Source organism: Paenibacillus foliorum (assembly GCF_013141765.1).
In the GTDB taxonomy this organism is placed as follows: domain Bacteria; phylum Bacillota; class Bacilli; order Paenibacillales; family NBRC-103111; genus Paenibacillus_S; species Paenibacillus_S foliorum.
Genome location: NZ_WHOD01000101.1, coordinates 1 through 115,343, shown reverse-complemented (window position 1 = coordinate 115,343; position 115,343 = coordinate 1). Strand labels below are relative to the sequence as shown.

The 115,343-nt window shown below is 45.7% G+C and carries 102 protein-coding genes, 1 pseudogene and 1 other annotated feature (1 of these 104 running past the window's edge); of the genes and pseudogenes, 76 read left to right on the top strand and 27 right to left on the bottom strand.

Annotated elements, in window-relative coordinates; all coding sequences use genetic code 11:
- The 5 genes from GC093_RS26710 to GC093_RS26690 all read left to right on the top strand — a co-directional run.
- A protein-coding gene (locus GC093_RS26710; protein WP_171654961.1) for a sensor histidine kinase crosses the window boundary here: on the top strand, positions 1-1,798 show its 3' portion. The gene continues 131 nt to the left of window position 1, outside the view; only the last 1,798 of its 1,929 coding nucleotides appear in the window; the start codon falls outside the window, past its left edge; the stop codon is at positions 1,796-1,798.
- The gene (locus GC093_RS26705) at positions 1,779-2,963 is read left to right on the top strand and encodes a response regulator (protein ID WP_171654985.1); all 1,185 of its coding nucleotides are present in this window, start codon (positions 1,779-1,781) and stop codon (positions 2,961-2,963) included. Before GC093_RS26710 ends, GC093_RS26705 begins: the two co-directional genes overlap by 20 nt.
- A gap of 81 nt (positions 2,964-3,044) precedes the next feature.
- Complete coding sequence (locus GC093_RS26700; RefSeq protein ID WP_171654960.1) at positions 3,045-3,224, top strand: S-layer homology domain-containing protein; 180 nt, start codon at positions 3,045-3,047, stop codon at positions 3,222-3,224.
- Between the two features lie 513 nt (positions 3,225-3,737).
- Complete coding sequence (locus tag GC093_RS26695; protein WP_171654959.1) at positions 3,738-4,145, top strand: GIY-YIG nuclease family protein; 408 nt, start codon at positions 3,738-3,740, stop codon at positions 4,143-4,145.
- Positions 4,146-4,194: 49 nt separating this feature from the next.
- A complete protein-coding gene (locus GC093_RS26690; protein ID WP_171654958.1) occupies positions 4,195-5,412 on the top strand; it encodes an MFS transporter in 1,218 nt (405 codons plus the stop codon).
- 16 nt (positions 5,413-5,428) lie between these two features.
- On the opposite strand, the gene GC093_RS26685 is transcribed toward GC093_RS26690, so the two are convergent.
- The gene (locus GC093_RS26685) at positions 5,429-6,358 is read right to left on the bottom strand and encodes an EamA family transporter (protein ID WP_171654957.1); all 930 of its coding nucleotides are present in this window, start codon (positions 6,356-6,358) and stop codon (positions 5,429-5,431) included.
- A gap of 397 nt (positions 6,359-6,755) precedes the next feature.
- Here GC093_RS26685 and GC093_RS26680 point away from each other — a divergent pair, with 397 nt between their 5' ends.
- The 9 genes from GC093_RS26680 (at position 6,756) to GC093_RS26640 (ending at position 13,861) form a co-directional block, all read left to right on the top strand.
- The gene (locus tag GC093_RS26680; protein WP_171654956.1) at positions 6,756-7,619 is read left to right on the top strand and encodes a tyrosine-type recombinase/integrase; all 864 of its coding nucleotides are present in this window, start codon (positions 6,756-6,758) and stop codon (positions 7,617-7,619) included.
- 40 nt (positions 7,620-7,659) lie between these two features.
- Entirely contained in the window at positions 7,660-8,820 is a 1,161-nt protein-coding gene (locus GC093_RS26675) for an ABC transporter ATP-binding protein (RefSeq protein WP_171654955.1), read from the top strand.
- Positions 8,810-9,493, top strand: a complete 684-nt coding sequence (locus GC093_RS26670) for an ABC transporter permease (protein ID WP_171654954.1) — start codon at positions 8,810-8,812, stop codon at positions 9,491-9,493. Before GC093_RS26675 ends, GC093_RS26670 begins: the two co-directional genes overlap by 11 nt.
- A 27-nt stretch (positions 9,494-9,520) precedes the next feature.
- The gene (locus GC093_RS26665; protein WP_171654953.1) at positions 9,521-10,417 is read left to right on the top strand and encodes a glycine betaine ABC transporter substrate-binding protein; all 897 of its coding nucleotides are present in this window, start codon (positions 9,521-9,523) and stop codon (positions 10,415-10,417) included.
- A gap of 18 nt (positions 10,418-10,435) precedes the next feature.
- Positions 10,436-11,101: an ABC transporter permease gene (locus GC093_RS26660; RefSeq protein ID WP_246315390.1), complete on the top strand. Its 666-nt coding sequence runs from the start codon at positions 10,436-10,438 to the stop codon at positions 11,099-11,101.
- Positions 11,102-11,315: 214 nt separating this feature from the next.
- Positions 11,316-11,765 carry a MarR family winged helix-turn-helix transcriptional regulator gene (locus tag GC093_RS26655; RefSeq protein ID WP_171654952.1) on the top strand — a complete coding sequence of 150 codons (450 nt, stop codon included), beginning with the start codon at positions 11,316-11,318 and terminating at the stop codon, positions 11,763-11,765.
- 80 nt (positions 11,766-11,845) lie between these two features.
- Positions 11,846-12,244 (top strand): DoxX family protein, encoded by a 399-nt coding sequence (locus tag GC093_RS26650; protein ID WP_171654951.1) that lies wholly within the window; start codon positions 11,846-11,848, stop codon positions 12,242-12,244.
- 49 nt (positions 12,245-12,293) lie between these two features.
- The gene (locus GC093_RS26645) at positions 12,294-13,244 is read left to right on the top strand and encodes a ring-cleaving dioxygenase (protein WP_171654950.1); all 951 of its coding nucleotides are present in this window, start codon (positions 12,294-12,296) and stop codon (positions 13,242-13,244) included.
- A complete protein-coding gene (locus GC093_RS26640) occupies positions 13,241-13,861 on the top strand; it encodes an alpha/beta hydrolase (RefSeq protein ID WP_171654949.1) in 621 nt (206 codons plus the stop codon). The genes GC093_RS26645 and GC093_RS26640 overlap by 4 nt, the downstream gene beginning before the upstream one ends.
- A gap of 96 nt (positions 13,862-13,957) precedes the next feature.
- Here GC093_RS26640 and GC093_RS26635 read toward each other — a convergent pair whose 3' ends face one another.
- The 3 genes from GC093_RS26635 to GC093_RS26625 are packed head-to-tail and all read right to left on the bottom strand — an operon-like array spanning position 13,958 to position 15,957.
- Positions 13,958-14,857, bottom strand: a complete 900-nt coding sequence (locus GC093_RS26635) for a DNA-3-methyladenine glycosylase family protein (RefSeq protein WP_171654948.1) — start codon at positions 14,855-14,857, stop codon at positions 13,958-13,960.
- Complete coding sequence (locus GC093_RS26630) at positions 14,838-15,386, bottom strand: methylated-DNA--[protein]-cysteine S-methyltransferase (protein ID WP_171654947.1); 549 nt, start codon at positions 15,384-15,386, stop codon at positions 14,838-14,840. The genes GC093_RS26635 and GC093_RS26630 overlap by 20 nt, the downstream gene beginning before the upstream one ends.
- Positions 15,376-15,957 (bottom strand): bifunctional transcriptional activator/DNA repair enzyme AdaA, encoded by a 582-nt coding sequence (locus GC093_RS26625; RefSeq protein ID WP_171654946.1) that lies wholly within the window; start codon positions 15,955-15,957, stop codon positions 15,376-15,378. Before GC093_RS26625 ends, GC093_RS26630 begins: the two co-directional genes overlap by 11 nt.
- Positions 15,958-16,608: 651 nt before the next feature.
- On the opposite strand from GC093_RS26625, the gene GC093_RS26620 reads away from it, so the two are divergent.
- Positions 16,609-18,162 (top strand): extracellular solute-binding protein, encoded by a 1,554-nt coding sequence (locus tag GC093_RS26620; protein ID WP_171654945.1) that lies wholly within the window; start codon positions 16,609-16,611, stop codon positions 18,160-18,162.
- Positions 18,163-18,199: 37 nt separating this feature from the next.
- On the opposite strand, the gene GC093_RS26615 is transcribed toward GC093_RS26620, so the two are convergent.
- A complete protein-coding gene (locus GC093_RS26615) occupies positions 18,200-19,966 on the bottom strand; it encodes a SulP family inorganic anion transporter (RefSeq protein ID WP_171654944.1) in 1,767 nt (588 codons plus the stop codon).
- A gap of 144 nt (positions 19,967-20,110) precedes the next feature.
- Positions 20,111-20,443 carry an ArsR/SmtB family transcription factor gene (locus GC093_RS26610; protein ID WP_171654943.1) on the bottom strand — a complete coding sequence of 111 codons (333 nt, stop codon included), beginning with the start codon at positions 20,441-20,443 and terminating at the stop codon, positions 20,111-20,113.
- Between the two features lie 209 nt (positions 20,444-20,652).
- Here GC093_RS26610 and GC093_RS26605 point away from each other — a divergent pair, with 209 nt between their 5' ends.
- Positions 20,653-21,198 carry a hypothetical protein gene (locus GC093_RS26605; RefSeq protein ID WP_216624824.1) on the top strand — a complete coding sequence of 182 codons (546 nt, stop codon included), beginning with the start codon at positions 20,653-20,655 and terminating at the stop codon, positions 21,196-21,198.
- A gap of 237 nt (positions 21,199-21,435) precedes the next feature.
- Here the strand turns inward: GC093_RS26605 and GC093_RS26600 are convergent, their stop codons facing one another.
- From GC093_RS26600 to GC093_RS26590, 3 genes are all read right to left on the bottom strand, one after another.
- Positions 21,436-21,870, bottom strand: a complete 435-nt coding sequence (locus GC093_RS26600; protein WP_171654942.1) for an NUDIX hydrolase — start codon at positions 21,868-21,870, stop codon at positions 21,436-21,438.
- Between the two features lie 42 nt (positions 21,871-21,912).
- Positions 21,913-22,434, bottom strand: a complete 522-nt coding sequence (locus GC093_RS26595) for a DUF420 domain-containing protein (RefSeq protein WP_171654983.1) — start codon at positions 22,432-22,434, stop codon at positions 21,913-21,915.
- 148 nt (positions 22,435-22,582) lie between these two features.
- Positions 22,583-22,756 (bottom strand): hypothetical protein, encoded by a 174-nt coding sequence (locus tag GC093_RS26590; RefSeq protein ID WP_171654941.1) that lies wholly within the window; start codon positions 22,754-22,756, stop codon positions 22,583-22,585.
- A 250-nt stretch (positions 22,757-23,006) separates the two neighbouring features.
- On the opposite strand from GC093_RS26590, the gene GC093_RS26585 reads away from it, so the two are divergent.
- The 7 genes from GC093_RS26585 to GC093_RS26555 all read left to right on the top strand — a co-directional run bounded on the left by GC093_RS26585 (position 23,007) and on the right by GC093_RS26555 (position 31,062).
- On the top strand, positions 23,007-24,755 hold the full coding sequence (locus GC093_RS26585) for a cache domain-containing sensor histidine kinase (RefSeq protein ID WP_171654940.1): 1,749 nt from the start codon (positions 23,007-23,009) through the stop codon (positions 24,753-24,755).
- 2 nt (positions 24,756-24,757) lie between these two features.
- The gene (locus GC093_RS26580; protein ID WP_171654939.1) at positions 24,758-25,516 is read left to right on the top strand and encodes a response regulator transcription factor; all 759 of its coding nucleotides are present in this window, start codon (positions 24,758-24,760) and stop codon (positions 25,514-25,516) included.
- Between the two features lie 123 nt (positions 25,517-25,639).
- A complete protein-coding gene (locus tag GC093_RS26575; protein WP_171654938.1) occupies positions 25,640-26,965 on the top strand; it encodes an ABC transporter substrate-binding protein in 1,326 nt (441 codons plus the stop codon).
- Between the two features lie 23 nt (positions 26,966-26,988).
- Positions 26,989-27,885, top strand: coding sequence for a carbohydrate ABC transporter permease (locus tag GC093_RS26570; RefSeq protein WP_312886618.1), 897 nt, complete (start codon positions 26,989-26,991; stop codon positions 27,883-27,885).
- Positions 27,875-28,717, top strand: a complete 843-nt coding sequence (locus tag GC093_RS26565) for a carbohydrate ABC transporter permease (protein WP_171654937.1) — start codon at positions 27,875-27,877, stop codon at positions 28,715-28,717. Before GC093_RS26570 ends, GC093_RS26565 begins: the two co-directional genes overlap by 11 nt.
- Before the next feature lie 153 nt (positions 28,718-28,870).
- Positions 28,871-29,893, top strand: a complete 1,023-nt coding sequence (locus GC093_RS26560; protein ID WP_171654936.1) for an NAD-dependent epimerase/dehydratase family protein — start codon at positions 28,871-28,873, stop codon at positions 29,891-29,893.
- A 191-nt stretch (positions 29,894-30,084) separates the two neighbouring features.
- A complete protein-coding gene (locus GC093_RS26555; RefSeq protein WP_171654935.1) occupies positions 30,085-31,062 on the top strand; it encodes an aldo/keto reductase in 978 nt (325 codons plus the stop codon).
- 174 nt (positions 31,063-31,236) lie between these two features.
- On the opposite strand, the gene GC093_RS26550 is transcribed toward GC093_RS26555, so the two are convergent.
- Genes GC093_RS26550 through GC093_RS26540 form a run of 3 tightly spaced genes read right to left on the bottom strand, consistent with a single transcriptional unit; the run spans position 31,237 to position 34,973 of the window.
- Positions 31,237-32,406 carry a Ger(x)C family spore germination protein gene (locus tag GC093_RS26550; protein WP_171654934.1) on the bottom strand — a complete coding sequence of 390 codons (1,170 nt, stop codon included), beginning with the start codon at positions 32,404-32,406 and terminating at the stop codon, positions 31,237-31,239.
- An 8-nt stretch (positions 32,407-32,414) separates the two neighbouring features.
- Complete coding sequence (locus GC093_RS26545) at positions 32,415-33,893, bottom strand: spore germination protein (protein ID WP_171654933.1); 1,479 nt, start codon at positions 33,891-33,893, stop codon at positions 32,415-32,417.
- Complete coding sequence (locus GC093_RS26540) at positions 33,894-34,973, bottom strand: endospore germination permease (protein ID WP_171654932.1); 1,080 nt, start codon at positions 34,971-34,973, stop codon at positions 33,894-33,896.
- 280 nt (positions 34,974-35,253) lie between these two features.
- Between GC093_RS26540 and GC093_RS26535 the strand changes: the two genes are divergently transcribed.
- Together GC093_RS26535 and GC093_RS36495 are read left to right on the top strand one after the other, a co-directional pair.
- Entirely contained in the window at positions 35,254-35,565 is a 312-nt protein-coding gene (locus GC093_RS26535; protein WP_171654931.1) for a helix-turn-helix domain-containing protein, read from the top strand.
- A 385-nt stretch (positions 35,566-35,950) separates the two neighbouring features.
- Positions 35,951-36,079, top strand: a complete 129-nt coding sequence (locus tag GC093_RS36495; protein WP_281365313.1) for a hypothetical protein — start codon at positions 35,951-35,953, stop codon at positions 36,077-36,079.
- Positions 36,080-36,158: 79 nt separating this feature from the next.
- Here GC093_RS36495 and GC093_RS26530 read toward each other — a convergent pair whose 3' ends face one another.
- On the bottom strand, positions 36,159-37,670 hold the full coding sequence (locus GC093_RS26530; RefSeq protein ID WP_171654930.1) for a CAP-associated domain-containing protein: 1,512 nt from the start codon (positions 37,668-37,670) through the stop codon (positions 36,159-36,161).
- 231 nt (positions 37,671-37,901) lie between these two features.
- On the opposite strand from GC093_RS26530, the gene GC093_RS26525 reads away from it, so the two are divergent.
- The 3 genes from GC093_RS26525 to GC093_RS26515 all read left to right on the top strand — a co-directional run bounded on the left by GC093_RS26525 (position 37,902) and on the right by GC093_RS26515 (position 40,719).
- The gene (locus GC093_RS26525; RefSeq protein WP_171654929.1) at positions 37,902-38,381 is read left to right on the top strand and encodes a NanQ anomerase/TabA/YiaL family protein; all 480 of its coding nucleotides are present in this window, start codon (positions 37,902-37,904) and stop codon (positions 38,379-38,381) included.
- Between the two features lie 259 nt (positions 38,382-38,640).
- Complete coding sequence (locus tag GC093_RS26520; protein ID WP_171654928.1) at positions 38,641-39,384, top strand: AAA family ATPase; 744 nt, start codon at positions 38,641-38,643, stop codon at positions 39,382-39,384.
- 324 nt (positions 39,385-39,708) lie between these two features.
- Complete coding sequence (locus GC093_RS26515) at positions 39,709-40,719, top strand: oxidoreductase (RefSeq protein ID WP_171654927.1); 1,011 nt, start codon at positions 39,709-39,711, stop codon at positions 40,717-40,719.
- A gap of 219 nt (positions 40,720-40,938) precedes the next feature.
- On the opposite strand, the gene GC093_RS26510 is transcribed toward GC093_RS26515, so the two are convergent.
- Both GC093_RS26510 and GC093_RS26505 read right to left on the bottom strand, forming a co-directional pair.
- Entirely contained in the window at positions 40,939-41,814 is an 876-nt protein-coding gene (locus GC093_RS26510) for a phytanoyl-CoA dioxygenase family protein (protein WP_171654926.1), read from the bottom strand.
- A gap of 107 nt (positions 41,815-41,921) precedes the next feature.
- Complete coding sequence (locus GC093_RS26505) at positions 41,922-42,809, bottom strand: AraC family transcriptional regulator (protein ID WP_171654925.1); 888 nt, start codon at positions 42,807-42,809, stop codon at positions 41,922-41,924.
- A 134-nt stretch (positions 42,810-42,943) separates the two neighbouring features.
- On the opposite strand from GC093_RS26505, the gene GC093_RS26500 reads away from it, so the two are divergent.
- Both GC093_RS26500 and GC093_RS26495 read left to right on the top strand, forming a co-directional pair.
- Entirely contained in the window at positions 42,944-43,441 is a 498-nt protein-coding gene (locus tag GC093_RS26500) for an LURP-one-related/scramblase family protein (RefSeq protein ID WP_171654924.1), read from the top strand.
- A 133-nt stretch (positions 43,442-43,574) separates the two neighbouring features.
- On the top strand, positions 43,575-44,567 hold the full coding sequence (locus GC093_RS26495) for an alpha/beta fold hydrolase (protein WP_171654923.1): 993 nt from the start codon (positions 43,575-43,577) through the stop codon (positions 44,565-44,567).
- Between the two features lie 161 nt (positions 44,568-44,728).
- Here GC093_RS26495 and GC093_RS26490 read toward each other — a convergent pair whose 3' ends face one another.
- Positions 44,729-46,138, bottom strand: coding sequence for a DUF5050 domain-containing protein (locus GC093_RS26490; RefSeq protein WP_171654922.1), 1,410 nt, complete (start codon positions 46,136-46,138; stop codon positions 44,729-44,731).
- A gap of 205 nt (positions 46,139-46,343) precedes the next feature.
- Here GC093_RS26490 and GC093_RS26485 point away from each other — a divergent pair, with 205 nt between their 5' ends.
- The 12 genes from GC093_RS26485 (at position 46,344) to GC093_RS26430 (ending at position 65,428) form a co-directional block, all read left to right on the top strand.
- Positions 46,344-47,102 (top strand): stalk domain-containing protein, encoded by a 759-nt coding sequence (locus tag GC093_RS26485; RefSeq protein ID WP_171654921.1) that lies wholly within the window; start codon positions 46,344-46,346, stop codon positions 47,100-47,102.
- Between the two features lie 561 nt (positions 47,103-47,663).
- Positions 47,664-47,943, top strand: a binding site (T-box leader).
- 51 nt (positions 47,944-47,994) lie between these two features.
- Positions 47,995-49,257, top strand: coding sequence for a tyrosine--tRNA ligase (tyrS, locus tag GC093_RS26480; RefSeq protein ID WP_171654920.1), 1,263 nt, complete (start codon positions 47,995-47,997; stop codon positions 49,255-49,257).
- Positions 49,258-49,472: 215 nt separating this feature from the next.
- Positions 49,473-50,801, top strand: coding sequence for an MFS transporter (locus GC093_RS26475; RefSeq protein WP_312886619.1), 1,329 nt, complete (start codon positions 49,473-49,475; stop codon positions 50,799-50,801).
- A 119-nt stretch (positions 50,802-50,920) separates the two neighbouring features.
- A complete protein-coding gene (locus tag GC093_RS26470; RefSeq protein ID WP_171654919.1) occupies positions 50,921-53,356 on the top strand; it encodes a DUF8725 domain-containing protein in 2,436 nt (811 codons plus the stop codon).
- A 146-nt stretch (positions 53,357-53,502) separates the two neighbouring features.
- Positions 53,503-54,432 carry an ABC transporter ATP-binding protein gene (locus tag GC093_RS26465; protein WP_171654980.1) on the top strand — a complete coding sequence of 310 codons (930 nt, stop codon included), beginning with the start codon at positions 53,503-53,505 and terminating at the stop codon, positions 54,430-54,432.
- On the top strand, positions 54,429-55,325 hold the full coding sequence (locus tag GC093_RS26460) for an ABC transporter permease (protein WP_312886617.1): 897 nt from the start codon (positions 54,429-54,431) through the stop codon (positions 55,323-55,325). Before GC093_RS26465 ends, GC093_RS26460 begins: the two co-directional genes overlap by 4 nt.
- Before the next feature lie 885 nt (positions 55,326-56,210).
- Positions 56,211-57,932, top strand: coding sequence for a DUF8809 domain-containing protein (locus GC093_RS35575; protein WP_216624838.1), 1,722 nt, complete (start codon positions 56,211-56,213; stop codon positions 57,930-57,932).
- Between the two features lie 29 nt (positions 57,933-57,961).
- Positions 57,962-58,951, top strand: a complete 990-nt coding sequence (locus tag GC093_RS26450; protein ID WP_171654918.1) for an AAA family ATPase — start codon at positions 57,962-57,964, stop codon at positions 58,949-58,951.
- On the top strand, positions 58,948-59,841 hold the full coding sequence (locus GC093_RS26445; protein WP_171654917.1) for a DUF58 domain-containing protein: 894 nt from the start codon (positions 58,948-58,950) through the stop codon (positions 59,839-59,841). The genes GC093_RS26450 and GC093_RS26445 overlap by 4 nt, the downstream gene beginning before the upstream one ends.
- A 33-nt stretch (positions 59,842-59,874) precedes the next feature.
- Positions 59,875-62,124 carry a vWA domain-containing protein gene (locus tag GC093_RS26440; protein ID WP_171654916.1) on the top strand — a complete coding sequence of 750 codons (2,250 nt, stop codon included), beginning with the start codon at positions 59,875-59,877 and terminating at the stop codon, positions 62,122-62,124.
- Complete coding sequence (locus tag GC093_RS26435) at positions 62,108-65,032, top strand: VWA domain-containing protein (RefSeq protein WP_171654915.1); 2,925 nt, start codon at positions 62,108-62,110, stop codon at positions 65,030-65,032. The genes GC093_RS26440 and GC093_RS26435 overlap by 17 nt, the downstream gene beginning before the upstream one ends.
- Positions 65,033-65,134: 102 nt before the next feature.
- Positions 65,135-65,428, top strand: coding sequence for a DUF6509 family protein (locus GC093_RS26430; protein WP_171654914.1), 294 nt, complete (start codon positions 65,135-65,137; stop codon positions 65,426-65,428).
- A 363-nt stretch (positions 65,429-65,791) separates the two neighbouring features.
- Here the strand turns inward: GC093_RS26430 and GC093_RS26425 are convergent, their stop codons facing one another.
- The gene (locus tag GC093_RS26425; protein ID WP_171654913.1) at positions 65,792-66,394 is read right to left on the bottom strand and encodes a DUF1989 domain-containing protein; all 603 of its coding nucleotides are present in this window, start codon (positions 66,392-66,394) and stop codon (positions 65,792-65,794) included.
- Between the two features lie 153 nt (positions 66,395-66,547).
- Between GC093_RS26425 and GC093_RS26420 the strand changes: the two genes are divergently transcribed.
- Together GC093_RS26420 and GC093_RS26415 are read left to right on the top strand one after the other, a co-directional pair.
- Complete coding sequence (locus tag GC093_RS26420) at positions 66,548-67,150, top strand: spore coat protein (RefSeq protein ID WP_171654912.1); 603 nt, start codon at positions 66,548-66,550, stop codon at positions 67,148-67,150.
- Between the two features lie 92 nt (positions 67,151-67,242).
- Positions 67,243-68,556 carry an amino acid permease gene (locus GC093_RS26415; protein WP_312886616.1) on the top strand — a complete coding sequence of 438 codons (1,314 nt, stop codon included), beginning with the start codon at positions 67,243-67,245 and terminating at the stop codon, positions 68,554-68,556.
- Here the strand turns inward: GC093_RS26415 and GC093_RS26410 are convergent.
- On the bottom strand, positions 68,553-69,314 hold the full coding sequence (locus tag GC093_RS26410; RefSeq protein ID WP_171654911.1) for a YqcI/YcgG family protein: 762 nt from the start codon (positions 69,312-69,314) through the stop codon (positions 68,553-68,555). The two genes, GC093_RS26415 and GC093_RS26410, sit on opposite strands and share 4 nt — an antisense overlap.
- 541 nt (positions 69,315-69,855) lie before the next feature.
- The gene (locus GC093_RS26405) at positions 69,856-70,482 is read right to left on the bottom strand and encodes a LysE family transporter (protein ID WP_171654910.1); all 627 of its coding nucleotides are present in this window, start codon (positions 70,480-70,482) and stop codon (positions 69,856-69,858) included.
- 212 nt (positions 70,483-70,694) lie between these two features.
- On the opposite strand from GC093_RS26405, the pseudogene GC093_RS36490 reads away from it, so the two are divergent.
- The 3 genes and pseudogenes from GC093_RS36490 to GC093_RS26390 all read left to right on the top strand — a co-directional run.
- Positions 70,695-70,799: pseudogene (locus GC093_RS36490) on the top strand (DUF2188 domain-containing protein); the annotation flags it as partial.
- 307 nt (positions 70,800-71,106) lie between these two features.
- On the top strand, positions 71,107-71,859 hold the full coding sequence (locus GC093_RS26395) for a metallophosphoesterase family protein (protein WP_171654909.1): 753 nt from the start codon (positions 71,107-71,109) through the stop codon (positions 71,857-71,859).
- Between the two features lie 35 nt (positions 71,860-71,894).
- The gene (locus GC093_RS26390; RefSeq protein WP_246315375.1) at positions 71,895-73,346 is read left to right on the top strand and encodes a serine hydrolase domain-containing protein; all 1,452 of its coding nucleotides are present in this window, start codon (positions 71,895-71,897) and stop codon (positions 73,344-73,346) included.
- Positions 73,347-73,356: 10 nt separating this feature from the next.
- Here GC093_RS26390 and GC093_RS26385 read toward each other — a convergent pair whose 3' ends face one another.
- A complete protein-coding gene (locus tag GC093_RS26385) occupies positions 73,357-74,100 on the bottom strand; it encodes an SDR family oxidoreductase (protein WP_171654908.1) in 744 nt (247 codons plus the stop codon).
- A 151-nt stretch (positions 74,101-74,251) separates the two neighbouring features.
- Between GC093_RS26385 and GC093_RS26380 the strand changes: the two genes are divergently transcribed.
- The 10 genes from GC093_RS26380 (at position 74,252) to GC093_RS26335 (ending at position 93,910) form a co-directional block, all read left to right on the top strand.
- Positions 74,252-74,614, top strand: coding sequence for a winged helix-turn-helix transcriptional regulator (locus GC093_RS26380; RefSeq protein ID WP_171654907.1), 363 nt, complete (start codon positions 74,252-74,254; stop codon positions 74,612-74,614).
- Positions 74,615-74,787: 173 nt separating this feature from the next.
- Positions 74,788-75,111, top strand: coding sequence for a low molecular weight protein tyrosine phosphatase family protein (locus tag GC093_RS26375; RefSeq protein ID WP_171654976.1), 324 nt, complete (start codon positions 74,788-74,790; stop codon positions 75,109-75,111).
- Between the two features lie 15 nt (positions 75,112-75,126).
- A complete protein-coding gene (locus tag GC093_RS26370; protein WP_246315373.1) occupies positions 75,127-75,699 on the top strand; it encodes an HAD-IIIA family hydrolase in 573 nt (190 codons plus the stop codon).
- 41 nt (positions 75,700-75,740) lie between these two features.
- Entirely contained in the window at positions 75,741-76,199 is a 459-nt protein-coding gene (locus tag GC093_RS26365; protein ID WP_376768683.1) for a GNAT family N-acetyltransferase, read from the top strand.
- A 21-nt stretch (positions 76,200-76,220) separates the two neighbouring features.
- On the top strand, positions 76,221-76,586 hold the full coding sequence (locus GC093_RS26360) for a hypothetical protein (protein WP_171654904.1): 366 nt from the start codon (positions 76,221-76,223) through the stop codon (positions 76,584-76,586).
- A gap of 198 nt (positions 76,587-76,784) precedes the next feature.
- A complete protein-coding gene (locus GC093_RS26355; RefSeq protein ID WP_171654903.1) occupies positions 76,785-77,807 on the top strand; it encodes an NADP-dependent oxidoreductase in 1,023 nt (340 codons plus the stop codon).
- A 366-nt stretch (positions 77,808-78,173) separates the two neighbouring features.
- Positions 78,174-80,528, top strand: a complete 2,355-nt coding sequence (gene secA, locus GC093_RS26350; protein WP_171654902.1) for a preprotein translocase subunit SecA — start codon at positions 78,174-78,176, stop codon at positions 80,526-80,528.
- Positions 80,529-80,578: 50 nt separating this feature from the next.
- The gene (locus tag GC093_RS26345) at positions 80,579-89,512 is read left to right on the top strand and encodes a hypothetical protein (protein WP_171654901.1); all 8,934 of its coding nucleotides are present in this window, start codon (positions 80,579-80,581) and stop codon (positions 89,510-89,512) included.
- A gap of 76 nt (positions 89,513-89,588) precedes the next feature.
- Positions 89,589-91,268, top strand: coding sequence for an S-layer homology domain-containing protein (locus GC093_RS26340; RefSeq protein WP_246315396.1), 1,680 nt, complete (start codon positions 89,589-89,591; stop codon positions 91,266-91,268).
- 110 nt (positions 91,269-91,378) lie between these two features.
- A complete protein-coding gene (locus GC093_RS26335; RefSeq protein WP_171654899.1) occupies positions 91,379-93,910 on the top strand; it encodes a winged helix-turn-helix domain-containing protein in 2,532 nt (843 codons plus the stop codon).
- 286 nt (positions 93,911-94,196) lie between these two features.
- Here GC093_RS26335 and GC093_RS26330 read toward each other — a convergent pair whose 3' ends face one another.
- On the bottom strand, positions 94,197-94,370 hold the full coding sequence (locus GC093_RS26330) for a hypothetical protein (protein ID WP_171654898.1): 174 nt from the start codon (positions 94,368-94,370) through the stop codon (positions 94,197-94,199).
- Positions 94,371-94,576: 206 nt separating this feature from the next.
- Between GC093_RS26330 and GC093_RS26325 the strand changes: the two genes are divergently transcribed.
- The 4 genes from GC093_RS26325 (at position 94,577) to GC093_RS26310 (ending at position 96,156) form a co-directional block, all read left to right on the top strand.
- Complete coding sequence (locus tag GC093_RS26325) at positions 94,577-94,819, top strand: helix-turn-helix domain-containing protein (protein WP_171654897.1); 243 nt, start codon at positions 94,577-94,579, stop codon at positions 94,817-94,819.
- 2 nt (positions 94,820-94,821) lie between these two features.
- Complete coding sequence (gene def / locus GC093_RS26320) at positions 94,822-95,334, top strand: peptide deformylase (RefSeq protein WP_171654896.1); 513 nt, start codon at positions 94,822-94,824, stop codon at positions 95,332-95,334.
- 87 nt (positions 95,335-95,421) lie between these two features.
- Positions 95,422-95,958, top strand: a complete 537-nt coding sequence (locus GC093_RS26315; RefSeq protein ID WP_246315371.1) for a hypothetical protein — start codon at positions 95,422-95,424, stop codon at positions 95,956-95,958.
- Positions 95,959-95,991: 33 nt separating this feature from the next.
- Entirely contained in the window at positions 95,992-96,156 is a 165-nt protein-coding gene (locus GC093_RS26310) for a hypothetical protein (RefSeq protein ID WP_171654895.1), read from the top strand.
- 168 nt (positions 96,157-96,324) lie between these two features.
- Here GC093_RS26310 and GC093_RS26305 read toward each other — a convergent pair whose 3' ends face one another.
- The 3 genes from GC093_RS26305 to GC093_RS26295 form a co-directional block, all read right to left on the bottom strand.
- A complete protein-coding gene (locus GC093_RS26305; RefSeq protein WP_246315369.1) occupies positions 96,325-97,719 on the bottom strand; it encodes an ABC transporter substrate-binding protein in 1,395 nt (464 codons plus the stop codon).
- A gap of 90 nt (positions 97,720-97,809) precedes the next feature.
- Positions 97,810-98,631 (bottom strand): carbohydrate ABC transporter permease, encoded by an 822-nt coding sequence (locus GC093_RS26300; protein ID WP_171654894.1) that lies wholly within the window; start codon positions 98,629-98,631, stop codon positions 97,810-97,812.
- On the bottom strand, positions 98,628-99,500 hold the full coding sequence (locus GC093_RS26295) for a carbohydrate ABC transporter permease (protein WP_246315394.1): 873 nt from the start codon (positions 99,498-99,500) through the stop codon (positions 98,628-98,630). The genes GC093_RS26300 and GC093_RS26295 overlap by 4 nt, the downstream gene beginning before the upstream one ends.
- Positions 99,501-99,859: 359 nt before the next feature.
- Here GC093_RS26295 and GC093_RS26290 point away from each other — a divergent pair, with 359 nt between their 5' ends.
- From GC093_RS26290 to GC093_RS26280, 3 genes are all read left to right on the top strand, one after another.
- Positions 99,860-100,375 (top strand): GNAT family N-acetyltransferase, encoded by a 516-nt coding sequence (locus tag GC093_RS26290; RefSeq protein WP_171654892.1) that lies wholly within the window; start codon positions 99,860-99,862, stop codon positions 100,373-100,375.
- 175 nt (positions 100,376-100,550) lie between these two features.
- Entirely contained in the window at positions 100,551-100,964 is a 414-nt protein-coding gene (locus GC093_RS26285; RefSeq protein ID WP_171654891.1) for an NUDIX hydrolase, read from the top strand.
- Positions 100,965-101,044: 80 nt separating this feature from the next.
- The gene (locus tag GC093_RS26280) at positions 101,045-101,623 is read left to right on the top strand and encodes a histidine phosphatase family protein (RefSeq protein WP_171654890.1); all 579 of its coding nucleotides are present in this window, start codon (positions 101,045-101,047) and stop codon (positions 101,621-101,623) included.
- A 6-nt stretch (positions 101,624-101,629) separates the two neighbouring features.
- Here the strand turns inward: GC093_RS26280 and yqeK are convergent, their stop codons facing one another.
- Both yqeK and GC093_RS26270 read right to left on the bottom strand, forming a co-directional pair.
- Positions 101,630-102,292: a bis(5'-nucleosyl)-tetraphosphatase (symmetrical) YqeK gene (yqeK, locus tag GC093_RS26275; protein ID WP_312886615.1), complete on the bottom strand. Its 663-nt coding sequence runs from the start codon at positions 102,290-102,292 to the stop codon at positions 101,630-101,632.
- A 39-nt stretch (positions 102,293-102,331) separates the two neighbouring features.
- Complete coding sequence (locus GC093_RS26270) at positions 102,332-103,117, bottom strand: MBL fold metallo-hydrolase (RefSeq protein WP_246315348.1); 786 nt, start codon at positions 103,115-103,117, stop codon at positions 102,332-102,334.
- Between the two features lie 196 nt (positions 103,118-103,313).
- Here GC093_RS26270 and GC093_RS26265 point away from each other — a divergent pair, with 196 nt between their 5' ends.
- The 11 genes from GC093_RS26265 (at position 103,314) to GC093_RS26215 (ending at position 113,115) form a co-directional block, all read left to right on the top strand.
- Positions 103,314-103,937 carry an NUDIX hydrolase gene (locus GC093_RS26265; RefSeq protein WP_171654888.1) on the top strand — a complete coding sequence of 208 codons (624 nt, stop codon included), beginning with the start codon at positions 103,314-103,316 and terminating at the stop codon, positions 103,935-103,937.
- Positions 103,938-103,999: 62 nt separating this feature from the next.
- On the top strand, positions 104,000-104,212 hold the full coding sequence (locus tag GC093_RS26260; protein ID WP_171654887.1) for a hypothetical protein: 213 nt from the start codon (positions 104,000-104,002) through the stop codon (positions 104,210-104,212).
- A 154-nt stretch (positions 104,213-104,366) separates the two neighbouring features.
- The gene (locus GC093_RS26255) at positions 104,367-104,924 is read left to right on the top strand and encodes a helix-turn-helix domain-containing protein (RefSeq protein ID WP_246315346.1); all 558 of its coding nucleotides are present in this window, start codon (positions 104,367-104,369) and stop codon (positions 104,922-104,924) included.
- A gap of 400 nt (positions 104,925-105,324) precedes the next feature.
- Positions 105,325-106,320 (top strand): Gfo/Idh/MocA family protein, encoded by a 996-nt coding sequence (locus GC093_RS26250; RefSeq protein WP_171654886.1) that lies wholly within the window; start codon positions 105,325-105,327, stop codon positions 106,318-106,320.
- Positions 106,321-106,367: 47 nt separating this feature from the next.
- A complete protein-coding gene (locus tag GC093_RS26245) occupies positions 106,368-107,330 on the top strand; it encodes an ABC transporter permease (protein ID WP_171654885.1) in 963 nt (320 codons plus the stop codon).
- Positions 107,330-108,211: a carbohydrate ABC transporter permease gene (locus tag GC093_RS26240; RefSeq protein WP_171654884.1), complete on the top strand. Its 882-nt coding sequence runs from the start codon at positions 107,330-107,332 to the stop codon at positions 108,209-108,211. The genes GC093_RS26245 and GC093_RS26240 overlap by 1 nt, the downstream gene beginning before the upstream one ends.
- Before the next feature lie 31 nt (positions 108,212-108,242).
- Positions 108,243-109,745: an extracellular solute-binding protein gene (locus tag GC093_RS26235; RefSeq protein ID WP_171654883.1), complete on the top strand. Its 1,503-nt coding sequence runs from the start codon at positions 108,243-108,245 to the stop codon at positions 109,743-109,745.
- A 21-nt stretch (positions 109,746-109,766) separates the two neighbouring features.
- Positions 109,767-110,129 (top strand): cupin domain-containing protein, encoded by a 363-nt coding sequence (locus GC093_RS26230; protein ID WP_171654882.1) that lies wholly within the window; start codon positions 109,767-109,769, stop codon positions 110,127-110,129.
- Between the two features lie 70 nt (positions 110,130-110,199).
- Positions 110,200-110,955, top strand: coding sequence for a sugar phosphate isomerase/epimerase family protein (locus GC093_RS26225; protein ID WP_171654881.1), 756 nt, complete (start codon positions 110,200-110,202; stop codon positions 110,953-110,955).
- 44 nt (positions 110,956-110,999) lie between these two features.
- The gene (locus GC093_RS26220) at positions 111,000-112,229 is read left to right on the top strand and encodes a Tm-1-like ATP-binding domain-containing protein (protein WP_171654880.1); all 1,230 of its coding nucleotides are present in this window, start codon (positions 111,000-111,002) and stop codon (positions 112,227-112,229) included.
- A 58-nt stretch (positions 112,230-112,287) separates the two neighbouring features.
- Complete coding sequence (locus tag GC093_RS26215) at positions 112,288-113,115, top strand: phosphoenolpyruvate hydrolase family protein (protein ID WP_171654879.1); 828 nt, start codon at positions 112,288-112,290, stop codon at positions 113,113-113,115.
- 120 nt (positions 113,116-113,235) lie between these two features.
- Here the strand turns inward: GC093_RS26215 and GC093_RS26210 are convergent, their stop codons facing one another.
- On the bottom strand, positions 113,236-114,282 hold the full coding sequence (locus tag GC093_RS26210; RefSeq protein ID WP_312886614.1) for a YheC/YheD family endospore coat-associated protein: 1,047 nt from the start codon (positions 114,280-114,282) through the stop codon (positions 113,236-113,238).
- Between the two features lie 195 nt (positions 114,283-114,477).
- Here GC093_RS26210 and GC093_RS26205 point away from each other — a divergent pair.
- On the top strand, positions 114,478-115,343 hold an 866-nt coding region (locus tag GC093_RS26205), incomplete at its 3' end, for a collagen-like domain-containing protein (RefSeq protein ID WP_171654878.1).

Genomic DNA, 115,343 nt, shown 5'->3' with positions numbered 1-115,343 from the left:
CGATTTGGCTGAAAAAAACATTTCTCAAACCGTCGGCCTGTTCGATCTCTTGCTGCAAGGCTATGATAGCGTAACCAAAGCGCTGAACAGCAACTACGAAATGCTGCGGTTGATTGAGAGCCGCGATGCGAACAAGGACCCGGACATTAGCTTCATTAACGAAAGAACGATTACTAATATAATTGGCGCCATCTATTATTCACGGGATGATATCGTCGGCATCCACATCATTACCAACGCAGGCAAAAACTACAGCTATGAGCGGCGCTTTGCAGGGGTCTTGGATGCCAACTATTCCAGTTCCCCCTGGTATCAGAAGCTTGTTGATTCTTCGGGCGAGATGGTCTGGCTCGGCATCTTTCCGGGCTCGGTTATCAACCGGTTCAGTGAGGACCCTGTGTTCGTATTCGGGCGCAAGCTGTACGATCTGACCGACCATCGTATGATTGGTGTCATGCTGATCGAGACGAATCCTGGACCGATATTGGATGCACTTTCCAATGTGACGATCAGTCCGAACAGTCGGGTGTATATCGTTGACAGTGCAGATAGAATGATCGCTTCCACGGAGAAGGATCAGATTAAGCTGCCTTCCTTCAGTGGTCTACCACGCCCGCAGGCGGACCATATTGTTATCGACAATCGGACGGATCAGCTGATTGTAGCGGCCAAAGCTAAGCTGTCGGACTGGACTGTGTTCGGTCTTACACCCAAAGAGGACATCAATGCGGAGGTCATAGAGACAAGGGACTATCTCTTTCTCGTAATTATAGTACTTGTGATTGGCTCGACAGTATTGGCTACGATAGTTTCCCGCAGTATGTCCTCGCCGCTCAAGCTGCTCATTCGCGAGATGAGGCAGGTAGAGATGGGGAATTTCAAGGGCTTAGTGAACGTAAGGTCATTCGATGAAATCAATGTTCTTGTAGCTTCTTTCAACCGAATGGTGCATAGAATGGATGAACTGATCGAACGGATAACTATGGCTTCCATCAGCGAAAAGAACGCGGAGCTGCAAGCGCTGCAGTCTCAGGTGAACCCGCATTTTCTTTACAACACGCTCGACATGATTTACTGGATGCTTGATGAGCGGGAAAATGACAGGTTAGGGCGGGTGATCTTGGCTTTGTCGCATATGTTCCGCTACAGCAGTGATTGGGAGGAAGCCTCGAAGACGACACTGCGGCAGGAACTCGAGCAAATGCAGCATTATATGACCATTATTGGGAATCGTCTGGAAGGAAGGGTGCGGACAGAGATTGAAGTGGGCTCTGAGTGGCTGGATGTTCCGCTGCCCAAAATGACCATTCAGCCCATCATTGAGAATGCTATTAAATACGGGCTTGAGCCACTCCACGAGCATTTAGGATTACTGCGCGTGTATACGGAGACCACGGATGTCGAGCTGCGAATTGTCATAGAAGATAACGGCGTTGGCATTCGACAGGAGGTTCTGGACCTAATTCAGGCTTCTCTCCTTAATGATACGGCGCTGACTTCATCAGGGTATCCACATCCTACCGGTCCCCTAGCAGCTGAATCTCCTTCAGGCCGGAACTTACGCTTCGGCGAGATTATAGGCGGGACTTCAGCCCACGGCAATACTGCCGGTATCGCCGCAAGAAAGGTGCGCAGAGGCATTGGACTGACCAATGTACACCGCAGGATTGCATTAATGTTCGGGGAAGCTTACGGACTACAAATCCAAAGTATAGTTGGGGAAGGAACAACGGTAATCATTTCCATGCCGATACCGGGAAAGGAGCCAAGGCTGCATGATTCAAATCCTAATCGTTGATGATGAAACGGTTATCCGCGAGGGCATTCAGCGGACGCTGCTCAATCGTTTTCCCCAGCACCGGATTCACCACGCGGCGAACGCTGAGCAAGCGATTTCGCTGCTGCATGAGCATCGCATCCATATCGTATTGACGGATATTTTAATGCCTGGCATGACGGGACTGGAGCTGATGAACGTCTCCCGCCACCGGCATCCGCATCTCAAATGGGTCGTCATTTCAGCATATTCCGAATTCGCTTATGCTCAGGAAGCTGTTCGTCTAGGGGCTAAGGATTATCTGCTTAAGCCTATCGGCAAAGAAGTGCTCGCTGAGATGATTGAGAAGCTTAGCACGGAAATCATCAAGGAAATCGAACTAACTGAAGAAGCTGAAGTGCTGAAGAAAAACCGCAAATACTTGCAGGAAGCCGTATTTCAGCGTTTTGCAGCTGGACTTGATACAGGACGTATTGACATGCGTTCGATTATTGAACAACATCCTCACTTCCTCCTGATCCTGGTCAAGATGGAGTCCGACAAGCCCGTCCGTCTTGAGAACTTCATCATCGAGAACGTGATGGCCGAGCTGATCGAGCGCTACGGCTGCGGTTTCGTCACCGTCCATGACAGCCAGAGCTTACTCGGTCTGATCACCCTCCAGAACGAGGGGAGTCTGCCCGTGCTGCTGTCGGAGCTGCGCACGCATCTTATTAAGTATTTGAGGGTGCCGTTCCAGATCATGCATACCGAGAGGATCCAGCATTTCGAGGCCGTGCCGGAGGAAGTACAGCGTATGCGTCAAGCTTCGACGATGCAAATCTACGAGCATTATGCTAACGGCGGGGACCGCGCAGTGGAAGTCGCACAACAGTATATCCGCAGCCACTATCAAGAGGATTTGTCGCTGGAGAAGGTGGCGGCTATCGTCTATCTGAATCCGGTTTACTTTAGCCAGCTATTTAAGCAGAAAACCGGTCAAGGCTTCAAGGAATATGTCATTCAGCTGCGGCTGGATCAAGCTAAGCTGCTGTTAGCTAATCCCAAGCTAAAGCTCGTCGACATCGCTGAGCGCATCGGCTACAAGGATATGCGCCACTTTACCCAAGTGTTCCGTAAGAAGTACGGCGTTACCCCTTCGGAATTTCGACAGGGATTCGGTGTCCATTCGTCGGATTCGTGCTAGTACTGAAGTTCGTGTTAGTACTTAAGTACACAGTGAAGTGTAGATGAAGCCTGAGAATGAGCGCTGCTGCGCTTATTTTTTTTGGATCAATTTTCTGATAAAGCGGATATTGCTCCATATGCTGCTGAAAGTATTGCTTTCATGGTCAATGCAGGGATCGTGGAAGGTGCGGGTTCCTATCTGAACCCACATAACAGTGCATCTAGAGCGGAGGCAGCCGTGCTGCTTTACAGAATCATAAGTATGAATCCAAAGAATTAATAGGAATAAGGGCAAGAAGGCAAGAAGTTCTGGGGGGAAATCCACCGAATTTCTTGCCTTTTTTGATCTGTAAGCCAGAATTTACATGTTTTGGGGTGAGCGAAGCTACCCGTTATAACTTTATTAATACTGCGAACCGTTACCTTGATTTCTCTAAATGGGAGAGCAAGCAGAGTCGGAACAGAGTTGGAAAAAGGGGCAGACCAGAGGCGGAACAGAGGCGGAAAAAGGGGCAGAATAGGGGAGGAATGCAAGCTTCTCATTCAAAGGAACACGACTTCAACAACAGCAGCCGTAATTTCATACGTGATTCCTCCTAACGCAGGAACGTATGGGAGTAGACAAGGACCTGAGGCATCCCCTCAGGTTTTTATTCATGTGTTCTTTCGTAATAAGGTGATATATGTAAAATAAAAAAACTTGATTTATTATAGATAATTAAATACAATATCTATATATTAATAAACAAAATACAAAAACATCTACTTAAATAAAATATAAGGAGAGAGCGACATGAACGAGCAAAAACAAAAACGCAAAGAAATTGCAAAGAATTATGTGCAGACTCATCGACCTATGGGGATCTATCAAATAAAAAATAAGGTGAATGGGAAATTATTGATTGGAAGCAGTATGGATTTGAACGGGATGTTTAATCGACATCAATTCTTCTTACAAATGGGTGGGCACTCCAATAAAGAGTTGGAGCGGGAATGGAAAGAGTTTGGCGGAGACAGCTTTTTATTCGAGATTCTCGAACAAATCAAGCCGCGCGAAGAAGTTCTGCAAAGCTTCGATGAATTGAAGAAATATAAAATTGAGTTGGAGGAAATGGAGCAAATGTGGCTGGAGGAGCTACAGCCATACGGAGACCGCGGATATCATAAAAAAACCTTGGATATAGGACAGTCCGCAGGATAGGGGGCGTAGCCTTAGCCTTAGTCTAATAATATGAAAGGAAGTTATTGTTTTGTTGAACAATCGATATGTTAGAACGATCATTTTGTCCCGAGTGCTCTTACAGCTGGGGATTTGGATAAGAAACTTTGCAATCCTTTTGTACGTAACCGATTTGACCAACAACGACCCGCAATATGTGTCGCTCATTTCTGTCGCTGAATTTGCGCCGATCTTTATTTTTGGTATTATCGGGGGGACATTCGCTGATCGATGGAAGCCGAAACGTACGATGGTTTGGTGTGATCTGCTATCGGCCCTATCAGTATTTGTAGTATTGATTTCCCTTATGTATGGATCTTGGTATTCCTTACTACTGGGCACGTTGATTTCTGCTGTTCTTTCACAGTTCTCTCAGCCTTCGGCTATGAAGCTGTTCAAGCAGCATGTGCCCGATGAGAAGCTGCAAGGAGTCATGGCCATGTTTCAATCCCTAATCGCTGTATTTATGGTCATCGGACCGATCCTGGGTACTATTGTCTATCAACAGTATGGGATCGAGATCTCGCTAGCTATAACAGGTGTGATGTTCTTTGGATCTGCAATTGTACTAATGCTGCTTCCTCAAGACTCTGAAGCGTCAAACATCGCACAGACTCACAATTTTAAACAAGATCTGACAGATGGGATTCGGTACCTGTGGTCCAACCGTGTACTCCGAACATTGGGTGCTACCTTTGCCGTTGTAGGATTTGGAGTTGGTTTAATCCAACCATTATCGTTGTTTATTGCTATTGAAAATTTAGGACAGGATAAGCAGTTTTTGCAATGGCTTCTGATGGCTAATGGCGCCGCTATGTTCATCGGTGGAGGCATTGTTATGGGAATTGCCAAGAAGGTGAAGCCGCAAACCTTGCTTGCGACGGGTTTACTTGTCAGTGCCCTTTGCACGGTTGGGGTCGGCTGGTCCACGAGTGTAACGCTAACGCTTATTTTGCAGGTGCTGAATGGATTATTTAATCCTTGCGTTCATATTGGCATTCAGACTCTTATTATGAGAAATACAGAAGCTGCGTTTGTTGGCAGGGTTGGAGGGGCCATTACACCGATATTTATGGGACTGATGGTAATCGGAATGTCTTTGTCCGGCTACCTGAAGGATGCTTTTTCTCTATTTACGATTTATTCCATCAGTGGACTCTTGTTTTTGATAGGTATGCTGCTTTTAGTTCCGCTTTTTCAAAAAACACACCATGTAGTTAACAACAAACAGGAATCGCTGGTTAAATAAACGTGTTCACGCAATATTAGCCTGAAATGGGTTGCTTTTTGCTGCTATCCCTTCCTTTATTCGCTGGTTGAAACGTTAATACGATGACTGCAACAATGATGCAAAAGCTTCCAAGGAGCTGTATCATGTCCATTGGTGTACGCAGGAACACAGTGCCCACAAGCACGGCAGTCAAAGGCTCAGCGCTGCTGAGGATACTTGCCCGAGCAGCCGTTACAAATCGAAGGCTATCCAGAAACAAATAGAATGGGATGATAGTTCCGACTATTACAATAAACAGGAGCAATGAAAATAAGTATAAGGATCCCTGATTCCAATCAAAATACCAGGGAGGACTAAATAAGCTGAGTCCTATTCCTCCAATAACCATGCTCCAGCCAACGACGGGAACCGCCCCCCAAGCGGCCAGCAGTTTTCTAGGATACAAGGTATAGAATGCCGAGGCCAATGCGGATAAAATCCCCCAAACTAACGCTTCAATTGTAATGGAAAGGGAATTTAGAGAGCCGCTTGTGGTCATGAAGAAGATACCTATAAGCGCTAATAGGAATGCTGTCAGCTCTTTGACCCCAGGCATCTTCTTCAAGTGCAAAGAAACAAAGACGATGATAAATACAGGCCCAAGATATTGGAGCAAGGTGGCAGTAGCTGCATTCCCATAGTGAATGGCTGCGAAAAAGGTGTATTGAATGCCTAGCATTCCGATCAAACCGAATATAAGCAAGGTCAACCTGTCCTTTTTATCAGACCATATAGAAAAGGCACTTGCAGTTCCCTTAAATAAACACTGCATCAGGATCATAATAATGCCGGCAGATAATAAGCGAATGGCCACTAACAAGCCTGGTGTTGCTATGAAATGTTGGAAAAATAACTGCGCTGCGATACCGGATAACCCCCAGCAGGTGGCAGCGGTCAAAACCATAATAACCCCTTTGTTTCTCATGCTGAACTCTCCTCTTACTGAAATGCAGCGATAACAAGATCATACACCCTGGGATAACATTAGGGAATATACGAACTGAGCATTAACGAGCAGAAGCTGGCTTCTGTGTGGCAATCTCAATCTTAATAGATGTAAAAAGAAAAGGCTCTGGTCATCGTGACGAGAGCCTTTTTTGCATGAACGCTGATAGTAATTGGCTGTAAAGGGGAGAATAACCAAGCATTTCTAAGTCTTGAGTCAAGTAAAGTCTGATTAATCACGGAATATGGTGGTATGCCGCAGGTGATACATAAACCGGTCTATGTTACACTATTCATCATATAATTTAATACATCATAAAATTATATACATCATAAAATAATAACAACCATACTGATTAACGGAGCTAAGAACAACCATGGAAGGCGAGAAAAAGCAAGATTCGGAGCAGTGGATTAAGCCGTTTACCCAATATCTTCGGGAAAAAGGCAAGGAAGAAAGCACAGTGAAGCTGTACACAATTGAAATCAGCCATTTCATCAACTGGCTGCAGCGAACGAATAAATCAATAACCTCAGTAGTTCAAGAGGATATATTCGCAAGCCGGGATGAGCTGTATATTCAAGGGAAACGGCTGTCCACAATTAACAAATATGTCTCGATTCTCGCCTCCTTCTTTAAATGGGCTGGAGAGCAGGGCTTAGTAAAGGAGAATCCGGCGGCGAGTGCACGTTATTTCACGCCGAAAAAGAGCGAGCTTCCCAAATGGTTATCCGATGTAGAAAAGATGCGTTTACTGGAGTTGGCAGAGCAGGAGAGAAACCCATTTAAACGAAGTCGTAATTTAGCGTTAATTCATGTACTTCTGTTTGCGGGACTTAGATTGGAAGAGGTATCGGAATTGCGGCTCCAATCGGTAGTAGAGGATGAACTGGTTGTATATCAAAAAGGAGAAGAAATAAGACGGGTGCCTATCCAAGAGCAGACACGGATCCGCTTGATGGAATGGATTGAGCAGCGAAGACTGGCTAACAAAGAAACGTATAACAATAGCGCGCTTCTGTTTGTCACGGAGCGTTCAGGCTCCATGCAGCCACGCGCCGTGCAATTTGTCATAGAAGGTTATTCAGAGAAGCTCGGCTTTGAAGTAAGCTGTCATGATTTACGGAACACGTACTGCCGCAGACTGGCTGTCAAGGGCACGCCAATTCTGCTTCTTAAGCGTTGGGCAGGCCATAAATCGTTCCTTACCTCTTACCAGTACTACGCAGAGCTGCAGTAAATTGAAAACATCCCAACAGAAAGAAAGGTGAGTGCTCCTCATGATTCAAATGACGGGAGTTAACAAAGTCTATGACGATGGTTTTAAGGCTTTGAACAATGTGAACTTACATTTTAAGAAAGGAGAGATCACTGTTCTTATCGGACCTAGCGGCTGCGGAAAAACTACAACCATGAAGCTGGTCAACCGATTGATTGAACCTACAGATGGAAGTATCCTCATCGAAGGCCGGAGCATTATGGAAATGAATCCGGTAGAGCTTCGAAGGAAGATTGGTTATGTCATACAGAACATCGGTTTATTCCCCCACATGACGATAGCCAAAAATGTGGCTGTCGTTCCAGCCTTGTTAAAATGGGATAAATCCCGAACAGATGCAAGGGTGGACGAACTTCTTCGTTTAGTCAATATGCCCCCTGAAGTATTCGGGACTAGATATCCTTCCGAACTTAGCGGAGGTCAACAGCAGCGTGTCGGCGTAATTCGTGCTATGGCTGCTGATCCCGATATCATCTTGATGGATGAGCCTTTTAGCGCACTTGATCCCATTAGCCGTGAACAGCTGCAGGATGAACTCGTCCGATTGCAGCAGGAGTTGAAGAAAACGATTATTTTTGTCACCCATGACATGGATGAAGCGATTCGAATTGCGGATACGATTGTCCTTATGAAGGATGGGCATGTGGTCCAACAGGGGAAGCCGGAGCAAATATTAAGACATCCTGCAGATGATTTTGTCAAAAACTTTATTGGTCAAAAACGGCTGCAGCAAGGCATGCTCCCAGATGAAATGCCGAGGGTGGATGATGTTATGGTAGAAAGCCCGGCTACGGCGTTACCTACAAGAGGACTCGCTGAAGCGATTCAAATCATGGAAAAACGCAGGGTGGATTCATTGTTTATCGTAGATGCTCAGAGTGTTCTGAAAGGTGTTGTCTCCGTGTATGGGGTTCTTGCTCAGTATGACGGGGAAGGTCAAACGGTTGCAGATGTAATGAAGCCTGTGGAGCATTCTGTTTCAACAGGGACTCCTCTAATATTAGCTCTTCAATTGATGAACAAGCATCAGCTGTCGAATATACCTGTATTGGGTGAGAGGAATAGGTTTATTGGTCTGATTACTAGAGGCACCGTTGTTAGGCATATGGCTGAGCTGTATATGTCCATGTCCAATGCAGGGGGTGTCGCTGATGTCGGATAAATCTTGGTGGGCTAGCTATACGGAATTTTTGGCAGATCGGTACCCGGATATAGGTGCGGCAGCATTAGAGCATTTGTGGATTTCGGCTATCGCTGTCATTCTGGGGAGCTTGGTTGCGATTCCTTTAGGAGTTGCTTTGGCTAATACTCAAAATCGGTTCATCAAATCATGCATATTCGGTCTGGCCAATTTGTTTCAAACGATTCCAAGCTTGGCTCTATTAGCTCTGTTGATCCCAATCATGGGTGTAGGCATGAAGCCTGCGATCTTCGCGCTATTCTTGTATGCCTTGCTGCCTTTATTAAGAAACACCTATGCCGGATTTGAATCCGCTGACCGGAGTATTCTGGAGGCTGCTAAAGGTATGGGATATGGATCTTTTCAAAGGATGGCATTCATTCAATTACCGATAGCACTGCCCTATATTTTATCAGGCATCCGCATTACAACGGTCTATATCATCAGCTGGACCACATTGGCATCGCTAATTGGCGGTGGTGGGCTCGGTGTACTGATTTTTTCAGGAATTGGAGTGAATAAGCAGGAATTGATTTTTACAGGGGCTATTGCCGCAATAGTACTCGCTTTATTGGCCGACTATATGCTTAGCCTCACGGAGAAAATCGGTCCGAAGAGGAAGCGTATAAATACAGGTTTACCTTCAACGGTTTAAAATATACGGATATTATAGGAGGAGTTCATGATTAGAAGGATCACAGGAACGATTGGAATGTTGGTGTTGTCGATGTCGGTGTTGTTGGCGGGCTGCAGTAAGGGAGATACGATCAAAATAGGAGCCCAAACGTATACAGAACCTAAGATTATCGCGGAAATGTACAAAGCATTGGTGGAAGACCGTACTGATTTGAAGGTACAACTTGTCCCCGATCTGGCTGCAAGTCCAGTCATTATTAAAGCCATGAAGAGCAAAGAGCTTGATATGGCGACCTTATATTCAGGTGAAATTTTTAACGGATATTTTGAGATTGAACAAACTAAGGATCGAGCTAAAGTACTGCAGCAAGCGCAGGAGGGTTTTGATAAGAGCCTGGATTTCAAATGGTTTGACCCCTATGGCTTTGAGAACACCTATGCATTTACGGTGCGCAAAGAGCTCGCTGATCAGTACAAATTAGAAAAAATTTCCGATCTAACAGACAAAGCCAAGGACATGAAAATTGGTGTGGACACAACTTGGTTGGAACGTGATAATGACGGCTACAAGGCTTTTACTAAGCATTACGGCGGTCTCTCCTTTGGGCAAACCCTTCCGATGGAAATCGGATTAGTATATGAAGCAGTGTCGAATAAAAAGGTGGATATTGTGCTCGCTTATTCCACTGATGCAAGAATTAAGCAATTTGAGTTGAAGACATTGAAGGATGACAAACAGTTTTTCCCTCCCTATGACGCTTCAGCCGTTGTAAGAAAGGAAACGCTGCAGAAGCATCCTGAGCTCAATGATGTGATTCAACTGCTGGTAGGTAAAATAAATGCAGAAACCATGATAGGCCTTAACTACGAGGTTGATGTAAAGAAGCAGAACGAAAAGGATGTAGCGGTGGAATTTTTGAAGAAGTCGGGTCTTTTAAAGTAAAAAACGAGGGGGTGTAAGATGGAAACGACAAATCCCAACTTATTGATGCAGCTTATCACGTACGTGTCTGACCATAGTGGACAATTACTGGAGCTGACCTTGCAGCATATACTCATGGTGTTATGTGGAATTGGTCTGGCTCTCCTCATCGGCATACCTCTTGGAATTATAAGCGCCAGGAACGAGAGATGGAGCTCCATCATTTTGTCGATCGCCAATGTGATACAGGTATTTCCGAGTATAGCGTTATTGGCTATTTTGATGATAGTGTTTGGATTAGGCTTTTATACCGTAGTCATTGGACTATTTCTATATTCTTTACTTCCTATCATACGGAACACCTATGTTGGCTTGACGCAGGTTGATCGCAGCATTACGGATGCCGGTAAAGGAATGGGTATGAACCCGGTTCAGCTTTTGTGGAACGTTCAGTTACCGTTGTCGATTCCTTTTCTTCTGGCGGGCTTACGCGTAGCGGCAGTTATAGCTATTGGTGTCGCTACTATGGCTCCTTTAATTGGAGGAGACGGGTTGGGGAGAGAGATTTACGCGGGGATTAATCTAAGAAATCCGGTTCGGATTTATGCTGGGGCGATTCCTGCGGCGCTTCTCGCCATTGCAGCAGATATAGGGCTGGGCAGATTACAAAATAAGTGGAAGGTATTTTCGCGGACAACAGGGTAAGGTACGGTATAAGGAAGCTTAGTCATTGCTGTTTACGGCTGACTGAGCTTTTCTTGCGTATTAAAGCTCGTCGAACGGCGCTTCTGCCGTACTCACAAAAAGAATTTTCAGAAATTATGCTGTTATTGAGTGAATTTGCTATTGACATGGGTGAGCAAATGATATATCTTTAATTTAAGATATTTAAACAAAAGACATTGCAGGAGGTGACTAAATGCCAAATGAACTAGATAAGGAACAGGCGACTTCCCTTAAGTTATTCGTTGTACTCTCCAAAGCTTATAGAACGGTGATGGATCGGGCTGTCAAAGATATGAAGGAATACGGCCTGTCACCTTCCGAATTTATGGTTCTTGAAGTGTTATACACGAAAGGGCAAATTCCTTTGCAGCAAATCGGGGAGAAGATATTGATAACGAGCGGAAGTATTACGTACAATATCGACAAGCTTGAGAAGAAAGGGTACTTGAAGCGTGTGCCTTGCAAAGATGATCGCAGGGTCATATTCGCGGAAATCACTGCGGCAGGCAAAGAGTTATTCGATCGTATTTTTCCTGATCATGCCGCTACTATCCATGGCTTAACTAGAGCTCTTTCTCAGGATGAAAAGTTGGAAGCTGTTGAATTGCTCAAGAAATTAGGAAAAGGAGCAGAAGAGAGTTAGCCATCTCGGTGGCCGTCTTTTTTTACCTTTTATCTTAATATAAAGATTATTAATTTAAAACTAATTGGAGGATGATTTTAATGATGGCATTTGGATTATTATTGGTTCGTTTGGTAGTTGGATTGTTGTTTGTAGGACATGGAGCCCAAAAGCTGTTTGGCTGGTTTGGCGGATATGGGCCTAAGGGAACAGGCGGTTGGATGGAATCCGTTGGGATTAAGCCCGGAGTAGCTATGGCGGTGATGGCTGGATTGATGGAATTAATCGGTGGAGCTCTTTTTGCCTTAGGTTTATTTACTCCTCTTGCCGCTGTGCTCATTACCTTAACTATGCTAGGAGCTATTGCCAAGGTTCATGGAAAAAACGGTATTTGGTCAACAGCCAATGGTTACGAGTATCAGCTCGTACTTATTGTTATCGTAATCGGTATCGCTTTGACTGGAGCGGGAGCTTATTCCTTGGATGGAGTTCTTAATTAATTCGAATACTCATTTAACAAGTAGGGACAATAATAAAGGAGGAATTCATATGACACTACAAACTGCAGGTATTCACCATATTACTGCTTTTGCAAGAAATCCGCAGGAGAACGTCGACTTTTACGCTGGTATTCTGGGTCTTCGCCTGGTTAAGAAAACGATCAACTTTGATGCTCCGGATGTATATCACTTGTATTTCGGCAACGAATCGGGGAGCCCAGGAACTATTATCACGTTCTTTCCGTGGCCGGACTCGCGTAAAGGGAGAATCGGCGGAGGGCAAGTGGGAGTTACTACGTACGTGGTACCGCAAGGCTCGCTAGCTTTTTGGGAGAATAGATTGGAGAGCCATGGTGTCTCGGTTACGAAGGTGAGCCGTTTTTCTGAGCAGTACCTCCAATTCACAGACAATGAAGGCTTGCGTCTTGAACTCGTTGAACGTGAAGAGGGACCAGAGAGCACTTGGTTATTCGATGGCATTACGGCCGCTAAGGCGATTAAAGGCTTCGGCGGCGCTATTCTCTTTAGTACCAATCCGATGAAAACGATGGATGCGTTGCAAAACCTGCTCGGCTTGGAAAAAGTCGCAGAGGACGTTGCTTATGCTCGCTATCGGGCCAAAGGAGATATCGGTAACGTTATTGACGTACCGATGGCTGCCATGGGCAGGGGCATTGACGGGGCAGGAACCGTTCATCATATCGCGTGGCGTGCGTCAGACTTCGAACAGCATACGGAATGGAGAAGCTCAGTGCAAGACTATGGCTATCGTCCAACCGACATCATAGATCGTCAATATTTCAATGCTCTTTACTTCAGGGAAGCTGGCGGGATACTTTTTGAAATCGCTACGGATCCTCCGGGCTTCGCTCATGATGAATCGGCTGAAACATTAGGCGAGAAATTGATGCTGCCTGAGTGGTTCGAGGCATCGCGCTCCCAAATCGAAGCGAATCTGCTTCCTATCCAAGTTAGGGTATTGGAGGGGAAACAAGGATGAAGCATATTTTCGAAAAGGGGAGTCGTACGGAAGCTCCAACGTTAGTTCTTTTTCATGGCACCGGAGGAACAGAACGTGATTTGCTGCCGCTAGGCAAGCGAATTTCTCCAGAGTCCTCCATACTTAGCCTTAGGGGAAATGTTCTGGAAAACGGAATGCCGCGTTTCTTCAGACGATTGGCAGAGGGTGTTTTTGATGAAGAGGATTTGATCTTCCGTACGAAGGAAGTAAATGATTTTCTGGATGAGGCAGCAAGCACATATGGATTTGACCGCGGCAACCTAGTGGCGGTGGGCTACTCTAATGGAGCCAATATTGCAGGCAGTCTGCTCTTTCATTATAAGCAGGCGCTAAAAGGCGCCATTCTTCACCACCCCATGGTACCGCGCAGAGGGATTCCAATTCCGGATTTGTCAGGTACGCCGATCTTTATTGGAGCCGGATCTAATGATCCGATCTGTTCGGCTGGTGAAACCGAGGAGCTTCAAGCGCTTCTTAGCGGGGCTGGCGCATCGGTTAAGGTACATTGGGAACGATTTGGCCACCAATTGACGTCTACAGAAGTGGATGCCGCGGCAGCTTGGTTTCAGAAAGAGAGCCAGCTTGATGCAGAATGAAATCTAGTTGAATGCAGAAGAATGAGATTATTGCAGTTAAAAGAAGAAGGGACGACCCGGCATGAAGTAGTCGGGCGGCACCTTCCTCTTTTGTTGCTAATATAAGGTTCTCCATAAATAAAAGGTAATATAAGACTCCCATCCTTGCCAGTGCTTGAATAATGCATGAAGTTCAAGTGGCGTTGGCTTTTGATTCAACCCCAACATCTGTTTTACAGCATTTTGCAGTCCTACATCCCCAACAGGAAAAGCCGTTTGATCGCCCAAGCATCTCATTCGCACATATTGAGCTGTCCATGGACCGATACCTCGTATCTTCGTGAGCTCCTTGTCGACGGCTTCAGAATCGGTAAGCGTTAGCAGCCTATCTCTGCTTAATTCCCCGTTAGTCATAAGCGATGCTACATCCAATATAGCCATGGCCTTGCTCCTTGTGAATTGAAGGCTGCATAATTGTTCAATCGACGAATTAGCGAGCTGCTCAGGTGACGGGAACATTTTATAGGTCACACCTTCCCATTCTGCAGTATCCCCATACTGCTCCGTCAGCCGCTGTTTGAGCTTATAGGCAAACGTAAGATTCACTTGTTGGCCGGCAATAGCCCAGCAAAGCGCTTCAAAAAGATCCGGGATGCCTACAATCCGTAATCCCCAAAATCTTTCTAACAACGGGCCTAGCAGCGGGTCCCCCTCGGACATCTGAATGAAAGGCTCCAAATCTCGATTCAAATCAAACCAATCCTTGATATAATGGATCAACTCCTCCTGCTCCTCAGGAGTTAGCGAATCACCTTGCAGCAATTGAACCTGCATTTCCCTGCCTTGGGGACATGTCAGCCTAACTAATCGCTTATCATTTCCGACTCGTATTAGTCGATTAACCCCTTCGGTATCTGTTGTATATAAACATTCGAACAGGGAGCGGCTCATGTAGTTCAAACATTGCTGGAAATCAAATGGATGCGGCAGCGGCAGCTCAAAACTGGAATCGTTCATGTCCGATGGCCTCCATATGGGTTACCCCCTCCAAAGCAAGGATGTCTTTTTTCATTTGAAGCCCTCCTCTAAACCCTGTTAACGTACCGTTGGAACCAACGACCCGATGACAAGGTAAAACAATAGGCACAGGGTTGTGCCCAATCGCTGTTCCTACCGCACGTATTGCTGACGGCTTTCCAATTGTGTTAGCCAGCTGCTTATAAGTCCATGTTTCTCCATGAGGGATTTGGCTTAAGGCCATCCACACGCTTTGTTGAAAAGGTGTACCTTTTAGATCCAGAGGGACCTTATCGAAGCTAACGGGAAGTCCTGCAAAATACTGCTCCAACAGGTCGATGATGCCGAATTCAACGAATAGGCTGCGATCCTCAATCATATGTTCATTGTCAGTGATAGCTTGATCCAACCCAGCCACTGATGCTAGGTGAGGAGGATATATCAATTGGCTTATTCCGTGCTCACTAGCTAAAAGTGTCCATGGCTGATTCAAGCCGATTACCGTTTGTCGATATATTTTAGTGGCCATCTAACGAATCTCCTCCTCTTTGTCCATTCCTGTAAGCGGTGGGAGAGATGCCCGTTCTTCGACAAAACCAAGAAGCAAAATGGGATGGACTGCCGTAGCCTACAGCCGCTCCAATCTCCGCGATGGTGGCGCTGGATTCTAATAATAGCCTCTGTGCATGCCTTAAACGAACACGCTCGGTTTTTTCTGCAGGTGAATATCCTGTCACTTGCTTGTAGGTTCGCTGCAGATGATAGGGACTTATTGCAAGTGAAACAGCGAGCTGCGGCAGAGTCAGCTTGTCATGATATTGTGTCTCAATGATCGAATCCACCTGCGCGGCCAGAGCCGCATCCGGACGAAGGGCGCCGTTTTCTTCAGGCTTACAACGTTTGCATGGCCGAAAGCCTGCGTGTAGCGCATCTTCTAGTGAACGATAAAACGTCACATTAATGGCAAGGGGGATTTTGGCCCGGCAGGTAGGTCTACATACAATTTTTGTTGTCCTTACTCCCGTATAATATATACCTTCATAGGTTGATTCTCGGTTAACGACAGACTCGTATACAAGGTCAAATAACTTTTGATCCATATCATTCACCTCATATCCAAGTATAAGCTAATCTTAATTCTCGTAGTAGTGTACCTGAATAGGATAGCAACATATCGATAGTTGTAACTAAGTATTAGTCCCTTCGAGGAAAGGCTGCTCTTCACTATAAAATGGCTGATTTGAGAGCAATGAACCCTTGAATCGATCAAATTTTCAATATACAGCCATGTTCAAAAATTAAGTTTTGCCTGTTTTTTATCCAAAAAGTTCATGGGTGCACATATGTGTAAAATGAAGAAAACCCTTATTTCATAAGGGTTTTTTAACATTTTTAAGGAAGTTAAATAAAGATGATTGTTTGAAATGAAATAAGGAAGGTATACTTTCCTTAGCGCCAGAGACATTCATGACTAGCAAGCCTGGACTGATCGTTGGCAGCTTACTTATAGACTAAATGTTACACGCTTTCATCCCATTATATTACATTGAAGCGGGAAGTTGATGGGTGCAAAAATGAACCCCTTTGTGGATTTGTTGGAAGCGCATTCAAGTGAAGCGGAATCAAATCTTCTGCTTTATATTGTAAGCATCGCGAGCTAGTGCAGAGTCGAAGGCAGCAAGATGAACGCCGAAAGGTTTGGGTAACCTAAACCCTCAATATATACAGAAAGAAAAGGAGTCGTGGTATAAATGAAGCATAAAAAGTGGATTGCAACTATGGGGTCTGTTACATTAGCAATGGGAGTTTTGGCTGCTTGCGGCAGCGGAGAACCAGCAAAAACTGGAACTACAAACGGGACAACAGCTCCTAAATCAGCAGAGGCACCTAAAGTAGATACTACACCATTAGACTTGTCTATGGTCTTTAAGCAAGTAGGAGATATTCCTGCCAAAGGAAACGTGATTGAACAAGCACTTGAGAAAGGAACTAACACCAAATTAAACATTCAGTGGGTGCCTGCTTCTACGTATGATGAGAAAATTAACGTAATGATCGCTGCTAACGAATTGCCGAAGGTTTTGATGGTTAGCTATGTGCCAACTGTAATTAATGCGATTCAGGGCGGACAATTCTGGGAAGTAGGTCCTTTTCTTAAGGATTACAAAAACCTATCCGCACAGAACCCGCAGTATTATGAAAATATTAAGGTTGATGGCAAACTCTATGGAATTCCGCAATTTCGTGAAATAGCACGCCCATCGTTTATTTTCCGTAAAGATATTTTAGATGCTAACGGATTGAAAATGCCGAAAACGCTTGATGAGTGGTACGAAATTGCTAAGTACTTGACTCTTAACGATCCAGATAAAAATGGTAAAAACGATACCTACGCCTTTATGTTGGATAAAAAGTACAACGAAGGTCCAGCGTCTCTTTTGACTCGTTTTGCCGTAGCTCAAGGCGGAGTTAACCGTTGGGGTGCAGACAGCAGCGGCAAGCTTACACCTGAGTTCCTGACACCGCAATTTATGGATGTATTGAAATTGTTCAAGCGCCTTTATGCAGAGAAGCTAATCAATCAAGACTTCCCAGCTCTGGATAGCACAGAATTGGATAAAGCTTTTGAGTCCGGCCGTGCGATTCTTAAACTTAACGGTGTGGCGACAAACGCTGCGAATATCCAGGACCGCTTGGTTAAGGTAGTTCCTACAGCTCAGTTAGATGTTATACCTATGGAAGGGCCTCAAGGACCAAAAGTTGCAGCACAAAATGGTTACAATGGCTTGCTGGTATTCCCGAAATCGACTGTGAAAACCGAAGCTGAGCTGAAACGAATTTTGACATTCATGGATAAATTGCTTGATGCAGATATGTCCACCCTGCAAAAACGCGGTATCGAAGGCGTTCACTTCAAAAAGTCTGATAATAATATGGTTGAGTGGGTTGATTTGACTGCATTTAACCGTGAAGTTAAGCCTTACCGTGATAGCATGCTGAACTTTGAAACGTACAACGTGCCTCAATTGAAGGATACTCCATTGGCAATGAAAGGCTACAAAATGGAGCCGGACAACTTGAAGTATGCGGTTCATAACCCGACTCTAACTCTGTCCTCTCAAACCTACTCTGAGCGTGGTAAAGAGTTGGATCAAATGATGTGGGATGCGCAAACTAACTACATCGTTGGTAAATTGGACGATGCTGGCTTTACAGCAGCAATCGACAAATGGCGTAAAGCAGGCGGCGACAACTTGATTAAAGAGTTCGAAGCAGCGCTGGCTAAGAATAAAGCTGCCAAATAATGAATCACTACAAGGTATAACAAACAAGCAGGGTGGCTTAGCCATCCTGCTTTGCTGTGTGTTTTTTTAGGCTTGGTAGTATGTCCTGCTGGGTTACAGGGTTAGATAAAACGTTGCATTCACGGAATGCATAATGCTTGCATCCTAAACATTTGCTAGTATCCATTCTTCCTATTGCATAATCAATAGCCTCTCCCGTATGTTCAAAGAAATGGCTGCCCCCAATTTTCTCGTCTAAACCGGTTCTTTTCAAATAGGCTCTAGGTTGAGTTTGAATTCCTGAAATCAGCACAATCCCGCCTGCATGCTTAACATGCTGTACAATGCTTGCCAAATGGGATTCTCCAGTTGAGTCCAGGTAAGATACCTTTCCCATACGAAGCAACAGTATTGCAGGTTGAGTTGAAAGAGCTTCCATGACAGACTTTTCGAATAGGCTCGCTGCGCCAAAAAATAAAAGGCCTTCAACCGTAAACATACTCAATTGAGGGCAGTCATGATCTTCTTTAACCATGTAGGCTTGCACTTTTTCATGTTTCAATGATGGATCCGGCAATACTTTGGCCACGGTTAGGTTATTACCCATCCGCTTGATGAACAGAATGATGGCTAAGATTAATCCAACCTCAACGGCCGTTGTCAAATCGGTAAATACAGTAAGGAGAAAGGTTATAACAAGTACGAAAGAATCCGTTGTTCTTGTTCTGAGGATATGGGCAAATTCTTTTCTCTCACTCATATTCCACGCAACCACCATTAAAATAGGCGCCATACTTGCGAGTGGAATTTCAGATGCGAGCGGAGCGAACACTAACAGGACTAACAATACAACGACCCCGTGAACGATCCCGGAAATAGGGGATGAGGCACCGTTTTTAATGTTGGTTGCAGTCCGTGCTAAGGCTCCTGTTGCAGGTATTCCTCCAAATAGAGGAGTAACTATGTTCGCAATTCCTTGCCCGATAAGCTCTTTGTTGCTATTGTGCCTGCTGCCCGTCATTCCATCTGCTACAACAGCGGACAGTAATGACTCAATACCACCAAGCATAGCGATAATAAATGCAGCCGGTAGCAGCTCTTTGATTTTATCCAATGATATGTGAGGGATGTCCAGACTGGGGAGCGTGCTTGGAATGGCCCCGTAGGTGGACCCGATTGTAGCGACATTTCCACTGAATAATAAGGTCGCAGCAATACTGGAAACGATCAGCCCGACTAAGGAACCTGGAAGTTTATTGTTGATTCGGGGCATGATTAATAGGACGCCTAAGCTGATTAGGGCCGTGAGCATACTCCATACATTGAGTGTGGACAGGTGAGTCACAATTTCATGCATATTGGGCCAAAAATATTCATGGCGCTGTAGGTTGCTTAGTCCTAAGAAATTACCGATTTGACTTGAAAAGATGATAACTGCGATCCCAGATGTAAATCCAATGGTAACGGGCCGGGGAATGTATTTAATTAACACACCAAGCTTCAAAAGTCCCATTAGGACAAGAATAATTCCTGCTAATAGGCCGGCAATCAGTAAGTTTTCATAGCCGTATTGCAGGACAATGCCAAATAGAATGGGTACAAATGCGCCTGTAGGCCCGCCAATCTGAAATTTTGACCCGCCAAGCAATGAGATAAGGATACCGGCAACAATAGTTGTATAAATACCGAACTGAGGCTTCACACCGGAAGCAATAGCAAACGCCATCCCTAATGGAATAGCAACCACGCCAACAATCAATCCTGCTACGAGGTCACGCCGCAACTTTGAATAAGAATAACCTTCAAATCTTTCGGACCGTTTCATGACAACCCTTCTTTTATGATATTTGTAATATTTGATTATTTGAATATAGTAAGAATGATAAACCTACGCATATAAAAAAACAATGCCCTTATGGAGACATTGGTAAATATATTTTATCTATTTTATTTGACCTAGTTTAGTTGCTTAGTTTTCAGAGATTCGCATACTTTCCAGTAGAGAAATCGTGCCAACAAGATGATTATCAAAAATTTGTTTGGCTACCTGAAGTAAGTCTTTTACAAGGGGATCGCGCAAGCTGTACACCACGGATGTCCCTTCCTTACTGCCAAAGACAACATTTTTGCTTCTCAAAATAGAAAGCTGCTGAGATACAGCTGAACCTTCGCTGCCAATAATGGATTGAATCTCATTAACATTTTTGCTCCCCTCGGAAAGCACTTCAAGTATACGAATTCGCAGGGGATGGGCCAAGGCTTTAAAAAATTCCGCTTTAAATTGCTGAAGCTCAAGGTTCATAACGTATTCTCCTCGTATATTCAAATATTTAGATATTATCATAACATAAAACGCCCGCTGTTCAACTAGCTAACTAGTAATAATAGACGTTCCTCTTGATTGCAGTATTAATTGTATTGACCTATAATGTCTATATATTCAAATAACAAGATATATGAATTTAAAGATAGAGAATTTACAAATCTGCTTTTTAAAGGTGAAGCATGCTAATGGCAACTAAGGAAGAAATTATAGATCATGGACTCGACTATTTGCGTGAAATTGGAGTTGAAGCGATTTGTAAGGTCTGTATACCTAACGGAGGATCTTGTTGTAAAAGCTGCCCTTACTTGAAGGACCGTATAGGCTGTCAATCACGAAACACTAGCTGTACCGCATGGTTATGTGGTTTTCAGAAGTATATATTTTTTGAGCTAGGATTGCTGGAAAAGTGGAACTCATTTTGGGAACAAGTACCTGGCCAGGATTTCAGGCGAGACTTCACTCCAGCTGATGTGAACATTTCTCTCTGGCTGGACAAGCCTGATCCTCGAATTCGGTTGGTAGTTGATGCATTTGCCCGGGATTTAGAAGAGCTGCGCGTCCAAAAAAAGATAATGATTTCCCAATTTAATGATACACTAGATTCTTATATGAATAAGCTATTACTTTACCGTGATTCCGAAATCCTCCGTCACGTATTAAAGAAACAAAAGGTTCACATGAGGGAGTTCCAACAATATAAAATGGAGAAAGAAAATTATGATAGCCATTGATAGGATACTATTGCGCAGGAGGTGGTATGGTTGGGGATCGGTGGAACGATCGTTCTAGGTGTTATTACGATAATCATCGTATGTGGGTTGACATTTTGGGTGACAAAGAAAGCCTACTCACGCAAATGGGATGAGACGGATGAGGATTAGGGAAATTCAGTATATCAAACCCGTCCAAAGAAAGAAGAGGCACACCAGGAGGGTGTGCCTCTTCTATGCATAAATGTAGGTGTAAGCTCACCAATTCACACTTTCAAACCAAACTCCATCCTGCTGCTTAGTCGTAAGCGCCTTGTGGATATAGGAGACCATGGGCTCTGGAAGCTCACTCAGCTTAAACCATTCCAGTTCTTCGCATTTGTGGGGCTCGGCGTTGATCAATTGGCCCTTCCAGGATCGTACTTTTAGAAAAAAGTCGATCCATTCGGAGCTCGTATTTTTTCGGTGCATGACACCTATAACGTCAACCTCAGTGGGATCAATGTCTACCCCGGCTTCCTCCTTGGCTTCACGTATGGCTGCGGCTTTTACCTCTTCGCCGCCATCCATTCGCCCTGCAACAACACTCCATTTACCATCCTCAAAGCCTGTGTTCTGTCTCTTTAATAGTAAAACTTCATCATTACGGTAAAACAGCAGGTGAACTGAACCATATAAAATTGGGGTTCTCAAAAGTAATCCTCCAGAATGAACGTTTATAATTAATGCAGTTAATTAATAGTAAGGAGAGATTAAGAGATACACAATGACGCCTGTGCTGCTCACATAAAGCCATACTGGCATTGTCCAACGAGCAATCCTACGGTGGCGCTCTATTTGCATATTAAAGCCTCTAGTGACGGAAATCAAAGCGAGAGGGACATTGACGATAGCTAACAGAACGTGAGTAATTAAGATGAAATAATAAACATACTTAAGAGCTGTAGGGCCGCCGAACAATGTCGGCTCTGTTAAATAATGATAGATTACATAGGAAACGAGAAATAGGGCGGTTGTTGTAAACGCGCAAAGAATGAAATTTCGGTGCATGGGAATGTTTCTTCTTTTTATAGCGTACAGCGAAATCAGTAAGAATGAAAAGGTGAAGCCATTAAAAATAGCATTTAAAAGTGGAAAAATAGTGACGTCGAAGCCAAGGCTTCCTTTATATCCAGGCAGAAAAAACAATAAAGCGATAATCCCGACAAGCACTACTGAAAAAGTGGCGATAAGCGGCATAAAATTGCGTGATTTCATTTCCTTCCCCCAATTGCTTGATTCAACAGCTATAAGCTGCTCTACTGTAATTATACGTAATGAATGGCGGAAATCAACAAAGTACACAGTTCTGTAACTTTCCACGAAGAGAGACTGGCATCTATCGATGCCAGTCTCCTTGTCTGAATCATAGAGAGTCAGCTGTGTTGATTGCATGCTCCCAGCTAGGAAAGTAAAACAAAGCATTCTGCATTAGCTGTGGATGGGATTGTTTAACCTTCTTTTTGTTCAAAGGTTGACCGTTAGACTTCAGCTGATGAATCTGTGCAAGCACATCATCGATGCCCATATTGGCTTCCATCGTTCTTCTCTCCCTTCTGTTCAGATTGGTAAGTATTCTTCCCTTATACTGGAAATATAATCATGAATTAGTGCTTTTAAGAGCATTTTGTTAGATTTCCTAACAACATCCGAATAGGGCTTGATTCGACCATTAATAGTTCTACATTCTTGTCCCGTTATATAAAAAATTGTGATAACATTACAGAAATAAACGGCTGAATCCAAGTCCACTGAGCTTATCGAAAAGCTGAAGTCAAGGGAAGTGATGAATGTTGCTGGCCAACCTCAATCGCGTATTTCTATCGCTTCGAATGAAATTTATGATCCTGTTTATGGCTCTAATTACGATACCGTTTATAATCAGCGGCGCATTCACGTATACCAAGTATTCGGCTAATGTCGAACAGAATACGAAAAATTACACCCTGCAAATCGTCGATCAAATCCGTATCAATCTGGACCGATATGTCAAAGAGATCGAGAGATTGACGTTGTCCCCCCTTTACGATCCTAATGTCCTCGCCATTCTGAAGAACCACAGCAATTCCTATCAAAAGGGAGTTTATTTGACTGCGGAGGAGCAGTTCAAAATCAATTTATTCATTTCCTCTATGGCCTTTGATCGGTCTGAAATTGAAAGCATTCTCATTTTTACGAATGATGGCAGTCTGTTCAGCAATGCGGACACCAGTGTAATGAATTACTGGGTTCAGGGAACGAATGATTGGATGGAAAAGGCGGATTTGGAGGACGGGGGGCTTACTATTACCCCTCCACATGCCGTTTCTTATTACACCTCGGGGCCGAAAACGGTCGTATCGCTGTCGCGCCTTATCCGGGAGCCCTATACGCATAGTAAGATTGGGTTCATTAAGGTTGATCTGAAGGCGGAAGGTTTTGAGAAAATATTTTCCTCCGTTAACTTCGGCAATAACAGCAAGCTGTACATTTACGATAAGGATAAGACACTCCTGCATCCCCAATCCACTATAACTGAGCCTGATGTGAACGACCCGGAGTTTTTAAGCGCATGGACAAAATCGAAATATACAGGGCTGCAAATATTGGGCCAGATCCCTCTCGCGGAGCTAAGGCAGGAAGCTAAAGATATAACGAGCTATACCTTGATGATATCGCTGACTTCGCTCGCGGTTGCGCTTGTGCTTGCCATTCTGTCTTCTGACCGGCTGGTCAAGCCGATTCGTCATCTGCAGAGTAAAATGGAGCTGGTCAAGAAAGGTTTTTTTAAAGAGCGCGCTATCGTTGCGACCCATGATGAGATCGGGCAGTTGACCGAAGTGTTTAACCGAATGGTCGGGGAGATCGATCGTCTTGTTCGTGAGGTTTACGAAACGAAATTGCGGGAGCGCGATGCGGAAATATCGGCACTGCAGAGCCAGATGAATCCGCATTTCCTTTACAACACGCTGGAATCGATCAATATGATGGCTGTTCAGCATAATCATCTGGCATTGTCGAATGTAGTCTCTAATTTGGGCAAATTGCTGAGATATACGGTGGACAAAAATCAATCGGCCGTCTATCTGCGCGATGAGGTAAGATTTGTGGAAGCCTACCTGCATATTCAATCACTGCGCTGCGGGGATAGCTTGCGTATGGAAATTTTTATCGATCCGTCGCTGCAATACGTGTTTGTTCTCAAGCTGATTTTGCAGCCGCTTGTCGAGAACGTCATCGAGCATGGAATGGGCAGCGATCCGGTGACGATCCGAATAAGGGCGGCAACGGAAAACGATGATTTGATCCTATCAGTCGAGGACGATGGCCTGGGCATGGATGTGCGAACCATGGAGCAGGTGCTGCGGCGCATTGATTTTGCCGGGGAAGAGCATCCGGTTAAACAGGAATTCGGCCAAAAAAGCAGCGGCTATGCGCTTCGCAATGTACACCAGCGGATACGGCTGCTGTATGGGGAGCCTTATGGGATTTTGCTTAAGAAAAATGCACATAAAGGAATGACGGTTTTGATTCGACTGCCATTCCAATGGGAGGAATAACGATGTACAAAATTATGCTTGTCGAGGATGAGGACCTGATCAGACAGGGCTTGAAAAAGCTGATTGAAGAAGTAATCGGGGGATTCATCGTGGTGAAGGAGGAGAAAAACGGCCGCCAAGCTCTTGAATCGATGAAAAGCATCCTGCCCGACTTAATTATTACAGACATACGGATGAAGGAAATGAACGGCATCGAGATGATTGAGCAGGTGCGGCATAATTTCCCTGATACTCCGATTTTGGTGATCAGCGGTTACGGGGACTTTGAATATGTGAAAAAAGCGCTTCGCTTCAAAGTCGAGGATTATTTGTTGAAGCCGGTCGACAGAGTGGAATTAACCCAATATTTAACCGGTCTCAAAGCAAGATTGGACAGCCGTAAAATGAACGCTCTTCAAAGCCAGTCTCATACCGCGGGGAATAGTGTGGAAGAGAACGAAAAGAGTATTATCCGCAAAGTCAGAGAAATCATCCATTCCAATCTGGATCAGGACATCTCGCTCCAATTCATTGCCAATAAGGTGCATATGAACCATCAGTACTTATCCTCTTTATTCAAGCTGGAAACAGGCCAGAATTTCGTGGACTATGTGATTCAATGCAGAATGGAACGGGCCAAGCAGCTTTTGCAGGAGGCGAATTTAAAAATTTACGAAGTCGCCAAACTATCCGGATATGAGAATTCCAAATATTTTATGACCGTGTTCAAACAGCTTGTTGGCGTAACTCCCTCCGATTTTCGCGAAAACCAGGTTCACTAGCAAACGGAAAGATCTCGATATTTTGAACCATAACTCGATTCATTTGGATTTCTCGGATGGATATTATTCTCTATCATTAAACATGTAAGCGCTTATCAAATGAGGGATGAAGGGGAATTAGCTATGAAGAAAATAATGTCAATGGCCGTGCTTTTCGTATCGGCAGTAAGCTTAATAGTCGGGTGCTCGGCCACAAAGGACACACCCAAGGATACTGCAGCGTCTCCCGCGTCACCTAAGCCAGGGGTTAAAGAAGAGATTGTGCTCAAAGTCGGGATGTGGGGAGAAAACGATACGAGGAAGAAAATATTGGAGGAGTATGTTAAGAAGTTTACAGCCCAAAATCCGCACATAAAAGTCGAGTTTATGCTGGTTCCATTTGCTGATTACCAGCAGAAGCTGTCCATCATGGTTGCTTCCAAAACCGCACCCGATCTGGTATGGATGTCAGATAAAATGATTCCACAGTTTATCGAAGCCAAGCAATTAGCCGACATTTCCGACATTCAGAACGACAAGGCGTATGATTTTAACGACAATATTCCTTCGAGCTTTCAACGTCTGAAAAAGGATGGCAAGCTGTACGGCGTGCCTTTTCTGAATCCGCCAAAGGTGATTTTCTTCAATAAAACATTATTTAAGGAAAAGGGGCTTAAAACCCCATTGGAGCAGTACAAGGAAGGCAATTGGACTTACGACGAATACTTAAAATCAGCTAAAGCCATTACCGATTCATCCAAAGGCATTTATGGAAGCTTCTTAATTACAGCCAATGGCTGGAAGGCTTGGGAGGATGCCTATCTTGATACTTTCTGGGCATTTGGAGCCGATTTTATGAATGAGGAGAGCACCAAATTTACACTTAACACTCCTGAAGGAGAGAAGGCTCTACAGCTGATATCGGATATGATCTTTAAGGATCAAGTCCATCCGAAGCCGGGGGATCAAATTACATTTGAAGGCGGAAAAATCGGCATGTCCCGGCAAAACTACGCGTATGTCAACACAGCTAGAAGTATTAAGGGCTTCGAATGGGATATCGCGCCGATGCCGAAAGGTCCGAATAAGGATGCGCCTGCTGCAACCGGACTGGCAGCCTATTCCGTCATGCAGGATTCCAAGTATAAGCAAGAAGCACAGAATTTGTTGAAGTTTATGACAAGTAAAGAAGCGATGACCGAGTTTGCCTTCATGTATGTGCCTAACCGCAGCTCTGTTCTGGCATCTGATGCATTGACCAAAGGCTTCGAATCTCCGACGAAAGAGGCCATTAAAGCGTCACTGATCGATCCGATGAATGGCAAGCTTAGAGCGCAAAACGCACATAAGAACTGGCAGCAAATCGATGTAAAGGTTCAGACGGTTATCGACATGCTGTATACAAAAACCTACCCTGTAAAAGATGTGCTTAAGAAAATGGAAGACGAGGTAACGCCTCTCATGAAATGAATGACACAGGAAGGAACCTTACCGTGAATATCCAAACAGGCAAATTAATGCAGCGAGAAAAATGGTACGGCTATATGTTCATCTCTCCGATGGTTATCGGCTATGTCTTATTTTTGTTGGGGCCGATTATCGCCGCATTTATGATGAGCTTTACCAATTGGTCGTTGATCAAAGAAGAAGAGTTTGTTGGGCTGGCGAATTACACCAAAGCTTTTACAGGAGATTCCGTATTCTGGGATACCGTATGGAACTCCTTTTATTTCTCCATTGTTTTTGTTCCGTTGAATATCGTGTTGACCTTGGCACTGGCCCTGTTGCTAAAGGATCGAATTCTGGGGGTTGGTTTTTTCAGGACAGCCATTTTTACTCCGGTAGTTACATCCATTGTCGTGTGGGCTACGGTCTGGAAATATATTTTCCAAACCGATAACGGACTTGTGAATTCGATCCTCCGCATATTCGGAATTACGGGACCGGCCTGGTTGTACGATCTTTCCTTGGCTATGCCTACGGTTATTATTATTACTTTGTTAAAAGGATTGGGGATCAATATGGTGATCTTCCTTGCTGCGCTGAACGATGTCCCTCCTATGTACTATGAGGCAGCCAAAATTGACGGGGCCGGCAGGTGGAAAACCTTCTTTAACGTGACGCTTCCGTTGATAACTCCATCCGTATTCATGGTCCTTATTATTACAATGATCGGATCGCTAAAGGTATTCGGGCAAATTTATGTGTTAACCGGAGGCGGTCCGGGCACTAGCACTTATGTGTTTGTCTACTACATCTACGAGCAGGCCTTTAAAATGTACGAATTCGGGTATGCTTCGGCCGTAGCCTTTATCTTGTTTTTTATCATTTTCGTGCTGACTGTCATGCAGTGGGGCATTAGAAGAAGGTGGGTGCATCATGAACAATAGAAAATGGACGGAAGCGGCTAAAGACGTACCTAAATATGCTGTATTAAGTGCCATTACCTTCTTCATTCTGATACCCTTTTACTGGATGGTCAGCACCTCCCTTAAGGATTTTCAACAGGCCTTGTCGTTTCCGCCGCAGTGGATTCCGAGCCCGATTCACTGGGACAATTACGTCGACTTGTTTGCCAAGCAGCCCCTTCATTTGTATTTATTCAACAGCTTATATATCGCCGCGCTGGTCACGGTCGGAACATGCCTGTTTGCGGCGTTGGCCGGATATGCTTTTGCAAAAATATCTTTTCCATGGAAAAACACACTCTTTTTGATTTTGCTGAGCAGCATGATGATTCCTACGGAAATCACTACGATTCCATTGTTTATATGGCTATCCAAGGTTGGTTTGGTAGACACTCATTTTCCGCTCATAGTACCTCCAATGCTTGGAGCAGGCGGGATGTTCGGTGTTTTTTTGTACCGGCAGTTTTTTATTACAATTCCTAATGATTTGGATGAAGCGGCTAAAATCGATGGCTGCACGCCCTGGAAAACATTTTGGAGGATTATGCTGCCGTTAGCCACACCGGCGATGGCGACCCTGTCGATTTTAACGTTTCTGCACAGCTGGAATGAATTTTTTGAGCCCTTAGTGTATTTGAATAGCAGTAAGCTGTATACGATCCCGCTTGCTCTGTCTTTATTCACCTCGGATAGCGGGACGGAGTGGCATTTGGTGATGGCAGCCTCCGTGGTAGCAACGGTCCCGCTGCTTACGGTATTTTTCTTCGCACAGAAAAAGTTTATCGAGGGTGTAGCCATGACAGGAATTAAGTAGAGCTCCGCTGACCAATAGCTTATCAATCTGTGCTTCTACTGCAAAATGAGCGTGCGACTCTCCTCTTCCTCTATCTATAAGTGAATGATCATTTCTGATAATATAGGAAGAGGATAGCAGCATCGTGCTAATTTAGTAGAAGAGGTGAAGATCTTGAAGGTTTTAATATTAGGAGGAACCGGTGTCATCAGTAGGCAGATCGTGGAGCAGTTGCTGATAGCCGGACAGGAAGTGGTTATATTTAACCGAGGAACGAAGCGGCTTGCTTTTGGCGAAGATCTGGAATGGATCCATGGCGATAAGTCCGATCGCGAGAGTTTCCAGAAGCTGATGAGCGGCCGTCAATTCGACGCTGTCATCGATATGATCAGCTTTAATGCAGCGGATGCGCGTTCCACCGTTGAGACGTTTACTCATACTGCAGGACAGCTCATCTTCTGCTCCAGTGTTGCTGTTTACAAAAGGCCGCTCAAGTCAAACCCGATCCGCGAGGATGCAGAGGAGCTATTCGATAATCCTGAATTCGGCTACGCGTTTCAAAAGGCTGAAATGGAGCGTTATTTGCAGGGGGTTATTAGCGAAGGTCAACTGCCGATTTCAATCATTAGGCCCTCATTAACTTATGGGGTTGGAGCTGCCAATCTGGGTGTGCTGCGTCAAAATTACAACATCGTTCACCGTATTCGTAATGGCAAGCCTCTGATGATGTTCGGAGATGGAACGACACCTTGGAGCTTCACGTTTGCTCCCGATTTGGCTAAGGCATTTGTCGGAGCGGCGGGCAATAAGCGAACCTTCGGCAAGACTTATCACGCGACTAACGAAGAAGTGAGTGTCTGGAACGACCTGTATGTGGAATTTGGCAAAATCCTTGGTATCGAGCCGAAAATCGTGCATATGCCATCCGAGCTTTTGATGCGCGCGAATCCTGGATTGTTTGGCCATCTGTATTATGAAAAAAGCTATTCGGGCCTCATGGACAACTCGAAGATCAAACAGGATATTCCCAGCTTCGAAGCGACAATTTCCTTGAATAAAGGGCTGCAAATGATGCTCGATTGGTATGAAAATGAAGCCATGACAGTGGATGCTGACAAGGATTTGATGGAGGATCGTCTGACCGAACTACACGCTCAATGGGGCAGACAGATTGAAGCTTTGAATATTGTAATATAAATGAAATATGGGCTTCATCTTGTATTAATAATTAAGGCTTATAATAATAGATGACCCCCTTTTTTAATATATAACCTTAACCCCGCAGCCGGTACGGTATGTGGGGTTCTTTCTGTTATCCTTGTGCTGCACAATGGTATAATAAGGGTAATATCCATGAGATTAAAGAAAATAAAGGAGCTGACCGTTTTATGAAATTTCATCGTCTTGGCAGCAGTGGGTTGAAGGTGTCTGCACTAGGTTTAGGAACCAACGCATTTGGAAAAAGGGCTGATCAGGAAACATCGATTCGGATTATCCATCAAGCTTTGGATCAGGGTATCAATTTTGTTGATACGGCTAATATTTATACGGGATCTGAGTCGGAGAGAATCATCGGATTGGCTTTGGCAGGCAGGCGCCATGAAGCCGTTCTGGCAACAAAAGCGGGTCTGGTCAAGGGTACTGGACCTAATGAAAGAGGTTCATCCAGGTATCATTTGCAGCGGGAGCTGGACAACAGTCTGAAGAGGCTGCAAACCGATTATGTAGACTTGTACCAGATCCATACGTTTGATCCGCAAACACCCCTCGAAGAAACCTTGAGAGCATTGGACGATATGGTTCGAGCGGGGAAAGTACGCTATATCGGAGCATCGAATTATGCGGCTTGGGAGCTGATGAAGTCTCTAGGTATCAGTGAGCGATTGGGGTTAAACCGATTCGTTTCAACGCAAGTCAGCTATTCACTCGCCGATCGTACTCCCGAGCAGGAGCTTGTACCGGTTTGTCAGGATCAAGGGGTGGGCATTATCCCTTATTTTCCTCTAGCTGGCGGAATTCTGACGGGGAAATATACTTCAGCGGACAATCCTCCGCAAGGTTCCCGCGCCGATACCGACCCTAATTTCGGCAGATTTCTGGATGATGGCAGAATGGCGCTCGGTCGGAGCGTGAATAAGCTGGCTGACGAACTAGGCTGCACGCCAAGCGCTTTGTCACTAGCATGGCTGATGCAGCAGCCGACGGTCTCAAGTGTAATAGTTGGCGCTACAGGCGTGCAGCAGCTGGAGGACAATTTGAAGAGTATGTCGCTTGAGCTTGGAGCCGACACGTTGAACGAGCTGGAGAGATTGAGCGAGGCTTACCGTTATGGAAAGCCGTTTGCTTGGTATCGTTTGCCGGAGTGAATAAGTTTAAAAATTCCGCCTCTCTATTCTATTGAGTGGCGGTTTTTTATTTACAGTTGGACGAAGTGAATCAACGACTGAAACATGAAAAAAGCAGACGAATGTTTGAACGATACCAAACTGTTTCGACTGCATCTCCTTGGCAAATATATATTCGTTCAAAATCTTTTTCTTTCAGTGACGGCCGATTCCTTGAACGCTTTTATTTTTCTCCGAGCTGGTATGTGTAATGTTGAGGTCAATATGGATATCATGGATGGTATCGTCGGTAAGCAATCTATCTTCCGCCGGGGACATGGCCTTCCATTCGCCATAATGATACCGGAATAAGTTATACTCAAGATTCAAGACATCCGTCTTTTTTGCGATCCCCGTTCGGAACAAACTTCGGATTTCAGCTTCGATCGCTTTCTTCGTCGCGCCCGTTAATTGCCGGAAGTTCAGCAGGTCATCTTTGGTCCGGCTGACTACGTATCCTGTCGCTTTCATTTTGACGTCATATTGCGGCCGATCCCCGCGATTAATATATTTCAGGCTCGCTTTCGGATTGTCGACGACAATTTGAACCGATGGATCTTTATGATCCGGTACGGGGATGCCTACGCGTATCATACCGGGCTGAATCCAACGAAGGCCGGTTAATTCTTTCAAGGGGATATAGCTTCTAAACGAATCGTTTTTGAGAAATATCGCCCCGTCGATCATCAGTTTGGGCTCAGGCTTATTTTTTTCCGACCACTGTATTTTGTTAACGGCCAACGTCGGGATGATCGAAGTAAACCCCGGCTCATTGATCTGTCTGATCAATTGTTGAAGCCTTATCGAAGTCACGTAGGAAGTCTGGGAGTGTATTCCTTTCGGCTCGTGAAGAATGGTGCTGAGCGGAGACCGCTGGAAAAATCCAGTCACTGAAAAAATATCCTTTACCGATTCTCTCGTGGCATACACCCACGGCGTCAGACGAAATTCATGATACCGACTGAAACTGTCATAAATTCTTTTAATCCCTTCTTTTAATGCGCTTTCGCTAATCAAAAGAACAGTCACGTGCCCCCAAATGATTCTTTCCTGAGCTGTTTCATAAGGTTGAAACAGCGCCTCTTCGAAGGTGTATCCTACCCCTTCGCCTATCCAAACTCTCGCTGGCCCTTTCTTACCGTCGGAAGTTTTCGCGACGTTCTGGAGATCGATGAGTTGTATATATGCGTGATACTTTCCATCCTTGTAATCGATGCCTATGGCGTTCGCGTAATTCAGTTTTTCAATATTTTTCATATCGGTGGCGCACCCCGAACCGATTAACAATTCAACGATCAAGACAAGTGTACATATAGATTTGCGCATCAGTATTCTCACTTTTTTTGTTTTTTTAACATCGGAGCCGAGAAACGGGATCTTCTGAACGGATTGACCAAAAAAGCAGCCAACCACTCTTTAAATCGCAGGGAGGCTATCGGTTCAAGAAAGGCCAATCCGAAGCTTTCGAGACTGCACAAGTAAATCAGGATGACGAACATAGCCATGATGAATCCGTAAACGCCGAGGAAAGCGGATGCCAAAGTCATGAATATCCTAAGAATGCTGACTGTGCCGGATAAGGATTGATTGACCAATGAAAATGTAGCCACTGCCGAAATGGCGATAACGACGAGCAACGTGGGAGAAGCAAGGCCTGCCCGGATGAGAGAGTCTCCGATGATCAGGCCGCCGACAATTCCGATCGTCTGTCCGACTGCCTTAGGCATCCTGACGCCGGCTTCCCGAAGCAATTCGAACAAAAAAAGCAGCATCAGTGCCTCAAGGATTATAGGAAACGGCACTCCTTCGCGGGAAAGGACGACTGTAGATAACAACGCCAATGGAATCTGATCCAGATTCACGGTCGCAATCGCAATCCAGAATCCTGGCAAATAAAGGCTTAGAATCAAGCCGATGATTCGGAGCGTCCGTTGAAACATAACGTAATAATAAGGAAAATGAACGTCTTCAGGCGTTTTCAGCAGCTCCAGAAAATTGCCCGGCCCGATGAGCACCATTGGAGATCCGTCTACAAGAATGGCGAATCTTCCACGCAACAAAGTTTCTATCACATAATCGGGCCGACCGATATAATCAATCAAGGGAAACAGCGAATAAGTCCGATTCGACAGCCACTGTTCGAGCTGCCCGCTGCTCAGAACGCTTTCCGTTTGAATAGATTCCAATCGTTGGCGCACCTCGGCAATCATGTCCGGATTTGCTTTGTGGCTCAGATAGATCAGCGATACGCGGGTTTTGCTCAAGCTTCCGATGACGAACATTTCGCTGAACAACATTCCCGTTTGCAGACGCTTCCGAATCAGAGCCATATTCGTAAACAGTTCTTCCGTGAAAGCATCCTTCGGCCCTTTAATCGAAATTTCTGTACTGGATTCTTGCAATGCGCGTTTCGGAACATCGGAAATATCAACCGCCCAAAAGTCGGTATTCCCAGCGTAATACAGGATCAGTTGGCCGCTGAACAGCCCTGCAACCATTTCTCCGATCGTCTTTTTTATTGAGGTCAGAGGCAATGCTTCCGTTTGGTCCGAAGCTGTGTCCGGATGGAAAGCTGCATGGCTTGCATAGAGGCACACGCTGGCGAAATACTCGTTTAGCTGATTTTTATCAATCATACCTTCGCAGTAGAGAACCGTCAGTTTGTCCGACAACTCCGGTTGCGGCAGCGGAGGAAAATAGATGTCGGAATATTGCGAGAAGACTTGTAACATTGCTTCCTTCTGTAAGGTTCCATTGCGCAGATTATCATCCAACTCCGCAAAGAGCGTAACTTCCTCGGATGTTTGATTCATTCAATACCCTCCTTTCCTTTTCGGTATAAAGGAAAATACATAAAGAGCCGCCAACATCGCGATTCCGAAAATGAACGAGAACGTATAGAAGTAGCGGTGGATGGCTTCCTGCATCGTGGTGTCGCTGATTTGCATTAGAGAGGGTATGGAAACAAGAGCCGCACAGCAACCTACTACTGTTTGGCGAAACCTCGGGAATCGGCCTATAATCAGTTCGGACAGCAAATGCAAAAGAAGGGCTGATCTTGTAACACTGCCGGCCATCAGTTGAAACACAGCCAAAAAATCGACATGAGAGATGTAGTCGCCAATCATGACCAACCGCCACTGTTCGAAGGCGGGAAATCGCATATTACCGGCTTCGGAAGGACCAAACGCGGACAAGGATCCCAAGGTGGGCCCGGCAATAAGACCTACCAGCAAGGTTAGCAGTACAAACATCGTTCCATAATTTATAGGTTTGCTCATTTTATGCTGCAGCAGCAGCAATACCAGCAACTCTATACTTCCTCCGAACACAATCACCCCTCCGTGCAGGTTCGGCCCTATTCCTTCCACAAAGAAGGGATGAATGATGCCATAATCCTTGCTTCTCATGGTAAACAAGGAAATGCCGATTCCCAGCAACCACACGATTGGCAATAAAACGGTAGACATATAGACAATCGTTTTGAGTCCCGATCTTGCTGCGCTGTAAGAAACAAGCATAAAACTGAGAACGACTACGGCGTTCGGCGTTCTGGGAAGCAAGTAGATATTTATGTTTCTTGTCGTATCGAAAATGATCAATATCCCTAAGATCAGGAGGTATAAGACCAATACTCCGCAAACGAGCCAGCATCCGAATATTCCGATCCTCTCTTTAAGCCATTCGTTAAATGTTTTAGCGCGCATGGACTTTAAAACCAGGTACAAAATCAAACTCCAACCTAACAAAACCACATACCCAAGCAGGATGCTGAACCAGGAGTCCCGTCCTGCCGCTTGGATAAGATGAGGAATAATAAACACATGATTAGAGATGCCAAGCGACAGAAGCAGCATGAATAGGATCTGCCGTCTTGAAAAGGTTGACTCCATCGCTTCCCCCACCTCCCCCGAAACAGGATCACAGTACGCATTGGTATAATATCCATAAATGGAATCCATATACATACAATATCCGTATCTCCTTAGAATGGTCTTCTTTCATTTAAATAAAAGGGGATAGAACGGCGTATTGGATTGCAGTTATTTTTCGGAAAACTATTAAACTAGGTATATCTAGGCCTAAATCTAGTAATACTGAAACATGTAGTGTATGAGAGTCCCAATAACATGTGACAAACCAACTTTTTTGTGAAAAGGGGGAGATTTACTGGTGAGGAAATTTACAACTAAGGAAATTGGGGAAGCCATTGAACTGTCTGATGAGACCATTCGCAGATGTATTCGCGAGGGACAGTTGGCAGCCGAAATTAGCGGAAGGAATTACTACATAACTGAAGATGCCGTTAAAGAGTTTTTTAATGAACGAGGAATAAGATACGAGGAAACGCCATTAGCAAAGCCTACTTTAAGGCAAGTGACCACTCGAACGGTCAGTTCATTAGGAGCGATAGGGGCAATCGTAGGCATTGGCATAGCTTTTGTTGCAGTTCTACTTCAAAGAAGCTACAAAGAAATGAGGTGATTCTGATTCCAACGGTTTACGATGAAGGGCAGATAATGGGGCGCCAACGGTTTAAAGATAAGGATATTTGTATGTAGGGGGATAACGCTATGATTAAGATTATTTTAGGGGCACTGGCTGTTACTATTGTCGAAAAAGTGATTGAAGAAATTTTCGAAGATTAAGATATTTCAGGACGAAAAGGAGTGAAAAGAAATGTTGCTTCCTATTTTGGGTAGAGCTATTGCGGTTGCGGTTGCTAGAAAAGTATTGAGAGAATTGACGAAGTAATCTATTAAGCAGGAAAGTAGGGAATGAGCATGGATGAAATCATAGAGAAGGTCGTTGAAGCTATTATTGATGAAATTTGGGATGTTATTTCTAATTAATAGAGGAGTGAAGTAAGATGTGGGTTAATTCGAATTCGTTTGTTACGCCGGAAAAATGGCAATTGCCCTGGAAAGACGGAAAAGATGATGACGGGGATATGTACCCTCGAATTAAGGATATCATTATGTACGCACAAAATAAATAAGCTGCCGTACCACTAAAAAGAAGCCATGTTTGTATCCCTGCTGTAGGGAATGCAAGCATGGCTTTCTTAAGCTTACTACTTACTGAGGTGTATAAAAGTTTTGTGTGTAATAGATCGTCATCTTGCCGCCGAAGGCTACACCAACGCCGAGACGTTGAATATCGCTGAGCAGGTTTTTGCGATGGCCCTCTGAGTTCATCCAGCCTTCGTGGGCAAAGATGGCGCTGGTTTGGCCGGCGGCGATGTTTTCCGCCGCAGCTCGCATAACAATCCCATCCGTCTTCATCCGGTCGAACGGGCTTGCTCCGCTCTTGCTTTCATGGGCGAAATAGTTGTTAGCGGCCATGTCTGCACTGTGCTTGCGCGCTGTCCCTGCTATTTTATCGTCCCAGGTGAAGGCAGGTTTGCCTAGCTTGACGCGGGCAGCGTTGGCCAAGTCGAAGATTTGCCGCTCATAGGCGGTAACGAGAGTAACGCTTGGCTCAGGGTAAAAGGCAGTCAGCGTTTGCTCTGTTGGCTTCGCTATGGCTTGGATGCTTGTAACAACGTCATTGCGGTGCAGATCGTAAAAGAAGGTGACATAAGCATCCGTTGTCTCATAAGTACCGTATTCGCCGCTGCCATAGTTCATATTAAAGCGGGTGTTACCTTTAGTAATGGAGGCTAACGGTTGACCGTACAGCTTCAGCACTGCACTCTTGGCGCTCCCATCAGCCAGGCCGTTGTACTGCCAATTGGCGGAGGTGGAATATAGACCGACAACTCTACCCTCGCTGATCCCAATCTGTGCGTAGCTGCTGTAATCCTGATTGTAAATGAACCACTGGAAGCCATATTCGCTTAAATCCTTGCGCGATGGCTCTCCCAGCTTAGTGATAACATCTTCGGCGGCATCTCCGATATGGATGCCTTTGACCGTGACAGTGTTAGCCGCGGCTGATGTCGGCGCTGATCCGCCCTGCGCTTGAGGCGGAGTAGGACTAGCTGGTACCAAGGCTCCGTCGTTCGGAATGAGCTGGAATTGCTTCTGCTTCACATTGCGGATAAACTGCACTGCCTCCGCTCGGGATAAGCGGTCGGCAGCTTGATATCCAGCAACCGTTGCTGCTGTCTTCCCCTCGGACAAGCCTTGGTCGAGCAGGTATTGGATGGAATCGCTCATGCTTTGCGTTCCCTTTTGGGAAGCCGTAATGATCTGAGCAACAAGTCCGCGGTTAAACTTGGCCACGTCCGTATTATGCAGCACAGGCCATTTGCGGCTATCTGCTACATCGTAATACGGCTTGTACCAGGCAGAGCCAGAAGCAGCAGCGGCAAGGTTAACCTCGGGGTAAGCCCGCAGCAGCATTGCCAGAAACTCCGGCTCGGATACCGACTGGTCCGGTCGAAAGCTACCGTCATCGTAGCCGTTGACGATATTATTTTGAACGCCCCACGAGATTGCTGTGGCTCCCCAGTGGCGGGCTGTGTCATTAAAACCAGTTACATCGGCCGCATAAACCTGATGCTGCGATGGGAGGAAAGTGGATAAAGGTGATAAGAAGATAGCAATGGCTAGGGGCAGCAAGCGAGCTGCCAGTTTTGTTTGCATTATTTAAACCTCCTATAGTCATGCAATTAGGCACGTAGATAAAGATGAACAGGGTATACCATTACTAGTCTTTCTACTATATGTGTCTCTGGCCGAAATGTCTAACTGTAAAACTAACCATTCCAATTTGTATACCATATCACTAATGATAGTCTTTTCATAGCAGGCCAACAGGTTTATACTGGGAATGAAAGCGAATACGGACTATACTTTGCAGGAGGCGGACTACAAATGATTATTAGCGATATTAAGAATTGGGAACGGGAAAAGCAGGTTTATCCAAATGCGGTTAATAGAGGGCTGGAGTTTATTCAAAGTACTGATTTCAGTTCATTGAAACTCGGCAGGCACGATATTGAAGGAGATCTTATGTTTGCTCTGCTGCAAGAGCCGACAACCCTGTCTTGGGAGAAGCAGCGGCCGGAATCGCACCAGACTTATACAGATATCCAATTTTTGCTTGCGGGAGAAGAGGTCATTCGAGTTGCACCATTAACTGAGGATGCGGTGATCAGCGAGGATAGTTTTGAAGCGCGGGATATTGCATTCTACAGTAAAGTAGCTGAGGAAAATGCGATTCAGCTTAGCCCAGGATCCTTCACGGTGTTCTACCCGGGCGATATTCATCGTCCTTGCTGCAGTGTCTCACAAGATCAACCTATCCGCAAAGTCGTCATTAAAATTCATAAATCATTGTTGTTTGCTGAATAGAGGTCTAAAGAGGGATAATTCCATGTGGGAAGTTTACTTTCGATAATGGACTGTTTTCAAAGGGTGATGCGTTCCGATGCGGGCGATCATCCTTTTTCTTATGCAGAGTTACTAGGTTGAGAGCAGTTGCGTGGCTCGACTGGGTAAGTGATTTTAGATATGATGTGAGTGAGGTTACGAAGAAGGCTTCTTACCAGAAAACTCAGCAGATGCTTGCGAAATAAGTTTTGCACAGCAGACTCTTAGGAGGGAAATGGACATGTTTTTACGTGAAGTAACTATTCTTCGTGAAAAGTTTCCTGCAGACAAGCGGTATCCATTTTCAGTGCCTGCTCTGGCTCAGAGTAAAGGGCTTCCTTTCCAAGGGCCAGTCACTTTTTTTGTGGGGGAGAACGGCTCGGGTAAGTCAACCATGCTGGAGGCTATAGCTTGGCAATGCGGTTTCCATACAGCTGGAGGCAGCGTCAATCAGACTTATGAGCTGGAAGGGTCTAAGGCTGATTTCGGGCCGTACATCCGGTTATCATGGAATCGTAAAGTAGCGAGCGGCTTTTTTCTTCGTGCGGAATCGTTTTTTAACTTTGCTAATTATTTGGACCAGAGTGTGCGGGAGCAGCCGCAATATCGAGATGACTTTTACGCCCCGTATGGCGGGAAATCGCTGCATGAGCAGTCGCATGGAGAATCATTTCTTTCATTGTTTCGCAATCGATTCGGGAGAAGATCCATTTATCTATTGGATGAGCCGGAAGCAGCGTTATCGCCAGCTCGTCAATTAAGTTTATTATCCGTTTTTCACCGTTTGAGTCCGGATTCTCAATTTATCGTTGCGACGCATTCCCCCATATTACTGGGATATCCGGGTGCGCAGATTTATTCATTTGACGAGGGGCCTATACAAAAGATTGCTTACGAAGAGACATCACATTATCAATTGACACGCCGTTTTCTGGAAAATCGCGGAGCGATATTTCGGGAGCTTTTTGCCGAGGATGAAGAATGAATGGGGCTGGCGGTGAGCGGTCAAGTCTATGAAGGAATAGTAATTAGGATAGTCGGTTCGTAGGAATAATCATTTAGAGTGATGATGGTTAAGGTGCTTCATAGTTAAAGTGATTTATTGTTAGTAGAGCAGATTGTAACGGATGCTTACTAAGTAGGCGGTAGTGAAACGCGATTCATGCATACGAAATAAGTTCTAAGTCGGTTTCGCTTTAGTGAAAGAAGGATAATGGTGGTTACGAAGTCAGTTTAGTTAAGGCGAAACTCAGCCGATGCTTAACGAAGTACGTTTCGCTAAAGCGAAACTCTTAGGGAGGTATATCATATGGAATTGGGATCATTCGGAGCATTAATGGTAAATAAGGAAAATGATCGGCTTGCTATTACTCTGCAAGAGCTGCAGGTGGAGGATCTGCCTGCGGGCGAGGTTCTTATTCGCGTCCATTACTCAGGCCTAAACTATAAAGACGCACTGGCTTGCCGCTTGAATGGCGGTATAGTCCGAGCGTATCCGCACATCCCCGGCATCGATCTCGCCGGTGAAGTATGCGCCTCAGCAGACGCGCGGTTTCAGCCTGGGCAGAAGGTCATAGTGACCGGCTTCGGGCTGGGCGTCTCGCATTTCGGCGGATTCAGCGCCATGGCGCGTGTACCCGCCGACTGGGTTGTGCCGCTGCCAGCGGATCTGGAGCCGCGCGAAGCGATGGCGATAGGCACAGCCGGGTTAACGGCAGCGATCTCTATCGAGCGGATGGAGCATAATGGGCTCCATCCTGCGCAAGGCCCTGTGCTGGTGACAGGAGCCACCGGCGGCGTTGGCAGTGTAGCCATCGCGCTACTGGCCGCGAGGGGCTACGAGGTTGTTGCGAGCTCCGGCAAAGCGGAGGAGCATGAGTATTTGCGGGCCTTGGGTGCCCGCAATATTATTGGGCGCCTGGGCGCAGCAGCGGGGGGGGGCGAGGCCGCGGTGAAGCCGCTGGAGAAGCAGCAGTGGGCCGGCGCCGTTGACCCTGTCGGGGGCAGCGGGCTGGCGTTCCTGCTGGCTTCCATCCGCTACGGCGGTTCCGTAGCTGTCAGTGGCCTCACCGGCGGCGGCGCCGTTCCGACAACGGTGCACCCGTTCATCCTGCGCGGTGTCAATCTGTTGGGTATCGACTCTGTCCAATACCCTATAGAGCGCCGCAGCGCCTTGTGGGAACAGATGGCCGCTGACTTGAAGTCTGCAGGGCAGTTGGAGCGGATCAGCAGCCGTACGATCCGCTTGCAGGAGGTGCCTCAGGCAGCGGAGGAACTACTGGCAGGCCGTGTCAGGGGCCGGATTGTTGTAGAGCTGTGATTGTAATGCAGGTGTGATGCCATCCCCAAGAAACTTGTTTGCATTTCGAAGGATTAGGGGGATTTTGTAGGAGGCACATGTTTATCGATCTGCTGTCAGGTCAGGCTATATACAAACAAGAAGACTCAGCCCATTGATGCTGAGTCTTTTTGTTCTAATTTATGAGCCATGCAGCAGGGCGGGCTTCTGAGAGCGGGGGCTCACAAGGAGCTGGAATGATCAGCATTCGGCCCCTGTCATTTCATTGGTAAACATCTTCTTATACTCGTGTGGAGTCAGCTTCTTGGCCGATTCTGCCGCATAATGGACCTGCAGCGCACGACGTCTTTTTACCGAAAAGTTCGGCGGTGTCCCGTGATGTAGGAGGCCGGAGAATAGGAGCGCGCCGCCCGGCTTCAACGGAACGGCAACATCGCGCTCAACCTGTACGCTCAGATCGCATAGCTGCCAATCACGGACGGCATAATGAGGAACTGCTCCATCTCGATGAGAGTATGGAATGACGTGCATGCAGCCGTTGTCCAGCTCAGCCGGATCGAGTGCAATCCATATGCCAATTACGGATTTGTCGAATGCTAGTGGACCATAAGCCATGTCCTGATGCCATGGTTTCTCGGCGCCTCCTGTCGGCGGCTTCAGGATGGCTTGATCCTGCGCAACCTTGGCTTCTTCACCGAAGAGTTGTGCCATGACACCCATGATCCCCTCTTGATAAGCAACATGCCTTAAGCGCGGCTCAAAATCTACATAATCATACACCTTGCGGGCTGCAAGCTCTCTTTCTTCATCGGAATGAAGCTGGGATTTGGGCTTCACGTACTGTACCTTGGAACCTAATGAACGGTCATAGAGGATGTCCATTAAGGCTTCTATCGAATCTTTAATCTCCTTCTCATCCAATACTTCATCAATGACTAAATAACCCCGTTCCCAAAACTGTCTCACATGCTGTTCGGTAAAGTCCTGTATAGTTCGGATGCGATCCGATTCGATTGAATCGTAGCGGTACAGCTTCTCGGCAATGTCCTGAGCTAATTGCTGCTCTTCTTGATTTTCATAAGAATATAAGGTGCGTGGCTCGTTGGCTTCGTTCATTTCTTATCTTAGCCTCCTTCATTTTCTACTTGAATTCATCTTACCAAGTAGAAGGAGGCAGAGAAATGAAGATAGAATACGTTTTTTTATACTTAAACCGATAAGGGCTAGTTTTCGTTGTCATTGTCATCATCGCTTTGGGAGACACTCCCATGAGCGCGGGACGGTTCCGTTGTCCACTTGTATTTGGATGGCGGAGCGCCGTATCGTTCCTTGAATTGCTTGCTGAATAAATAAACGTTGGCATAGCCCAAAGACTCTGCGACCTGCGATACGTTCATGGGCGTTTCCATAAGCAGGTGCACGGCTCTTTCCAAACGAACATCGGTGATGTATTGCTTAATGGAGGTACCGGTATACTTTTTGAACAAAATACTTAAGTATTCCGCAGAAAGCTGAACATGGTCCGCAATTTCCTGATGTGAAATTCTCCTTCCAACGTCCTCCCGAATATAACCGATCACCCGCGCGATTACTTGTTTTTGTTTACTAGCCGATGAGGTCTGATCCTCCTGCTGCCGACGGTACAGATACAGCATGATTTGCTTAAGCATCAGGTTATACTCGATATCTGACCAGGAGCCTTCGTTGTACACGATTTGGAGCAATCGGTTTAACAGCATTTCAATAAACAAAGTATCGTTTACCAGCGTATGGCGCTTAGGAAGCAGGCAGGCATTAAAGGGCTCCCTTGAGGTCATATCGGTTAGACTAAAATGGATGAAAATAACGGTTAATCGGTCATTCGGATCCTGAATTGCCTCTGTTACATCGCCTGGACGAATAAGAAAACAGCTGCCTTTTCGGATCGGATACGAAACTTCATTTATCGTCATAGTTCCCTTGCCTGCAACGGCATACCATAGATCGTAATCCTGCAGAGGCTGATGGGGACACCAATGCCATGCTGGTTCACAGCGAGCCTTACCCGCATTGGAGCTACGTTCAAAGCACGCGTTCAGAAGCGGGAATTCTTCGGTTGGGTGCTCGTCCATCTTAGGCTCCTCCTTTCCATTAATCATTCTTAGGCCTGAGCCTCTCCTCGTTTTTACTGTAACTATTTCCCTATTATTCTCGTTATAACGTTAAGAAAGCAAGCATCCTACTCACTATTGAAATGGGGGATTTTATGGAAACGCAAACGGTGTATTTCTCGGACCGATTCTTTTCGACCGGCTTGACGGATATTCGTGATGAGGACAACAACAAAATCGGCGAGCTTGACTTGCAAAGTATGTTTTCATCGGGAATTCATGTATTGGATGAGCGGGGACGTATGACTTACAGCGGGAAGTTTCGCTTTTTCTCCAATACGTGGCTTGTACTAAACCGTGATGGTGACGAGATTGGCGCGCTTAAAGCCAAAATGGCCTTTTTCAAAAAGCAGTACGCGTATGTCGGAAGGCATGATGAGTTTCGGATTGAGGCCCCTGCTTTTTCCAAAGAATATACGGTTACAACAGTCCGTGGTGACATTGTGGCTGAATTTGCAAGGACGGATGGGATGTTCTCTTCAGGCGCCTTTGCTTTAAAGAACCGTTCCTCCCTGCCAATGGAAGAGCTTATTTTGGTCGTTATGGGAGTTCATGCGATTCAAAAAAGGCAGAGCGCAGCGGCAAGCACTTAATTGTCAATATATCACACAGGGCGTTGCGATTGAACAAACAAATCAGTTAAGGCTTAGGAAAAAAAGTGCATGGAAGAGAGAGCATTGGGGAATCTAGAACTATAAGGAATGATAACATGCGGGGTGCTCTTTCATGCCAACAGTCGAATTGAACGGAACACAGATTTATTATCAAATAGAGGGGAACGGGGCGCCGGTTGTGTGCATCCATCCTCCGATGCTTTCCAGTAACTGCTTTACCTACCTGCGTCAGCAGCTGGCCAGTTCGTATCAGATCATTACATTCGATATTCGGGGCCATGGAGCCAGTGAGCCGTCCGAACGCAAGGTAACTTATCCGCTTATTGTCGGGGACATCAGGCAGCTGCTGGATGCACTTCATTTACCCGCGGCCTACCTGTGCGGATACTCTACCGGCGGTTCAGTCGCTTTGCAAGCGATGCTAACCTACCCGGATCGTTTTCTCGGCGGGATTCTGATAAGCTCCATGCCGGAGATGAGTGATTGGTACAATCGGGCCCGAATATGGGCGGCGATTCAAGTGTCTCGGCTTAAAGGCAAGCGTTTATTGGCAGTCGCGATGTCGGCGGGGAATGCGGATAAGATGCAGACGTTCAAACGTTTGTACAGTCAAGCTATACAAGGGAATATCCGCAACAGTCAAGAATACTTCGCTTATAGCCTGAATTTTAATTGTACGAAGAGGCTTCATGAGATTGGCTCTCCGATACAGCTGATCTATGGGCAAAAGGACAAAAGATTCCACAGATATGCCCACATTTTGAAGCGCAATATGCCGCAGAGCACCTTGCAGTTTATCGCTAATGCGAAGCATCAGCTTCCCGTGAAGAAGGGGCTGGAGCTGTCAGAGCTGATTCGGTCGTGGATTGATCTTGCAGAGGCTGAACGTTTGCGTGAGTATGAGCACGGACAGGCGCTTATGCGTGAGAGCGTGAGCGGCTTTAAGTATGAAAGTAAATACGATCTTGAGAGTCAAAATGGGGATCACAATGAGCAAATAGCGTACCTAACGGATGAAGAATTTTCTAAGCATGCTCTAGAGGCACTACTTGCTGAACTATCGGAGCAAGATTCAGGGCATCACGGGGAGCATAGAGATCATTGAGCAGTTCTTGCAATAACATTCTTGCCAATAGGGCGGATGGGAGATAACGGCTCCCCTTGCATGTTTGGCCAAGGAAGCCGTTAGTCTGTTTCACTAGAGCGGAGTCCAGTCGGTGTTGTCACTTTGTAATCGATGATAGCTTCTGCAACCAAGCTCTCGCTTTAATCTACATCCATATGAACGAGAGTATTGCTTCTCTGCCAAGTATTTTGAGAGAGGTATAATAATTGATCAACGAAATAAAGAGCCGCTGAACGCGCTTCCCCTAATCCTGCAAATTCGGTTCCATCTATTCGCAGCTTATCTATATAAGAGGAGCTATGAATGCCAAAGGTTCCGTTCATCATATAAATCCAGCCCTTGCGGTAGTGCAGAGTTGTTATCCAATGATCCGAAGTATAAAGGGGAATGATTACAGCACCATCTGCGCTCATTTTATTTAACTGTTTTCCGTAATCACTAACGTAGTAAATCCACCCGTCGATAGCAATCGCTTTGGATACATTGTCTTGAAGCTTGATTTGCTCGTAACCGTCGAGGTTCATTCGGTATAGATTAGCGGGTTCATTTTCTTTTTCCTGCATTAGAAAATAGATCTGGCCGGCATTTATAAAAAAGGGGTACATCCTTATCCCACTGACAAGCTCTTGATCGGCCGACCCATCAATGTTTATTTTATGGATGGTTTCCTTTGATTGATAGGTGTGGATATAATAGATCCAATCACCCTTTACCCATATTTGAGCAGTGGGCATAGCGGACACCTGTGAGCGCTGGGTACCGTCGGTCTTTATTTTATATATACCATCCATCTTAACCGTATAATACAGCCAATCGCCTACGATGTTGATGGACCTTGCATTGTCGTCAGACAGCTTCACTTCCCCGGTACCGTCTTTTTTCACCTTTACAAGCCGATTAGGCTCTTCATAATTTCCGTCTGGATTCATATAAATCCAATCACCTTGAACAGCAAGCTGACCGGAATTGGCCACATTCAAAGCATCAGTCTGCTCTATTTGATTATTCGATATCCCGCCGCACGACTCGATTCCAAATCCGCGATCTGTGTCGCTCCAGCTTGTTTTCCAGCCGAATTCGTCCTTCGTAAATTTCCAGCTCATTGGAAAATAGGTTATATTCCGATACAGCAGCAGTGGATACGGTTCCTCTGCGTTAATAATCGCTTTTCCGTTCACTTGGACAGGAAATGGGGCGATAGCAGCCGTTTGGCTGTTGTCATTCGAATGGATTTGGGGAATCAAATATTGCTTGAGCGGCAAGCAGGTATCATTCTTTTGCAGCGATAGTCCGCTGTTTGTATCCCAATGGATCGATAAACCAAGGGCGGAGGCATGGTTCCACGTCATAGGGAAATAGGTGATGTCCTTGTATATCAGAAGGGGGTACTCACTGTGCTTCACATCCATGACGGTGCCGTTCACTGTAACGGGAAAGTCAGGAAAACTCACTTGAACATCAAGTGGAGCCGCTGCCTGGACTGGAGTGTGCCCAGCAAATGATAAGCTGATTAAAAGTGTGATAAGGCCGAGTTTTATTTTATTAATCATAAGGCTCCTTTTTAAAAAATGGATAGTTAATTAAGCTTAATATTCTCATTCTCCTAACGCGAAATAAGATGTTATAGTTACACTAAAGAGGAAGAATTTTGAAATTTTTATAAGAAGAAGAGAAATATCCGATGAATCTGGAATCAGAAAAATGATGAAATCATGCTAATTATTATCATTTATCCGAAAAAAAGGAGTCGAAAATATGAGGAAAATGATCTTTGCTCTCTCTATCGGCCTGATAATCGGGTCAGCTACAACAGCAGTATCTGCTTCAACTGAAGCTGTACAAGCAACCATAGCTAAGTTCGTATTCAAAGTGAATAGTCAAGAGAAGGAATTAAAGAACGACCCTTTAGTCGTTGATGGAACTTCATACTTACCGGTACGAGAAATTGCTGACCTGCTAGGATACGAGCTTGATTATGAAGATACAACGAGGACAATCAATTTTGAGCAGAAGCGGGTCAAGAGCAATTCGTATCTTGAATTAACCGAAGCTCCAGACTTATCGGAGTGGATCAATGTTCTTGATCTGATTCGATTTTATGATGGGAATGGTATTAAAGCATCTTTATCTGGTGATAATTCCGTTACTAATCTGAATATAGGCGTTTATGGAGTTGGTTTCCCATTGGCATTTGAAGATCAGTACAAGCAGGGAGATGTCCCTAAGTTATTCCAGAAATCAAAGGGGAAGCTCTCTATGTTGGTTTATAAAAACAATATCTACGTCAATAAATCCAACATTAAAGATTTAGGTTTCCCTATTGAGGATGAATGGATGCCGGCAGCGGATTTAACGAAAACTTCTACAAAATTTGACTTCAGCTTGCTTAATGGTAAAGAAAAATTAAAGCCAGTGTTTTTATATACCGAACAAGGGATAATCCGTGCCATGAATTCTGAAGCTGGAATTTTACTAAACAAAGAAGATTTAAGAGCAAGAGGACTAATAGGTTAATAATGGTCAGTAGCGAGTGGTTTAACCGGAATTTCCGGAGCTAATTTTGCCTGTAGATCATTGGTTATTACTTTCGCCGAGTCTGTTTAGCCTTTGAGTCTTATTTATTTGTATTATCGTCATTTTTCTTCGGCTCGGAACTGAAATCAGCGTTTGATGAAATTATTCGATCTCGGTTCCTTACCAACTCAGCGATTGACAAGGCCTTATGCACGGCAACAGCGTACAAGACTTTACTTCGAAGCTATCGCCTCCCCTCAAAAACCTGCAGCTATACAGCCTTTTGGTCGTTTTATCGGTAGTCTTGGCGAATTCATGCAAATGTGCAGCTCTTTTTCGCTCTTAGCTGAAACAGGACTGCTTTGCATTAAATTGCTGTATTTTTGCAGTTCTTTCCTCTCACAAGCAAATTTCAGTGGATAATAACTGCATGTTTGCAGGATTATGCAGGCTGATGATCGGGGGTGGGTCAAGCACTGAGAAGTCCTCACATAAAACCTGCCCCTCTGCAAATTGACAGAAAATTTTAACTGTGATTTAATTTCATTAAACTAAATATCCGTTAAAGCGAAGATGGACATGGGTTGGAGTCTACCCTCAGTAGGGAAAATGTCAGATGCTAGCAGAGAGTCGGTGGCGGGTGAAAACCGATGCAAGCATTTTTCTGAATTACAGTCCGGAGCAGGAGAAGGGAACATGCATGACCCATGCATAAGTAGCTTTTACCCGGCAGTTAATGCCGTTATTTAAAATAAGTGAAAGAAGAAGCTTATACTGATTTCAGTACAGTAAGCTCTTCTTTAATTAGGGTGGTACCGCGAGATAGCTTCTCGTCCCTTTGTTGGGGCTTTGAAGCTGTCTTTTTTTGTTTTTCAAAAAAGGGGGAAGAAGGATGGGGCAATGGGATCAGCTTACCGAACAGCAACAAAATGAAGTCGAGCGCCAGCTGCGTATAATTTGCCGTGGAGCGGCCAAAATTGTGCCTGAGGATGCATTGAAGCAAAAATTGGCCTATTCAGTATTGTCAGGTCAGCCGCTAAGAGTCAAACTCGGACTGGACCCATCGGCTCCGGATATTCACATTGGTCATACGGTTGTGTTATACAAGCTACGGCAATTTCAGGATTTGGGGCATGAGGTTCAACTTATCATCGGGGATTTCACGGGCAGAATTGGTGATCCAACAGGCAAATCCGAAACACGAAAGCAGCTTACGGAGGCCGATGTTAAACGAAATGCCGAAACTTATCAGCAGCAATTGTACAAAATTCTCAACCCGCAAAAAACAAAGTTTTATTATAATTCTTCTTGGCTTAGTCAGTTAAAGTTTGAAGATGTTCTGCAGCTGGCAGGAAAATTAACCGTGGCGCGGATGCTGGAACGGGATGATTTCGCTAAACGATTTGGCAGCAATCAGCCTATTCATATTCATGAATTTTTCTATCCGCTTATGCAAGGGTATGACTCCGTGTCATTACAAAGTGATATTGAACTTGGAGGGACGGATCAAACCTTTAACATCCTGATGGGAAGAACCTTGCAGGAGGCTTATGAGATGAAGGGTGATGGTCAAATCGCGATTCTTATGCCGCTGTTAGAAGGTTTGGATGGGATACAAAAAATGAGTAAAAGTTTAAGTAATTACATTGGAATCGATGAGATGCCCAACGAGATATTTGGGAAAACAATGTCCATCCCTGACCAATTAATGCTTAAATACTATGAGCTTACAACTGCCATCACTAATGAGGAGCTGCTTGAGCTTAAGCAGGGACTACAAGAAGGAACCATTCATCCTCGGGATGCCAAGCTCAAGCTCGCGAATGAATATGTCCGTATGTACCATGGAGAACGAGCTGCTGAAGAAGCGCATAATCATTTTGTAACGGTATTTCAAAAACGTGCTTTGCCAGATTATATAGAGGAAGTCCGACTTCGTGCGAGTGAGTTAGAGGATGGGGGGACATGGATTAGTAAACTTCTCGTCACGATTAAATTACAATCATCTAACGGAGAAGCTAAGCGAAGTATTACACAGGGTGCTGTAAAAATAAATGAGCGTAAGATTACCGATCAGAACGAACGAGTAGTGTTACAGGATGGCGACATCCTACAAGTAGGAAAGCGGAAGTTTGCTAGAATTAAAATTGAATGAGTTCAGAGTATTTGTCAAACCGTCCTTTAGGGCGGTTTTATCTTTGTTTGCAGAAAGCGGTTTTAAAAAGCTTTATTATCAATAGCATCCAAAGAAAAATTGGTTATTGTATTTTTTTACATTATCAGGTATTTTTAGAAAGAAAGGACTATTCATGTATTAGTGGGACGTAAAAAGTCTTATGTGGTCAAAAAAAGTCCCGTGATACTGAATTCATAATCCCCGACAAGTGCAAGTCATACCAAACGAGTAGAACGAAGGAGGCAATTACTTTGCTCAAAGAAAAAAATTATGCATGGCTGCTGCTCTCGTTGCTTTGGTTCTTTAGTTTTTTTGGTTCCATTGGTCGGTTTGTTCAATCGTACTACCAGAACGATATATCGCAATACTTAGGCGTTGGGAGAGCTTTTCTTGGTTTGACATGGTCTGTAAATTTATTGATTACAGCCTTGTGTGCACCAATCGGCGGCCTATTAGTGGATAAATACGGATACAAAAAGGTCATGCTGCTCACAGGAATTATAGGTAACATCGCTATTGTAACCGTGTTATTTTCCAATACGTCAGTTGGCTATTTTATTGGATTTGGGATTCTGTCAGGACTAAGTGGGATAAATGCATCATCCATCTATGTGCTGGTTTCGAACTGGTTTAAACACCACCGGGCCAAAGCTTTGATGATTGCAAGCAGCGCAGGCTCTTTGGGACTTGCGGTGCTAACTCCCCTTTTCGTGTATTTCCAGGATTGGTTAGATTGGATGAAGCTGTATTGGATTTTACTCGTGATTGGTTGTGGATCGATCCTCTTTATCCTCTTTTTCGTTCGCACTAATGACTCTGATGACGAAGCTAATGAAGCGCCTAGCAGCAGTTCTGAATCCCTGAAAAAAGAGAGAAAGCTATTGGATAACGCCCGAAACTGGTTGCCCAATTTCATCGGATACTGTAAAAATCCAACACTTGTAGTTGTAATGATTGCGTTATTTACTTGCGGGTTCAATATGGGAACGGTGGAAAGACATTTAGTGGCCATTCAGCAGGTATCCCATGTACATGAAGCGGTTTTTGCAACATCATTGAGCTTGCTCGGATTACTTGAGCTTGTGGGAGGCTTGTTTTTTTCATTTTTACTGGACCGTATGAACAGGCTGTTAGCTTTGGCGATTTTATATGGAGTTCGAGTTATGGCATTTGCTATTTTAATGATGCATTTTGATTTGGCTCCCATTCTGTTTTCTTTGATGTTTGGAGCTAGCTACTTGGGGGCAATTCCTGGAGGAATTCTTGTTGCAACGGAAGCTTTGAAAAGCTCAAGTAAATCGATCGGCCTTCAAACCGGAGTATTATTGCTTGTCCATCATCTTGGCGGTGTTTTCTCCGGATATTTTGGGGGGATTAACTATGACCTGTTCAAAAACTATCAGCTGCTGATCGGAGTGGATATAGGACTAACTGTGTTTTCCGCTGCAGCTTACTACTATATCTATAGATCTACAGCGAAACAGAAGCTTACAAATGTTGGGCGGTATAACGAATCGTTATAAGGATATTTTGCGACATAAGACCCAAATATTTACTAATTAAGCAACTTTTCTTTGTGCAGAAGCGTCAATAAGGAATCGGGATATAGAACTATTTTCCATGAATGGAGAGGGGTAATACGGTGGTACTAGAAAGAGAGAAGAAGCAGCTCGTCCTATGGGTGGGGATCATGGTTGTTGTTCTATGCATATGCTCCTTACTCTGGAGCCGGCCTGCGGCAGCTGCGGGTTCGATAGAGCTCCAAATGGAAGTAGGCTATGACGGAAAGATTAAAGAGGGACAATGGTTTCCGGTTAAGTTTACCGTGACTAATCCATCCGAAGATGTAAGCGGCGATCTAGTTGTGCAAGTGGCCAATCCGATGGGAGGCAATGATGCCACTTACATCAAGCACTTGGACCTACCTAAGCAGACGACAAAGGTCGTGTGGATGTCACTTCCCGGAATGTCGTACAACGGCAATAATAATGTCATTAAATTTTATAAAGGGGACATAAGCAAAGGGGAGATCGTTCCGATTTCCAAAGGCAATGATTATATAACGGCAACTCCGACCCAGTCGGTTCAAGTGGGGGTGCTGGCTCGGGATCCGGATACGCTAAACTTCTTATCACTGCTGCAGTCGAAAAATATCCCGGTCAGCGTCATCCACTTGAAACCGGAGCAGCTTCCTGGCGAATCGGTCATGCTCGATGGTCTCGATGTACTTGCTCTGAATGATTTTGCCTCCGATCAATTGAAGGAAGATCAAGTTAAAGCAATCACGTCTTGGGTAAATCGTGGAGGTACACTGGTTTTAGCTGGGGGAGCGGGGTATCCGAAGACGGCTAAAGCTTTCGAGGGTCTGTCTCCCGTGACCTATACAGGGACAGCTTCTGTACCGAGTCTATCATCACTTGAGCAAGCGTCGGGTAAAGAGCTTAAGCTTAGCGAGCCTTTTACGGTTTCGACATCAGCGCTGAGAGCGGGTGAGGTCATAACCCAAGAGAAGCAGCAGCCTCTTTTTGTCAAAAAAAGCACGGGTAGCGGAGAAGTATGGTATGTGGCCTATGATCTTGCGCTCAATCCGGTAGCTTCATGGAACGGAAGTCCTGAGCTGTGGGAGAAGGTGATCCAAGGTCATTCAGGGCCTACAAATATGAAACGCGGAAGACCGGGCTATTCCTTCATGAATCAATTTAGTGAAGTGCAGTATGCGCTCGATTTTTTCCCTTCATTAGTGTCACCTTCCTTCTTCATGCTGTTGATCGTGTTTCTAATTTATGTCGTTCTTGTGGCTCCGTTTCTATACCTGCTGCTGAAAAAGGTGGATAAAAGAGAGTGGGCTTGGATCATTATTCCAGCCTTTTCTATACTATCGAGTGCCGTTATTTTTATGATCGGATCCTCGGATAAAAGCTCTACCTTGATACATACCCTCAATACCTTAGAGCTTAACGGCAGTGGCCAAGGGCAGAGAACAAGTGCTACAGCTGTCTTTGTTCCTCGGGGTGGGAGCTATGAGCTTGAGGTTCCTAAGGCAGCGCATACCGTTTTAGCTAACACGAATCAAGGCTTCGGTTCAAACGGTCAGCTGACAGGGATTTCCGATCAACATATTCGTCTGGATGCGGAAAAAACGCGAATTGGGTGGTCGGATGTACCATACTGGTCTGTGCGTAAAGCATGGATTCAAAACGATGAAATCGAGCAGCTGGGTAAGTTCGATGTGAATCTAACGTTAGATTCCAACGGACTTAAGGGTGAAATCGCCAATGCAACGAAAAGCGACCTGAACGATGTTAATATTATCATCAATAGGAGCGTATATAGTGTAGGTGAATTAAAGGTTGGCGAGAAAAAGCCGGTGGCGTTAACGTCTCCTACAAATGTTAATAATGGCAATTTTGATTTTGGCTACCTGCTGTTTTCTAATCCAAACGGGATGAACGGCGGCATGGTGTATCGAAATGGAAATGGAAACATGGATAACCATGAACGTGAACGCCAAATGATCAATTCATATATGAACAATAGCAGCAAAGGGATGAATCAGGGGAAACCGGTGGTCATCGGCTGGAGTAAGGATAAGCAATCGTTATTCAAGGTTAATGGCAAGGATGCTAATACCGATCAGTTGAACCTGTGGGTGCAGGCGGTCGATTTCCAAGTCGTTCAAGGGGATAAGATATCGATTCCTGCGGGGTATATAACCCCTGTTATTGTTAATAACAATACGAATCAATTGTTCATGGAGCCTAATGGCACGGTAGTGATCGGCAATGGTTCTGTGACGTTTGAATACGCACTTCCGAGGATTCAGGGTGCATCCTATACGAAGCTGGATTTGCGTATGCCAGGCGGAGCAGGCATTCCGCAGTTTCTGATCTTAGAGCTGTGGAACGGGGAGAAGCAGGATTGGGAACCGATTGACCTTCGCGTCCCTGTTGAGAAAAAGGATAATCTGTCAGCCTATATCCTAGACGGAGGGACGACGATACGAATGAAGGCTACGGCTACACAACAGTTCGGCTTCCAGTTCCCTGAGGTAGCCTTGGAAGGGACGGTGCGCCGATGAGTGATGGTCAGGAAGTGAACAAACCGAAGATAGGGAGTACAGAAGTGGTTGAGCCTATTAGCGATAATGGGGAGTTTCGTACACCTGTGAGTGTAGGCCCTGAGATAACGATTCCGGTGAGTGATAGTGAGAGCTTGCCTAAGCCAATGATTGAAATTAAGGATTTGACAAAAACGTACGGCAGCTTTACTGCGTTGAAATCAATGAGCATGGAAATTGCCAAAGGCTCCGTATTCGGATTTGTCGGGCCTAACGGCGCTGGTAAGTCAACGACGATGTCTATACTCGCGACGTTGCTCGCACCCACCTCGGGCTCGGCCAAGGTTGGCGGCTTCGAAGTAACGGAGCATCCGAAGGAAGTGCGCAAGCTGATCGGCTATATGCCGGATTTCTTCGGTGTGTATGACCAATTCAAAACAACCGAGTATCTTCATTTCTATGGTGCCAGCTACGGAATTCCACGAGTAGAGCGGGAGCAGCTCATCCCTCAGCTGCTGGAGCTGGTTAATTTAACGGATAAAGCCGAGTTCTATGTCGATTCTTTATCGAGGGGAATGAAGCAGCGTCTATGCTTGGCGCGCTGCTTGGTGCATGATCCGGAGCTGCTCATTCTGGATGAGCCGGCGTCAGGGCTCGATCCGAGAGCGCGGATTGAAATGCGCGAAATTCTGAAGGAGCTTAAGTCGATGGGTAAAACCATTCTCATCTCCTCGCATATTTTGCCGGAGCTGGCGGAAATGGTGGATGAAATCGGCGTCATCGAGCATGGGCAGCTTATTGCCAAAGGCAAGGTGCAGGATATCCAAAACCGGATGAGGGTCAAACGTGTACTGCACATTCGTATGTTGGAGCGGGAGCAGGAGGCGGCGGCATTTCTGCAGGATCAGCCGCATGTTTCTATGGTGCTGCATGATGAGCAGGGCATTCATGTGCATTTCGGAGGACAGGATGAGGATCAATCCAGCCTGCTGCTGGAGTTGATCGGCAAGGGCTATCGCATTATTACCTATAGTGAAGCGCAAACGAATCTGGAGGATGTGTTCTTGGAGATTACGAAGGGAGGCGATGCGCTGTGAGGAATGGGCTCGGTTGGCGCCAAACATTAATTAATCCTGTGCTGGACAAAGAGTTTCGGCTGCGCATGCGGACGGCTCGCTCGTCTCTGTCGCTGTTGTTTTATTTACTTGCTATTGGGCTGCTTGCGATGGGCTTCATATACTTAAATACAGGCGGAATTCGCGGCGGAATGGCGAGCTTTCGGCCTCAGGAAAGCCGGGATCTGTTTTATTTCCTAAGCGTTGCCCAGCTGGTGCTGGTTGCTTTCATGACGCCCGGATTGACTGCTGGTGTCATCAGTGGGGAGCGGGAGAAGCAGACGCTCAACATTTTGCTGACGACACAGCAGAGCTCGACAACGATTATTTTGAGCAAGCTGGTTTCGTCATTAAGCTTTATGCTGTTGGTTATTATCGCTACGCTTCCGGTGTACAGTATCGTGTTTCTATTCGGAGGGATCTCGCCTAAGCAGCTGTCGTTAGTGTTCTTATTTTATATTTTTGCAATGTTCGTATTGGGTGCGTTTGGAGTGCTGTTTTCAACGATATTCAAGCGGACGATGATCTCCGTTGTCGTGACCTACGGCTTTACTCTGGCTGTGTTTGCTGGAACGGGGCTTTTGTTTATCTTTTTGCAAGGTGTGCTCCGTCAGTACAACCAAGGGGCAAATCCCCAATCCTATGGTTGGGTTGGTTATGTGCTCGGCCTTAATCCGGTTGCTGCGCTGCTCAGTATTTTCGAACCGAGCCTCAACCGTGAAGCGTTCGGCAATAGAATGACGCCTAGCGGTACGCCGACACCTCCACCTATTGAGCTGTGGCAGGAATTTGTTATTGTATATGCGGTATTGGCTATTGGTGCTTTGCTGTTAAGCATTCGGTATATTCGTCCGCGGTTGAAGAAGCGGGGTTAGGCTTGTTGAGTTGAACAGCGAGTGAGTATAAGTTTATAACTGGATTCGCGCACAATTGACCAATGCACTTGTTCAATGCGGGTTGTGGAGATTGTTATTCTCTAGATATTAAAGAGTTGAGTTTTTGGGGGCACTTAAGCATGGCGAAGAGCCCCATTTTACTTCTAAATGATGGCCAATAAGTGATGGGCCGAAGGTTGCTATTGGAGGTAGAATTGCGAATAGCTTCCCCCCTATTCGCCTCCAAATAGGCGGGGGGAGGAACTGTGATGCGCTATTTTGAATTGCACACGTTATCATTCAAGTGGAGCGGAACTAGGATGCCTTATTGGCTTGGAATGTGCTATTTCGGTAGGTTGAAGACGAAATAACGCATCGTAGTTCCGCGTTTTCATGAATATGGGGGTGCGTAAGCCGAATAGAGGATTGACGTTCCGTGAGAGTGGGGCAATCCTCATAGATTCTCATAGATGAGCTTAAGAACCAAGGGGAAAAGCGCTTTATTACATGGAAGTATGAAGCACTGGGATGGAGTGACAGGAGTCGGTGTGAGCAGAGCAAGAGTGGAACGAGAGTAGAGCAAGCGTGGAATGAGAGCAGAACAAGGGTGGAATGAGAGCAGAACAAGGGTGGAATGAGAGCAGAACAAGGGTGGAATGAGAGTAGAGCAAGCGTGGAATGAGAGTAGAGCAAGAGCAGAAGAAGAGTAGGGAAAGAGTGGAATGAGAGAGCAGAACAAGTGTGGAATGAGAGTGGAAGAAGAGTAGAGCAAGAGTGGAACGAGAATGGAATGAGAGCAAAACAAGCAGAGAAGAGCGTAATGAGCAAGTGTGGAATATGCGCAGAACAAGATAGGAATGAGGTAGGGAAGGAGTTGTTATAGCTATGCTAAATGTGGAGTCACAGCGGTTGCTGGAGCTGCTTCGGCCTGTCCAACGCAGAATGCTTAGAATCCGCATGTTGGAGTTGGGCGCGCTGGGGTTAGTGGGAGGATTAATTGCTGCTTTCCTATGGATGCTGGCTGGGCATTTCTTTCCGATTCCTCATTATCGGTTGGAGGCTGTGCTGCTGGTGCTCCTCGGGGGAATGATCGGGGTGTTGTACCCTTTGATAAGAAGAGTAACGCCAGAAGAGGCAGCTAAAGTGCTGGATAAAGCGGGCGCTGAGGAAACTGTACTTACGGCGCTTCAATATTTGCATCAAACTACTCCTGTTATTCGCATGCAGCGGGAGTCGGCGATTAGTTTCACGGAAGCAGTTGTGCGCAATTTGCCGAAGGTAGTCATGCTGACCGGATTCAAAAGGCGGTTATGGGTCATTGGCATCTGCTCTTGTATGCTAGTGATCACGCTTATTATGCCGAATCAGATGGATGGAATATTGGCACGAAAGCAAGCGGAGGCTGCATGGATAGAAGAGCAGAAGCAGAATGTGGAAAGTATGGAAGAGAAGCTGAAGGTTGAGAAGCTTGATCCGATTGTCAAGAAGCCAATGGAGCAAACGCTCCTTAAGCTGCAGGAAGGACTTGAGCAGAGTCGGGATGTTAAGTCGGCGCTCGATGAAATGGAAAAGTCGCTGAAGGAGCTGCAAAAGCAGGCGGAGCCGCTAACCAAGCGGCAGGCTGAAGCGGAGCAGTGGGCTGATCAAATGCAGCGGCAGCCGATGCTGAAGCAGCTCGGGCAAAGCTTGCAGCAGCAGGATTCCTCATTGCTGCGCCAAAGCGCTGAGCAATTGCGCGAGCAAGTGCTGAAGCTGACGAAGGAGCAGAAGGAAGCGCTGGCGAAGGAGCTGGAGAAGCTTGCAGCGGCGATGCCGGATGCAGCATCGGAGCAGGCGCAGCAGCTGCGCAAGGCGATGGAGGCTGCGGCGAAGGAGCTGCAAAAGCAGGCCGGCGACGCAACGGCCGATCCGGCGCAGCTCGAAGCGCAGCTGAAGGAGCTGGAAGCGCGGCTCGCTGAGGCGATGCAGCAGCAGCAGCTGAACGCGCAGCAGCAAGCGCTGGCGATGCAGCAGGCTGCACAGATCGCGCAGGCTGGCCTGCCGATGGCGGGCCAGTTGGCGGCGCAGGGCGCAGCGCTCTCGGCCGCGTGGAGCCCGAGCGGCCTCGCGAACGCGCTGGCCACTGCGGCGATGCCCGCAGGCCCAGGCGGCACGCCGGGCACTGGCGCTCAGCCAGGAGCGGGCGCAGGAGCGGGTGCAGGAGCAGGAGCGGGCGCAGGTGCAGGTGCAGGAGCAGGAGCGGGCGCAGGTGCAGGTGCAGGTGCAGGAGCAGGAGCAGGAGCGGGTGCAGGAGCGGGCGCGAGTGCAGGTGCCAGTGGAGGCAACGGAGCGGGAGTAGGCAACGGGCCGCGGAGCTTGGTCACGACGCCGCGTAATCTGCAGGGAGCGGGCAATGTGCAGTCCGACCAGGGGCCAGTTAACGGCTCGGGAGGCGAGATACAGAAGGGTGGCGTATCGCCGATGATGGATGGAGCGACGAGGCCATACGAGGAAGTGTTTACCGAATACGCCAATGAGGCCAAAAGCTCGCTGAATCGCAGCCAGCTGCCGCAGAATGTGCAAAGCCTGGTACGTGATTATTTTACGGAAATCCAACCGAATCGATAAATGACAATGAACCGTGCAGAGGTGAAACTATGATAGAGACGAAAGCACAAGTAGAACAATGGATGGGAACCTTTACGGCAGTGAAGGAGCAGATCGGCAAGGTTATTGTGGGGCAGCAGGAGGTAGTCGAGCAAATCCTTTGGTGCATTTTTACTGGCGGACATGCGCTGCTGGAAGGAATCCCGGGACTCGGCAAAACGATGCTGGTCCGTACGATTGCGGATACGCTTGACCTGCAGTTTTCCCGTATTCAGTTTACGCCTGATTTAATGCCTGCGGATATTACTGGAACCAACATCATTCAATTCGGCACCAAGGGGGAGACCTCTTATCAATTCCAATCAGGCCCTATTTTTGGGAATCTGATTCTGGCCGATGAGATTAATCGTGCCACACCTAAGACACAGAGCGCCTTGCTTGAGGCAATGCAGGAGAAGACGGTGACAATAGGCACAACAACGCATCAGCTGCCACGTCCTTTTTTTGTGCTGGCAACGCAAAATTCGCTGGAGAACGAAGGCACTTACCCTTTGCCGGAAGCTCAGCTCGATCGTTTTTTATTGAAAATTAACGTTACCTTTCCAACAAGAGAAGAGCTTAAGGAGATTATTATCCGGACTACATCAGCTTACGAAACTACGGTTGAAACAGCTGCGAATGGAGCTCTATTAGAGGAAATACAGTGTGGCGCCAAGGATATTCTGGTAGCGGATGATGTGTTGGATTATGCTTTACAGCTGCTTATGATGACGCATCCGACTGAGAGCCAAGCACCGGATTCAGTTCGGAAATACGTCCGCTATGGTTCTGGCCCACGTGGTCTGCAATCCATTATCTCTGTCAGTAAAGTGCGCGCATTGAGCATGGGGAGGCTGCATGTTTCCATGAACGATATTCAAAAGGTTGCCGTACCGGCGCTGCGACACCGGATTTTCCTTAATTTTGAGGGTCAAGCCATGGGCGTGTCAACGGATACGCTTGTTCAAGATATTATTGCCTCCTTGGAGAGAAGCCGATGAACGAGTCGGGCCTGCTGTTGGATTCCAACCTGATGCTGCGTCTGGATGCCTTACAGCTTTCCACCAAGAATCGAGTTCGCGGTACGATGCAGGGCAAACGAAGGTCACGACAGCTCGGCTCCTCGCAGGAGTTCGCCGATTACCGCTTGTATACTCCGGGGGACGATACACGCCAGTTTGACTGGAACGTGTTTGGGCGCACGGGTAAGCCCTTTATTAAGCAGTTTATGGATGAGCAGGAGCTGCAGGTGAACCTATATATCGACTGTTCACAGTCGATGGATTTCGGAGAAGGTGCAGCAAATAAATTTCTATATGCTCGGCAGCTTGCCGCATGCATAGGATATATCGCACTTGCCGGCTATGACCGAGTTAGCACACGGCTGTTCAGCTACCAGATCGATCAGCAGCTGCCGATGCTGCGGGGCAAGGGGGCGATGCACCGACTTGTGCAGTTTTTGGAGCAGGCAGTTGTTGCATCCTCGGGTGATTTGGCTGCCGCTATGATGCAGCCTGCACAGCTACCTAGGCAGCCAGGTGTGACATGGCTGTTTTCCGATTTTTTATATGAATCAGGGGTAGAGGAGTCACTTTCCTATTTACTTGCCGCCCGTCAGGAGGTTGTAGTTGTGCAGGTGCTCTCCCCCAAGGAAATGCATCCGGACATAGCTGGTGATCTACGACTCATCGATAGTGAATCTCTATCGGGCAAGGAGGTCGCGGTTACCGGCCGAGTTATCAAAGCCTATCAAGAGGCAGTCGGACAGTACACGCGAGGACTGCAGCGCTTCTGTCATGAACGTAATATGACCTACGTCTTAACGGTAACGGATATGCCGCTTTTGGACACGGTTCAACGCGCTTTTCGGCAGAGCGGTGTGTTGTTATAGCGAAATTGGACATAAAAGTAAGAGGTGACAACCATGCAATTCCAGTCGCTCCTCAGCCTGTGGTTCGGGTTGACGCTGCCTGTGATCGTCCTCATGTATATTCTAAAACGCAAATATATCGACACCATCGTACCCAGCCATTTGTTATGGAACCGAGTGCTTCGTAATCTGGAGGCGAATACCCCATGGCAAAAGCTGCGCAACAATTTGCTGCTTCTTCTCCAGCTGCTGATAGCTGCTTTGTTGGTGCTGGCTTTGATGCAGCCTTTTGTATGGAGTTCGGGTGGGGCCAAAAATCATGTTGTGGTCGTACTCGATCGCTCTTTTAGCATGGAGACGTTAATCTCTGCCAAGGGCGAGAACGGACAAACAATTAGCAGACTGGAGCAGGCGAAGCAGGACATAGTTCAGCTTGTGAACAAGGACGCTTCCAGCAGTGCAATCACACTGATTGCGATGGGTGGGCAGCCGGATGTGCTGGTATCTCGTGAGATAAAAGGGGATGCCGTACAGGCTGCATTGAATGAAGTTACGCCTTATTACGGTAAAACGGCCTATAAAGAGACTATGTCTTTAGCGGCAGCGCTCACTCAGGATGATAAGGATTCAGAAATCCGGGTGTATACAGATGGTCAATGGACGGATTCGACAGCTGGACTGGCTTTTCGTGTTCCAGTAAAGGTGATACGTGCAGGCCAAGTGGGGGAAAGCACTGAAAATGTGCGTGTCGTTCAGTTCGGCGTCAAGCCATCCGGCACAATGGGGACGTCGGCTTCGACTTCAGCATCAGCAGCCACGAACGGTTCATCTGGTATAGCCGCCGCCGGATCGGCGAGTACAGCTGGCACATCAGGCACATCGGGTGCTACTGCGGCAACAGCGGGGACAGCGGGTGCTTCAGGAGCTGTGACAGTACCTAGCGGAGTATCGGGCACAAATACGCTCACAGAGCAGATCAACGCCGTAGCGGTATTGAAAAACGAAGGATCCAGCAAGCAGGAGTTCGATATTGAGCTTTATAGCGGGATCAGCCTAAGGGAAGTTCGTCGTGAAGCCTTGCAGCCGGGCGAGCAGAAAACCATCTACTTTGACAAGCTCCAATCAGCAGATTATTACAAGCTGACGGTCAACATTAAGGATGCGTTGGCTGCGGATAATCAGGCGTTTGCCTTTTTACCGGGAGATCGGACGAAAAAGGTGCTGCTTGTAACCGAAGGCAATGTTTTCTTGGAGAAGGCACTCCAGCTATCACACGCAGAAGTGACCAAGGTGCAGACAGGCGGAGGTGGGCTATTGACACCGCCACGCAGTGCGGTTGACCTGATCGTTCTGGATTCAGTGAAGGCAGAGGATATTTCTGGTAAATCGTGGCAGGAGCTGTTGGAGCAAAAGCCGGTTTGGTACATTCACACACCGGCACAAACGGCAGAAGTGAATGCGCCAGCAGCGGAATATCAGATTATTGATCATCCTGTAACACAGTACATCCGGCTGCAGGATACACACATTGCCAAGCTTCAGCATATGGAATCCGTATCTTGGGGTAAAGCTGTTATCTCACTAGGCTCACAGCCGATCGTCTACGCGGGATCGGATAAAGGACAGCCTAGGCTGCTGTTTGCTTTTGACCTGCATCAATCGGATCTGCCGCTGCGTTCGGAATTCCCTGTATTGGTGCAGAACGCCGTTGAATGGCTGGGCAGCCGCCAAGCCGTAAGCTTGGGCAGAGCTGTAGCCGGTGAGCGTATAGACATTCCGCTGTCCGGCAAGACGGCCTCAGCCGAGTGGCAGCCGCTTGATATCATAGGCAATCCGCTTCCGGCTATGACTGCCGAGAAGGCGGAAGGCGTCGTAGCTAGCAGTCAGACCGTGCCTAACCGTCCAGGATTGTATCAATTTGTGGAGCATGCGACTGTTGGTACAGGAGGAGAGGCTGCCGTCGGATCAGGGTCTGGCAGCGGCGGTGGCTCAGCGGATCGCAAGACTTATCTCGAGGTGACGGCTGATCCAAGGGAAACGGCTGTTGTGCCGCAGCAGGAGCTAGCTTTTACAACGCAGGGTTCCACAGCTGATGGAGGCACACAGCCTATCGGCGGGCCCGATGCTGTAAATGGTCAGTCCACGCAGTCATCATCGGATGGGGATGCAGCTAGTAACCAAGCCAAAGGTTCCGCTGCTAATAGCGGCCAATCACTTCACTCACTGGTCCGTTGGGCCGTGCTGCTGGTAACAATCCTGATGCTCGTGGAATGGGGGGTGTACCGGCGTGGGACTTCAATTTAAAGAGCCATGGTTTCTGCTGCTGTTGCTTCCGCTTATAGGATTTGCCGTATGGATGTGGCGAACCAAGCTGCAGCTGCTCGGCACACGCAAAGCGTTAGCTGTCGGCTTACGGACGACAATTTTGCTGCTGCTGATTTTATCGCTCAGTGGTATTCAATGGTTTGTCACTCTGGAGCAAAAAGCGGTCTACTATGTGGTTGATCGCTCCGACAGCATGCAGTCAAGCAAAGCTTATGAGCCGTGGCTGAAAGCATCTACCGATGCCAAAGCAAAGGATGACCAGGTTGGCGTCATTTCTACTGGGTTGGACGCAATTGTGGAACGCAGCCTGACTCCTCAAAGCTTAAATGAGTTCAGTTTTTCAGGTCAAATTAATAGGCAGTTCAGCAATTTGGCCCAAGGGCTGCAGCTGGCGGGCTCGATGATGCCTGAGCAGTCTACACCGCGGGTCGTGCTGCTGACAGATGGTAACGAGAATGTAGGAGACCTTCTGAGGCAGGGGAAGCTGCTGAAGGACAAAGGAATTCCGGTAGATATTTTGCCTCTGCCTAAATCTGTGAAAAAGGATGTTTCCATCGACAGCCTGAAGCTGCCTGATAAGCTCTACCAAGGCGAGAAATATACATTGGAAATTGCAATTGCCAGCACCTTTGCCGGGACGGGAGAGCTTCGGATCTATGAAGAGAATCAGGAAATATCCAAGCAGTCCGTCACGGTTGAGCGTGGGGATAATCGATTTGTTTTGACGAGTCTTGCGAAGGAAGCCGGATTTCACCGTTATCGTGCAGAGCTGTATTTTGCGGAGGATGAGCAGGCTGAGAACAATATAAGCTACGCTTTTAGCCGAGTAACGGGACCACCCAAAGTGCTTGTTGTGGAAGGTGTAACGGGCAGCTCCGGTAACATAGAGTCCGTCTTGAAGTCGAGCTTTATTGGCTACGAGGTTATTCCTCCAGAAATGCTTTCTCGAGAAATGGCCAATTATGCCGCCTATGACAGCATTATTCTAAACAACGTATCTGCCACACGCATTTCAGGACCACAAATGGATATGATTGAGACGGCTGTCAGCAGCTACGGGATAGGGCTAATGATGCTGGGCGGTGAAGACAGCTACGGCATGGGAGGTTATTTCAAAACACCGATTGAAAAAGCACTCCCCGTCTATATGGACTTACAGGGAAAAAGGGAGATCCCATCGCTTGGGCTGATTCTGGTGATTGACCGTTCCGGAAGTATGGGCGGCGGCAAGCTGGAGCTTGCGAAGGAAGCAGCAATGCGCACGGTGGAGCTAATGAGGGAGAAGGATAGCGTTGGTGTTGTCGCCTTCGATTCCACTCCGTGGTGGGTAGTTGAGCCGCAAAAGCTGACCGATCGCAAAAAGGTGCTGGAGCAAATCCAATCCATTCAACCGGCTGGGGGTACGGAAATTTTTACAGCGGTGGACGAAGCTTATCAACGGATGCTGAAGGTGGAGGCGCAGCGTAAGCATATTATTCTGCTGACAGACGGCCAGTCTGCGACGAATCAAAGCTATGAGCAGCTAACTGCGAATATGTTGAAAAATAACATGACCCTGTCTTCTGTTGCCGTAGGCGAAGGGTCGGATGTGCAGCTGCTGGAGTCCATTGCCAAGATGGCTAAAGGGCGGTTCTACTATACGAATGACCAATCGACCTTGCCAGCGATATTTAGTCGGGAGGCGGTCATGATGGCGCGGACCTATATCGTAGACCAGCCTTTTATTCCGGCTTTGGGACAGACCGTAGAATGGAAGGGATTGCTCGGGGACGGTGTTCCAAAGATCAATGCTTACGTGGCAGTGACCCCGAAGGAAACGGCAGAGGTCGCTCTTATGAGCCCTGAACCGGACCCGCTGCTTGCCAGATGGCAATACGGCTCGGGACGAAGCGTTGCTTGGACCAGTGATATTACTGGCAAATGGTCAGCGGATTGGATTGCCTGGGACCGGTTCTCTAACGTATTCAGTCAGATTATCAAGTGGACGTTTCCGCAGTTTCAAGCGTCTCCTTTTACACTTACTTCCCATTTGAACGGTAATGAGGCATCGCTTGACATCAAGAGCAGTCTGCCAGGCATTCAAGGGGATGTTCAGGCATCGATAACGGATGATACGCTGGGGAAGACTGAGCTTAATTTATCTCCGACAGCCCCTGGTGAATACGAATCAAAATTGGCTGTACAGAAGCCTGGTGTGTATTTAGCCAAAATTGATGTGAAGGATGCAACTGATAAGGAAAAAAGCTTAGGCAGCTTCACCACCGGATTCGTTATTCCGTATTCACCTGAGTACAAGATCAATCCGGTAGATCCGACAGGCAAGCTGAAGCAGCTGGCGGAGCTGACAGGCGGGAGACTGCTCTCCTTGGAACGACCGGAGGAGGTCTTCCAAGGAGAAGTGAAGCCTAAGCGGCAGTCGCATGATATGGCTATGCCGCTGCTAATTGTCGCGCTCCTGCTCTGGCTGCTCGACATCGCGGTGCGCCGGCTATCGATCCCTTGGGAGCGCGTGGCCGTCCTTTGGACGGCGCGCTCTGGCCGCCGGCTCCAGCCTGAGCCGGCGGCTGCCGCAGCCGGGATCGAGCGGCTGCGGCAGCGCAAGCGCCTGGCCGGGCTCGCTCGCCCGGCAGGAGCCGCAAGCAGCGACGGGGCGACGCTGCTCGAACGCGGCGCATCGGCCGAGGTCGCCGATGCAGCAGCCAGCGCCAGCGCGCCCGCAGGCGCTGGCGCAGTGCAGTCGTCGCCGCGAGCGGGCGACGGAGCACCGTCGATGCCGCCGAGTGCGGCATCGAATCGCGCGGCTGGCGGGCCGCAGCCGCAAGCGCCGGCGGCAAGCGAGCAGACGATGAACCGTCTGCTCGCCGCCAAAAACCGCAAGCGGCGGTAGGACGCTGTCCCGCCGCGCCTTCCCTTCCTTGCAGATTACTGTATAATGTCTTAGAGACAGTTTTTTTGCATAAAGGGTTAAGGTCGAGAAAGGAATGAGAGCATGAGTGAAATAACGATTACCGCTTTTAGTGTGGAACAGGTTAAGGATCCATTTAAAATTTTAACTGGGGAGCGATACGAGTTTATACTTGATATCGAGGTGCCTGAGGATGATGAGCTGTACTCCGAAAGCGGGTTGTATATAAGGGTCATTTACCGTGTAGAAGAAAGTTTGACTGGAATTCTAAGATATGAGATTTTCGAGAGAAATACGGCAAAATATCTGGATTTTGACTTGGAAGAGGATGAAGAAGCTCTACTAAGCGCATTTTGTAAAGAGAATTTGCCTGAGTAGTCAATATTCCCACAAAGAAGAGGTTCGCCGTAAAGATCGGTGAACCTCTATTTATTTTCTGCTTGATCGTTGATGAAATTTAACCAATGCCCACCCCAAAAACCTGCATCTATACAGCCTTTTAGCCGTTTTATCGCAGTCTTAGTGAATTCATGCAAATGTGCATCTCTTTTTCATTTTTAGCTGAGATTGCTCCATTTTGGATGAAAATGGCTGTGCTTTCGCAGTTATTTCCTCTCAAAAGCAAATTTCGGTAGAAAAACCTGCATGTTCTGCAGGATTTTGTGATGGCTGATGATAGGAGGAGGGTCAAGCTCTGATTTTTGAGGTGGATCCCTATAAGTTGAAGTAATCTAGGCAAGGCTACGAAATTTCGACTCTAATTGGCGTGCATTGGTAGCCGTTGCAGACGCTATCCTCACACGGACATGCGGAAATAGCTACAATAACATCCATTTCCGCTCTTAATTTAATGTAGTCGCCAGCATCGGACAAGGGGGCTTCTACTTGGATATCGCCTCGACCGTCAATTACCGTATTCATGAAGATGTTAAACGGGTAGTGCTGATCTGGCTGTGGGATCCCAAACTCGGATAGAACGCTATTTAAAATATGATAACAGCTTCGGTGATCAGGCTTGTTGTATAAAAACTCATACATTTCAGGGCGGCAAGCGGAATTAATGAAATCATGCTTACCAACGGTGTCTTCTAGCACAGTGAGCATCGGTGCATATAAATTAGAATAAAGAATGTCGCCCGGTTTGATATTCATAGTGCGCAGCGCATCCATGGTTACACTAGGATCCAATCGTTCTTTAGGATCATTTCCCCGATAAGCAACCAAATCAGCCACCTGCTGACCGTATACATCAATTACTTTAAGGATTTGTCCCTTTTCTAGCTTAAAGCTGCGCCCTTCCTTTGGAGGAATAAGCAAATCATAAGCTGTTTGTTGATGGGTCATGATGCCCCTCCTATTTACTAATCATCCTAATAGTTTAGGTTGGCTAACCCTATTTGAACTTATTCAGGCGGCCTGCCTTTGGTGAATAATTTAGCCGAAAATAATGAACTATATGGGAGTAGTAAAACATCAGAGGGGAATGATTAAGTCGAAATGCAGAATTCATATTCAAATCAATTTTCTACAGCCCAAATACCTTCCATGATGAATCATGGTGGCCATGAAATGTTTGATTCTCATGAAATATTATCAAGCTTCATTAGTTTGCTGGATCAATATGTTATGTTCGAGCAATTTATACAAGACCAGGAGTTGAAGGAGATCCTTTATCGCCAGCATCGGTTTATTACCGATTTATACAACATTACAGTGGATGCCTTCTCCACAGGGAGAGACCCGTCACATCCTACACAGTCCTATAAAATGAACCAAAGTAATCAAGTGATCTATGGCTTGCAGCAAACGGCACCTAAGAAACCGATGATGTCTATTCAAGAAATTAGTGGGCAGGGGATATCGGCTTATATGCTGGGGCTTATTAAATCAACAGCTTCTCTGCTTGCTATGACATCATTAGAAATTACGAATCCTGTGCTTCGACGCATGATGGCGGATAGTGTGCCTAATTTTATTGAAATGGGCTATGAGCTGTTTTTGTATCAAAATAAAAGACATTATTATCAGGTTCCTCAGCTTGCTCAACAGGATATGCAGCAGATGCGGAACAGTTATGCACCTTCGCCACAGCTCGTATAACTTAGAACGCTTCTTATACCTGAAGAACCTTACAAGAAAATTTGTAAGGTTCTTCAAGTATTTCGAGCCATTGGAAACAAGGAGGGAGAATCGTGAAAACACATCAAGGACATCTCCAATGGTGGCATTTATCGTTACTTGGTGTGGCGTGTACCGTTGGAACCGGCTTCTTCTTAGGTTCAAGTATTGCCTTACATAAAAGCGGCTTTGACGTGATGATCCTGTTTGTACTTGCAGCATTAGGCAGTTATTTTGTTTTTGAAGCTTTGGCTGCAATGACGGCAGAGCAGCCGGAGAAGGGTTCCTTTCGTACCTATGCCAAGCAAGCCTTTGGTCCGTGGGCTGGATTCAGCAGCGGCTGGCTTTACTGGTCTTCTGAAATGCTGATATCAGGCAGCTCGTTAACAGCGCTCTCCATTTTCTCGCAATTTTGGTTCCCTCAGGTTCCTCTCTGGATATTTACCTCCATCTATGCTGCACTTGGCCTTACCGTCGTCATTCTGGGAACCAAAGGCTTGGAGAAAACAGAGGATATCCTGTCCATTATCAAAATAGCAGCCATTGTCATGTTTATCTTCGTTGCCCTATCTATTTGGCTAGATTGGTTTGATTGGGGACGATCAAGAGTGAAACCTTCGATAAGTCTATATCATTTTTTATCACCTGGCTGGAGAGGGATGTGGACGGGCCTCATCTATGTATTTTTTGCTTTTGGAGGAATTGAAGTAATGGGGTTGATGGCAGCTGGGTTAAGTGAGCCTAAACAAGTGATGAAATCTGGAAAGCTGATGCTTGCTCTAGTAGCCTTTCTTTATATTACATCTATCGGATTGCTGCTTGTTCTTGTTCCTCTGGACCAGCTGCAACAAGAAGAAAGTCCATTTGTCTTGGGTTTGAGAAGCTTAGGCTTACCTGCCCTTGAGCACATGTTTAATGCGGTTCTGATTATAGCGGGGTTTTCTACAATGGTTGCTTCTCAATATGCCGTAACGCTAATGTTGGTTACACTTGCAGAGGATGGGGATGCCCCTAATTGCTTTTCCATCAAAATAGGGAAGCGACAAACCCCTTATCCGGCCTTGGGTTTAACTGTAATGGGATTGGTTATATCCATCCTATTAGTTGCGTGGTTACCTAAACATATATTCGAGCATATCGCAACTGCGGCAGGATTAGTGCTCTTGTATACCTGGTCCATTATATTACTCTCTGCTCCCAAAGTGGTGAAGCTATCCGTTAAAGGTAAAATAAAAAGCTTTATTGCGCTAGGGTTAATCGGTGCTGCTGTCTCGGGAACATGGCTGGAAGCGTCGAGTAGACCTGGATTTGGGGTCAGTCTGCTTCTCGTCGTGGTTATAGCTGCGGTGACCTGGTTTATGAGAGCCAAATGGAGGAGCTCGGTTTAGAAGTGTAAATTTTTAATAGCTTGCTTCATTCTTGAGAAGGGGCACTTGGAAGGGATGTGATCATCATCATGCAGGAAATATTGCTGCCACTCCAGGTTGTCCTTCTGACCATACCCTTTTAATGAAGGATGTGCGGGAATTCCATCGTATTTGGTCAAACGGCTTCGGATAGCCTTTTTTAATTTGAGACTGATAGATGTGGATTTATTAAGTTCCTCAAAGACCCATCGGGGCTGAAAAGCGAGCATAAAATAAGGGAAATGCCTGCTCTTGCGTATGGTATGGGCGGGTGTCGCACAAAAAGCGAAATAAGCGTTCCCATCAAAGCAGAATTCCCAAGAATGGTGGGAGGGATCAGCTGAAATCTCTTTTGGCCACTCTTTTTCATCGTACTGGCTTAACTGATTGAGCAGCGACCAGAATAATTCTTCGTAATTTTGAACCGAATAATCGTTCGATAAGGCAGAGGGTGTGTTGAAGAATACGACCAATGAAGCATATTTGCCTGTTTCTCTTGAGCATTGGCCATATTGCTTTAATAATGAGGCGAGAGCTTGGGGAGCGATGTGTGACCTAGGATCTCCGACAAAGCCGAATCGCAGATGATCGGATATGAAACCTTGTCTTCCGGGGATGCAGGGGTAGGTATTATGAGTATCGTTAATCATCGCTTTGAATTGCTGAAATGCATCCTGCTGCCAGTTCATGATCTCAGATAGATTCTTATCCAGCCAGCTTGTAGTGTACAGCTCAGACATGTGATAAATCCTCCTTCATCAGTACGTGATACTGTATGATTTGAAGGAGTACTAGGTGAATGTCCTTGTTTTAATATCAGGGTGCTTATATTTTGGGTTGGAAAACCTTACTGCTTCTAAATTTAAGGAATAATTTTCACCGTTTTCGAAATTTCCTGACATGGGGGAGCAGAATGATTCGCAATGAATGATGGGTAGGGGTAAAAGGGGTTATTTTCGTTCACGAAGTATTAACTAATTCTCAGTTGGCGGAACTGGGATACGCTATTTTGCAGTGCACATGTTATCACACAAGGGGAACGGAACTACGATCCTTTATTTGCTTGAAAATGGTGGATTTTAGCCGATTGGAGACGAAATAACGCATCGTAGTTCCGTTTAATTATATAATAAATGGTATTTTATGAAAATAAAGGAATGACGTTCCGTAAGAGTAAGCGAGCGGGAGCGATCTCTTAGAAAGTCCTGCACACGATCGATAAAAGGGTCAAATGATGGGTGATCCCATTGGAATCTTAAGCATAAGGCTCAGGTTTTTCCCCTACAAAAACAAGGACTTAAAAGCCTGATACCCAAAATAAAATCCAAAACCGATCAGGGATATCCCAGCTAATGCTGAGATAAGCTTGATGATTTGTTTGCTTCCATATCTATACAGGGTGCTTGCAATAGCGGCCATAATAATGTCCCATAGGAAGATTCCGGTAAATATACCTAAGCTATAGATGAATACATAACGCATGCCGTAGGACTCGACAGTTTGAGCAAGGATTGATCCGTAAATACCCAGCCAAAATAATATGTTGAGCGGATTGGATAGTGCCAGTAGAAAACCGGAGATAAAGGATTTACCGGCGGATTCGTCTTTAGCTGTGCGGGTGGTATGTCCTTTGCTGATTTGCAGCAAGCTTTCGACTCCTGTGTATACAAGAACAAAGAAACCAAAGGCCCAAAGGAACGTTTTCATGAAAGGTGTATGGAGAAAATGAGCGAGACCCAAATAAATTAGCAGCATATAGGCAACGTCCGCTACCATAGCGCCTACCCCTACGAGCCATGCGTGAAGAAAGCCATTTTTAATCCCTTTGTCGAGCTGTGCTGCGTTAACCGGCCCGATTGGAGCAGACAGGGATAAGCCAAGAATCATATACGATATAAAAACATTCATCCACTTCACCCTCCGGTGAGTACTTGTACAAGGTATTGTATTCAGTTAGACAGATGATTAGAATGCAAGGGTCACCGCCATAAGGAGTGTTTCGATTCAGGATCTATTGGCTAAGTAATAGCGTAAGACAATCCCGAGAGGAGGGTTTTATCCATGCCTTGGAAAAAGAACGATTACCCTAATTCCATGAAAAACCTTGTACAGACACAAAAGCAGAAGCTGTAGTCAAAGCCCAGGAATGGGCGTCTGACGCTAACAAAAGTGCAATTATTCATCGTAAAGACGGTACGGTAGGAACCTCACATAACTATTCATAAATTGAAAATCATAGTTTCCAATAGGAAAGAGAGATTCATCGGGAGCACAGCGAGTACCTAATGTTCATTAATAACCTGTAAAATAAATAGATCAAGGCTGGACTCCACATGGAATCCAGCCTTGATCTATTTACGCTCAGCAAAATCGTATTGTCGGCTGTTTCGCGGCTTCTGGGGATGCTCGTTTGGCGAGCTTTGGGTTTATTCGAGTACAAGAAAAAGGCTTGTCTTACGAACGAACATTCGCTATATTAAAATTGGTAAATAAATGTATTTCAACTACTTATAGTAAAGGGAGTATTAAACCATGCGGCTTGCTGTAATCTCGGATACTCATGGAAATGGTGTAGCTTTCGAAGCAGTGATTAATGATTTACGTCAACAAAGTCCGGATGCAGTAGTATTTCTGGGAGACTTAGTGATGCGTGGCCCTCAGCCGGTGGAATGTTTGGAATTATTGAACTCACTGGATCCCCTTACTTCTATTCGAGGCAACCATGATAATTATTTCTCACGATACTCGGATGCCGCCGATTGGATACCTAAGAATGATAAAGATGCAATGAATCTAAGACAGTTTATTTATAATAAGAAGCTCCTTTCTGCTGATGAACAACATTGGATAGGTCATTTGCCCACAGAGTATGTTTTTAAAATCGGAGATTTTCAAGCTGAGCTGTACCATGCCTCGCCTAATTCACTTGGAAAAATTACTTGGCCCGGAGCGACGGAGGAAGAGCTTGATCTATTACATAAAGAGGACGAAACCCAACTGGTGCTATTCGGTCATATCCATCATGCTTTTACGCGAAATGCCAAGGGAAGATTAATAGTAAACTGTGGAAGCGTGGGGCTTCCCTTCGATGGAGATAACCGTGCCAGCTACTCTATCATTGACATCCAAGGGAAGAACATATCTACGCAAATACGTAGAGTTTCTTATGATATCGAGAGAGTAATTCGGATAGCTAAAGACAGGTCTATGCCTGACATCGAACCTTTTGAAGAAGCTGTGAGAAAGGCCGTATTTACTTATTCTTTCAACAAATCGGCAGTTTAGGGCATTCGAGTATTGAGGGAAAGGAGGATTTAAATTTGGGAGCAGAAATACGCAGTGATTTGCCCGAAAACCATGGGCTTTCTTCGAGGCATTTATTACATTTTTTTGATCGGATAGAGGAACTGGGCCTGGAACTAAACAGTTTTATGCTATTGCAGGATGGTCAAGCCACAGCCCAGTTTTGGCGAAAGCCATACCGCAAGGATTGTCAGCAATTATTGTTTTCACTTAGTAAAAGCTTTACTTCGATAGCTGTAGGTATTGCTTGGGATAGTGGATATTTGGACCTGCAGGATAAAGTAATATCCTTTTTTTCCGATCAACTGCCGGATCACCCATCCTTACATTTAGCGCAAATGACCGTACACCACCTGTTATCCATGAATACCGGCCATAATGATAACATCTATAGTGCTGTGGCTAACGAGACGGACTGGGTAAAAGCATTTTTATCCTTAGAGGTACAGCATGAGCCTGGCAGTTACTATCGTTACAGTACTCATGCGACCTACATGTTATCTGCCATTATTGAAAAAGTAACGGGCGAAAGCTTGGTTGACTTTTTAATGCCGCGGTTGTTTGAGCCTCTGGGAATTCCAAAACCCTCGTGGGAAACCTGCCCAATGGGCATTACTGCGGGAGGAATGGGATTAAGCCTATCTACCGAAGGCATAGCCAAATTTGGCCAAATGCTTTTAGATAAAGGGGTGTACGAGGGTCGGAGAATTGTTTCGGAATCCTATATTGATTTAGCTACCCAAGAGCAAAGTGACAACCGCAGAGGTGAAAGCAGGATTGATACATCTCAAGGCTATGGATATCAATTTATTCTATGTCGTCGAGGGTGCTTTAGAGGGGATGGTTCTTTTGGACAATTGTGTTTTGTTGCACCGAATGAGCGTATAGTTATTGCCGCCACCGCAAGCTTTACAAGCATGAAGCAGCTCCAAACGCTTTTGGATTTAATCTATGAGCATATTATGGACCCAATAGACCCGGATCATCGCCCATCCCTTGATGACAATAGTGAATTACAACAGCGCCTTGCTAATATGACATGCCCTGTTCCGTTACCAGAGCCTACTCCTGACGACATACCGAATAGGGGGAGTGCATGTTATATTATGGACGAAAATCCATACCATCTCCAAGAGCTGAACCTGTTCATGAAGGAAGAACAATTGGAGGTTCAGCTTATTTATGAGAATAGGGATAATACAATGTTAGGGTTTGATTTTACGAAGCCTGTGTCTATTCAAGATGTTTTTACTAAAGACCTATCTCTTCACCAACAAGAGGCTGTTACCTACGCTGAATGGCAGGATAAAAACACGCTTAAGCTTACTTTGTTCTATATTGAGACTCCATACGTGGTTACCTACATTATTAAGTTCAGCAACCCCAGTATAGAGCTTCAATTTCGTATCAATGTGTCCCTTAACATAGAAGATTACACAATCACAGGAAAATTAAATAGCTATCGCTGACTCCTTAACCTTATATAAATCCTCCATTGACTCTAATAGTTTGGCCTGTAATCCAGCGGGATTCATCACTTGCTAAGAAAAGCACGGTTCCGGCTATATCATCCGTCTCACCCAAGCGGCCGAATGAATTCATGTTAATAATGCCTTGGATCTGAGCTGCTGTTTTGCCATTTGTAAATAATTCGGTCTGGATTGGCCCAGGAGCAATCGCATTGATCGTAATCCCCTTCGGTCCGAATTCTTTGGCAAGCTGCCGAGTAAATTGTTCAACAGCGCCCTTGGTACCAGCGTATAGGCTGTAAGCAGGAAACATGGAGCCGGTAACGGAGGTCGAGAAGTTGATGATTCGTCCATTTTTACTCATATGCTTGGCCGCTTGCTGGCAGGCAAAGTAAGTGCCTTTCACGTTAGTAGCAAATAAGCGATCATAATCTTCCTCTGTTACATCTTGGATGGGCTTAGTCATCAACAAGCCGGCGTTGTTTACGAGAATGTCGATTTGTCCGTAGGCTTCGATAGTTTTTTGAAATAGCATCGCCACTTCGGCAACACGGCTAATATCGGCTTGAATGGCTGTGGCTTCACCTCCATTTTTTTGGATGCTAGCTACGACCTCCTCTGCTTTGCCTGTATGATTTGCATAATTGACTACTACCTTTGCTCCATTTAAAGCGAATTGCTCAGCAATTTCCTGCCCGATTCCTCTGGAAGCCCCAGTAATAATAACTACTTTTCCATCCCATTTTTTTAACATGGCTACACACACTCCTTTGCATTTAATGTAAATCTTTCGCCAGTGATACACAAGAAGGCACTTTATTATCTGATAGTTACCTTTAAGTTAGAAATGAATAAGATGCGGATTTGCTATGGTACAATTGAAAAAAATGGAGGGGGATAAATCCATGGACTTAGATTTTTTAAGGACTCAGTCCGGATACAATGAAGAGGATATCGATTGTTATATCCATGTTTGGACAACGATTCAAGCGATTGGCGGCAAGTGGAAAATGCTCATCCTTTGGCATGTTAATGAAGGTGGAAGACGGTACAATGAGCTCCGCCGTTTAATTCCCGGCATTTCGCAAAAGGTGCTCACTCAGCATCTTAAGGAGCTGGAACAGGACGGCTTGATTAGTCGCAAAGTATTTCCGGAAATGCCGCCGCGGGTTGAATACCAAATGAGTCCGTATGGAAAAACTCTGGAGCCTATTTTTGAAATTATGTACGATTGGGGAGTTAACCATAGAGCACGGAATACGGATTGATGCATGATAGCTGAATGTATTATGCTGAGATCAAGGAAAGAATATTAGGATAAATAACCTCAAAATTTGATTTGGGGGTATTTGTCATTTCGTTTACCATAATGTGGTATTATCAAAATAGCCGATAAGAAGTTATGTGATATCGGGGAAATCATAGATAGGAAGTGTGCAAGATACAATTATTATTTATTTGCAGCAGGAATAAATGGAGAAGTTTAACGGCAGAGAAAATATTTGATAAACGTAATGGATATGATGTTAAGTCTGCTGGTACAGAAGAGAGCGCTAGAATCAGGGTCACAGAAGGGCATATTGGTTGGGCGGATCTCATTTTTGTAATGGAGAAGAAACATTTAAGAAGACTTAGGGATAAATTTAAGACAGAAATCATGAATAAAACAATAATTTGTTTAGATATCCCTGATGACTATCAATTTATGGATGATGAATTAATTGAAATCCTTGAATTGAGAGTATCCGAATATATTGAAATATAACAGCAACAATAAATCATGAAAGAAGTTAATGGCATTAAATTTTTGGGGGAGAAACTAATGAAATATCAAGCCGTTTTTATTGATAGAGATGGCACCATTGGTGGGACAGGACATTTTAAACACCCAAGAGACTTTAGTCCATATCCCTTCTCTGAGGAAGCAATTAGTAGGTTGAAGACCAGTGGACTAAGGATATTTGCATTTACTAATCAACATAGAATCTCTCGTGGCGAAGTAACAGAGGATGATTTTATTAAGGAATTTAATAGACTTGGATTTGAAAAAGCCTATATATGTCCTCATGAACCCGAACATCAATGTAATTGTCATAAGCCTGCACCTGGGATGCTAATTCAAGCTTCAAGAGAGTTTAATTTAGATTTATCCAAATGCATTGTTATTGGTGATGTAGGTTCAACGGATATCTTAGCCGCATCAGCGGTCGGAGCAACCAAAATATTAGTGAGAACAGGTTGGGGAGAAGAATCTTTAGGGAAATACAGAAGTAAATGGGCCGAAACAGAGCCTGATTATATAGCTGATAATTTATTAGATGCGGTAATTTGGATATTGGATAATGGCGAATAATGGAGTAATCCAAGGGAGTTCTATCCAATAGGAAGGGATGAATAAACATTAATATCAGAAAAGCAATCCCTAAAGAAGCAGAAAACTTAAGCCAACTTGCCTTCGAGTCTAAGTCCTATTGGAAGTATGATACCGAATACCTTGAGGCAGCAAGAGAACACTTGAAGGTATCGGAACAAGATATACAACGAGATTCTATTTTTATATTTGAGGAAGATGATAGTATTAAAGGGTTTTATCATTTTAGAGCAGTTGGGGAAGAAGCAGAGCTAGTATGGCTGTTTATAAAGCCTGCAAGCATAGGAAAAGGAATAGGCAAATCACTATGGCAGCATCTCATGAACACTATTAAAGGTATGCATATTCAGGAATTCATTATTAAAAGCGATCCCCATGCAGAAGAATTTTACTTGCGATTAGGTGCTAAAAGAATAGGACTGGCGAAATCGACAGTGAATGAACACTTACAATTACCCTTATTAAAGTACAAGATCGAATAAAGCTTTTCAGGCTGCCGCCCTTTGGGCAGAAAGGATATAGACATGACCCTATTCGGTATAATCGCCGCCATAGTAGCCGCTATTTTAATATCGATTTTTCTTGGACCGTATGGAATATTGGTGCTTATCGCAGTCATTTTTGGACTCGTTTTAAGTACACATATAAGAAACAAAGAAATTCACTCCGATTTACAGAGGATCAAGGAGAAGCTAGGGATTGAAGATAAGGATGATTTTAATATGATTAATGATGAGATTGAAGAGGAATTGGAAAAAGAGCAGTTAATGGATAAAGATCATACCGAATCGACAGAATTGAATAAACAGATTGAGAAGGAATTAGAAGAATATATGGAAGCAGAAGACAAGAATAACAAGAAGAAATAATTGTAGATCTCGTCTGAAACCGAATCCTCCTCCTGCACAAAAACCTTTCAAGGCAAACTTGGAAGGCTTCTTTCCGTTGATTACCGATTATGGTGCGAGCTAGAGCATTGAATACCACTAAACCGTTTTCTGGAATTTTTACCAGATATATTGGACACTTTAATGAAACTACATATCTACAGAAATGAGAGGGATTCTATGGAAACCAAACTGAACAACAGGAAGATTATATTGCTGTCCCGTCCTGAAGGCATGCCAACTGAACAAAATTTCGAATTTAGAGAAGCCCCTGTTCCTGATCTGCAAGAAGGGCAGGTTCTCGTTCGATCGATTTATTTGTCCGTAGATCCTTACATGCGTGGCAGAATGAGCGAGAGCAAGTCCTATATCGAACCGTACCGTTTGGGTGAAGCAATCGTTGGCGGAGTCGTTGGTGAGGTCGTTCAATCCCAATCCAGCCTATTTAACGTTGGGGATAAGGTCATCGGAATCCTCGGGTGGCAAATCTATAATGTTGTTGAAGCAGCGGCTCTGCGCAAGGTCGACGATACAATCGCACCGTTGTCCGCTTATCTTAGCGTTCTTGGTTTAACGGGGCTCACGGCATACTTCGGATTGCTCGATATTGGTCGTCCCCTAGAGGGAGAAACAGTTGTTGTTTCTGGTGCGGCAGGCGCGGTCGGTATGATTGTGGGCCAGATTGCCAAAATTAAAGGGGCATATGTGGTGGGGATTGCGGGTTCAGATGAGAAAACGCAATTTCTGGAGAAGGAGCTCCATTTTGACGCGACCCTTAATTATAAAACGGTTGATAATTTGAGTCAGGCGCTTGAACAGGTATGTCCGAATGGGGTCGATGTTTATTTTGATAATGTTGGCGGATCTATCTCAGATGCCGTCATGAATTTGTTGAATAATCACGCGCGTATTGCTTTATGCGGGGCAATTTCGTCATATAACAGCACGGATGGCGATATCGGTCCCAGGATTCAAACGAAACTAATCAAAACCCGTTCCTTGATAAAAGGATTTGTTCTTGGCGATTACGCGGATCGTTCCAGTGAAGGTATACAGGAGCTTGGAAAATGGTTGGCTGAAGGCAAATTGAAATATGAAGAAACGATTATTGAAGGTTTTGATCAGGTTCCTCATGCGTTTTTGCAATTGTTCAAGGGCGCGAATTTAGGGAAAATGCTTGTGAAAGTGAACGAGCCCCAGTAAAGCGATTAAGAGCTTGGAGTCCCAGGGTCAGAAAAAACTTTAGTGCATCCCACCCCTATCTCCCCCTCTTCCAACTTGGTAATTAATGTAAAAAACAAACTTTGCTTGATATTCAAGTGAAATACTATTCAATTACCCCCTACTTCTAACCCCCCTCCCCCCCCGTTTGGGGGATTTATTTTTGTTTAAAAGTATTATAGTGTTACCTTATACCTAAAATTTTGTTGAAAAATGGTGGTAATTATATGTAGTTATAGGTCGAAATGATTAAAAATATGTAACAATGATACTATTAATTAGATAATAAGGCCTAATTTGTCGTTGATTTAAAGGGCAAGTGGAAGAAATGGAGGTAGCAAAGCTACTATGCTCGGATTATTACGTGATTACTATCACAAAGCCTCTGTGGATCGCAATTTATCTAAATATAAGCCGCTTATTGCTAGAATTAATCTTTTACATAAAGGGTTTGAAAATAATTCGAACGATGAACTTTTCATGCATACCCAAACAATGAAACAACATATATCCAACGGTAAATCCCTTTCCGACCAATTGCCAGAGGCTTATGCCCTAGTGAAGGAAGCCTTCTTCCGAGTATTTGGATATAGGATTCATGATGCTCAGTTAATGGGGGCGATTGTTCTACACGAAGGAAATATTGCAGAAATGAAAACGGGGGAAGGTAAAACGGCTGTTGCTGTTTTTGCCGCCTATTTAAATGCTTTGTCAGGTGAAGGGGTACATATAGTTACAGTCAATCCTTATTTGGCGGAGCGGGACAGCACGGAGATGGGGGAGATTTTTCGTTTTCTGGGTCTCACTGTCGGCTGTATCGAAAGCAATATGTCCATTTCTCAAAAACAAGCCCAATATCAGTGCGATGTCACCTATGCGACTCACTATGAGCTTGGTTTTGACTATTTGCGCGATCATATGGTGTATGACATCTCTAATCGTGTCCAGCGCAAGCTCAACTATGTCATCCTCGATGAAGTGGACAGCATTTTGATCGATGAGGCGCGTACACCGTTGTTAATTTCCGAAGAGCCTGGCAAGGGTACTGAGTATTTTTATTACATAGATAACATTGTTAAGGCCTTGACCAGCGAAGATTATGAGATTTTTGAACAAACCAAACAAATCATGCTTACAGAGAAGGGGGTTGATAGATGCGAAATGGCATTGAGCCTCACCAACTTGATGCATATAGACAATGCAGATCTTTATAATAAAATTTTGCAGTCGCTTCGAGCCCATTTTATTTTAAAGAAAGATGTTGACTATGTCCTTGTAACGAATGAACAGGCGAAGACAGAGGCTGTCATTGTTGATCAAAATACAGGTAGACTGTTGTTTGGACGACGTTTTGTTGAAGGCCTGCATCAAGCTATCGAAGCCAAGGAACGTATTATAGTGATGGGACAGCCAGCAACTTTATCAACCATTACCTTACAAAACTACTTTCGAATGTACGGTAAGCTTAGTGGTATGACCGGCACTGCGACCGAGGTTAAAGATGAATTTATCAAAACCTACGGCACTGATGTCATAGCTATCCCGACGAATAAGCCGATTAATCGTATCGATCATCCGGATCTCTTATTCATTACCGAAGAAGAGAAATTTATAAGAATCGTAGAAGAAATTATCAGTGTAAACGAAAGAGGGCAGCCCATATTGGTAGGCACCGCTTCGATTCAGAAGTCGGAACTGCTGAGTGCAATGCTGCTGGAACAAAACATACCTCACAAGGTATTAAATGCCAAGAACTACAAGGAAGAAGCAGATGTAATTCGGCTAGCGGGACAGCGTGGGTCCGTGACGATCTCGACTAACATGGCGGGTCGTGGTGTGGATATCAGGCTTGGAGAGGGAGTAGAGGAGCTAGGCGGTCTTATGGTCATAGGGACAATAAGACATGACTCACTAAGAATCGACAATCAATTGCGAGGTAGAAGTGGCAGACAGGGCGATTGTGGCAGCTCACGCTTTTTCATTTGCTTCGAAGATGAATTGTTAATGAATTATTACCCCGACCATCTAATGGATGAACTCTTGAATAATAATTGCAGTGATTTTGCACTCATCAACAATCCCCGCTATGCTCGCGGTATTCGGGATGCCCAAGCGCATGTTGAAGGCGAGCTGCAAACGATTAGGGAACGTGTAATGGGTTATGATCAAGTTCTCGATCTGCAGCGAAGAATTATCTACACTATGAGAAATGAAATGCTGGAAATGGATGATTTGACTTCCAAGGTTCAAACCCTGATCCAGAAAACCATTCAACAAAAGGTTGCGGAGTTCTGCCAAGGGTCACTCCCGGAGGATTGGGATATGATCGGATTAACGATAAGTCTAGGTAGCGTGTTCCCTTATAAGAGACCCCTTCGGTTGGATCGATTGCACGAATTGGAGCAGGGCGAACTGATCGGTATGTTCACTCAGCAGCTTATGGAATATTACAAGGATAAAGAAGTAGCTTTTGAAGGAAATGCAATTGAACTGAAGCGGCAAGCCTTCATTTATTCTATTGATATGAATTGGATGCATTATTTAGAGGCTGTTGAGGAGGTCAAGAATGGAATTGAATTAAGGAATTATGCGCAGCTTGATCCTATTGTGGAGTTTGAGAGGGAAACCTTTCAAATGTTTAACAAATTCATAAGCTCCATTGAGCAAGAAACGCTGAGAATCATTTGGAATAGTATGGATTAAACTGGTTTGCCCAATAGATTACTCATTATTTTTAGGAGGAACTAACTATTATGTCTGATAAAGACCCATTTGTGAATGATCAAGAAGATATTAATCTATCTCTATTGAAGAGTATTAAACAAAAAAGAGAAACAAGAGTTGATAAGAAGAAGAAGGCAGCTAGTGTTATAACGGGTTCTGCTGTTTTGTTGGGATCTATCCTGCCAATGATGCAAACTCAGACGGCACATGCGGCTACAACAGGTACTATGGTTGTGGACAAGCGCTTTGCAGCTGCAGGCGAAACGGTGAAGATTACAGTTACGGATGCCGATAAATTTTTCAATACAAGCGCGACCGATGTAAATACGACACAGTTAGCCGTGGTATCCAATGATGAGACAGGCGGTAGAAATCCTCTCTATGTAACCTTGACCGAGACAACGGTTAATTCAGGGGTTTTCGAAGCCAATCTGAGATTGGTAGACCCATCTGCCTCAGTCGGAGGCAATGATATTAGAGTGGCAGATGGGGGAATAGTTACAATCCTCGATCCGAGTGTATTTGGGAATGATCTGCTAAATCCAGCAGTGCAAACTGTCGAGCGACGTGATCACGTAACTGGGGTGTTCCAAACCTTCGATAATACATCGAATGCTCCAATCGGTGATGTTATATATAGAGGCCAGGTAGTAAGAGTTGAATTGACAGATGATGACCTGAATACAGATAAAGCAACGACTCAGACCAAGACGGTTAACTTGACAACAACAGCTGGCTCTCTAGGTAGATCGATCACTTTGACTGAAAGCAGCCTGAACTCCAATGTGTTCGTAGGTACGTTCACGGTAGGAACGGATATTGACCCAGCTAACAATGCACCCATCTATATCGAGTATTTGGATGATAAGACAAAAGACAACTCATCAGCTACGATTACGAAACGTTTGGTTCGCAAAGAATTTTCATCATCTACACTGACTGTTACTCCGGTGAAGGCTGCATTCAATGAAGCTGTTACTGTGACCGTAACGGATAATGATTTGAATTTAGACGCAGCTAATATTGAGAATGTAAAGGTGAAGATCAGCTCCTCCGATGATTCCGCAGGGTTTGAGCTGACGCTTACAGAAACCTTAGTCGATTCAGGTATATTTAGCGGTAATTTCATTATGCAAGATACAACGATTGCAGGGCTTTCCCAAATTAAAGTTTTGAACGGAAATGCGGTTGAAGTTACTTACAATGACCTTAGAGATGGAACGGGCGCTGTTGCCACATTGACCCAATCGACGACTACTCGAAGGGATCATGTCAGCGGTACTGTTTCGGTGGATAAGAGCGTGGCTGCTGTTGGAGAAGTGATTACAGTCACGGCGAATGATGCTGACTTTAAAGACAACGGTAGTGGGGATACGATAACGGTCAAAGTCACATCACCTGCCAATCTCGTAGGAGTTGATTTGAATCTGATTGAAGCGGTTGATACGGGTGTGTTCACAGGCACATTTAGTATAGGCACAGGTGCCGGCAATCTTATAGATGCGGCTAATGGGGATACGGTTACGGTTACCTATACGGATGCGATCACAGCGGATAATTCAACAAATCAGCCAGTAACGGTCTCCTTGCAGCGTAAGGATACGATGACGGGACTAGTGACTTTTGAGCGGATTAATACAGCCGGTGAAGAGGTTATTGAAGTAACCTTGAAGGATACAGATTTGAATACAAATCCATTGGTGGCTGAGACGGCGACTGTTCAAGTTTCCTCCGTTGATGATCCGACAGGATTTCCTTTGATAGTGACTGAAGAAGGGGTAAACACGGGTGTGTTTACAGGGAAATTCATACCTGCTCGTGCTGCGACAAATGCGGCAGCAGTGCCGCCCAAATTGCATGTTTCTACATTTGATGTCAATATGACTGCAAGCTATGGCGATTTGAAGGACGTGGTTGGCAGCCCTCAAATGGTAACGACTACGTTTGCCAATCTACGAATTCCTGCAATTTCAAGTATTACGGCTGCAGAAGCTGGGGCGGTGGAGAACGGAGCTGGTGCCGGGGACACCCTTACAATAGTGTTTGATACACCAACGAATAAGTCAATCACTGACAGCAATGTTGAGACGGTCTTGCAGCTCCCAGCTGGTCGAACATTAGGAACCAATCCTGCCACTTCATGGAGCGCTGACGGTGCCTCTTTAGTTGTAACGCTAGCTTCGGATGCTGTTTTGTTTAAGGGTGATTCGATCACTATTGCAGCGAGTGCGGGTCTTAAAGACGCTGCGGGTGAAAGTGCGATTAGCTCGTCTGCGCATGCGATAGATAGCGGTTCATTTGGAACCATAGCCTTGGCGATGAGTTCGGCTATTGCAGGGTACGATAACACCACTTACCGTCAGGATGGACAATTCTTTGATGTGATCTTTAATGCGCCAACGAATAAAAAGTCTGGGGATTTGGTTACATTCAGCAAATTATCGGTGAACGGCTCTACTCTGGGAGGAACCGGCGGAAGCGCGGTTTGGCAGAATTCAACAACACTTCGTGTAACACTAGGTACAAATGCGACGGTTGTCGTCGGTAATACGATTACCTATGATACAACAGGTGAAAACTTATCGGATTATTCTGGCGAAACCGCTGCCCCTGCATCGATTCAGCAAACCATAGGAGGAAGCTTTGGTTCGAAAGTTCCAACTGTGTCCAGCATAACCGCTGATAATTCAGGTGTTGATTTGGGACCAAATGAAGGCGATATCGTGCGGGTAGTCTTTGATATCCCGACGAACGAACCCAACATTGTGTCCTTGAGCGCATTTGGATTAAGTTCAGGAATTTGGGGGAACTCCACGGTGTTGGGTTGGCTAGACAACAAAACCTTGGAGATTGAATTGGGATCGACAGCCAATGTGTTTGCAACGTCGGATTATAAAGTGACGATTGACTACTCTTTATTGACACTGAAGAACATTGGTGGAGAAGGTGCAGCGATCGGATCAAGTACTGCGATGGCAATTGCACCATCTTTCGGTAAGGGGACACTGCCAACGGTTATAACGGCTGCGACTACTTCGCCGTACGGTAATACGACATACCGACAAGGTGGCCAAAGCTTTGACATTAGCTTTAATCAACCAATCAATAAAAAGAGCGGCACTGCTACGCTTGCGAATATTACCTTGAATAATAGCCATACAATTGGCACAGCCGGGGCTGGAGCTAGTGCGGTATGGCAAGCGGATGGGAAGCTGCGTGTAACGTTAGGCACTGATGCGACGATTGTGCAAAACGATACCATTACGTATAACACAACGGGTGAAGGTATACAGGACCCATCCTTGGAGTCTGTGGAGTTAAGCGGGACATTAGACGCTGTGATTACAAGCAGCTTTGGTAGTAAAGTACCGGCCATTCATGCTGCGGGAGGTCTTGGATTAACAGGCATTGACGCAGCAAACGTCGGAGGCGGTATTGGGGCAGAGGCGTCAGATACCATTACAATTTATTTCGACACGCCGACCAACAAAGCCATATCAACAACAGCTGATTTGGGCTCGAAGGTAAGCTTGATTAAAGCTGCTGTAGGAAGCGGAAGCTTCGGTGATTCAGCAACGGTAAGCTGGGATATTACAGGAAAAGAAATGACGATTCACCTAGCTGGAACGGGCATTGATGTAAAGAAAGGCGATAGCGTGGTAATCGCAGCAAACGCATTAAAGAATGTCGGAAGCGAAGGAAGTATCCCACAGATTACCGCAGCAATTGGAGGTACATTTGGTATCGGAGTCCTTCCTGCGATCGATAGTATCGTTGCCACGAATGATACAGGCAACGGTGGTGCCAATCAGGGTGATAAGGTTACTGTTTACTTCACAGCAGTGACGGACAAGCCTTCAACAGCAAGTATTCTGAGCAGTATTACTTTAACCGCAGGACACACGTTCGGAACAGGTGCAACCGCTGCTTGGAGTGCGGACGGACAATCATTAATCATTACTCTGGGGTCTGGAGCAACGATAGCTGTTGGAGATACGGCAACGATTGGAACGGGCGCAGCAATCAAGGATGTTAGTGGTGAAGCTGTTACACCTATGAGTGGCTCAAACGCAATTACGGGAACATTTGGACAAATCGTTCAGCCTCTATTAAGTAATGTGTATGCAACGAATGGTGACGGCACTGCGAATGTGGCTAAGGGTGATACACTGGAATTTGTGTTTAATATACCGGTTGATCATTCAAGCTTTGATCCTTCGAAAATTTCGATAACAGATAGTACCGGAACCGCACGTGTTAATCCTTATGGAGCTTCGCCTAGTTATCGTTGGCTGGATCCAATCAATGGGTATGATACTCGTTTGCAAATTGTGTTTGGCGATAATCCTACAATGAAAATGACGGATACGGTAAACATTGCTGCATTGAATAATATTTTTGATGTAACTGGGACAACTGAAATTGCACCTGTCGTTAATAAGACCATCGGCATTAGCTTTGGTGTTGCAGTAGCACCTAATGTAACAAATGTGTACGCAGCGAATGGTGATGGTAAACCGACGGTAGGAGCCGGGGATCAGTTGGTGGTTGTATTCGATACACCGACCAATGGGGGAACGGTAGTTTTATCTAAATTTACCATCAACAATACCCATAAGCTGGGTGATTCTGCAACATCAAGCTGGAGCGCAGACAAGCTTCGCCTGACTATTACGTTAGGAGCCGACGCTAACCTTACAACGGCGGATAAGCTGACGATTGGAAGTGGAAGTGGGATATTTGAAGCAACGAACCAAGCAGCAATGCCTGGAACATCGGCATTGAGCATTGGAGGCAGCTTTGGTGTTGCAGTAGCACCGATAGTGACGAATGTTACAGCAACGAACGGAGATGGCAAGCCGACCGTAGGAGCTGGTGATAAATTAATCCTAACGCTGGATTCACCATCGAATGGAGCTCCTGTTACCTTGTCTGCATTGAACTTTGGTGGTCTTACTTTGGGTACGAATCCATCACAAGGCTGGAGCAGCGATAATCTGCGCTTGACCATCACGCTCGGTGCTGGAACGAATATCGAGACGATGAAAACAGTAGCTATCGCAGCAGGCAGCGGCATTAAAGATGGAGCAACAGGTACCGAAGAGTTGGTTGCCCAGAGCAGCATCATCGGAGGAAGTTTCGGTACAGCAGTCGCACCGGTAATAACAGCAATCAATGCGATAAATGGAGACGGTAAACCGACTGTAGGAGCCGGGGACAAGCTGCAGATCATTTTTGATACACCGACCAATGGTGGAATCGATTTGACGAAAATAGTCGTTGGCAACACCCACAATTTAGGTACAAATCCAACGCATTCATGGAGTGCTAATAATACTCACTTGACCATCGTATTAGGCAGCGATCCTACAATAACTACGAATGACAAGATCAGTATATTGGAATCGAACCTTATCAAGGATGCAACGAACAAGGAAGAGTTGGCTGCACAAAACGATATTAGTATCGTTGGAAGCTTCGGTGTTGCAGTAGCGCCGAATGTAACAAATGTGTACGCAGCGAATGGTGATGGTAAACCGACGGTAGGAGCCGGGGATCAGCTGGTGGTTGTATTCGATACTCCGACCAATGGAGGAACGGTAGTTTTATCTAAATTTACCATCAACAATGATCATACGTTGGGTACTTCATCAACATCAAGCTGGAGCACAGATAAGCTTCGCCTGACTATTACGTTAGGAGCCAACGCTAACCTTACAACGGCGGATAAACTGACGATTGAAAGCGAAAGCGGAATTTTTGAAGCAACCAACCAAGAAGCAATGCCTGGAACACCGGCGTTGAGCATTGGAGGCAGCTTTGGTGTTGCAGTAGCACCGATTGTGACGAAAGTTACGGCAATGAATGGAGATGGCAAGCCGACAGTAGGAGCGGGTGATAAATTAGTCCTGACATTGGATTCGCCATCGAACGGAGCTCCCGTTACCTTGTCTGCATTGAACTTTGGTGGTCTTACTTTGGGTACGAATCCATCACAAGGCTGGAGCAGCGATAATCTACGCTTGACCATCACGCTCGGTGCTGGAACGAATATCGAGACGATGAAAACAGTAGCTATCGAAACAGGTAGCCACATTAAAGATGGAGCAACAGGTACCGAAGAGTTGGTTGCACAGAGCAGCATCATCGGAGGCAGCTTCGGTACAGCGGTAGCACCGATGATAACAGCAATCAATGCGATAAATGGAGACGGTAAACCGACTGTAGGAGCGGGGGATAAGCTGCAGATCATCTTTGATGCCCCGACCAATGGTGGGAATATTACGGATTGGTCCCAAATAGTTGTAAGTAATTCTCATAATTTAGGGGTGGCCCCAGACTATGCGTGGAGTGCAAACAATACACACCTAACCATTGTATTGGGTAGTAATCCGACAATAACTACGGGTGACAAGATCAGTGTGGTGGCGTTGAGCGGTATATATGATGCAACGAATCAAGCTCCATTGGTGGATCAATCCAATATTTCTATAAACGGCGACTTTGGGGTAGCGAGTGCTCCGAACGTCACAGCTATTAACGCAATTGATAGCGATGGTACTGCATTAGTCGCACCAGGGGACAAACTGCAGATCATTTTCGATACACCAGTGCAATTAAAGAGCTTTACTTTAAACAACGTATTGGTGGATGGTGCAATTGGGAAATTCGGGAGCAGCGCAACCTATGTTTTAGATCCGACAAATAAAACCATTCTGACTATTACTTTGGGTGGAACCGGAATCGGCATTTCGAACTCCAGTTCGATTTCAATAAACGGCGGTATTTATGATGCAGCAAGCGGAACTCAGCTGCTGGCAAATGGTCTTTCATCACCAGCTCTCAAAGGTAGCTTCGGTACAGCAACAGCACCTAAAGTCGTGTCTGCGGTAGCCGTGGATCGTAATCGTTTGAATACTGTAGCAGGCGATGACATCGTAATTACGTTCGATTCTCCTACCAACTTTGCGACTCCACCGGCAGGGACAACAAATACTAAAAATTTGATTACTGTTACCGGCAGTACCTATAGTACTATAGGGGATTATGCCACTTTTAAGTGGACGGACAATAATCGAGTATTGACGGTTTCCCTGGCAACGTATTCGGGTTCCGTAACCGGAGCTGTTTACGCAAACCTGCAGATCGGAGATGTTCTTAATTTAACAAGCCTTGGAATCAAGGATGCAACGGGTACGGTTCCTGCGAATGCTTCCAGCATTATACTGGGCGGAAGCTTCATGCCGGCTATCCTTCCGAAATATACGAACGCTTTGGCTACAAGCAACAATCGTGATTCGGCAAACAACATATTGGGAACGATCGAATTATTATTTGGTACGGAAATGGATAAAACTATCAAGGCCGATGTATCGAAAATTATCATCTCCAATAACCATACACTCGGTGCAAACGCAAAAGCTGAATGGAGTTCCGGAACTGTGCTCTCTATAACGATATCTTCAGACGCAACGGTACAGACTGGAGATACAATAGATCTATCGAAGCTTAACCTGATGGATAGCAATCATTTTGCATATCTGACCGGAGCATCGGCCATACAAACCTTGAGTGGTACCTTCGGTACGGTGATTGATCCGGTATTGAGCCGAATTGATATCATTAACGACGGTACGGCCAAAGTGGAAGGTGACCAACTAATTTTCAGATTCAGTACGGCAGTGAATCATGCAGCGTTTGACTATACGAAAATTAGTGTGAATAACGGGCATACGTTAGGGGCCTTGGATGCTTCTAAAGTCAATTGGAACTCCACTAGCTCCGAGTTGACCCTAACTCTAGGTGCGGGAGCTAACATTAAAGACGGAGATACTGTCACTATTGCAGCAGGCAGCGGAATCAAGGATATTTCCGGCTTCAAGGAGCTGGCACCCGTATCTCTAATACCAGTGGGTACGTTTGGTACTACAGCAGCCCCGGCTGTTATCAGCGTGAATGCTTCTAACGATGGAGCCAATCCAGGGGCAGGAGAAGGAGATAAGCTCACGATTACGTTTGCTTCGAATACGAATGGGGTAACCGGAGGTATTCTGGATGTTTCGAGCTTGTCCAGTGTTTTGGGAGCGAACGCAGTTGGGAAATGGTTAAATCCGAGAACATTGGAAATCACGTTAGGGAAACAGGGATCTAATCCTACATTGAAGGATAATGGTACCCTTACATTAGATTCCCTTAACATTACCGATGTAACGATGGCGGCCAAAGTAACCGGCACGTATGTAATCGGAGGCTCCTTCGGTCAAGCGAACATTCCTAAGGTGTTTAGTATTGTGGCTTCGAGCGCTGACACTAGTAAAACTACATCTGCAATCAGCAACGGCGATATCTTGACCATCACGTTTGACATGCCTACTAATCAAAGCGGCGAGTTGCTGAATGCTGCTACGGTGAATCAATTCGTCAAATTCGGAACACAGGCAAATCAGAAGGTTTTGGGAGCCAGCTATAGTGGCAGATGGAGTGACAACGGTAAGACTCTTACGATTACGGTAACGGATGTCACGGGTTCAACTATTCAAATTGGGGATAGCATCACCGTGTCCGGTTTGAAAAATGCATTAGGCACATCTATCGAAAGTATGGATACATTGGCGCTTAGCGGTATTTTTGATGGAAGGCAGTTCGCGATAGCTTCTAGCAAAATGAGTTCCGGTGGAAATGGGAACCTGACTGTAAGCATCACAATTCAACCGGTAAAAGATCATGCAGGGACCGAAGTCGTTATATTCGAGCTTACAAGGGGAACGGGTACCACACAGGTGCCGGTACAACTGATAGCATCTCAGCAAGATATAGTTGGGAATACGGTGATTACACAGTCATTCGATAACATTCCTGGTACTCTTTCGGATTACACAGTGAAGGCGTATCTCTTCGATAACATTAACGGTACAACCGGCTCGCAACTGTTGAGTCAAGTCGTTTCAATGAAGATTCAATAATGGAGTTAGGATGGTGGAGAGATCACTCTCTCCATCCTCCTCAATTTCCACATAAGAAGGGATGATCATTCAAGTGATGAAAAAATCGCTTATCCCCGGAGTAATTCTGGGACTACTAGCTGCAAGCATAACTCCAATTGCACCAACTGCATTAATTGCTTCTGTTTATGCAGCAACCATACCCGTATCCATTTCTACCAGCAGTACTTCCTATATTTCCGGAAACCAGCTGCGTATTACAGGAAATGCCCCAGAGGGGAAAGACATTACTTTTAAAATGATGGATAGCGCCGGTTATGTTGTTCATGTGGACGCCCTATATGGCAAAGATAATAAAGGGCAATTCGCTTTTGAATTTACACTGCCTTCCAATAAAACGGGGGCAATGACAATCATCGCAGGTTACGGGGGCGGTAGCGGGGAGTTTGCAATTAAGAATATAACCGTGACCAGTTCTCCTACCACGCCTGGAGGCGGCGGTGGTGGAGGCGGCGGCGGTGGCGGTGGCACACCGCCTGTAACTCAACCCAGTACAGATAATTCGCAAGGAACCGTTAACTTGACAGGAGCGATTAAGGAGTCCTCAGCGAATGGGATTGTAACAGTTACATTCGATACTTCAAAGCTGACGAATCTCATTACTTCTTCGGCTACCTCGGAATCGAAAGTGTTTGTTTTGGATGTGAAGGAAACCGGCAATACGGTAAAAATGGAATTGAATACGCAGGTGTTGAGTTTGCTTGCTACTAAAAATGAGGATATAGTGCTGCAAGTGAAAACAAGCATAGGCTCCTATAACCTCCCTCTCAAGCAACTGGATATTGCTGCTATAGCTCGAGAGCAGGGCGTTTCAACGAATGATGTGAAGATTGTCATTTCTATCGATAAAGTACAGGCTGACAAAGCTGCTGTTGTTAACACGGCTGCTACGAATCAGGGCTGGCAAGTATTGAGCGTGCCTGTAGATTATTCAATATCCATTGTTGCAGGTGATGGTTCTACCAAACTGATCAATTCTTTTACTCGATATATAGAACGATCGATCCCATTGCAATCAGCAGTGAATTCACAAACTGCGACAGGTGTTATGTACAACCAGGAAACCGGAGCCTTCAGCCCGGTACCGACTTTATTCAGCGGGGATAGTGCTGCACTATTCCGTAAAGGAAACAGTATTTATACCATTATTAACAATCCCAAAACATTTTCAGATATTAGCAGTCACTGGGCTAAGAACGATATCGAATTACTGGCAAGCAAACTCATTGTTAACGGCATAGAGAAGGATAAGTTTGCTCCAGACAATAGCATCACACGAGCTGAATTTGCGGCGTTGCTCATACGATCATTGGCCGTTGAAGAAGTAAAGGCAGCAGGCTTTACTGATGTTACCTCCGCAGATTGGTTTTCTGGAGCGGTAGGAGCAGCTAAAACAGCGCAATTGATCTCGGGTTTTGAGAACGGTACTTTCCAACCCAATGCCAAGATTACACGTGAACAAATGGTAACCATGATTATAAGGGCATTCCAATTTGCTGGTAAAGAAGTAGCTTCCGATACTACGGTAATCGATAAGTTTACGGATCGTGCCACCATCTCGGATTGGTCGAAGGATGCAGTTGCCAAATCCATTACTGCGGGTGTCATTCAGGGAATGACGGATACGACTTTTGCTCCTCAAGAAAATGCAACTCGTGCTCAAGGGACCTTGATGCTAGAAAGAATGCTTCAATATCTGCAATTTATAAATAAATAGATAACGAGGAAATAAGCTGGATCTTCGCGAAAAATAGGCGAAATAGATCCAGCTTATTCAATATCTGCTCATAATTATAAGAATGATAAGCCTATGGATGGAGGTGTTAAATGACAATCCTAGACACAAAGCTGCATGTCCCTCATGTACGAAATAAGCTGCTTGTTGAACGTCCCTTACTCATTCAGTCTCTTAATGAAGGATTAAATACCAAGCTGACCGTTCTAACGGCTCCGGCAGGTTATGGGAAGACGACAGCCTTGGGAGAGTGGCTGCAGCATTGCAGCTGCCCTGCGGTATGGGTCTCCTTAGACCGCCACGATAACGATCTTGTTCAATTTTGGAGATACGTGCTTGCAGCTGTTGAGCGTGAGTATCCAGATTTAGGTGGAGGGATAAATTCGCATTATGATAACCTGATATCAGGTGTATTTGAGCCCTTTTTAGCGGAGCTTCAGAATGGATTTGCCTGTATTTCCGGTGAGCTGGTACTTATTTTTGATGACTTCCATCTAATCGAGCTGGCCTCTATACATGCCTCACTGGGGTATTTACTTGAGCATTTACCCTCCAATATCCATCTCTATATAGCAAGTCGATCAGAGCTTCCTTTTCCTGTAGCAAGAATGCGGGCCAAAGGAGAGCTGCATAAAATTGTTATTCAGGATTTAAGGTTTCAATTGGATGAAGGGGGGCGCTACCTTCATGGTTCTATGGAGCTGTCATTGTCAGATGAAGAGGTATTACAGCTAGTAACCTGCACGGAGGGTTGGATCAGTGGGTTACATCTGGCGGCGCTTTCTTTGAAAAGCAGCGAGGATCCTTCTAGATTTATTATAGAATTTGGCGGCCAACATCGCGATATTTCTAATTATTTGCTGGAGGAGCTCTTTCAACAGCAGTCTGAAGAAATCCAAAACTTTTTGCTAAGTACATCGGTATTAGTCAGGATGAATCGTTCATTATGTGAGGCTGTTACCGGTTTGGGTAACTGTCAGGAACGATTGGACAAGATGGATCGGCTTCATTTATTCGTGATTCCCTTGGATGAGCAGAGAGAGTGGTATCGCTATCACCAATTATTTGCCGAATTTTTACAGCAGCAGTTGCGGCATAAGTATCCGGATAAGTGGGCAGAGGCGCATGGGAATGCGGCTAGATGGCTTGAAAACCATGGATTAATAGAAGAAGCCATAGAGCACTTGCTTACAGGTGGCCACTACGCTGCAGCCGCATCCTTAATCGAGCTCCATTTGTTAGACCTACAATTAAAGAAGACGTTGCTGCATCGCTGGGTAAACATGCTGCCTGATGCTTACATGGAGATGAACCCTGGTATTCAATGCTTTCTTATAAAAACGATGGCAGGAGCAGGGGAAGTGGCGTTGGCTGAAGCCAAGCTGCAGGTGATACAGGATAAGCTGTCCGACCCGATGTGGCAGCCTTGGGTGAATTCCATTTTACTTATGGCGAGTGAAATTGCCATGTACCGTAAAGACATTAAGCGAGCGTCAGAATATCTGGAGGTATTTGAGCGGCACGCACCGGAAGGCAGCCATCTGCAAATGATGACGGGCAATGTGTTCCGAGACACGGACTACGAAACCTTGTTAGCTTTTATCAACGATCTCCATGAGGGGGCAGGGTATTTCCTGAAATGGATCAAGGTTTGGGAGAGAAAAGAAAATTATCCGTTCGTGGGATACTTCTATCGTGCTTACAGTGAGGTATTGTATGAGTGGAATCGGCTGGAAGAAGCAGAAATGTATGTAGAGCGGGTGCTTCAGCAAAAACAGATGGAGCCTTATGGTCGTATATTAGTTCAAGCCTCTATTACAGCTGCAAGGATAAGCCGTGCTAAGGGGAATCCTGGCAGAGCATTCGAGCTGTTAGAACAGGTAAAGCCTAGGATTAACTCGCCGGATAAGCAGGTTTTTATGAGGATGCTGGATTCAGAGAAGGCTTCATTATCGCTGCTCGAAGGCTATGCCGATGAGGCTGGTGCTTGGCTCCATTCCTGTGGATTGAAGAGTACAGATAACATTCAAATGAATCAAATAAGCATGTATATTCATCTGACCAAAGCGCTTGCGGCAAGCGGACAAGCTTCTGAAGCCTTGAGGTTGCTTGATCGGCTATACCGTATAGTGGAGGGGGATCGGCCTCATGATAAAATACGGGTGCTGATTTTACAAAGCGTGCTGCTTTACCAAAAGGGAGATGCGCCAGCTGCGTTGATGAAGCTAGAGGCAGCTTTGCACCTAGCTGAGCCACAAGGATACTTGCGCAGCTTCATTGATGAAGGGCCGGTGCTCGTAAAGCTGCTATCGGAGTACTTGTATATGCGGCAGCATAGCTTTATCCGCAGCTCGTCTGAGGTCTCTTTGATTTATATTAAGCGACTGGTGCAAATGATGAGTATTCATGCAGATGGCACCATGCAGCTTGTGCCTCTATTGACGAAGCAGGAAAAAAGGATTTTAGAGATGATCGAGCAAGGATGGTTAAATAAGCAAATGGCTCAGCAGCTGAAGGTGAAACCGGAAACGATCAAATCGCATATGAAAAATATATACAAAAAGCTAGACGTCAACAGCAGATTGCAGGCGCTGCAGCGAGCCAAAGAACTGAGGGTATTGTAGAACGGAAACGCACACTAGAATGCAGAAGCAATGTTCATGCAATGGGAATGCAAGTCGTGCACAGACTGTTGTTAATCTAAAGTATAGAGATTCGCTACAAATACCGTCACGAGTGAACTGCGCCTCCAATTGTTAGTTGCGTCTAACAATTGGGGCGCAGTTCAGTATCGTGGCGGTATTTGCATGTTTCCCCGCTATCTGGGGTTTGATTTCTAAGACAAGTGAACAACAAGCTTGAAGGTCCTTCTTGGATTTAGGTCTATCGCTACGTACGTTATTTCCCAACCTACTGTAGCCTATAGTCGTCAATCTTGGCATCGTCCTCCCAGACTTCTAGAAAGAGCGCATCACAATCGTCAAAGTCGGATGGCAGTAATGCCAGTATTTTCTCCTCATCTGTGCTGACAAAAACATTGTCCATCTGGTCTTCTCTCAGTGCTATTACAACATAGATTTTCATGCCTAAGATCCTCCAATAAGAATGGTATCAGCGAATTATAGCATAAATGATAAGTGGTAGCACGGTTCCCAGATTTCAGCGTCATAGTCAGGCCAATTGAATTTATCCAACTAATAAGATATATTAGGTACTAACTAATAATATAAGTAATTACCTAATAAAATAAGGTTGTAACTAACTAATTTCTGCGTGAGGAGTTGTCAACAATGCTTGAATGGATGTTAAGAAAGGTGATGGCGGATAGAGGAATATGGTCAGGTGCGGCTTTGGCACGGCTGCTGAAGGAAAGAGCCAACTACAGTCTATCTGCTCCTTCCATTAGCGCCTTGTTATCCAGCCAGCCAAAGCAAATGAAGGCAGATACGTTGGACGCATTATGTACAGCTTTAAAATGTTCCCCGGGCGAGTTATGGGTATACACATCACCTAAGGAAGCTGAAGGTGCATAACGATGAGTGTTAAAGATATCGTTCCATTTGGAGACCCGATTTTACGTAAAACAGCTAAACCCGTTGATGTCGTCAATTCGAAGATAATAAAACTGCTGGAGGATATGGCCGAAACCTTGTACGCCACAGATGGACGTGCCGGACTTGCAGCGCCTCAGGTTGGAATCCTTAGAAGAATCATAGTTATGGATTGTGGAGATGGTTTAATCGAGCTAATTAATCCACAGATTGTTGCAGCTAGCGGGGAGCAGCTCGGACCTGAGGGTTGTTTGTCCTATCCGGGGTATTATGGAAATGTGAAGAGGGCCGACTACGTCAAAATAACAACCCTTAACAGACACGGTAAGTCCTTGGAGTTAGAGGGTAATGGATTTCTTGCCAGGTGTATTCAGCATGAAATCGACCATTTAAACGGTGTACTGTTTATCGACCATGTTCAAGATCAATGGCTCTATCATGAGCAAAAGAAACAAAAAGTCAGCGTGCTTGAAGTAATTAAATTAGCCAATCAGTGAATTTAGAAAATTTAGTAACAACCCTAGGTGCAACCTTTTCTTTCCAGCATCGTCTATAACAGCGTATGACAAAGGAGGTCCAATTCAATGGATACAGCACGAATTACGATGGCTGAAGCGTTGTCTGTAAGAGCAGCTATTGGTCGGAAATTACATCAGTTGTTTCACGAAAGAAATATGAACAGTACGTCTATTATAGAAAAAGGGGAGACGGCTGAGATACCGACAAGATCTGTGGATGTTCTCACCCGAGAGATTGATGCCGTAAATGCCGATTTTCGCAAAATTGATGTGTTGCTGGCCAAAGCTAACATTGAACGCACGATTGTTTGGGATGGACAGCCGATTACTATACTGGAAGCCATCGAGCTAGCCAAGCAAACAAGAATGGAAATTCAGCAGCTGGGGTCGCTTGGCAACCGTAAAAAATTAGAGCGTCAAACGCAGCGCTCAGGATTTGGCGAAAGTGCTACAAGCTTATTTACGGTAGCTCTTTACGATCCAGAGGCATACCGCAGTGAGTCGCTGAAGAAGGAACGGGAAGTGACGAAGCTTTCGTCATTAATTGAGCAATCTAACCATCTGCATTATATAGATTTCGATGCTTCTGCTTATATGGGATAGCTAGCCATAGTCAGGGTAATTCTACCCGGCTTCGTGTCTGCAATCGGAATAGGATCATTTGCAGATAGGGAGCCGGTGAGAATCCGGCGGCAGGAAAGTGGGGAAACCGTTTGTTGTTTGTCGGATACAAACAAATACAATTATTCGATGATGAATCCTCTGAGAGACGGATTACGATTATTCGATTATACGCTGTAACAGTTAACGTCTTACGGACTTATATGAAAAATAATGAATCCCCGTTTCCTGTCGGGGCCGGCATGGGTTTTCCTGTGTCGGCCTTTTTGCAATAAAAAAGTGTAAAAAATAAGCCTCCAACACCACTCTACAGTGGGGCTGGAGGCTTCCTCGTTTATGATTGTAGACTTATTTTACCGTCTTATTGTATGTGCCTAATTTGCCGGAAATTTCTTTCGCGGCAGCGTCCAAGGCTTCCTTAGGCTGCTTTTTACCATTCAGAACTTCTTCAATTGCACCTTCGGTCAGCTGGCGAGCCTCAGGGAATACACCCATTACTGCTCCTTGAGTTGCCGTGTTAGCTTTTGTAGAATGAAGCTGGTCAACAGCCGTTTTTAGCTGCGGATATTTAATCAGGTTGTCTTTCACGGTTTGCTCGTCATATGCTTTTTTCGTAATTGGGAAATAGCCTGTGTTTACGTGCCAGTAAGCTTGCTGCTTCGGCTCTCCCAGGAATTTAATGAAGTCCCAAGCCGCTTTTTGCTCATCATCCGTACGGTTGTTCAAGATGTACAAGCTTGCGCCGCCAACAATAACGCCGCCGTCTTTTGCATCGGATGGTTTCGGAAGGAAGCCGGTGCCTACTTGGAATTTACCTTGCGCTCCGTCTACGATACCGCGAAGGGAGCCAGTTGAATCAAGTGTCATACCGACTTGGCCTGCAATGAACGCTTTTTTGGTATCATCGGTTTTGCGTCCAAGGTTCAACGCGGTTTTATCATCAACCATTTGCTTCCACCAAGCAAGAGTTTTTACACCTGCATCGCTGTTAATCATGGACTCGGTAGCCAAAGCTTTGCGGCCGTTGCCGTTGTTCAGCAGATCTGCACCTTGATTAGCGAAGAATTGCTCCATGAACCAACCGTAAATAGCGAAGGAAGCGCCGGATTTACCGTCTTTCGTCAATGCTTTAGCTGCTTTAGCGACTTCTTCGTAAGTAGCTGGAGGTTTTTCTGGATCAAGTCCTGCTGCTTTAAACATATCTTTGTTGTAGTAAAGGATTGGATTGGACGTATTGAAAGGCATCGCGTTCAGCTTGCCGTCAATTTTATAATAATTGAGAATGTTTTCTTCAAACTGAGACAGATCGTATTTCTCCAGGTCAATAAATTTTTGCATAGGAGTAATGGCTTTGGAATCGATCATGAAACGGCTGCCGATTTCAAATACTTGAATGAGCGCAGGGCCGCTTTTGGAGTCCATGGATGCCTTCATTTTGTTCAAGCTTTCATCGTAGGTTCCTTGGAAAACAGCTTCAACAATAACATTTTTCTGGGATGCGTTATAGTCGGCGACTAGCTTGTCGATTGCTTTGCCGAGCTCACCGCTCATCGAATGCCACCAAATGACCTTTACCGGCCCCTTACTGCTAGCTGGTGCAGGTGCTGCTGCATCTTTGTTTCCACTGCTCGCTGCTGGCTGGCTTCCCGTGCTGCCGCATGCTGCCAAAAACACCATCATAACCGCCATACACAAGGTGATCAGGCTTCTCATATTGATTCTTTTCAAAGTGGTGCTTTTCATTTGTAAGGTTCGCTCCCTTTAATTTGTAGTTGAGTAAATGTATATAGAGCGCCTAAGCAGAACGGCGCATTATAATTCTCAATGCAAACGTCAGCCCTTGACTGCTCCGGCAGTAATGCCGCGGACAAGCTGTTTGATTCCAAGCGCGAGCAGCAATAAGGAGGGCAGCAGCACTAATGTAACTCCGGCTAGTACGAGATTCCACGAGGTCATTTCCTCGAATTGCAGCATGCTGATACCGATCTGTACGGTGCGCATATTCTCTCCGTTAGTGATAAGCAACGGCCACAGGTACATATTCCAATGAGTCAGGAAGGAATACACTCCAAGTGTGGCTAAAGCGGGACGGGACAAGGGCAGCACCAGTCGGAAAAAGCTTCGAATATGCCCGCAGCCATCCATTTTCGCAGCTTCGAACAATTCGCCGGGCAATTGAAGGAAGAATTGGCGAAGCAGGAAGGTACCGAAAGCGGTAGCGAGAAACGGGATGATCAATCCTTCGTAGCTATCCAGCCAGCCCCAGCTTTTAATCGTTAAATAGTTGGGAATCATGGTGACTTCCCAAGGAATCATCATGGTGGAGAGGAACAGGGCGAACAGTACCGTTTTACCCGTGAATCTTAGAAAAGCAAATGCATAAGCGGCCAAGCTTGCAGTGAATATCTGCCCGATCATGATGGCGGTCGAGATCATGAAGCTGTTCGTAATGAACTTAAAGATCGGGACGAGCTGCGTTACTTGCAGCAGGTTATCCCAGTACAGCCCTCCAGGAAACAGCTTAGGCGGATAGGACGAAGATTCAGCCTGTGTCATGAATGTAGCGGAGAGGGTAAACAGTATGGGATACAGCATCAGTGCAGCGGCAATCCCGAGCACGATGTAGATGGCTGTATTTTGCAAACGTGAGGTCATTGATAATGCACCTTCTTTTCAAAGAATTTGAACTGAAGGAGGGTCAGAATCAGGATGATCGCGAACAATACAAGCGCTTGAGCACTGCCAATACCGAAGCGGAAGTTAATGAACGCATCCTGATAAATGTTGTAGACGACCACATCCGTCGTATTCATAGGGCCGCCTCTGGTCAAGATGTGAATTTGCCCGAACGATTGGAACGCACCGATCACCGATACAATAAAAACGAAGAATAGCGTTGGCGATACAAGGGGCAGAGTTAGCTGCACGAAGGTGCGTACAGGGCCGGAGCCATCGATTTTGGCACTATCATAGATGTCTTCCGACACTCCCTGAAGGCCGCTCAGCAGCACAATGTAATTGAAGCCAAGATTCATCCAGACGGTCATGACGGATATAGAGATCAATGCCCAAGCAGGGTCGGTCAGCCATCCGATTGGTTGGATGCCGCCCAAGCTTAGAAAGTAATTTAAAATCCCCACACTCGGGTGATACAGCATCATCCAGATGACCGAGCCGGTTCCGACGGAAATCGCGATGGGCAAGGAGAAAATGAATTGAAAAGCTCGCATGCCGCGAAGCTTGTTATGTGTCAATGCGGCTAGCAGCAGCGCGATAAGGATACAGGTCGGCACAGTCAGCAGGGTGAAGGATAAAGTCACCTTCAAGCTCTGATAAAACTTCTCGGACAGAAACAATTCCTGGAAGTTTTCCAATCCTACGTAAGCGGCAATTCGTCCTCGCGGGTCAGTCAAATGCAAGCTTAAGTAGACAGATTTAATCAATGGATAAAAGAGAAAAATGCCGAATAGTAGAAGAGAGGGAGCGAGAAAGAAGCAGGCGAGCAGATTCTCTCTGAACCGCATACTACGGAGACTTTGAACCCTGCTTATATGCTGCCGCGGACTTACTTCTGTGGGTGACGGCAGCCCGAGATCTTGTTTTAACAGACTCATTGATTGTTCACTCCTTACGGTTTTCACTAGGCTCATGGTGCATAAACGCGATGTTTGGTCAGGTGTACCTATGCTTGCAGGGGGTTGACTTGATCAGTATAACGAACGTATGTAAAGCATGAGTTAAGGGGATGTGAAGATATCATGGAGTAAGGGCTTTCCCTTTACAAAGTATTCACATGGTTAAGGCCGCTGAGTAGTTAGGAGACAGGGAGCAGCAGAAAATCTTTTTAACCCCGTGGATAGTTATGGTATTATATGGGTAACTAATGCCTCGAAGAATTGGACAAGCAGCACACGGTGATGGAGTGAGGAAAATAGCTATTATCATCAAGGAAGCAAGTAGAGAGGAAATGTCTGTCGTTCACCGAATTATGCATGAGGCTTTCGAACAATATGCCGGAGTACTTGTGCCGCCCTCAGGAGCTTTATCCGAAACCATCGAAGACATTCTCCATAAAATAGAAGGGCGCGGAGCGGCTATTCTAGTATGGGACGGGCTGGAGCCTGTGGGCTCTGCAAGATTTTATTATGTGGAAAATTACATGTACATTGGACGAGTAGCTGTCCTTCCGGCCCACAGAGGGAAGGGGATTGCCCGATACATGCTGTCGTACTTGGAGGAAATTGCCCGGAGCCATAGCTATTCGGAAACAAGGGTAGAGGTACGGTTATCATTGCCTGAAAATGTCGATTATTATAAGAAGCTTCAATATCAAATTATCAATGAGCAGAGTTATCCGGGTGGGGAAGACAGCTGGTATACGATGAGCAAATCAATATAAGCCGGAAAAGAAGGAATAAAGGTTTCCTGCAAGTCTGTGCAGAAATATAAATGGATTGCAGGTCTGGCTGACATATCATGTCATAATGAATGAATGTATTTGCATCTGCGAGTTTGGACAAAGCTAATGCTTACGATGCAAGCTTTCCATACGGAAAGCTCTAAGGAGAGCGGGAATGAAAGTATATGGAGTTAAGGTTGTAGCCTTGTATAAAAATAAATTGGTTATTGTTAAGCAGTTCAGGGAAGGGAAGAAAAGATTCACTTACGAGCTACCCGGAGGCAGAATAGAAAATAATGAGGATTTGAAAGAGGGAGCGCGCAGGGAATTGAGCGAGGAGACGGGCTTGGTTGCTGGCAGCTTAATAGAGCTGGGTACGTTTAGCATTCCGAAAAGTCCGGTAGTCATTACGCTATTTTTCACTAACGATATTATTGATTTGCAGAATCAACAGCTGGATAAGGACGAAGATATCCATGTGCTGTTTATTGATGTCGAAGAGGCGTTTGGTCATGTTGCGAGCGGGAAGTGGCAGGATACGAGGCTAGGCTTTGGGTTGGTTCTGGCCAGGTCCAACGGACTGGTCTAAGCAACCTGGTTTATGGCATTCATCATGATTAAAGATGTATATAGGCACCAGTCAATTGGGACGAAAGAGGGAGGAATCGGATGGGTACCGCTATCTATATGGTGAGGCATGCAGAGTCACCCTTTTCGATCGAAAATGAAAGGACCCGGGGACTATCCCCCAAAGGCCAGAAGGATGCTGCGGCTGTTACAGAAATTATGCTGCAGCAAAATATACAAGCGGTCGTATCGAGTCCCTACAGAAGAGCTATCCAGACCGTTGAAGGTCTGGCGAATGCATTAGGGCTTGAAATTGAGATTGAAGAGGATTTAAGGGAAAGACTTCTGGCTGGTATCTACTATCCGATGGAGGATCAAGATTTCTTGCCGACGATCGAGAAGGTATTCAGGGAACCGAGCTTTGCGATGCCTGGCGGAGAATCGAATGAGGTCTCCCAGAAGAGAAGTATTTCCGCTTTGCGGCAGGTGATGAACAGACATAAGGGCAAGAACATAGCTGTCGGTACTCACGGGAATATTATGACGGCTATGATGAACTATTTTGACAGCAGCTATGGTCTGGAATTTTGGAAGCAGACAAGCAAGCCGGACATATATATGCTGCGGTTTGACGACAGCGATCAATTAATTGAGGTACGCCGATTGTGGGAGCTAGCCTAGGCCCCTCTATTGCTCGGGTCGTTCCAGCTTTCTATAGGCGGGGGAAGCATTTAGAATGGCTGAGAGGTCGGAGTGAGCATCAACTAGCCAGGGATGGACTACTTTCAAATGCTCTCTGCGACTCCACAAATAATCGATATAGACAAAAACCCCATCCTCTAAGGATACATCCAACTGCTGGAGCAGCTCCGCTAAGTAAGGCGGCTGACCGGCTTGATCCCATTCAATTTTATCCGCAATAAAAACAATCCGATCAAGCAAGGTGCTTGGGGCCTTCAAGGTCGTATGGCATTCGATGGCTTCAAGGACCTGAGTTTGATCAATCCCGAATACTTGCTGAGCAATGACCCGTGAAAGCTTTTGATGAATAATCATGGGAAAACGCTCTTCTTCAGGTAGAATATCGAGGTTCCATTCGCGTGCTGCATCGATTCTTTGGTTATTAGGTACCAAAGCGCTGATATCATGCAAAAAGCCCGCCGCGCGCGCATGATCGGAATCGCAGCCGAAGCGTTCGGCTAGTCGTCCTGCTTCATATCCAACCTTCAAACAGTGCTCAGCCGTATGCGGGTGAGCATGGAGTCTTAAAAAGCTGCTGACATCCTCCTCCAAACGTCCGGAGAAAGGCATCGAGTTTTTCATTTGCTGCAGTAGGGGGTGCAGGTACAATCGATTTCACCTCTTATCTAAGTTAATTTCGCTATCCAACTACTTTAAATTTAATCTCATGCCAGTTACCGCCAAGGTTACCATGGAGGGCAGCTTGTAGTCGGTTCGGATATCCACACCGTGAGACATATGCGTGAACAAGGCACGATCCGGCTTGGTCTCATCAAGCAGCTCTAATGCTTCGATCATATCATACACGGACCGGGTTGCTTTATCTGCATGCTCTTCATAATAATTAGTTCCTAATATAAGCAGCTGCAGCCCGAACAAAGGGGCTTTTTCTTTGTCAGTCAGATTAATAGCATCCGAGCAGTAGGCCCAGCTGTAAGGAGAGGCACCAGTCCTATCGAAGCGATAAGCATACGAAAAGCCGTTTTTTCCATGGCATACCTTCCAGGGTTGAATACGCCAGTTTCCCCAATCCAGTCCAGCGCCGCAATCGTGGTAGGTCAATTGATTTTCCAACCAAGGGAACTGCCTGCGGAGTGTTTGCAGCACTTCTTCAGGGGCGTATACATGTCCTTTCTTGTGCAGCCAGCGGCAGGCATCGGCCCATTCAGGAAGTCCGGCAATATGGTCGAAATGGGCATGTGTGATGAGTACATGGCTGATGAATCTTTTATCCAAGAGCTCCATCTGAGTTCGCCATTCCGGTCCGCAGTCGATCAGGAGTTCCCCCTCAGCTGCCTCCAGCATCGCTGACGAGCGATAGCGACGGTTCAAGCCAGTCGTTCTAGCCTCTGCGCATATTTCACAAGAGCAGTACACTCTTGGAACCCCCATGGAATCACCCGTACCCCACATTATTAATTTATCCTCAGGCATAGTTATGTCGCTCCATCGTTTATCTAATATTTTACAACTAAAAAAAGAATAGCAGGAAACGGATGTGTCAACAAGCAGCATGACTCCATTTATTCAGAGTGTTGACGCTGATAGGTCGCGAAATTACAATAAATACCAGGCGATATTAGGATCTGGACTAGTCTTAAACTATGATTGACAAGAGGAGGATAACCATATGGCAGAAGATACTCGTGGTATCGAATGGGCTCGAAAAATTCAGGCTATTGCTCAAGCAGGCTTGACCTATACCAAAAATGTATACGATCTGGAACGGTATGAGGAGCTGAGAGCTCTTAGTGTAGAAATGATGGCGGCCTATTCGGGGTTGGAAATAGAGCAGGTGGCAGGACTTTTCGCAAATGAGATCGGTTATGCTACTCCCAAGGTTGATGTAAGGGGCGTGGTCATACAGGATGGTCGAATGCTGTTTGTAAAAGAAGTAACGGACGGCTGCTGGTCTCTTCCTGGCGGTTGGGCGGATATTGGGTTATCTCCTCGGGAAAATGTAGTTAAGGAGATAAAGGAAGAGTCAGGCTACGAGGTTACTCCCGTCAGGCTGTTGGCGGCACTCGATCGCAATCTTCATCCGCACACACCGCTGGCTTATCACGTATACAAGCTGTTCATTCTGTGCGAGCTGACTGGCGGAGAGGCCAAGGCGAGCATTGAAACGAGTGAAATTGGCTTTTTTAGTGAAGACGAGCTGCCCCCGTTGTCAGTCGATCGAGTGACGGAATCGCAGGTGCGGATGCTATTTAAACGCGTTCGTGAGTCGGCTGCGGAAACGGTGTTCGATTGATTCATAAGTATGCATATGTTCGATCTCCGGGATCTAGCACAAGGTGAGGAAGGAGTGATTTTATGACCACTTATGTACAATCCGGAGTTGTAGTAGTGTTCTTGATAGGGGTCGGATGGCTGTTTATCCTGCGAAGCAAATCGGATCAGAAGGGCAATATGAATAGTAGACTATCGCGATGGATAGGTTATTCACTCATTGTCATGGCGCTTTTCCTTATTGTTGTTGGAGTACTTCAGTATTTTGCCTGGGAATCACATGGTCGTGGACACTAGTAAGGTAAGCAGAATAGAGGGGGAAATCCCCATAACTCCAAATCATTTTAATAAAATTGCTTGGTTAGCAAGCGTATACATTCTCCTTGACTAATTCCACACTGTATAGTTAAGATAAACATAGTTGAATAAAATTAAATTGGGAGATTAAACTATGATGGATTTGGGGAATAAAATTAAAAAGCTGCGAACCGAGCAAAACCGGAATTTACTTGATATAGCGAATGCGTGCGGGTTTTCAAAAAGCTTATTATCCAAAATCGAAAATGGGAAAACAGTGCCCCCCATTTCAACATTGATGAAAATTGCCGATGCGCTAGGTACGAAGGTCTCCATTTTGTTGGATGATCAGCAGCGATCTGGAACCATCTATACAACCAAAGAAATGAGTCATTCGAAGATGGTCAAAACCGATAAGGGCTACTCCTTTTTCACATTTGCTGTTGAGCGCAGCGAGAAGCTGATGCAACCGTTTCTTTTTGTTTCAAGGAAGGAGGAGAATGATAGTAAAAATGCTTACAGCCATAATGGAGAAGAATTTATATTTATATTGGAAGGCGAGATGCGCTACAAAGTAGGCAGCGTGGAGTATACGTTGAAGCCGGGCGACAGCCTTTATTTTGATTCCATTGAGAAGCATACATTAAGCCCCATTACCGATGAGGTGAAATATGTGGCTGTGTTTACCCAATCTAAGCCGAGCGACAGCTAAGGCGTGTACGACGTTATAGAGATACTGACAAAATTTCAGCAAGGTTCGTTTATACAGGGGTAAAACAGGACATACTGTTTATCCTTTTTTTTATTTTCAGCAAGAAAGCGATTGCATTACCAAAAAAAGTATTGTACAATAATTTCAAGTCAACTAAGTTGAATTAAATACAACATTGTTAAACTACCATAAATATTGTTGAAGAACATCTAAATTTGTAGATGAACGATAGCCTCATAAAGGGGGGATTTATAACTAATTCCTAATCGTACAGGATAGAAAATGTAGAGTCGAGCGCGTATTAACTTGGTACTGCTTATAGCTTACAGAAGCTGGTCTTATAATGATAACGCTTACATTTTATTTAATTATATTAATCATAAGGAGTGGGATAAAGAAGATGAAAAAGTACAAAGTGGGTATTGTGGGCGCCGGTGGCGTTACTGAGCTGCATTTCGTGGGATATAAAGATCATCCGGAACGGATTGAGGTAACGGCGCTCTGCGACCCGAACCCTGAAGCCTTACATGCCAAAGCCGATAAGTACGGGGTTCCGCAGCGCTTTACGGATTTACAGGACTTTATCCAAAACAGCGGTATTGATGTAGCTGTAGTATGTACACCAACCTCCATCCGTAAACAAATTGTGTTCCCATTGCTGGAAGCGGGCTTGCCTGTGTTTGTTGAAAAGCCTTTCTCGGATACATTGGCGGAAGCGACAGAAATTACAGAGAAAGCGCAGCAGCTTGGCGTGCCGATCTCCATCAACCAGAACTTTAGAAGACATTTCCCCTTCGAGCTCATCAAGAACAAGATTGCGGAAGAGACCATCGGTAAGGTGACCTCCATTTTGTTCACCAACCTCTTCTTCAGGCAGGATGTAGGCTGGCGGCTGGATTGCGAGCGCAATGCGCTGTCGGTAATGGGGATTCACTGGTTTGACGGGTTCAGACAAATTCTGGGTTCCGAGGCTGTGTCTGTTGTATGCCAGAACCGTTCCTCATCTGCGATCAATTGCGTAGGCGAGACGGATGCGACCGTTCAAGTCGTGTTTGAAAATAATACGGTAGCGACCTATGTTCAAAGCTTCTCTTCCACCTTCAACCGGACGGAAATGATCGTAATCGGTGAGACCGGTACCCTTGTAATGCTTTACAACAAAGTGGACCTGTACCGTAAAGGTGAAAAAACTCCGTCTGAAACTTGGGAGAATCAAGTTTCCAGAGAAGTAGCTACCTTTGAAGGATTAAATCATTTGCTGACTTCCCTAGAGACTGGGATTGAAGCGCCTAACAGCTCGAGAGATAACCTGAACACTATCTCCATTCTCGATGCAGCATATGTTTCTGCTAATGAGCAGCGTATCGTTCACTTGAAACACGGTGCCGTGGTTTGATTACAGTGAACGCTACTTAAATATGATTGAAGTGGAAGGTAGTGCATATGGATACACAATCGGCTGCATTGCAATCGTCCGTCACTTTGGAAAAGAAAATGAAACGGCGAACGCTCTTGTCTGATTTAAAGCGTGATAAGTACCTTTATATGCTGGTTTTACCTGGGGTTTTCTTCTTTATTCTTTTTAAATATGTCCCTATGTGGGGAATCATTATAGCCTTTCAGGAATATTCCCCGTATGCGGGGGTGTGGAATAGCGAGTGGGTAGGGTTAGAACACTTCATCCGTTTCTTTTCTAATCCTGATTTCATCCTACTCTTTCGCAATACGATGGTGATCAGTTTGTTGAATCTGGTCTTCTTCTTCCCACTGCCTATCATCCTGTCCTTGATGCTGAATGAAGTGAATAACCAATTTTTCAAAAGCATCCTTCAATCGATTGTTTACCTGCCGCATTTCTTGTCCTGGGTCATTATTGTAGGGATATCCTTCTTGCTCTTGTCCCAGTCTTCAGGAGTTGTCAACATGATGATGGTATCGTTAGGGTTTCCCAAGTACGATTTTCTCACGAATACGGATACGTTCTGGGGCATGCTCGTTGCACAAAATATTTGGAAGGAAACCGGTTGGGGAACGATCATCATACTGGCGGCCATCACAGCCGTTGACCCTCAATTATACGAAGCGGCCAAGATAGATGGGGCCAATCGGTGGCTGCAAGCTTGGCATGTGACGCTGCCAGGAATTCGAAGCGTTATTCTGGTTCTGCTGATCCTGAGGCTTGGACATATAATGGATGTCGGATTCGAGCAGGTGTTCCTGATGAATAACGGAGCTGTGGCCCAATATGCGGATGTTTTTGAAACCTATGTTTACCGTAATGGTATTCAGAGCGGACAATTCAGCTACAGCACAGCAGTAGGCTTGTTCAAATCAGTGGTAGGTCTTGTGCTCGTTGTTTTGGCGAATAAGCTGGCCAAACGGATTGGCGAGGAAGGAGTCTACTAATGAAGGAAAGCTTTGGAGGACGGCTGTTTAATGGTGTGAATGCGTTTGTATTGATTGTGATTGGATTGATCACCTTGTTTCCCTTGTACTATGTGTTTATCGTATCATTCACGGATCCCCATGAATATTTGCAGAAGAGCGGCTTTGTCTTGTTCCCTCAGAACTGGTCGCTCGGATCTTACCGTTATTTATTAGACACGGATGCTTTTAAAAACGCTACATTGGTCAGCACATTCCTTGCAACAGTAGGAACCGGATTAAGCTTAGTTTTTACATCTGCCATGGCGTTCGGTATGTCCCGAAAGAGGCTTAGAGGCAGAAAGTTATTGATGCTGATGGTCTTATTGACGATTCTGTTCAACGCGGGGATTATTCCGAATTACATTATTGTCCGTGACTTAGGAATGATCAACAGTATATGGGCGTTAATAATTCCGGTATTGATCAGCGGATGGAACGTCATTCTGATGAAAAGCTTTTTTGACAGCATTCCGGCAGAGCTGGAGGACGCTGCCATGATTGATGGCTGCAATGATATTGGGACGTTCTTCCGTATTGTTCTTCCATTGTCGGCCCCTGCTTTGGCTGCATTCGGATTGTTTTACGCGGTCGGTTACTGGAATACCTTCTTCAATGCTATTTTGTTCATTAATGATTATACGAAGGTGCCTCTGCAGGTTTTGTTGAGGACTATGCTGATTGATTCAGAAACCTCAACGGGAGGGGCATCGGCGGCTGAGATGGTGTCGGAAAATCAACTTCCTAAGCAAACGATTAAAATGGCGGCCGTTGTTATTGCTACGCTTCCTATCCTGGCTGTCTATCCTTTTTTACAAAAGCATTTCGCCAAAGGTGTCATGCTCGGTTCGGTCAAAGGCTGACCGCAGCCTATATTAATGAGGGGGTCTAAGTATGAAAAAGGGTTCGAACAAGCATGCACTTGTAGCCATGCTGTCAATTGTAGCTGTTATGACAGCAGCATGCTCCGGAAGCAATCCAGCGACAAAATCGGAGGATGGCAAAAAGGAGGCGGTCACTACCCTCAATATTTTCAGCAACTTCTCGATTGCCCAGCCGCCATCGCCGGATAATCCGGTTACGAAAGAATTCGAAAAGCGAACGAATACGAAGCTGAACATCACATGGGTCTCAGACACCGTATTTAATGACAAGTTGAACGTATTATTAGCCTCGGGCGACCTTCCCGATATGATTAGACTACCGGATACGACCGTACCCCAGTTTTTAACGATGGTTAAGCAAGGCGCGTTTTGGGATCTTACACCGTATTTGAAGGACTACAAGAACTTAATGGATTCGCCAAAAAGCATGTGGGATAACTCGAAGGTTAACGGTAAAAATTACGTTGTACCCATTGTACGTCCTATCGAGGGTGGAACGACGTTTTTTATCCGCAAGGATTGGCTGGATAAGCTTGGCTTGAATATGCCTACGACTCTCGATGAATTGTATCAAGTTATGAAGGTGTTTAAAGAAAAGGAACCGGATGGGAAAAAAGGCACTTACGGCTATACCATGCGTACCAACGATCAAATTGAATTTATTTATGCGGGAGCCGGGGCCAAATGGAAGGTTAAAGACGGCGGCCTTATAGACATTAATTTAGAGCCTGAAATGAAAGCATCATTGCTGTATAAGAAAAAGCTGTATGATGAGCAGCTCGTTCCCCCGGATTACTCCGTTATGAAGAACGATGACTGGGTAGACTTGGCGACAAGCGGAAGAGTAGGAGTTACAACTGAAACCATCGAAGCGATGTGGCGCTGGACCTATGATCAATGGAAGAGAGATCCGAAGGTGAATTGGGAGCCTATTGTGTCCTTGTCCGCAGGAGCAGGACCCTTCCAACAGCAGAACAGCGGATTTATAGGAGTCTTTGCGATTCCCAAAACGGTTCCAGAAGCGAAAATGCGTAAAATCTTATCCCTTCTCGATTACGGTGCCTCAACAGAAGGCAGCACTTTGTCGCAATACGGTATCGAAGGAACTCATTATAAGAAGGAAGATGGCTTTTTCATAACTAACGAGCAGGCGGTTAAAGACAATCTGGGAACCGGATCGTTCGGCAAGCTGTTTATGAAGCACGACCCGTATATGTACGCCTTTGCGCCGGGGATGCCTAAAGAAATATTTGAGAAGAACAAAAAAATCATAGACGCCAAAGCCAAAATCAGTGTGCCAAGACCTGAAATCGGGCTGGTTTCAGAAACGAATAATAAACTTGGTGCTGATTATAACAAGAAAATTGCCGACATGAAAACACAGGTTGTTATGGGCAAATCCAGTATAGCAGATTGGGATAAGATGGTTGCGGATCTTAAACAAGATGCCAACTATCAGAAAATAATTCAAGAAATGAATGCCGCCTATAAAGAGCGTTTAGCATCCAAGTAAACATAAAAGGAGAATGAGTGTATGGCTACCATCACAGATTTAAGAATGCAAGATAAGGGACGCATGCTGAATGAACATTGGGGGAAAATCCAATGGCTTTGCGGTCAGGAGATCGATCCGGCAAGCGAAATGACCTTCGGTATGGTGTATATCAACGCAGGTCAAGCCAACCCAAGACACGTACACCCGAATTGTGAGGAAATCATCTTTGTTCTTTCCGGTGAATGCGATCATACTTTGGGCGACGAAACTTTTCATTTGGAGCCGGGGATGATGCTTCGTATCCCGCGCAACGTACCCCATAATGCGACTACCACCAGCTGGGAGCCATGCCGTATGATCATCACCTACTCAGCGCCGGACCGTCAGACTATTGGGGAATAAACAATAAACTATACCCGGAGGAATGAACCGATTCCTTCGGGTCCTATTAATGGATTAATGGAGGTTGGAGATGAGCATACAACTGGCTTTTTCAAGACCCACTGCTACAGCTGAAGAACAGGCCCTGCTATTTCAACAATATGGAGCGGTTGGCTACGACGGGCTGCAGCTGAAAGGTGCGCAATACGCCCCGTTTCTTGCTGAACCAGGAAGGTTCAAGGAAGTATGGGGCGATGCACCGGGCTTAGGCTCAGCTTTAATAACGGGCGGCAAACTGGATGAAGCTAGTATAGAGCAGCTTCGTACCGTATTCCGATTTGCTTCAGCTGTTGGCACGGATCTTATTGTTTACTGCCATGGAATTGCCAGGGCAGAGGTTACAGCCGATGACATTCGCCGGTATGCGGACGTGCTGTCAGAGCTTGGACTTGAGGCGCAGCAAAAGTACGGCGTGAAGCTGTCCCTGCACCATCATCATAACAATCCTGTTATGTACCGTGATGATTTTGACCTATTTTTCGATCGGGTTAAGGATGAGTCTGTCGGCTTAACTGTTGATACCGCACATTTGGTGAAATCGGGCATTAGTGATGTTGCAGAGGTTATCCGCAGCTTCGGAAATGTAATTGATAATTTCCACCTCAAGGATTTTGAGCAGGGGGATTGGAGAGTGCTTGGCGAGGGTGCAATCGATTTCGGCTCGATCTTTGGTGCGATTAAGGAAATTGGCTATGACGGCTGGATTTCGGCAGATGAGGAAAGTGGAGGCGAAGTGCTAGAGGGCATGAAAGCATGTTACCAGTTTATGCGTGATGGCTTGAAGTGAAATGATTTGAGTCGAGAAAACCGATCCTTGAAGGGGCTGGTGTTATGGGGAAAAAGGCTGTTTTGATCGGAGCTATGGACACGAAGGGGCAGGAGTATCTGTTCGTTAAAAATACGCTGGAAGCGTGCGGCGTAGAAACGTTCGTTGTTGATACGGGAGTGCTGGAGGAGCCGCTATTTCAACCGGATGTATCGGCGGACGAAGTAGCAAGAGCAGGCGGCTCCAGTCTAGAGGAGCTGCGCAGGGGGAGTGATCGCGGGACGGCTGTTGCCGTTATGACACGTGGGGCCGCTCATATAATCGCCGAGTTGGAACGGAAGGGTGTTGTGGGTGGAGTGTTCGGCATGGGAGGAACAGCCGGTACCACAGTAGCAGCTTCGGCTATGCAGGCGCTGCCTATAGGGGTTCCGAAGCTGCTGGTGTCCACCGTTGCATCGGGTAATACAAGGCCATATGTAGGCGTTAAGGATATTATGATGATGTACTCCGTTGTTGATATTGCCGGTATCAACCGGCTGTCCCGGCGCATCTTGAGCAATGCGGCTTATGCGTTGGCTGGAACGATCCAGCAGCAGGAGCGGGAACAAGAAATAGTCGATGATAAGGTAACACTAGGCATTACGATGTTCGGTGTGACAACTCCTTGCGCAACCCGAGTTCGGGAGAAGCTGGAGGAGGAAGGGTACGATCTGCTCGTATTTCATGCGACTGGAACAGGCGGCATGGCGATGGAGGAGTTAATCAAAGCCGGCTATATCAAGGGTGTAGCCGATATTACGACGACAGAGCTGGCTGACGAGCTGGTCGGCGGTATTTTTACCGCAGGCCCGAATCGGTTGGAAGCATCAGGTGCAGCCGGCATTCCACAGGTTGTCTCGGTAGGTGCGCTGGACATGGTTAACTTTGGTCCGCCGGAAACCGTTCCGATCCAATTCAAGGACCGTACGTTTTATCAGCATAATCCTACCACTACCTTGATGAGAACGACCGTTCAGGAAAATAGCGAGCTTGGCCGTATACTTGCAGAGAAGCTTAATTGGAGCTTATCCCCAACGGTTGTCGTGTTTCCTAAAGCAGGCATTTCTTTATTGGACATGGATTCCAAGCCGTTCGACGGCAAGGAGGAACGTCAGGCTCTATTCGACGGGATTAAGCAGCATCTTAGAGCAGACATTAGCTTGATTGAGCTGGATCAGGATATTAATAACCCTATGGTAGCTGATGTGATTACAGATCATTTATTGCGGCTAATGGTTAGTGCCACGAAGGTTTAATACAATTAGATAATCCAAGTGAACTTTATAAGCTGCCTTAATGGAAGGAGTATAGACGATGGTTATTGCTAGACAAGAAATACTCAAAAGGCTTCGCTCCCAAGTGGAACAAGGTCGCTTCATAGTCGGCGCCGGGGCTGGAACAGGTTTATCAGCCAAATGTGCTGAAGCGGGCGGCGTCGATATGATCATCATATATAATTCCGGAAGGTATCGGATGGCAGGTCGCGGTTCATTAGCCGGATTGATGCCGTATGGAGACGCTAATCAAATCGTAGTGGATATGGGAAGCGAAGTGCTTCCCATTGTCCACGACACTCCTGTGTTGGCAGGAGTTTGTGGCACGGATCCATTTCGAATGATGGATGTATTTTTGAAGCAGCTGAAGGAGCAGGGTTTCTCTGGGGTACAGAATTTCCCCACAGTTGGGCTCATCGACGGTACATTCAGACAAAATTTGGAAGAAACCGGAATGGGGTATCATTTAGAGGTGGAAATGATCCGCAAGGCTCATGAGCTCGATTTGTTAACAACACCTTATGTTTTCAACGAAGAAGATGCGATAGCCATGGCAGAGGCTGGAGCGGATGTGTTGGTCGCGCACGTGGGTCTGACTACGAAGGGCAGCATCGGAGCGAAGACGGCGTTGACATTAGACGAATCGGCTGACCTCGTACAGCGAATCTATGACGCGGGTAAAAGCATTAATCCGGGCATCCTTGTCATCTGTCACGGCGGTCCGATTTCGGAGCCGGAGGACGTCGAGTATGTGCTAAGTCGCACCCAAGGAGTCGCAGGATTTTTCGGGGCATCCAGCGTGGAACGACTGCCAACAGAGATCGCGATCACGGAGCAGGTGAGGAAGTTTAAAGCATTGATGCACTAACATGTGTGAAGTATGAGCAGCCATCAGCCAGCCTCGACCGTAACTCCTGAACAGCGGGAGTTACGGTCGAGGCTGGCTGTTCTTGTTTTACGTTACATTTTCGAAAAAGTATTATCTCTCTCAAGATTGAGAGAGATAATAGGCATATTCCAATGGTCTACTATAAATTAGTTTTTTGTGTTTAAAACCCTTAAGGTCTTTGTATATATTTTTTTGGGGTTTTCCATTAAGTTCAATAATCCATAGCTTACTTTGTTCGTCTAAAACAAAATCTACACTTAATTCTCCCAATGAACCCATATGAGTTTCGGCTTCTTGTGCAGCCTTTATACTTATCTCATGCAGAGATTGGAAGATTTCATTCATTTTTTCCAGTGAAAATAATTGCGGAAGAACTTCTGCAATGTCATAAATAGTTTCACAAATACTCGTGTTAAAGTAATGCTCATAAGCGACTCTACATGTTACGGCGGAAATCATCCATTCTCCAAGAATACCTTTTTGAACAAGGACTCGGATATCAAAATACCGATGATCAAGTTGACACAGACGAATCCCTTGCTGAATCATGTATTTTTTTGGTTCGAGAAGTTGAGCCAACTTTTCCTGTATGCTTTCATTTTTTCTGCAAATATATCTTGGAGCTAGGCTGTGCAAAGAGATGTGAGTATCTCCATTCTCCGTTAGTTCAACCCGGTACACTGACTTCCCCTTAGATCCGTAAGAAGGCTTTATATATACTAGTTTATATTTCTCTAATAGGTCTGACATATTCACTTCATTATATAAAAATGTATCTGGGACATAGGGTTTAAGATTTGACTGTTTTAAACGGTTATAGAGATCCCATTTATTAAAAAAATTGATATTGTTAAAACATTTGTTCCTTCCAATCTTCTTCTCTAGGCGTTGAATGGTTATTACTTTTTTGTTAAAGCACCTGTTATAGACGACATGTGGAAAAGGGAATGAGCTTTGCTTCCATTTGCCCTTTTTTAGGCTTAGTCCAATAATACGTTGTTTCTTCCAAAGAATATCTGCCGGAGTAAAGGCGTAAAGCTTCAGGTTTAGATGGTGATAACGTTGATAAAGCTCCAAAAGTCTTTTTCTACTATACCTATTAGTTACCAGAATACCTATTAATGGGTGATTCTCCAATTTGATCACTCCCTAGCCTTCTATCCCTATTATTATCTATGCGGGCATAGACCTAATGGTATGGGACAATAGCATAGCTGAACAGAAATTCAGCGAATATATTGCTCTATTCACCTATTTTTAAGAGAGATAGGCTTTTTACTGTGTTTATCTTTTTAAACTTTTAATATGATGGATTAATTTTGATAATAGGGAGATGAGACTATGGGAAAATTTAATGGTCCTCCAGGCCCCCCAGGACCAGAAGGACCACGAGGGCCCCAAGGACCAGCTGGACCAGAAGGAGCAAAAGGAGCAACGGGAACCACAGGAGCAGCAGGATTAGCAGGAGCGACAGGAGAAGCGGGTGCAAGAGGGCCTACCGGAGCAGCGGGACCAGCAGGAGCAAAAGGATCGACAGGAGCAACTGGAGAAGCGGGTGCAAGAGGACCAGCGGGTGCAACTGGAGCAGTGGGTGCAAGAGGACCCGCAGGAGCAACTGGAGCAGTGGGTACAAGAGGACCGGCGGGAGCAACTGGAGCGGTGGGTGCAAGAGGACCCGCAGGAGCAACTGGAGCGGTGGGTGCAAGAGGACCGGCAGGAGCAACTGGGGCAGTGGGTGCAAGAGGACCCGCAGGAGCAACTGGAGAAGCGGGTGAAAGAGGAGTGACGGGGTCGTCAGGAGCAGCAGGAGCAGCAGGAGCAACAGGAGTAACGGGTGAAAGAGGAGTGACGGGGTCGTCAGGAGCAGCAGGAGCAACAGGAGTGACGGGTGAAAGAGGAGCGACGGGGTCGTCAGGAGCAGCAGGAGCAACAGGAGTGACGGGTGAAAGAGGAGTGACGGGGTCGTCAGGAGCAGCAGGAGCAACAGGAGTGACGGGTGAAAGAGGAGCGACGGGGTCGTCAGGAGCAGCAGGAGCTACAGGCGTAACGGGTGCAACAGGAGTGACAGGACCCGCAGGCGGTGCAACGGGACCTACAGGATCAACAGGAGCTGCAGGAACTACGGGAGCAACAGGAGCCACAGGTATAACAGGAGCAGCAGGTATAACAGGACCGCAGGGACCCGCAGGAGGTGCAACAGGATCAAC

Excerpts from the sequence above, each read along its gene's own strand:
- GC093_RS26545 (WP_171654933.1), bottom strand. The coding sequence starts at position 33,893 with ATGAATCAAACATCCGAGGAAGTTACGCTCTTTGCGGAGTTGGATGAT.
- GC093_RS26270 (WP_246315348.1), bottom strand. The coding sequence starts at position 103,117 with ATGCCTGAGGATAAATTAATAATGTGGGGTACGGGTGATTCCATGGGG.
- GC093_RS26250 (WP_171654886.1), top strand. The coding sequence starts at position 105,325 with ATGAAAAAGTACAAAGTGGGTATTGTGGGCGCCGGTGGCGTTACTGAG.
- GC093_RS26525 (WP_171654929.1), top strand. The coding sequence starts at position 37,902 with ATGATTATTAGCGATATTAAGAATTGGGAACGGGAAAAGCAGGTTTAT.
- GC093_RS26285 (WP_171654891.1), top strand. The coding sequence starts at position 100,551 with ATGAAAGTATATGGAGTTAAGGTTGTAGCCTTGTATAAAAATAAATTG.
- GC093_RS26515 (WP_171654927.1), top strand. The coding sequence starts at position 39,709 with ATGGAATTGGGATCATTCGGAGCATTAATGGTAAATAAGGAAAATGAT.
- GC093_RS26240 (WP_171654884.1), top strand. The coding sequence starts at position 107,330 with ATGAAGGAAAGCTTTGGAGGACGGCTGTTTAATGGTGTGAATGCGTTT.
- GC093_RS26520 (WP_171654928.1), top strand. The coding sequence starts at position 38,641 with ATGTTTTTACGTGAAGTAACTATTCTTCGTGAAAAGTTTCCTGCAGAC.
- GC093_RS26265 (WP_171654888.1), top strand. The coding sequence starts at position 103,314 with ATGGCAGAAGATACTCGTGGTATCGAATGGGCTCGAAAAATTCAGGCT.
- GC093_RS26695 (WP_171654959.1), top strand. The coding sequence starts at position 3,738 with ATGAACGAGCAAAAACAAAAACGCAAAGAAATTGCAAAGAATTATGTG.
- GC093_RS26670 (WP_171654954.1), top strand. The coding sequence starts at position 8,810 with ATGTCGGATAAATCTTGGTGGGCTAGCTATACGGAATTTTTGGCAGAT.
- GC093_RS26465 (WP_171654980.1), top strand. The coding sequence starts at position 53,503 with ATGATTGAAATTAAGGATTTGACAAAAACGTACGGCAGCTTTACTGCG.
- GC093_RS26655 (WP_171654952.1), top strand. The coding sequence starts at position 11,316 with ATGCCAAATGAACTAGATAAGGAACAGGCGACTTCCCTTAAGTTATTC.
- GC093_RS26335 (WP_171654899.1), top strand. The coding sequence starts at position 91,379 with ATGACAATCCTAGACACAAAGCTGCATGTCCCTCATGTACGAAATAAG.
- GC093_RS26610 (WP_171654943.1), bottom strand. The coding sequence starts at position 20,443 with ATGAACCTTGAGCTTCAGCAATTTAAAGCGGAATTTTTTAAAGCCTTG.
- GC093_RS26620 (WP_171654945.1), top strand. The coding sequence starts at position 16,609 with ATGAAGCATAAAAAGTGGATTGCAACTATGGGGTCTGTTACATTAGCA.
- GC093_RS26625 (WP_171654946.1), bottom strand. The coding sequence starts at position 15,957 with ATGGATCAAAAGTTATTTGACCTTGTATACGAGTCTGTCGTTAACCGA.
- GC093_RS26340 (WP_246315396.1), top strand. The coding sequence starts at position 89,589 with ATGAAAAAATCGCTTATCCCCGGAGTAATTCTGGGACTACTAGCTGCA.
- GC093_RS26450 (WP_171654918.1), top strand. The coding sequence starts at position 57,962 with ATGATAGAGACGAAAGCACAAGTAGAACAATGGATGGGAACCTTTACG.
- GC093_RS26580 (WP_171654939.1), top strand. The coding sequence starts at position 24,758 with ATGTACAAAATTATGCTTGTCGAGGATGAGGACCTGATCAGACAGGGC.
- GC093_RS26555 (WP_171654935.1), top strand. The coding sequence starts at position 30,085 with ATGAAATTTCATCGTCTTGGCAGCAGTGGGTTGAAGGTGTCTGCACTA.
- GC093_RS26355 (WP_171654903.1), top strand. The coding sequence starts at position 76,785 with ATGGAAACCAAACTGAACAACAGGAAGATTATATTGCTGTCCCGTCCT.
- GC093_RS26490 (WP_171654922.1), bottom strand. The coding sequence starts at position 46,138 with ATGATTAATAAAATAAAACTCGGCCTTATCACACTTTTAATCAGCTTA.
- GC093_RS26295 (WP_246315394.1), bottom strand. The coding sequence starts at position 99,500 with ATGCGGTTCAGAGAGAATCTGCTCGCCTGCTTCTTTCTCGCTCCCTCT.
- GC093_RS26230 (WP_171654882.1), top strand. The coding sequence starts at position 109,767 with ATGGCTACCATCACAGATTTAAGAATGCAAGATAAGGGACGCATGCTG.
- GC093_RS26510 (WP_171654926.1), bottom strand. The coding sequence starts at position 41,814 with ATGAACGAAGCCAACGAGCCACGCACCTTATATTCTTATGAAAATCAA.
- GC093_RS26445 (WP_171654917.1), top strand. The coding sequence starts at position 58,948 with ATGAACGAGTCGGGCCTGCTGTTGGATTCCAACCTGATGCTGCGTCTG.
- tyrS (WP_171654920.1), top strand. The coding sequence starts at position 47,995 with ATGGGGCAATGGGATCAGCTTACCGAACAGCAACAAAATGAAGTCGAG.
- GC093_RS36495 (WP_281365313.1), top strand. The coding sequence starts at position 35,951 with ATGTGGGTTAATTCGAATTCGTTTGTTACGCCGGAAAAATGGCAATTG.
- GC093_RS26645 (WP_171654950.1), top strand. The coding sequence starts at position 12,294 with ATGACACTACAAACTGCAGGTATTCACCATATTACTGCTTTTGCAAGA.
- GC093_RS26370 (WP_246315373.1), top strand. The coding sequence starts at position 75,127 with ATGAAAGAAGTTAATGGCATTAAATTTTTGGGGGAGAAACTAATGAAA.
- GC093_RS26575 (WP_171654938.1), top strand. The coding sequence starts at position 25,640 with ATGAAGAAAATAATGTCAATGGCCGTGCTTTTCGTATCGGCAGTAAGC.
- GC093_RS26395 (WP_171654909.1), top strand. The coding sequence starts at position 71,107 with ATGCGGCTTGCTGTAATCTCGGATACTCATGGAAATGGTGTAGCTTTC.
- GC093_RS26305 (WP_246315369.1), bottom strand. The coding sequence starts at position 97,719 with ATGAAAAGCACCACTTTGAAAAGAATCAATATGAGAAGCCTGATCACC.
- GC093_RS26585 (WP_171654940.1), top strand. The coding sequence starts at position 23,007 with ATGTTGCTGGCCAACCTCAATCGCGTATTTCTATCGCTTCGAATGAAA.
- GC093_RS26220 (WP_171654880.1), top strand. The coding sequence starts at position 111,000 with ATGGGGAAAAAGGCTGTTTTGATCGGAGCTATGGACACGAAGGGGCAG.
- GC093_RS26315 (WP_246315371.1), top strand. The coding sequence starts at position 95,422 with ATGGATACAGCACGAATTACGATGGCTGAAGCGTTGTCTGTAAGAGCA.
- GC093_RS26630 (WP_171654947.1), bottom strand. The coding sequence starts at position 15,386 with ATGGCCACTAAAATATATCGACAAACGGTAATCGGCTTGAATCAGCCA.
- GC093_RS26405 (WP_171654910.1), bottom strand. The coding sequence starts at position 70,482 with ATGAATGTTTTTATATCGTATATGATTCTTGGCTTATCCCTGTCTGCT.
- GC093_RS26565 (WP_171654937.1), top strand. The coding sequence starts at position 27,875 with ATGAACAATAGAAAATGGACGGAAGCGGCTAAAGACGTACCTAAATAT.
- GC093_RS26675 (WP_171654955.1), top strand. The coding sequence starts at position 7,660 with ATGATTCAAATGACGGGAGTTAACAAAGTCTATGACGATGGTTTTAAG.
- GC093_RS26300 (WP_171654894.1), bottom strand. The coding sequence starts at position 98,631 with ATGACCTCACGTTTGCAAAATACAGCCATCTACATCGTGCTCGGGATT.
- def (WP_171654896.1), top strand. The coding sequence starts at position 94,822 with ATGAGTGTTAAAGATATCGTTCCATTTGGAGACCCGATTTTACGTAAA.
- GC093_RS26410 (WP_171654911.1), bottom strand. The coding sequence starts at position 69,314 with ATGTCTGAGCTGTACACTACAAGCTGGCTGGATAAGAATCTATCTGAG.
- GC093_RS26325 (WP_171654897.1), top strand. The coding sequence starts at position 94,577 with ATGCTTGAATGGATGTTAAGAAAGGTGATGGCGGATAGAGGAATATGG.
- GC093_RS26380 (WP_171654907.1), top strand. The coding sequence starts at position 74,252 with ATGGACTTAGATTTTTTAAGGACTCAGTCCGGATACAATGAAGAGGAT.
- GC093_RS26540 (WP_171654932.1), bottom strand. The coding sequence starts at position 34,973 with ATGGAGTCAACCTTTTCAAGACGGCAGATCCTATTCATGCTGCTTCTG.
- GC093_RS26590 (WP_171654941.1), bottom strand. The coding sequence starts at position 22,756 with ATGGAAGCCAATATGGGCATCGATGATGTGCTTGCACAGATTCATCAG.
- GC093_RS26345 (WP_171654901.1), top strand. The coding sequence starts at position 80,579 with ATGTCTGATAAAGACCCATTTGTGAATGATCAAGAAGATATTAATCTA.
- GC093_RS26430 (WP_171654914.1), top strand. The coding sequence starts at position 65,135 with ATGAGTGAAATAACGATTACCGCTTTTAGTGTGGAACAGGTTAAGGAT.
- GC093_RS26260 (WP_171654887.1), top strand. The coding sequence starts at position 104,000 with ATGACCACTTATGTACAATCCGGAGTTGTAGTAGTGTTCTTGATAGGG.
- GC093_RS26235 (WP_171654883.1), top strand. The coding sequence starts at position 108,243 with ATGAAAAAGGGTTCGAACAAGCATGCACTTGTAGCCATGCTGTCAATT.
- GC093_RS26550 (WP_171654934.1), bottom strand. The coding sequence starts at position 32,406 with ATGCGCAAATCTATATGTACACTTGTCTTGATCGTTGAATTGTTAATC.
- GC093_RS26660 (WP_246315390.1), top strand. The coding sequence starts at position 10,436 with ATGGAAACGACAAATCCCAACTTATTGATGCAGCTTATCACGTACGTG.
- GC093_RS26500 (WP_171654924.1), top strand. The coding sequence starts at position 42,944 with ATGGAAACGCAAACGGTGTATTTCTCGGACCGATTCTTTTCGACCGGC.
- GC093_RS26280 (WP_171654890.1), top strand. The coding sequence starts at position 101,045 with ATGGGTACCGCTATCTATATGGTGAGGCATGCAGAGTCACCCTTTTCG.
- GC093_RS26385 (WP_171654908.1), bottom strand. The coding sequence starts at position 74,100 with ATGTTAAAAAAATGGGATGGAAAAGTAGTTATTATTACTGGGGCTTCC.
- GC093_RS26685 (WP_171654957.1), bottom strand. The coding sequence starts at position 6,358 with ATGAGAAACAAAGGGGTTATTATGGTTTTGACCGCTGCCACCTGCTGG.
- GC093_RS26605 (WP_216624824.1), top strand. The coding sequence starts at position 20,653 with ATGGCAACTAAGGAAGAAATTATAGATCATGGACTCGACTATTTGCGT.
- GC093_RS26255 (WP_246315346.1), top strand. The coding sequence starts at position 104,367 with ATGATGGATTTGGGGAATAAAATTAAAAAGCTGCGAACCGAGCAAAAC.
- GC093_RS26485 (WP_171654921.1), top strand. The coding sequence starts at position 46,344 with ATGAGGAAAATGATCTTTGCTCTCTCTATCGGCCTGATAATCGGGTCA.
- GC093_RS26425 (WP_171654913.1), bottom strand. The coding sequence starts at position 66,394 with ATGACCCATCAACAAACAGCTTATGATTTGCTTATTCCTCCAAAGGAA.
- GC093_RS26245 (WP_171654885.1), top strand. The coding sequence starts at position 106,368 with ATGGATACACAATCGGCTGCATTGCAATCGTCCGTCACTTTGGAAAAG.
- GC093_RS26290 (WP_171654892.1), top strand. The coding sequence starts at position 99,860 with ATGCCTCGAAGAATTGGACAAGCAGCACACGGTGATGGAGTGAGGAAA.
- GC093_RS26495 (WP_171654923.1), top strand. The coding sequence starts at position 43,575 with ATGCCAACAGTCGAATTGAACGGAACACAGATTTATTATCAAATAGAG.
- GC093_RS26665 (WP_171654953.1), top strand. The coding sequence starts at position 9,521 with ATGATTAGAAGGATCACAGGAACGATTGGAATGTTGGTGTTGTCGATG.
- GC093_RS35575 (WP_216624838.1), top strand. The coding sequence starts at position 56,211 with ATGCTAAATGTGGAGTCACAGCGGTTGCTGGAGCTGCTTCGGCCTGTC.
- secA (WP_171654902.1), top strand. The coding sequence starts at position 78,174 with ATGCTCGGATTATTACGTGATTACTATCACAAAGCCTCTGTGGATCGC.
- GC093_RS26650 (WP_171654951.1), top strand. The coding sequence starts at position 11,846 with ATGATGGCATTTGGATTATTATTGGTTCGTTTGGTAGTTGGATTGTTG.
- GC093_RS26615 (WP_171654944.1), bottom strand. The coding sequence starts at position 19,966 with ATGAAACGGTCCGAAAGATTTGAAGGTTATTCTTATTCAAAGTTGCGG.
- GC093_RS26595 (WP_171654983.1), bottom strand. The coding sequence starts at position 22,434 with ATGAAATCACGCAATTTTATGCCGCTTATCGCCACTTTTTCAGTAGTG.
- GC093_RS26635 (WP_171654948.1), bottom strand. The coding sequence starts at position 14,857 with ATGAACGATTCCAGTTTTGAGCTGCCGCTGCCGCATCCATTTGATTTC.
- GC093_RS26225 (WP_171654881.1), top strand. The coding sequence starts at position 110,200 with ATGAGCATACAACTGGCTTTTTCAAGACCCACTGCTACAGCTGAAGAA.
- GC093_RS26420 (WP_171654912.1), top strand. The coding sequence starts at position 66,548 with ATGCAGAATTCATATTCAAATCAATTTTCTACAGCCCAAATACCTTCC.
- GC093_RS26440 (WP_171654916.1), top strand. The coding sequence starts at position 59,875 with ATGCAATTCCAGTCGCTCCTCAGCCTGTGGTTCGGGTTGACGCTGCCT.
- GC093_RS26215 (WP_171654879.1), top strand. The coding sequence starts at position 112,288 with ATGGTTATTGCTAGACAAGAAATACTCAAAAGGCTTCGCTCCCAAGTG.
- GC093_RS26680 (WP_171654956.1), top strand. The coding sequence starts at position 6,756 with ATGGAAGGCGAGAAAAAGCAAGATTCGGAGCAGTGGATTAAGCCGTTT.
- GC093_RS26530 (WP_171654930.1), bottom strand. The coding sequence starts at position 37,670 with ATGCAAACAAAACTGGCAGCTCGCTTGCTGCCCCTAGCCATTGCTATC.
- GC093_RS26505 (WP_171654925.1), bottom strand. The coding sequence starts at position 42,809 with ATGGACGAGCACCCAACCGAAGAATTCCCGCTTCTGAACGCGTGCTTT.
- GC093_RS26330 (WP_171654898.1), bottom strand. The coding sequence starts at position 94,370 with ATGAAAATCTATGTTGTAATAGCACTGAGAGAAGACCAGATGGACAAT.
- GC093_RS26640 (WP_171654949.1), top strand. The coding sequence starts at position 13,241 with ATGAAGCATATTTTCGAAAAGGGGAGTCGTACGGAAGCTCCAACGTTA.